This window comes from Lysinibacillus sp. NPDC093210 (genome assembly GCF_044753985.1).
Lineage (GTDB): Bacteria > Bacillota > Bacilli > Bacillales_A > Planococcaceae > Lysinibacillus.
Map to the genome: position 1 here is coordinate 1,023,978 of NZ_JBIVOE010000001.1, position 110,464 is coordinate 1,134,441.

Genomic DNA, 110,464 nt, shown 5'->3' on the forward strand with positions numbered 1-110,464 from the left:
TGCGCAGCTTCTCCACCCTCAAAGCTATCAGCAAATAGCTCTGCCAAGTTTTTTAGAATGCTAAAAATGAAAACATCCCCTCGATAACGAGGGGATGTTGAATTGTATAAGAATTGTGTGAGTGACTGGCACCCAATCTATCCGAATTTCACCATATGGTATTTTTTCTTACCGCGGCGTACAATGCTAAATGCATCTTCTAAACGATCTTTTTCATCTACGATATATTCTAAATCCGTAATTTTTTCACCGTTCACGCTAATTGCGCCATTTGTCACATCTTCACGAGCTTGACGTTTTGAAGATGAAATCCCTGCTTCCACAAGTAAATCCACGATGTTTTTCGCTTCTTTCGCCATTTCAATAGAAGGAACATCTTTAAATGCATCCTTCATTTCCTCAGCTGACAGAGCTTTTAAATCGCCCGAGAATAGTGCAGCAGTAATACGAATAGCCTGATCTAATGCTTCCTGACCATGTATTAAGCGTGTCATTTCCTCCGCTAAAGCTTTTTGTGCCTTACGTAAATGTGGTTCTTCCTCTACAGATGCAGCTAATGCGTCAATTTCTTCACGTGTTAAGAACGTAAAGATTTTTAAATATTTAATAACGTCCGCATCAGCAGCGTTAATCCAGAATTGGTAGAACTCGTAAGGAGATGTTTTCTTACTATCTAACCATACTGCACCACCAGCTGTTTTACCGAATTTCGTACCATCTGCTTTTGTTACTAATGGAATCGTAATACCAAATGCTTTTGTTTCTTCTTCATGTGTTTTACGAATTACTTCTAAACCAGTTGTAATATTACCCCATTGGTCTGAACCGCCCACTTGAATGCGACAGTTGTAGTTGTTGTATAAATGGTTGTAATCAATACCTTGAATTAATGTGTAAGCAAATTCTGTAAATGAAATACCTGTATCAAGACGTGAAGCAATCGTATCCTTTGCTAACATGTAATTAACATTAATTAATTTCCCGTAATCACGTAAAAATTCAATTGTACTAATATTTCCAATCCAGTCACGGTTGTTAACAAGTTGAGCTCCATTACCATCCTCTGCAAAATCAAAAATGCGCTCTAATTGACCTCGAATAGCTTGCACGTTTTTGTCAATTTGCTCCACTGTTTGTAGTTGACGTTCTTCAGAGCGACCAGATGGGTCTCCAATCATCCCAGTTGCACCACCAACAAGTAAAATCGGACGGTGGCCTGCTTTTTGGAAGCGACGAAGTGTTAATAAAGGCACGATATGACCGATGTGCATAGAATCAGCTGTTGGATCTACACCACAGTAAAGAGAAACAGACTGTTCTGCTAAAAGTTTTTCCATGCCTTCAGCGTCAGTTTGTTGGTACAGCAAACCACGCCATTCTAAATCTTGTAATAATTCGTTTGTCATTGTTTCTTCCTCCTAAAATGTTTTTCTTTAGCGTGTAGAAACAAAAAAAGTCCCTACACGCAAAAATATTGCATGCAGGGACGTTAATAACTAACGCGGTACCACCCGGCTTGAAGATGTCATCCATCTTCCTCTCATTCAACCGCCTTTATCGCAGGCGCGCACGTCTAAGCTCCAAGTACGTAATTCGTCTCTACATTATGACCAGCTTTCACCAACCGCTGGCTCTCTAAACAGGGAATATAGACACTACTGCAAACTCTTCATCACTAGAAAACTATAAGCATTATTCTAAACGATTCTCTTTCAATGTCAATAACTATGTTCGAGGCAATTCATTATATGCTATAATAAACAAGATTTTAGGAGGTCGATACCTTGAAAGATTGGATTGAGAAAATCAATGCAAAGATCGATGAGTTACTCGAACAAAAATGGATGAAGACATTACGTATTTCAGGCAGCGTAGTCTGGAACTTATTTTTACTATTTTTAGTCTTTGCATTGGTAGGCACAGTATTTGTTGGTTCTGTTGGCGCCGGCTATTTTGCCTCACTTGTAAAAGAAGAGCCATTGCGCTCTAAAGAAGAATTACGAGACCTTATTTTTAACTATGAGGAAACAAGTGAAATTTATTTTGCCAACAATATTTATATTGGGAAATTGCGTACTGATTTAGAACGTCGGGAAACATCTCTTAGCGCTGTTGCACCAGACTTAATTAATGCAGTACTCGCAACGGAGGATGAATATTTCCGCGAGCATAATGGGATTGTTCCTAAAGCCGTTATTCGAGGGCTACTCCAGGACGTAACTAACTCCGCTACGCAGACAGGTGGCTCTACATTAACACAGCAACTTATTAAAAACCAAGTGTTAACAAATGAAGTATCCTATGAGCGAAAAGCAAAAGAACTATTACTTGCAATGCGCTTAGAACACTTTATGACAAAGGAAGAAATATTAGAGGCATATTTAAATATTATTCCTTACGGTCGAAATGCAACCGGGCGTAATATCGCTGGTATTGAAACAGCAGCTGAAGGTATTTTTAATGTGAAGGCAAAGGATTTAACACTTCCTCAAGCCGCTTACATAGCTGGTATTCCACAAGCACCTTATACTTACACACCATTTACCAATACAGGTGTGCTAAAAAGTGAAGAAGCTTTAAAATTAGGCATTGATCGTATGAAAACGGTGCTCTATCGTATGAGAGAAGCTGGCTACATCAATGAGACACAATACAAAGAAGCGCTCGCATACGATATTACAGCAGATTTCCGTTCGCCAGAAGCGCGCCCAGAAGATCGTTATCCTTGGTTAACATATGAACTAGAAGAACGCGCAAAGCAAATTATTGCTGAAAAAATAGCGCAGGATGATGGCATTGATCCAGAACGCTTAAAAACTGAAAAAAAATTAGAAGAAAAATATTCAATATTGGCAGACCGCGACGTTCGTTCAAAAGGCTATCGTATTTATTCCACAATCAACAAGGATATGTTCGATGCCATGGAAAAAGCTGCTAATAACTTTAAATACTACGGACAAACGTATACAGGTAAAGAAAAGGACCCTGTAACAGGTGAGGAAATCGATGTACAAATGCCTGTACAGGTTGGCAGTATTTTAATCGAAAATAACACAGGACGGATTTTAAGCTTCGTAGGTGGTCGTGATTTTAAAACGAGTCAAGTAAACCACGCAACTCGCTCTACCCGTTCGAACGGTTCAACAATGAAACCATTACTCGTCTATGCGCCAGCGATTGAATATGGCGTGATTGGTGCAGGTAGCCCATTAGTTGACGTCAAGTTCTCTATTGGCATTTGGAGTCCAAAGAACTTTTCCGCGAACGATGAACGCGGTCTTATTCCTGCGCGTGAAGCGTTAGCTGACTCTCTAAATATATCAACCCTACGCCTATATTACGAAATTTTAAATAGACGTCCTGCTGAGTTTTTAGCAAAAATGGGCTTCTCAGATTTAAAACCTGAAGATTATACAAACCTTTCAACAGGTATCGGTGCTTTAGAAGTAGGTACAACTGTTGAAGAAAATACAAATGCTTATGCAACTTTTGCGAATGGTGGTCAGTTTGTTGATGCCTATATGATTGAAAAAATAGAAGACCAAGATGGTAATCTTATTTATCAACATGAAGCAGAACCTGTACAAGTATTTAGTCCTGAAACGTCTTATATCGTGACAGATATGTTGCGAGATGTATTATCAAAAGGCACAGGGACAGTTGCAAAAAATACATTAAAATTCAATTCTGATTTTGCAGCTAAAACAGGTACTTCACAATACACGAATGACGTTTGGTTAGTTGGTTATAATCCAAATGTTTCCCTTGGTGTATGGATGGGCTACGATAAACAACGCTCACTTGATGCATTTAATAATACGTATTTGCAACCAAGTGCCCGCATTAACAAGCTATGGGGTACATTAATGAACTCAGTCTATGATGTAGATCCACAACAAATTGATGCCCCAACAAACTTTAAGCAACCAAAAAATGTGGTGACTGCTTCATTCTGTGGTATTTCTGGTCTAGCACCTTCTGCGGCATGTGCTAGCGCAGGGCTTGTACGCTCAGATTTATTTAACGCGAAAGTATTTTTACCGTCACAACCTGATGACAGCTTAGCTTCATCGAGCGTCGTAACAATTCAAGGTAAAACGTATAATGCACATCCAAATACACCAGCAGAGTTTGTAAAAGCTAGTGGTGCTGGTATTAACCAAGCCTTTATAAAACGGATGTTAGGTAAACTTGGTGGTAACCCAGCAAGTCTACTACCTAAAAATTCATCACTCTCAAATTCATCTGTATCAGCAGTCGATTTCCCAGCTGATGGTAGTGCGCCTGCAGCTGTAAAAGCTTCAATTAATGGCAATACGCTATCTTGGAGTGGCTCGTCTAACGATGTAGTAGGCTATCGAATTTATAATGTAACGAATGGTGGGAACACGATTGTTTCTTCGGTACTAGAGGCTACTCAAAGTATGACAGTTGCTAGCGGACAAGCTTATGTAGTTGTTGCTGTTGATATTACAGGTTTAACTTCGCCTCAATCAAATGTTGTTTCAACAGGTGGCAGTGATACAAAACCAGATGAAGATGACGATGAAGAAAATCCAACTTCACCTACTGTTCCAATACCACCGGCAAATGGTAATAACGGCAATGGCTCTAACAACGGTAATGGCTCCGGCAATAATGGTAACGGATCTAATGGCGGTAATGGCTCTGGTAATGGCTCTGGTAATAACGGAAACGGCTCTAACAACGGCAATGGTTCCGGTAATGGCGGAAACGGCTCTAACAACGGCAATGGTTCTGGTAATGGTGGAAACGGTTCTAACAACGGCAATGGTTCTGGTAATGGCGGAAACGGTTCTAACAACGGCAATGGTTCCGGCAATGGTGGAGGGACAACACCACCAACTGATCCACCAACCGAATAATAAAAGGCTTACTACAATGAAATTTCAATTGTAGTAAGCCTATTTTTTTGTCATTATTAAGAGGACAACTTAACAAAGGGGTAGGTAAAATGAAAATTTTAGTTTTAGGTGGCACGCGTTTTTTTGGTAAAAAATTAGTGGAGCTTTGCCTTCAAAATAAACATGACGTAACAATTTTAACTCGTGGGCAAAGTGGCAACCCATTTGGAGAACAAGTTCACCAGATTACCGTTGATCGCAGCGATGTTCAAGCATTAACACAAGCGTTAGCTAATACAACATGGGATGTCGTCTACGATAATATTTGTTATTCACCGAATGAAGCACATGAAATAGCGCAAATATTAGAGAACAAGACGAAAAAGCTAGTCTTCACCTCAACATTAGCTACATATGAAGCAGATGGAAAGATGAAAACAGAAGCTGATTTTAATCCGTATGAATACGAGATTCGTATGGGCGATATTAATGATTTCACATATGGTGAAGGTAAACGTCAAGCAGAGGCTGTCCTTTATAAAGAAGCGACATTTCCTGTTGTCGCTGTGCGTTTCCCTATCGTCCTTGGTGAGCACGACTATACGCGTCGCTTACATTTTCATGTAGAACATATTTTAAATGAACAACCTATATCGTTACCGAATGTTGATGCAAAGATGAGTTTTATTTCAGATGAGGAAGCTGCAGCATTTTTATATTTTGCAGGTGTCGCTCCGATTGAAGGGCCATATAATGCAACTGCATCTGGTACTATCTCATTGAAATCGTTACTCGAATTAATTGAGAAGGAAACAGGAAAACTCGCAAAAGTTTCGCTAATTGGCGGCGATGAAAATTCTCAATCACCTTATGGAATTCCAAATCATTGGTATATGTCAAACGCAAAAGCAGAAGCAGCAGGCTTCGCATTTAGTCAATTAAACGTTTGGCTTCCTAACCTTGTAAATAAATTAGTCAAACAACTGCAATAATATGTGATAACTTACATGCTAGTAACACTAGGCTGAGATAAAAAAAATGCTAGAAAGAAGACAAAGGTGTTCTAAATAGCACTAGTGGAAGCGCCATAGCACACATCTATGGCAACAAAAAAAGTGTTAGATTGATTGCATTCAATCTAACACTTTTTCTCTTTTTAGGTCCTATTAGTGCGTAGTGCCCTTTTCATTAGTAGTTTTAGTCTGCCTACTTCTATTATAGTAATATCGTTTTTAAAATTTCTACTGCTTCGTCAATCTCTGTTTTAGACACCGTAAGTGGTGGTAAAAGTCGAATAACATTTGGGCCTGCTCCTACAAGAAGTAAACCTTTGTCTTCCGCTGCTGTAATGAAAGGTGCTACCTCCGTATCGCCACAACCAATTCCAAGTAATAAACCTTGGCCTTGTACTGTATAGCCTGTCGGTAAATTGGCTTGTAGTTGCTTCACAAAATAGGATGATAATTCTTGCACATTTTCTAAAAAACTTGGCTCAAAAACGTTATCAAGGACCGTTTCAGCAACACGCATTGCTAAAGAATTCCCACCAAAAGTAGTACCATGCGTCCCCGGGCTAAACGTATCATACAATTCAGCTGTCCCTAACATTCCTCCTACTGGGAAACCTCCACCTAAACCTTTTGCTAATGTCACAATATTCGGCTTCAAGATTGTTTGTTCATATGCATAACGCGTTCCTGTTCTACCAATACCTGTTTGCACCTCATCAACAATCAATAAAATGCCTTTATCCTCACAAATTTTTGCAATTGCCGCTGCAAATTCAGGCGACACGCTATTAACACCGCCCTCACCTTGAATCATTTCCAGCATAATGGCTGCAACTGAATCGTCTATCGTTGCTTCAAGAGCCGTTACGTCATTGAATGGGAGTATTGTAAATTTATCAACAAGTGGTCCAAACCCATTATGTACCTTGCCTTGACCAGTTGCTGACATTGCGCCAAACGTTCGACCATGAAACGATTTTTCAAATGTAATAATATGATGTTTCCCTGTATGCTTACGAGCGAGCTTAATTGCCGCTTCATTAGCTTCCGCACCACTATTACAGAAAAAGGCATACGTAAAATGTGTATCTGCCACTAATTTTTGAGCTACCTTCTCTTGCCCAGGTATATCAAATAAATTCGACATATGCCAAAGCGTTTCACTTTGTTCTTGAATAGCCTTTACGATAGCAGGATGAGCATGCCCGAGACTAACAACGGCAATACCACTTGTAAAGTCTAAATACCTTTTGCCATCACTATCTTGCACAACAGTTCCTTGCCCTTTAACGATTTGGGCACGACGTTTGCCATAATTTCCAAATAATGCGCTCATAATATCAGCTCCTCCACTTCATTTTCAATGGACACCACCTGCACAGCACAGCATCCACTTATTACATAACTACATTACGGCAAAATCGTTGTACCGACTAATGCGTCTCCAACAATTTGCACGGATGGAATGCCTGCATTCAGACACTCGATTGCCCCTTGCACTTTGGGAATCATTCCACCATAAATATGACCTTCCTCAATCCACTTCGCTATTAACGGTGGCGTTGCTTCTGTTTGATATTCATCTTGAATACGGATACCCGAAACATCTGTAACAAGCAGTAAGCTTTCTGCCCCAATAGCAAGCGCTACTGCACTCGCTACTGTATCTCCGTTAATATTCAGCGCTTGACCATTGTAATCAGCCCCAACACACGCTATTACTGGGACAATTCCAGCTGTAATGAATGCTTCTAACAACGATGTATTGACCGAATGCACCTCACCTACAAAGCCGTAAATTTCCTTGTCTAAAAAGTCCGCTACAAGTAATTGGCCATCAAAGCCATTAAGCCCGACTGCTGCAATTCCTGCTGTTGTTAACTCATGTACTAATGAAGGATTAACATTCCCTATTAAAGTAGATTGAACAATGTCAATCGCTGCTGCGCTTGTTACACGTATGCCATTTAATGCATGAGATTCAATATTTCGTGCAGCAAGCTCGCGATTAATAGCAGGGCCCCCACCATGCGTAATAATAAGTTCTACTCCACTATCTTGTAGTTTTTTAAAATTTTCAAAAAAAGCATCATTTAAGCCTTCAAGCGTGCTGCCACCCAGCTTAATAACCATGCGTTTACGAGCGGTAAGATGCATTGATTTGAACGTAGTCATACGTTAAGTCACATCCCCAAGCATGCCCCTTGCCTTCACCTATGCCAAGTGACACAAAGATTTTTACTTCATGCATTTTTAAAATTTGAATCAACTCATCTTCAGAAAATGCAATCGGTTCACCGTTTTCGACCATTGTTGCACCACCAATTTGAATTGTAATTTTATCAGGGTCAACTGTTGCGCCACTATAACCAACCGCTGCAATAATTCGTCCCCAGTTAGCATCGCATCCAAATACAGCTGTTTTTACAAGTGGAGAACCAACAACAGTTTTCGCAATTTTACGTGCTTCTTCATCTGAAATGGCACCTTCTACTTCAACCTCAATCAGTTTCGTTGCACCTTCTCCATCTTTCGCAATCATTTTCGCTAAATCTTCAGCTACAGTTTTTAATGTATAGTAGAAGTTATGCCAATCAGGATGCGCAGATGTTAAAAGATCATTGCCCGCTACACCATTTGCCATCACAATAACCGTATCGTTTGTCGAAGTATCTCCATCTACCGTAATCGCATTAAACGTTAAGTTTGTAATTTCCGATAACGCGTCTTGTAATACATCCGATTCAATATTCGCATCTGTCGTAATAAAACCTAGCATTGTCGCCATATTTGGTTCAATCATTCCTGATCCCTTTGCTACACCAGCAATAATAATTTCTTTACCATCAATAATTGTGCTATAGCTCGTATTTTTCATAACCGTATCAGTTGTTAAAATTGCCTGTGCAAAATCGATTGCACTCTCTAAACTATCCTTCGGCTCGAGTTGGAAAATCCCGCTAGTAACAGGCTCCATCTTCATAATTTCCCCGATTACACCTGTTGAGCAAACACCAACTAAATTTGCAGCAATCCCTAACTTTTCAGCCGCTAAAGCTTGCATTGTTTGCGCATCTTTCACACCTTGCTTACCAGTACATGCATTAGCATTACCAGAGTTTACAATCATTGCTTGTATTTTTTTTGTTGAGTAGACAACTTCTTTCGTTACTTTTAACGGTGCTGCTTGAACGGCATTTGTTGTAAATACGCCAGCTACACTTGCTGGTACGTCACTAACTAATATAGCTAAATCTTTTTTCTTATGCTTTAATCCGCAATGGATACCTGCTGCTTTAAAGCCTTTTGGTGAAACGATGTTTTTACTTGATAATTTTTTCATAACGTTCGTTGATGCTGTTAATGTCATAAACGTATTCCTCCTCAGTTTTAAAATAAGAGTGACTGGCACTGAAACAATTGGCAAAATTCAAAATTGTTTGGGTGACTGGCACTAAAATGGGCCCTTAAATAAAATATGGCACGACGTCTAGGCCTGTTGTTTGGGGTAAATCTAATTGCACATTCATATTTTGTATCGCTTGCCCTGCCGCCCCTTTAACTAAATTGTCAATAACAGCAACAATCGTTGCACGGTTTGTACGGTTATCAACTTTTACGAAAATATCACAATAGTTAGAGCCTTTCACACGGTTTGTAGCAAGGCTATTAACATCGGTTACAACCCGTACAAACGGATGTTTTTCATATGTTGCTTGTAAGCAAGCGACTAATTGATGCTCTGTGATACCTGGCATTAATGGCGCATATGCAGTGGATAAAATTCCACGTGTCATCGGCACTAAATGTGTATTAAAAGTAATAGCTGTCTCTATACCAGCAAACATTGAAATAGCTTGCTCGATTTCTGGAATATGTTGATGCGTATTTGTCTTATAAATGGAAAAGCTTTCGTTCACTTCACTAAAGTGTGTTGTTTGCGATGGTTTATTGCCAGCTCCCGAAATTCCACTTTTTGCATCAATCACGAGATAATTAGAATCTATTAGTCTCTCTTTTAACAAAGGCAATAACGAAAGCAGAACCGCTGTTGGATAACATCCTGGGTTCGCAATAAGTGAGGCATTTTTCACATTATGAGCATTCCATTCAGTTAAGCCATAAACACTTTGCTGAATAATTTCTAGTGGAGCAGCCTTTTTTCCGTACCACTCTTCATAGCTAAGTGGATTCTTTAATCGAAAATCCCCTGATAAATCAATTAACCTCGGACCTTTTCCAACTAAAGGTGGTAACAGTTCACTTGTCACACCAGAAGGCGTACTAGCAAACACAACATCCAATTTCGATAAAGTTTCATAATCTATTTTTTGCAATGGCGAATCTGTAATCGTAACTAAATGTCCAAACTTTGTAGAAAAAACGACACCTTCTTCTGAAGATGTAAATAAATCAATATGCTCCACCGCCGGATGATTATGTAAAAAGCGGATAAGCTCCAATCCTCCATATCCTGTTGCTCCAACAATTCCTACTTTCATTACACTCACCTCTAAAATAAGTTAAAAATAGTATACGTCTGCATATTTATTAAGTCAACTGAATTTTTATTTATTTATATTATTTTCTTAATCTTCTGTTATAGTTGTTTAAAATCTATAGTTTCTACCGCCAATTAAGAAAAAAGAAGGTAGGAACCCTTTCGATAATCGAATGAATTCCTACCTTCTTTAGATGCATATTTTGAATAAAAATAAATTATACGTAGGAGCCATTAGTCTTCCATCGTAGAAAGATCGCCAGTAGGTAAATCTAACTCCCATGCTTTTAACACGCGTCGCATAATTTTACCGCTGCGTGTTTTCGGCAGCTTTTCCTTAAATTCAATTTCTCTCGGTGCCGCATGAGCTGATAAGCCCCTTTTCACAAACTCGCGAATATCCTCAATTAAAGCATCCGATGGCTCCACGCCTTCTCTCAAAGATACAAACGCTTTTATAATTTCACCACGTATAGGGTCCGGTTTTCCGATAACTCCAGCCTCTATTACGTCTGGATGTTCTAGTAATTTACTTTCAACCTCGAACGGCCCAACTCGTTCACCTGCTGTCATAATGACATCATCCACTCGACCTTGGAACCAGAAATAACCTTCATCATCCATATAAGCGGAGTCACCAGACACATACCACTCACCTTTTAAGAAATATGATTCATAACGCTCTGGATTACCCCAAATTTGACGCATCATGGCTGGCCAACCACGACGCACAGCTAAGTTACCCATTGTAAATGGTGGAACTTCATTACCCGCATCATCTACAATTGTCGCGTGCACACCTGGTAATGGTTTGCCCATTGATCCGGGCTTAATATCCATGCTCGGATAGTTACAAATCATATGTGCACCCGTTTCTGTCATCCACCAAGTATCATGAATGCGATGTCCTAACTCCTCACTACCCCAACGGATAACTTCAGGGTTAAGTGGCTCCCCTACAGATAATACATGACGCAATGATGATAAATCATAATTTTCCAGCATGCCACTACCTGCACCCATTAACATACGGAATGCTGTTGGCGCACTATACCAAACTGTTACACTATAATCCTCAATCGCTTGATACCATGCTTGTGGCGAGAATCTTCCACCAACAATGAGCATTGTCACACCATTTAACCACGGACCAAAAATTCCATAGGCTGTTCCCGTTACCCACCCTGGATCAGCCGTACACCAATAAATATCATTTTCGCCTAAATCAAGTACCCATTGTGTCGACTGATACTGCTGAACCATCGCATTATGAACATGTAAAACACCTTTCGGAGTACCTGTCGAGCCAGAAGTATAATGTAAAATCATACCGTCCTCTCGGTCCATCCACTCGATGTCAAACTTAGCGGAAGCCTCTTTCAAGCGCTTATTAAAATCTAAAATTTGGGGCGTTTCTTCTATATCAGACCCTACTAAAAATACATGTTGCAAGTTTGGCAGTTTATCTAATGGAACTCGTTCTAGTAATTCCGGTGTTGTTACTAACACTTTCGCATCGCTATCAGAAAGCCGATCATAAACTGCACCTTCCATGAATGCTTCAAACAATGGTCCTACAATAACGCCCATTTTTAAAGCACCTAATAAAGAAAAGTAAAGCTCTGGTGAACGAGGCATAAAAATAAATAAACGATCTCCTTTTTCAATGTTTGTCGCCGATTTAAAAACATTTGCTGCCTTGTTCGTTAACCTTTTCATTTCATTAAAAGAGTATGCTTCCTTGCGCTTCCCATCATTATAATACAATGCCACTTTATTTTTTCGAGACGTTTCTGTATGGCGATCAATAGCCTCATAAGCCATATTCACTAAACCTGTTTCATGCCAACTAAATGCCTTTTCTGTATCTGCCCAATCATGAGTTGCTGCTACCTCCTCATAATTTGGCAAGTTGTACTGCCCTGGTAATGCTTGTAATTTCTCCATCGTTTTCATCCCCATAAATTTACCCCTTCCTTTTTTGGCTTTAGTACATTCGTAAGCAAATTTCAAATCGTACTCACGATATCCCCCGCAATTACGCATCGGCGTAATTGTAGCTGTCTGCCAATTCGTTCCACTTTGCTTATGCAATAATCTTCTCTTGAAGCCCCCTATAAAGGATAAAAAAGTGAGCATTCATCCCCTTTTGGAAAATTAAGTGAAATAATGGCGATTGAAACAATTTCGCCATATAAAACAGCTACTGAATGATATTAAAATTCGCTACTTTCTCCAAAGACAAATACGTTATGTAGCAATTGTTATAGAACAGTTTATGCAGTTGTAATTCTATCAATGCTTAATAAATCAACATTTATCTGTTAAATAACAGTTGCAATATAAATCTATTTTACACGAAATTAATCAGAATGTCTCAATATTTTTATTTTTCCGAAAATGTAGTTATATTTCGTAAATTTAAGCGTTTTTCGGCTTTAAATCAGCTATAATGGAATTATTAAACTCAGGTGGTGTAATTATGGAACACAAAAAGACTTTTTTTTCTGTTACAAAGGAGACAAAGCATGGTACTGTTTATGTGGAAGGACCTGTTCCTCCAGAAAAATTAGCTACATATTCATTCCACGAGGGATTAGTTGCCTTTAGACCCCCTAAACAACAACAGCAAGCCATCTTAGAAATCGCTGGGCTTCCTGAAGGCCGTATTATTATTATCCGAAATAACGACATTATTGTAGGCTACGTCACCTATTTATATCCTGATCCGCTTGAACGGTGGGCAGAGGACAGAATCGATAATATGATTGAATTAGGTGCTATTGAGGTCATTCCAGACTATCGTGGAACAGGGGCTGGTAAAGCCTTGTTAGCGGTGTCCTTCATGGGGGATGAAATGGAGGACTACCTTGTAATAACAACCGAATATTATTGGCATTGGGACTTAAAAGGTACAGGTTTAAATGTATGGGATTATCGCAAAATGATGGAGCGGATGATGAGTTCAGTTGGCTTCGAATATTTTGCTACAGATGATCCTGAAATTACATCTCATCCTGCGAACTGCCTTATGGCACGAGAGGGAAAACGAGTGCCTCCTGCAACAATGGAAAGATTCGACAGACTTCGTTTTAGAAATCGTTTCATGTATTAAAACCAACACAAAGGGGATGAGTATATGATTGTTGAAGAAATTATGAATGATGAGCCTTACACATTGGCTCCGACAAACACTGTTTTGGAAGCGTTGAAATTGATGCGTGAGAAAAAAGTTCGGCATTTACCTGTCATCGATAACGAACGACATGTTCTAGGTGTTATTACGGAGCGCGATATTAAACAGGCATTGCCTTCCTCATTGAAAGACGAACCTAATTCGCCAGTCTTTAGTGCGATGGTAGAAGAAATAATGATCAAAAACCCACTTGTCGGCCATCCACTTGATTTTGTAGAAGAAGTAGCACTAACTTTTTATGAAGCAAAGGTAGGCTGTTTACCAATCGTCTCCGGCGGAAAACTAGTAGGCATTGTGACAACAACCGATTTACTCTACACATATATAGAACTAACGGGTGCCACTGAACCTGGCTCCAAAATTGAAATCCGAGTTAGCGATACACCAGGAGTCTTATTTGAAATTACTAAAATTTTCAATCTCCATCATGCAAATGTCCAAAGCGTTCTAGTATATCCTGATTCTGAAAATACACAAAATAAAATTTTAAGCGTCCGAGTAAAAACATTAAACCCACTTGCTATCATTGAAGATCTTCGCCAAGAAGGATTTGACGTGTTATGGCCTAATTTACCAGGTGTTTCTTTAAAATGAAAAAGGCTGTCTTTGTTTATTCGCCAGAGCAACTCGGATATAAATTTTCAGATACGCATCCTTTCAATCACAAACGCTTGACGCTAACGATGGATTTACTTAAAAATATAGGAGCGCTCGATGATGTCGATATCGTTCCTGCACGCATTGCCACGGAAGAAGAACTTTTGCTTGCGCATGATCCGAAATATATTGAAATCGTTAAAAATGCAGGCCATGGTAAGCTGAGCGAGGCACAATGTGCAAGCTATGGTATCGGCACTGAAGATACACCTATCTTTGAAAATATGCATGAAGCAAGTGCGCAACTTGTCGGAGGTACATTAACCGCTGTCGATTGTGTAATGGAAGGAAAGGCTCAGCATGCACTAAATCTTGGCGGTGGACTACATCATGGTTTCCGTGGGCGTGCTTCCGGTTTTTGTATATATAATGATAGTACCGTTGCCATTCGTTATTTACAGGAAAAGTACAATGCGCGTGTACTCTATGTTGATACTGATGCACACCATGGTGACGGTGTACAATGGAGTTTCTACGAAGACCCAAATGTTTGTACATTATCAATTCATGAAACTGGACGCTACTTATTCCCTGGAACGGGTAATATAACTGAGCGCGGCAACGGTCAAGGTTATGGTACTTCCTTTAACTTTCCAATTGATGCATTTACCGAGGATGAAAGTTTCTTAGAAATATATGAAAAAGCTATGCGTGAAGTTTTTGAATTTTTCAAACCAGATGTTGTTTTAACTCAAAACGGTGCAGATGCACATTATTTTGATCCATTAACACATTTATACGGTACAATGAATATTTATAGAGAAATTCCAAAGCTTGCACATAAACTCGCACACGAATATTGCGATGGGAAATGGATTGCAGTTGGTGGTGGTGGTTACGATATTTGGCGTGTTGTGCCAAGGGCATGGTCGATGTTATGGCTAGAAATGACAGATCAAGAAATACCAACAGGTACCTTACCACAAGCATGGTTAGATCGTTGGCAGCCAGAAGCGCCAGTTCCTTTTATCCCAACATGGGAAGATCCTAACCCTCTTTATGAGCCAATCCCTAGAAAAGCTGAAATTGAAGAAAAGAACGCGCAAATGTTAGAAAAAGCGTTACATATTATCCGCACAGAAAAGCGCAGTTAGTGGGTGCCAGGCACTCAAACAATTCTGAATTCTCATAGTACTTGCCAGTATGATTAGCCATGTTATGCAAAGTGGCAGTTACTCAAGCAATTTCACTAGTTGTTTGTAGCGGAGGCGGCGACTCCTGCGGGAACGCACGCATAGTAAGACGCAACAAACCGCGCGCTAGCGAGGGTTGCGGCTTACGGTGTGCCCGCGGAAAGCGTCCGCCGTAGCGGACAACAACGTTTTCAGGCACACATTTTCCCATAAAAAAACACGCAAATCATAAAATTAGATTTACGTGTTTTTTCTTATTTGCTTTTAACCGATTGGCGTTGTTCGATACGGTGCGGTAATATTACCGCTACCTTCTCGTCCTCTACAGGCTCTTTATTCATAAGCTTAGTCAATAATCGCATCGCTACAGCTCCGATATCATATAGCGGTAATGCTACACTTGTAAGCTGTGGGCGAACCATACGAGCTAACTTAGAATTTTCAAAACTGATGACCTCGATATCCTCGGGCACATTTTTACCAGCATCTTGTGCACCATGAATCAAACCGATTGCGAGTTCATCACTTCCCGCAAAATAAGCCGTTGGAGGGTTTTCAAGTGCAGATAATGTTTCCCAAGCCTCTAAGCCCATATCATAGCTAGATTCCTCAGCAGCAATTAGTGATTCATCTATACTTAACCCTGCATCTTGAAGTGCTTTTTTATAAGCTTCAAGCTTAAATTTACCATTAATCGTATAAGTAAGAGGACCTGTTACAAAGCCAATTCGTGTATGACCGTTTTGAATCAGTAACGAAATTGCTTCATAAGCTGCCTGGAAATAATCAATATTAACAGTGGCAATTGTTTGTGATTCATCTACAGAACCTGCAAGAACAATTGGGACTGGTGAATGATCCATCGTTTGTTGCATTTTCTCTGTTACTTCATCACTCATCATTACAATACCGTCCACTTGTTTACCTAGCATTGTATCTAGCAACTGTAGCTCTTTATCTTCATGTTGATCTGAGTTGGCAAGAATAATATTGTAGCGATACATTGTAGCGATATCCTCTACACCACGTGCCAGCTCCGCATAAACATTATTTGCAATATCTGGGATAATCACGCCAACTGTTGTAGTTTTCTTACTTGCTAACCCTCGCGCTACTGCGTTCGGACGATATTCTAATCGTTCAATTACTTCTAATACTTTTTTTCGTGTTGCTGGTTTTACATTTTGGTTACCATTGACTACACGAGAAACGGTTGCCATCGAAACATTCGCTTCTCGTGCAACATCATAAATTGTAACAGTCATCGTACGTGCCTCCCTTTTTCCTTTTATAGCCTTATCATACGATAATTTTCGCTCCATTTTCAAGAAGAGTACATACATGAAATGAAATACCAAGTACAAATAGTACTATTATAGACATTTTTTTGTCACGATATAGTAAACACCGCCTGCTTATTGCGCAAGCGGTGTGAAAATATTATGCGTGAATTTCGTGATTCTTCATGAATTTTTGTAACGTTTCGTAGAATGCATCAAATGTTGGAATATCCATTTGTTGTTGTGAATCTGAAAGTGCTACAGATGGATCTGGATGCACCTCAGCCATTACACCATCTGCCCCGATTGCAATTGCTGCCTTCGCACATGGTAATAGTAAGTCGCGTCGACCTGTTGAATGTGTTACATCGACGAATACTGGTAAATGTGTTTCTTGTTTTAAAATTGGTACTGCTGAAATGTCTAATGTGTTACGTGTTGCTTTTTCGTAAGTACGAATACCACGCTCACAAAGGATGATGTTTTCATTCCCTTTAGACATAATGTATTCTGCTGCATGAATGAACTCGTCAATCGTTGCTGCTAAACCACGTTTTAATAATACTGGTTTGTTCGTTGCACCCGCTGCTTTTAATAACTCGAAGTTTTGCATATTACGAGCACCGATTTGGATAACATCAATATAATCAAGCGCTTCTTCTAAATGACCTGGTGTTACAATTTCAGTAATAACACCTAAACCATATTCTTCAGATACACGCTTTAAAATTTTAAGCCCTTCTAAACCAAGACCTTGGAAGTCATATGGAGAAGTACGAGGTTTGTAAGCACCGCCACGGATTAACTTTTCACCTTTAGCTTTAATAGATGCAGCAACTGCTGCTACTTGTTCGTAAGATTCAACAGCACATGGACCAAACACGAAGGATGGTTTTCCTTGGCCGATTAGTTCACCATTAATATTGATGACAGTATCTTCTGATTTCTTCTTACGAGAAACTAGTAATTCTTTCTTTTTATCAGCTTCAAGTTGTTTTAAAGCTGTTTTAAAGATTTGTTTAAAAATATAATCAACCGTCATTTGGTTTAACGGACCGTGATTGTGTTCTTTAATTAGATCAAGCATGTGTCGTTCACGCAATGGATCATAGCGATTAACACCTTGTTTTTCTTTAATTTTACCGATTTCATCTACTACAGCTGCACGTTCGTTAATTAGACGAAGAATTTCTAAGTTTAATCCGTCAATCTGACTACGTAAGCTTTCTAAATCTTTTTGGCTCATGCTTCTTGCTCCTCTCCCCATGACAGACACTTTCAGAACTCTGAAATGTATGTTACATTTTTAGATATTAGCATCATTATAATCAATGTTGTTCAGAATGTCACGCATTTTTAATTTAGCGCTTCAACTCGCTAAATTACTTTTGAGTTATTTCAAGGAAGGAAGCGATTACATTGAGTTCAAAATTATTTGCACTTGATATCGGTACACGTTCTGTTGTTGGCATTATTTTAGAGGAAGATAATGATCATTTTCATGTACAAGATATTTTAGTAAAAGAACACAAGGAACGGGCCATGGTAGATGGTCAAATACATAATGTCATGTATGTGGCTGATTTAATTAATGAAATTAAACAAGAGCTCGAAGACAAGCATGGGCCCTTATCCAAAGTAAGCGTCGCTGCTGCAGGTCGTTCATTAAAAACAGAGCAGGCAAGCGTGACCATTAATATTCGTAACCGCCCCATATTCACTGAAGAAGATATTAGCCGTTTAGAATTACAGGCAGTTCAACATGCACAGCAACAGCTCCTACAGCATAAAGAGGATGCCAAAACCAGTCACTATTACTGCGTTGGCTATTCTGTTCTTTATTATCGTTTAGATGGTGAAGAAATTGGTAGCCTTCTTGATCAGCAAGGTGACGAAGCACAAATTGAAGTCATTGCAACTTTCCTTCCACGTGTTGTAGTTGAATCCCTTATCGCTGCCTTAAAACGTGCAAATTTAGAAATGGGTGCTCTCACACTAGAGCCTATTGCGGCAATAAATGTTCTAATACCACCTACAATGCGCCGTCTAAATGTTGCACTTGTCGATATTGGAGCTGGTACGTCAGATATTGCCATTACCGATAAAAGTACAGTAGTTGCATACGGTATGGTGCCAACAGCAGGTGATGAAATAACAGAGGCACTCAGTGACCATTATTTACTTGATTTCCCAGTTGCTGAAGAAGCAAAGCGTCAACTGCACTGTGCTGAGGAAATTTTAATTCAAGATATTTTAGGCTTTGACCAATACTATCCAAAAGCAGAAGTGCTTACAGCAATTGAGCCTGCTGTTAAACAACTTGCTAAGGCAATTGGAGAAGAAATATTGCGTCTTAATAATCGAACTGCCCCAAAAGCTGTGATGCTCGTTGGTGGTGGTAGTTTAACCCCTAATCTTACAACGGAGATTGGCTTAGTGCTGGATTTACCAGCAAACCGAATTGCCGTACGCGGTGTCGATGCCATTCAAAATTTAACAAAGGAAGAGCATATTAAAGCATCTCCTGAGTTAGTAACACCAATTGGCATAGCAATTGCTGCAAAGAAAATGCCGATACAATATATGAGCTTAACAGTAAATGAACAAATTGTACGTCTTTTTGAATTAAAAGAAATGACGGTTGGAGATGCATTTTTAGCTGCCAATATTCGGGCTAAACAATTATATGGCAAGCCAGGCCATGGATTATCTATTAGTGTTAACGGACAAGATATTTTCATACCTGGAGGCCACGGTCAACCGGCAAAAATTTTAGTAAATGGTCAACAAGCCTCTACAAAAACAATTATTAAAACAGGCGATGCCATTCAGTTAATAGAAGGTCAAGATGGTCATCCAGCCACTGCTACAGTAAGAGATATTGTTGATCAAGCGGTAACTAAAACAGTAACAATTCAAGAAACAAAGTATGTGATCGAACCAAAAATTACTGTCAACGGTTCCCCTGTATCAATGGATGCTGTGTTAAACGATCGTGATATCATCGTGTTTGAAATTGCTGAAACGGTAGAGGATATATTTAAATCTACCAACAATAATAATTTGTTAAAACAATTCGAATCTTTTGTTGTTTATGTCGATGGAAAGCCGTTATATTTACCAACGTGCTCCGCACAACTACTCATTAACGGTAAACCTAGTAAACTGTCATTTGCTGTTCAACATAACGATATAATTACTTTTTCACAACCATCGTTACCAACTGTACAGCGAATAGCTGATCATATGAATGTTTTACTTGAGGATAAAATCATCATTCATTTCCAACAGGAGCTAGTTGAGCTGAAAAAAATGACGAATGAAATGGTTGTTAATCAGGCAGTTGTTTCACCACTCTCAACCGTTCCCAACGGAGCGACAATTGCCATTCATGAAAAAGATCGAAGTCCTTGGATTTACCAGGATGTTTTCCGCTTCTCAAATTGGCAACTACCTACGACATTTAAAGGTAATTTTACAATTCTGCGGAATGGGCAACCCGCAACATTTGATACAGAAATCTTCGGTGGCGACCAACTTGAAATAGTCCTTGAAGACGCACCTTTATCATTATAAAAAGGTATCGCTAGTTGTTGGTAGCGAAGGCGTGACTCCTGCTCGGAACGCACACAGCGTAAGACGTGGGCATTCCGAAGTTTGGCTTGCAATGTGTCTGCGGAAAGCAACGGCATAAAAAAAGTGTTAGATTGATTCATCAATCTAACACTTTTTCTTTAAGTCACAGCTTTTTTACTTTAAGCACGAACCTCTTGTGCTTTATCTTCATCAGATTGTTCCGTTTTTTCTGGAACTTCTTCTTGTTCTGATTTAGCATCATCAACAAAGTCCTCAAGTGGCTCTTCCCCTTCGAATGAGACAGTACCATCATCAAAAACAGTTGGTGCTTTTGCAGTCTTAAGCGTCTTAACTTTTTCTACCAATTGCGAAGATTGCTCTTGAATTTGTTTTGATAATTGTACTGTTTTATCCTTAGCTGTTGATGATAAATCAGCACTTTTATCTTTTAAATTAACAGCTTGCACTGCCACATCACTACGTAAATCTTTCCCTGATTTAGGAGCTAATAGTAAACCTGCAGCTGCACCCACTATACCCCCAACTAAAGCGCCAATGACGAAATCTTTCATATTTACACGCTCCTCTTCATAGATCGAATCCTGCGAATTATAAAGTTGTGGCAATGTACTTTCTAGTTGTTGTTCTTTCACTTCGTTAAAGTTTGGCTTTTGTGTAGTCATGGACAATTCCTCCCATTTTATAATCTAATGCGCCTAGACGTATGTATTTCCACTTGTAGGTGTCATACAATAAAAATTGCCTAAGGCTTTATTTATATTCAGCTGGCATAAAGAAAGCACCTGCTAAATAATAATTATTTTTTGCGACCCCATTTTCTTTTCGGCTTGTCCGCCTGAACTTCCTCAAAACTATATACGTCCTCAGGCATTATTTCTGGTGCCTGCTCAATCACTTTACGCTTCTTCCATTTATCTGCAATGCCCATTGCGACATTACTCCACTGTACAACTTGCGCAATTTTTTCTTCGTTCTGTTCAACACTTTTTGAAATAGATGATGTAATTTGCTGTACTGAAGCATTTAAACCATTTACAGAGTCACCCATTCCTTTCACCGCATGAACAACAGTATTTAACTGCTCAGATTTTTGTTGAATATCCTCGGCTAAGCTATTTGTTTTAATTAACAAAGAAGTCGTTTCTCGTGTAATCCCTTCCATTTGTTTCTCAATGCCTGCTAATGTGCCAGATAAACTGTTAAGAATTGACTTGAGTGAAAATAATGTCATACCGACGCTCACACATAAAAATAAAAAACCGATCGCTGCTATTATTGCTGCAATATACAAAATGACTTCCATAAGTAGACCTCCTGCTAGTAATAATTTCTCTCTATATACTATTACTTACCTTATCTTCGACAAATAAAACTTAAATCCTTCTCATATTTGAGAAAAAACAGCTTATTCCTTGCGGATTAAGCTGTTTCGTTGCTTTTAAGTACATCTTCAAAGGCATCTTGGAACTTGTGAACATCGCCAGCACCCATAAATAAAAATACTGCGTCTTTATGCTTTGTTAACACATCAATACCTTCTGTAGTAATTACAGCACTCCCGTCAATAAGTGAAGCTAAATCCTGAATTGAAAGTGCACCTTGTGTTTCCCTTGCAGAACCAAATATATCACATAAGTATGCTGTATCAGCCAGACTAAGGCTGTCTGCAAAGTCCTGTAAAAACGCTTGGGTACGCGTGAATGTATGAGGCTGGAATATCGCTACTAATTCACGTTCAGGATATTTTTGTCTAGCCGATTGAATTGTTGCACGAATTTCTGTTGGGTGGTGTGCATAATCATCGATTAAAACATGATCCCCAATATTTGATTCTGTGAAACGTCTTTTTACACCTTTATATGTGTTTAAACGTTCTTGAATAATTTCAGATGAAATACCCTCGTATTGGCAAAGTGTAATAACAGCTAATGTATTTAACACTGCATGGTCGCCAAATAATGGAATAAAGAAAGTACTATAAAATTCATTGCGCACAAAAACATCAAAAGTTGTGCCTTCAGTTGTTTTTTCAACATTACGTGCCTCAAAGTCATTTTCAGCTCCAAACCCGTAATAAACAACAGGTACTTTCGCTTGAATACGTTGTAAATGTTCATCATCGCCACATGCGATAATCGCCTTTTTCACTTGTAATGCAAGTGATTGGAAGGCTGCATACACATCTTCAATATTCGCAAAGTAGTCTGGATGGTCGAAATCAATATTTGTCATCACTGCATAATCAGGATTGTATGCTAAAAAGTGTCGACGATATTCACACGCTTCCATCACAAAGAAGTTAGCATTTTCGTGGCCTGCACCTGTACCATCACCGATTAAATAAGAAGTTGGTTTATAGCCGCCTACAACATGTGCCATTAAGCCCGTTGTAGAAGTTTTACCATGTGCGCCAGTAATGGCAATCGATGTGTAATTGCCAATATACTCACCAAGAAATTTGTGATAACGAATAATTTCAACACCGATTTCTCGTGCTCGGACTAATTCAGGATGGTCATCAGGAAAAGCATTCCCTGCAATTACTGTCATACCTTCTTTAATATTATCCGCATTAAATGTGAAGATTGGAATATTTCGTTCACGCAACGGCTGTTCAGTAAAGAAATATTTATCAATATCTGAGCCCTGTACTTGTTCACCAGCATCAAATAAGATTTGTGCAAGCGAACTCATGCCAGAACCTTTAATGCCTGTGAAATGAAAAACTGTCATTAATTAAACCCCCCGGGAAATACAAAATCCCATCTATCATCTATTAGGTGTATCGTATTTTGCACTAGGTATTAATACCTTTACACGTACAGAAAAATACGTACTATGTTAAAACATCTTGTCTATTATAGCACTATTTATGCACAAGGATAAATGTGCAACTTTTCTAAAAAAACTAATTTTGACGAAAGTCAGATAATCTTTACGAAAACACTGCAATTCTTATTCAAACATAGCAATTAAATCTTGCTCAGTAATATAACTTTCACGTGGTTTACTGCCTCTTGCCTCCGACACAAAACCATGCGATTCCAGCATATCAATTAATCGTGCAGCACGATTATACCCAATATGATACTTACGTTGAATAAGAGATGTAGAAGCTCCACCTTGCTCATATACAAAACGGCAAACATCCTCAAACAGATCATCTTGCTCTGCCGAAACTTCTGATTTCTTTAAAAGTTCCTCTTGGTCGAAAATATAATCTGGTTCGCCTTGCTCTCGAACATGATCGATAATCGATTCGATTTCGTCATCTGTAACAAACGTCCCTTGCAAACGAACTGGTGCAGACATGCCATTACCTAAATAAAGCATATCGCCTCGTCCCAATAATCGCTCCGCTCCCTGCCCATCTAATATTGTACGCGAATCGATTTGTGAAGATACCGCAAAGGCAATTCGTGTAGGGATATTGGATTTAATAAGACCTGTAATAACATCTACAGAAGGTCTTTGTGTTGCAACAATTAAATGTATACCACAAGCACGTGCCTTTTGAGCAATACGACAAATCGCTTCCTCGACATCAGCAGGCGACATCATCATTAAATCTGCTAACTCATCAATGACAATTAAAATATACGGTAATTTTAAACTATGCTCATTATTTTTATCTGCTAAAGCATTATAACGTGTAATATCACGTGCACCTGCATGAGCAAATAACTGATAACGTCGCTCCATTTCCTCCACTGCCCATTTTAACGCTGCTGTTGCAGCCTTTACATCCGTAATGACCGGACTGACTAAATGAGGAATATGATTGAAAGGAGCAAGCTCTACCATTTTTGGATCAATCAGCATTAGTTTTAATTCATGTGGTGCAGCTTTATATAATAAACTAACCAAAATAGAATTGATACAAACAGACTTACCTGAACCGGTCGCCCCGGCAATTAAGCCATGTGGCATTTTACGTAAATCAATCGTGACAGGCTTCCCTGTTAAGTCTAGACCTAATGCCGCTTCTAGTGGTGAATCGGAGTCGAGGAAAGAAGCGCTATTTGTCACTTCCGATAAACGAACAGCACGAGATACTCGGTTAGGAATTTCTATTCCGATAGAGCTTTTTCCTGGAATCGGCGCTTGAATTCGAATGTCCTTTGCAGCTAAAGCAAGTTTCAAATCATCTGCTAAGTTACGAATTTTACTTACTTTCGTACCATGACTTACTGTAATTTCAAATTGAGTTACCGCTGGACCTTGCATAATCGATTCAATTTGTGCTGACACTTGGAAATAAGATAGTGCTTCAACTAGTGTGTCCCCTTGTTGCTCCATCCACTCCGTATCTTGTGTTTTTTCCTCAGGCGGCTCTAAAAATTCATCCGTTGGTTTTTGATAAACATGAATAGGCTTTGGAGGTATAACTTCATTTTCTTTAGCTTCAACATCAGAAATTACTAATACATCACTAAGATTTCCCTCGACTTTTTCAGGTACCTCAATGCTTTGAATTGCAATGGTTTCTTCTGTTTGCTCGTCAAGTGGTAAGTCATTGTTCCCAAACGCTTGCGCTGTATTTTCATCGAATAGCTCAGCTTCTATTATTGGATTTTCAGCTTGTGGTAAAGCATTGTCTTCAATCATTATTGCTGGCTTAATTTCTCTCGTTCCATCTTCAATCACTGAAGTTTCTTCTTGAGGCAAAACTTTTTCAACAAACAACATTGGTGCTGATTCTTCTTTCATTGACTCAGCTTCAATAACTGTAGATTCTGCTTGTGATAAAACATTATCTACAAACGTTGTTGTTGCAATTTCTTCTAGCGCCTCAGCTTCAATAACTGTAGATTCTGCTTGTGGTAAAACATTATCAACAAACGTTGTTGCTGCAATTTCTTCTAGCGCCTCAGCTTCAACCGCTATATTTTCTATAGTTGGCAAATGTGTCATTGTTGCTACAGGTGACATCGTAATGACAGAAATATTTTTTGTATCTACCTCTCCTGGTGATGGCTCTTGATTTGATTGCTCTACTTCAACAATAGGTGAAGGTGTTGGTTTGTCTTCTGACAACGCTACAGCTTCATAATTATCGCGAGTAAACGCACTCTCAGTTTGCTTTTCTTCTGTAGTTGTTTTTGATATCGCTTTTAGTTGCTGTGAAATTCGCCATTTCTCTTTATCTGTTTTTAACATTAAAACATTAAAAGGAATGCGGCTCTTTTCTTGCTTTACAGATGATTCATCTACTATTTCTTGATTGACATCTTCATTAGTTGGCTGGACTACTGTAACTTCCCCAATATGAATCGTAGAATTCTCAATTTGTAATTGTTCCACAACTACTTCTTTCACGTGAATTTCTGACTGATCAGCAGAAAGTTGCTCGACAGCAAGTTCTTGCTGTACCGCTTCCTTAATTTGATCTTCAAAATTCACTGCAAATGATGTTGTTTGTGGTACAGGTAGCTCCAAATTATCATCATATGGTATTTGATTTTGCTCATCAGCTACAACTTCCTCAAATGTAATTGGTTGCTTTGATGGTTCTTCCGTATTCACTTCATCCGTTGGTTGACTTTGCTCAGTTGCTTCAACTTCTTCAAATGTAATCAGTTTCTTTGATGGTTCTTCTGTATTCACTTCATTCGTTAATTGGCTTTGCTCAGTTGCTTCAACTTCCTCAGTTGCACGTGGTTGCTTCGATGGCACTTCGATCGAGCGTGGTATCTCAAGCAATTCACGGACATCAATGGAGGATTTGATAGGCTCTTTTTCTTCTAGTATATTTTCAATAGGCTTATTTGTTGTCGCTTCTTTTGCAAACTTAGCCACAGAAGGCATTTCGGCTTCCTGTTCTTCCTTCCGTTTATTTAATAACTGCTCGATTGGGCTTGGTTTTGCAAAGCCATAAACTGGTGAAGGGACATCCGTGGGCACAAAACGTTTTCGATTCTGTGGTAAAATGTCTTCCACTTTACTTTCCTGTTTCACAATTGGCTCTTTTTGAACAGGTTTAGCTTCAACTTGAGCATCGCGAAAAACCATACTTGCTTTAGTTGGATATTCTTGCTGCTTAGGTTGACTTCGTGTAGTCGTCGTTCTGCCAGTTCGCTTCGAACGATTTTCTAATAATTCACGGATGCCAGATACCTCTATATCGTAAACACGAGAATCTGCCATTTTATGATTTAAATGTTTTGGTAATGTTAAATCTTCAATTTGTCCATATGAGTCATCCATTTGATCAAACACGTCTCTTGATTGTGATGCTTGAGGCATATCTTCTTCATCATCAATTAAAGGGAATCGAAAAGTTTTTTGTCGCGTAACCGATGTTTCATTTAACGGCTGTTGGTGATCTGGTTGTTCCTCATACTCCTCATAATATTCATCATATTCATATTCATCTCTATTTAAAATTTTTTCAATTTTCTTTTTAAACCAATTCACGTTGTTTCACTCATTTCTCTTACACTTCATTTATAGCATTGTTTTAGTTTTCAATAATTGACTATTAAAACTAAGTTCAATGTCCACATAAAAAAGCATACCATAAAAATGATATAGAAACTTGTATTTATAGGCCCGACCTAGACAAAAAAATCGTTATACCACCAGCTATTGGTAGTCTAACGATTCTTTTACAATTTATATAATTATCGAGTTGGTGTATCAAACGCGCTGCCAACTACCGCATCCTCAGGTAAAACTAAAATACCTTTTTCAGATGGCGCATTAGGAATGGCTAATTCACGCGCTGAGCATAACATGCCAAATGAATCAACACCACGTAAATTCCCTTCTTTAATAAGCATTCCCGAAGGCATTACAGCGCCAATTTTAGCAACAACTACTTTTTGACCAGCTTCAACATTCGGTGCACCGCATACAATTTGAAGTGTTTGTTCACCTACATTTACAGTACAAATATTTAATTTATCAGCATTTGGATGCTTCTCTTTTGTTTCTACGTAGCCCACAACGAATTTTGGAGTGAAATCTACATCAAGGCTAATTGCAGCGCCATTGCTTTCAATTGCGGCTTCAAGCTGTGCTACAAACTCTGGTGTAAGTTCAACATTACCTTGTGCCTCTACTTGAACATATTTGCTTGCATTAAATAAGTTAAATGCTTTTACTTCTCCTGTTTGTGCTTCTTTTAAAATTGCGATATCCCCAGCACGTACTACTTCTGTTTTTACAATCGCCTCTGTTGCCAATTGTACTAATAATACGTCTCCTACATGCTCTTTATTGTAAAATACATTCATTGTTTCTCTTGCTCCTTTTTTACTCTGTTTTTTGCTAGTATAAAGATTGGTTCAAGCTCCCCATCTTCATAAATAAATGATAATGACGTAATCGGTACTGTCCCTACAGCAAAGAAATGCATCGTCATCTGTGCTAATACATCATACCCTGTTTCATTACGAATATCACCTAGTATTAACACATCTTGATGAGGTACAGATACGGTCATATCGCCTTCAATTTTTGCTCGCATTTCTTTTAAAAAGTTTTCATTTAAAATACGACTGGCATCGTAGCCGTCATTTGCATTAACAAAATAAAAGACATTTCCTGCTACTTCATCTTTTTTATAGACGGTTGGTAGCTGCTTGACAGAAAATCGTGCCATCTCTCGAATTTGTTCCACTGTTAATTTTAGTGCTTCTAACATCGATTCATCAATAAAGCGATACGTTTTTCCTAAATCAAGCGCATAGAAAATACGTGTTTCTGCAGTATGATCTGTAGTGATAAATGCATGTCCTTCTTTTGAAGCTTTCGGGTACGATGTTGCACGAATAACCGGATAAATTTGCCCTGATTCTTTGAAGCCTCGCTCCTGCTCCTGCTCCATCGCCTTAAAAGTTTGCTCAATCGTGTAGACAACTTCTTCTACAGCTGCCTCTTGCTTTTCATTATATTTTGCTAAAATACCTGGTAAAGAGAGCTCCATCCCTTTGCCTATTTTTTTATGATTCAAGCGTAGTTTATCTTGCTTTTTGTCAAATTGAAAATCAAATTTTTGCTCACTTAACTGCTTTTTTAATAGGGACACAAGTTGCTCTGATTTTATTTGTTTCAATTAGCTCACGTCCTTTCTTCATAATGAAACGGCTCACATAATTTTGTGAACCGCTCTGGTCAAAACTATGCAATTATTTAATCTTAACCGAATGAACGATTTTCGTCATCTCATGAAGATTATTTTCAATATTTTTCGCTTGTGAAATAGTTGTCATCTTTACGCCACCACAGCTTACAATTAACTCAAATTCATCTTTGTTATCCGTTTTAGAAACAGCAGCAAAACCGAAAATACCATTCTTTTCATAGGTAGTTTCTTTAATGACTTTTTTTGAACTATCTTCTTTTAACAAATTATAATAGAGTTTACTATTGGCTTTTTCACGATCATTGATGAACAGAATATAAGAATCCATTCCTTTTGATATTAAAATATTATAAGCATCTGAACTATCATCAATTTTAAATTTTGACGGTAAAAACAATTGTACATGACCAATTTTGTCGGTATATGCTTCTGGCTCTTCTGCAAATACCGTTTCCGTTAATTGAAGTCCACTAGCAATTTGTTCATCAACCGATTGATTACAGCCAGAAAGCCCCAATAGTAAAAGCATTAATCCTAGTGCTTGTAGCCATACACGAGACATTTCTATCTTCCTTTCATTGCTAACTTTTTTCTATTTTAAAAAAATTCTAGATAAGTTGCAACACCACTGCACCATTCTCACTAGTTCTAAGACACTATTTCTGCGCTAATGTGAACAAATATTGTCCAATAAGTAGCGCGACAATATGCTCAAACATCGTCTGACGAGTCACAATACCTTGCGTAAAAATACCTACCGCTCCTGCTCCTTGACGAATATCCAATCGCTGAGTATATTGTTCCATTATAGGACCCAGCTCCTTGCCTGCTCTTATTTCCTGGGCAATTTCTTCTGGCAATATAATTTGTGCACCCGCAGCTGTAAATGTAGTCCCATCGGCTAATGTAAGAGCTCCCCAGTTACAGATGTACATATCACCATCAATTTCCGTAACGCCACCTTCTAGTCCAAAAGATAGCATAGCACCCGTAGCAATCGATGTATTCTTTGCGCGATTAATCGCACCAAGTCTTGTTTCTTCCGTAGTTATCGGTTGATCCGAAACTTGTGAAGGTGCTTTAAAATATGTAAAAGTTACTTTTTCAAAATATTGATTAACAATTGCTTGTACCGACTGGATTTTCGCTTTATTCGTTGTCCCAATAGCTATTTCCATTATAATCCCTCTTTCTTTGCATAGAAAAAGATGCCCTAATAGGCACCTTTTCTTTTACTTATACATTAGCGCGAATCGTTTCTAATGTCGAACGATCAGCTTTTTTCACTAATTCTACGATTAGTGCTTTGGCTGCAGCATAATCATCAATATGAATGATAGATGCTGATGTATGGATATAACGTGAGCAAACACCAATTACAGCACTTGGTATACCGTCATTAGATGTATGTACACGGCCAGCATCTGTGCCACCTTGTGATACAAAATACTGATAAGGAATATGATTAGATTCTGCTGTATCTAACACGAACTCACGCATACCACGATGTGTTACCATTGTACGGTCTAGAATTCGTAATAATGTCCCTTTACCTAGTTGACCAAATTGATTTTTATCTCCAGACATATCATTGGCTGGTGATGCATCTAAAGCAAAAAATAGATCAGGCTTTATCATATTAGCTGATACTTGAGCGCCACGAAGCCCAACCTCTTCCATTACATTTGCGCCTGAATATAAATGCGAAGCTAATTTTTCATCTTTTACTTCTTTCATTAATTCAATCGCAAGTCCACAACCATAACGGTTATCCCATGCTTTTGCCATAATTTTTTTCGGATTTGCCATCGGTGTGAATGAACATACTGGGATAATTGACTGTCCTGGACGAACACCGAGTGCAATAGCATCCTCTTTATTGTCTGCACCAACATCAATTAGCATATTTTTAATTTCCATTGGCTTTGAACGTTCAGCATCTGTTAGTAAATGCGGTGGAATAGACGAGATAACACCTGGAATTGCACCATTTTTCGTGTACACTTCTACACGTTGTGCCAGCATAACTTGGTTCCACCAGCCACCTAGTGTTTGAAAACGAATTAATCCATTATCAGTAATTGATGTAACCATGAAAGCCACTTCGTCCATGTGGCCTGCTACTAGAATTTTAGGGGCATCTGATACTGCACTATGCTTTACACCAAAAATGCCACCTAAATGATCTTGAACTACCTCATCTGAGTACTTCTGTAGCTCAGTTCGCATAAATGCACGCACCGCATGCTCATTGCCCGGAGCGCCAGGTAATTCAGTTAATGTTTTAAATAATTGTAATGTTTCCTCATTCATGATGACTCTCTCCCCACGAAGTAGAATTTTCTTCCTTGCTTATTGTATCATAATTATTTCAGAAGTCGAAATATTGATACATTTCATGAAAGTCCTTTACAATGAACGTGCTTTCCTTCTTTGTGCTATGCTAAAATAGAGCTATAGGAAAAGGAGGAAATTACCCATGAAATTACGTGATTTTTTAATTGGTGTTGCAACAGGCCTCGCCGCGGCAGTCATTATTAAAGAAGCTAGTGAAAAAGTTTCTCCGTATGTACCCGCAGGACAAGTACTTGAAAACATAAAAAAGGAATTTAAAAAGGATTCGCCAATAGACGGTTCTTGGATTTTTATGAAAACTGACAATTTCACAAATGGATTTATGACTATCCCTGTTTATCGTGGCGGTATTTCACGCATGCACGAGGGTGAAATGCAAACATTCGAGTTCGCTGCAGATGCACGCTCTGGCGTTGTCGTAGAATTGACTGAAGTCTAAACAAAACAAGTTAGAATAGCATGTGGACATTATGATGTCTCCACATGCTATTTTTTATAACTACATAAATTTAGTGAAGGGCTTGCTACTGGAGGGATTTAAATGTTGCTTCGCGGAATTACTCCCTCGCTTCGCGGAATCCTCTCCTTGCTCCGCGGAATTCACTCCTTGCTTCGCGGAATTCGTTCCTCGCTTCGCGGAATCCTCCCCTTGCTTCGTGGAATTCACTCCTTGCTTCGCGGAATTCGTTCCTTGCTTCGCGGAATTCACTCCTTGCTTCGCGGAATTCGTTCCTCGCTTCGCGGAATTCACTCCTTGCTTCGCGGAATTCACTCCTTGCTTCGCGGAATTCGTTCCTTGCTTCGTGGAATTCACTCCTTGCTCCGCGGAATTCACTCCTCGCTTCGCGGAATTACTCCCTCGCTTCGCGGAATCCACTCCTTGCTTCGCGGAATTCACTCCTTGCTTCGCGGAATTCGTTCCTTGCTTCGCGGAATTCACTCCTTACTTCGCGGAATCCTCTCCTTGCTCCGCGGAATTCACTCCTTGCTTCGCGGAATTCGTTCCTACCCGCACGTAGCAGAAATCAATGGCAGTAGTTGTTCTTCAAGCTTTTCTACAATTTAAAAGGAGGTATATGTGTTATACCTCCTTTTAATCAATCTTATTCTTCTAGACCTTTATTATTAAAATACTTTTTATATTTTCGATAATAATTTAAACTATTTAGTGTAAGTTTTACCCATCGCTTTGCATTCATGTCCTTATTAAAGTAAAGAGAATTTGTATACTTCCCTTCACGAATCAATTTTTGCGCTTCAAGCTTAAGCTTTTCGTTTGATGCGTATTTGAATAGCACGCCTTTCGGAATAATCATCCATAAATGCTTGTCCTCTACATAAGTTAACTGTTGCTCGATATTTAACATATGGTCATCCGCTACATATTTCATTAAATTATGTCCGCTTGCCGTTACATAATAGCTTGAGCGGCCGTTACGTAAATTAATTTCAAATAGCTTATATTGTTTATCGCGAATGTCGTATTTCATATCGAAATTAGCAAAGCCTGTATAGCCGATATCCTCTAAAAAGTGGCGTACTTGGTCCATGAGCTCTTTATCGTATGTCGTTACGATCGCTGCATAGCTTCCGATACCTTCTGGCGAATGCTCCTCTAAAATCGGGTTACCTAGGCACATTAGCTTGACTTTTCCGTCTTTTCCTACATATGCATTTAACACCCGCATATAAGAATCATCACCAGGGATGAATTCTTGAATAATCATTGTATCTTGATAAGTGGAGCTATAAATAGCTTTTAAAATTGCACTTTTTTCCGCTTCATCATGTGCAACAAACACCTTTTTCTTACCTGGGAATTTACATGCCCAATATTCTACTGAATTTGATGCTTTTATAATTATTGGGTAGTTAAAAGGTGGCGTGAAGTTTTCATAGTTTTTCGCAGTCACGGTTGTTGTACCCGGATATTTAAAGTTGTACTTCTCACACATTTTATAGAAATTCTCTTTTAATAAAATTTCATCCATTAATGATTCATCAATATATGGTACTGTAAAATGCTCCTGTAGTGCAGGTTTGTTTTTAATGATGAGCTTTGCATAATCATCGCCACAAGCAAGTAGCAGTAATTTTTTATCAGCATATTGTTTTGCGATTTGAGCAAGTGCTGGTGCAAAAACGTCCTGTTCATTTAAACGATCAATTTCTTTAAAATCCAAAATATGGCTATCTTGTGTTGCTGTTAAATGTGAACGTCCTAATACAAGTGGCTTAATGCCATATGCCTCATAAAATGCTCGTGCCATGCCGTATGCATTCATATCTGATCCTAATAATACTGGTAAAAATGGTTGCTCCGTTGCCATAATTTATTTCAACTCTCTTTTGTGTTTTAGTATAGCTTTTAGTGTATCATATTTTCCAAAATGTTCACGAAAAAAAAGCCCCTGAACGGAGACTTTTCAATTATTCATAATGCACCTTATAGTCTTCAGATGTAATCCATTTCAGTTTCATCGAGAAGATTCGTAGTAAGACAACATTTAAAAGAATCGGTAGAGCGATAAATAACGTAATAGCTATTGTTAGCGTATAAGGAGTCCAACCAACTAAACTTAAATACTTCAACGGGCCAACAAAGCCTCCTAGACCGAAGCCAGCGCTGTATGGTGTACCTACAATTTCAAAGAGCCCTGCTAATGCGCCTAATATTCCTGCAGTAATAATCATCGGGAATGCAATTTTTGGCTTCATGAAAAAATTACGCATTTGAATTTTTGCAGATGCAACATGTGCAATGGCAGTACCAATATTATTAGCCTTATAACTTGCAATACACATACCTACACCAGATGCACATACACCGAGATTTGCCGCACCCGCACCGATGCCTGATAACATAATTACAGTCGCTACACCTATTGTAGAAATTGGTGAAATAATTAATATTGAGAAAATCATAGCAATTAGGGAGCCCATCACCACTGGCTGTAACGTTGTTAAATGCTCAATAATAAGACCAACATATCCTGAGCCTGTACGCACATAGGGTAAAATGGCGTTCCCAATCAACCCAGGTACAAACATAGCAAGTGCAGGCATTAATAAAAGTGTAAAGTCTTTAAGTTTATTACCTAAAAATTGCACAAATAACACTGCTAAAGCTGTCGTAATCCCAATATTAATAACAACACCAATACCGGCAATTGTAATGCCTGCATCAGAATCAATTGTATATACACCGCTACCGACAAAAGCAGCTAGTCCAACGCTACATGTTTGGACAGGTGTTAATTTAAAGCAAATTCCTGTCATGACACCAATAATAACTGGTAGTAGACTCATAGCTAATACGGATGTATTCAAAATGATTTCTAACTGGGGCACATAGGGGATTATTAATTTTAATATCTCACCTACTAATGCATTCGGAATTAAACAAACAACTATCCCCATGCTCATACCAGTCAGTACATTATTGATAAAATTTTTCATTGTATTTCATTTCCCTTCTGTCAATCAAACGCTCTTTGATGTTATCTCAGTATATTAATATTAGATTAATCAGTCAATATGTAATATTCAGAATATTACATGTTAAAAATGGTAAACAGCATATTATATCACCACTAAGAAAGTAGTCGTTTTCAAATAGCTGAATAATGCAAAAAAATATTTTGAAATATCAACAAAAAAATCAGACTGTAGGTAAACTCAATGATATATGTAATTAGTGACTACTTCCGTTCATTTTCACTGAGTGCGGACGCTTTCTGCGGGAACAGCACAGTAGAAAATCCGTTTTTGTGGCGCAGCGCCACAAAAATTAGTTGGAGCCTTGACTACGGAAAGGGAGTATCAACGGCTTCATACTTTTTTACATAAAAAAAGCCTATAGACAGCCCCTCATTTTGGGGGCTTGCCTATAGGCTTTAGAAGTGCTTACGTATTAAGTCAACGTGTCTTATTGTTTAAAATGTAATAACAGCTTGTCTGCTACGTTCTAACTTATCAACAATTTCCTTGCCAGTCTCATCCCATTTAATCATACGGTAATACGCATCATGGTAGAAAATAAAACTGTAGCCGTTTGCTAAAGCTTCTTTCATAAGACGTTCTTTTGCAAATACACTCGTCATCGGATAATCATCATATGCTAAAACCCATAATGGATTTTGGTGCGCATGTGTTGGCATAATATCTGCCATATGCAACATAACTTCACCATTTTGGGTTAACTTAATAATAGCATGTCCATCACTATGTCCACCTGTGTGAATCATTTCAATGCCCGAAGCAACCTCTAATGTACCTTCATACGTTTCGACTAAATGCTGAACAGGCTCCCAATTTTCTTTCCAATACGTATTCTTAGAGCGAATATTAGGCTCACGCATTTCATCCCATTCAATTTTTGTTACATATATTTTTGCATTAGGGAATGTAGGGACTAATACTTCATCTTCCCATTGCGTAAGACCACCAGCATGATCGAAATGTAAATGCGTCATTAATATTGCATCGATATCAGCTGTTGTTAAGCCTAGCTCTTGCAAACTATCAGCTAGAGTCGATTCCTCTGTTACGCCATAGTTTCGCAATTGCTTCTCATTTAATTTGTTAAAACCAACACCCGTATCAATAATATAGTTTTTCCCATCATATTGAATTAAGATAGGCTCTGTAGGTAATTCGATTTGATTGTTTTCGTTTACTGGATATTTGCGTGACCAAAGTGGTTTTGGTACTACGCCAAACATTGCACCGCCATCAAGGCAAGTGACACCCCCGTTTAGCCATGATAATGACATATTGTGAAACTGTAACTGATCCATCCATACTCCCCCTACTATTTACTATTTTTTAATAAATTGCGATTCTAAACGATAAATTGGCTGTCCTTTAGCAGAAAATTTCTGCTCATATTCTGTCATAACATTATCTTCTGGCATATTTGCATGTAGGTCGAGTGATACATACTTCAATAACATACCATATTCAGACATACTAATTAACGAATACTCAAACAGGACACGGTTATCCGTTTTAAAATGAATTTCCCCATTATCCACTAGAATCGACTCATATAATTTCAAAAAACCCTCATGCGTTAAACGACGCTTTGCATGGCGTATTTTCGGCCAAGGATCTGAGAAATTCAAATACACGCGATCTACATCATTTTTTCCAAAAAATTTATTTAAATCTGCGCCATTTACTTTTAATAAACGTAAATTCGCTGGAGATTTAGCTTCTAATATATTTTCTAAAGCGCAAACAATCACGCTATCATATAGCTCAATACCAATATAATTAATATGTGGATTTTGTATGGCCATTCCTGTCACAAATTGACCCTTCCCAGTACCTACTTCAATGTGTAATGGGTGATCGTTATTAAAAACAGCTTGCCAATTTCCTTTAAAGTCTTCAGGATTTGGAATAATCACCTCTGGATGATTTGTAATCATTTCCTCTGCCCAAGGCTTATTTCTTAATCTCAATTTTCTTCCTCATTTCTTAATAGTGAAATTATTGATTTTTTATTAGTATAACGTAAAAACGTCACATTCGCATGAAATTATTGCGAAATGACGTTTTTTGATTTTTCCAATGTTATACATTTCCATGCATGTTGTTGCACTGTACATCGCACGACCGCATCTTGCCCAATCGCTCCAATATAATTTCCATCAGTATGACAATCAACGCTATTTGCATGCACAACAATCTCAAATAGCTCGCTTTGTAAAAAAGATATTTCTCGAAACTTTGTATGCTTTTCAAAAAACACAGTGGCGAAAATTAATAGCAGCTTTACTCTTGAAATATTGTGAACAATAGTTAATTCAACTTTGCCATCATCTGCTTTAGACATAGGTGAAATTTTCATACCGCCACCAAAATACGGTTGATTGCTTGTAGCAACAAACCAGACATTTTGAAAGTGAAGCGTTTCATTTTGAGTAAGAACTGTCACATCGAAACAAGTAAAGCGAAATAGCCCTCTAACAACTGCAGCAGCATATGATAGCTTTCCTAGTCCTATTTTATTGAAATAGTATTTAAGACGCGACTTATTTATTTGCCTTGTGACATAGGCATCAAAGCCTATGCCTGCATTATTGACGAACACTTCATGTTGAATAGCTCCTACCTGCAGCTTTCCGATATCCATCGTAGTGGAAGGCATCTCAGTTTTCACATATGTTTCAATCTGTTTCGCATTTTTAAATGTTTGAAAATAACGTGCAAAATCATTACCAGAGCCTGCACTAACAACGGCAATAACGACTAAATTATTATGTACAATGCCACTAACAACTTCATGAACGGTGCCATCTCCGCCAACTACTATAATTAACTTTTTTGTTTGGTCATTTTGCGCCCATTGCTTAGCAATTTCTTGACCGTGCCCTTCATATTGTGTGAGCGCGACTTGATAGTCAATGGTTAAATGCTGTTGTAGTCTACTCCAAACAATTTTACCTTTTCCGTTTCCTGCACACTCATTAACAATAAATAATACACGCATTTGTTAGTCCTCAGCTTTTGAAGATGTCTGTTGCCAAATATCACGATTAAACGACGTTGTTTGCACGTTATTTAAAATTGTTTGTGCTGCTCGAATTTGCATATGTTTCATAGGTGATGAAACATTTTTCAATGCCTGCATCCATTCATTATAATTACGGCGATCGACTAATTGAACACTAAAAGATGAACCAGGGTAATCGAAATAACCATTACGTGTTAATATGACCTTGCGAATCGGCATATCTATTTGGTCTTGTTTAAATAACTGTGTTAAGACAGATTCCATTCTGCTTAAACTAATCATCGGGTTCAGTATTTTAGAATCCTTTGTTCCCACTTTTTTCACCCAGAAGCGTTCACTGCCGCCTACGTACACCGCCTGATTCTCTGATTCAAGCACAGTAATACAAATACACTCTGTTGGTGACATTAACACAACATCTAGCTCGATTGGTGCTTTTCTCACCTGTAAAATCGGGTAGTAAAAAACTAAATAGTTATCTGGTAAGTTTTGTAGCAATGTACGTAACAAAGAATCACGCATAAATCGAGGGTCTACATACGATTTTTCTCGCAAAGTGGAGCTTGCCCATTTCATTTGAAAATGAAAAAATTGGTCAATAAACATCCGCTTCAATTCATGGATGGACTGAGGCGCGTAAACAATATTAGGTTCAAATGATAATGTTGTTTCTTCTTCCGGAATTACATCTTCCTCATTGGCAAACTCGTTCGTAATTTCTACTTGCTCAATATCTTCTTGTATCTCTTCTTTTTGGCGCCCTGCAAAAATCTTTTTAAATAATGAGAAGCGCTCCTTTTCTTCAAATGAATCATTGTCTTTTTCATTCTCAGTATGTTGCCATTCGGTAATATCTTCTCCTAATTCCCATTGACGTTTAATACGCTCCCATTGACTTTTTTTTAAGCGCACAAACTGTGTTGGATATCTTGCTAAATCAATTTGATAACGTGAAATATAATCTTGTATTTTCACTAATTGTGCCATGTTTAGGTCACTCCAATCTTACTGCCCCATATCAACTTTACCTCATTGTCGGCTTTTACTAATACCAATTAAAGGCTCTATCCTTTTTATTTTACATGACGTTTCAGGAGAATACATGCATATTTTGTTCTATAAAAAAGAGCTAGCCTAGCAACTCGACTATTAACCAAGTTTTAGGTAGCTCTTTTTAATTACTTGCTGTTATTTGGCGTTGATTGAAAGTGGTAATTTCGCCTCAAATGCTTTTTGTAATTTACGAGTCCATTCTCCAGGAACACCTGCACCAATTTGACGACCATCTACATCGATAACGGGTGTTACTTCAGATGAAACGGATGACACGATAATTTCATCCATTGATAATAAATCGCCTTTCGTCATAGGCTCTTCAATAACAGGTAAATTAATTTCTGCTGCACATTTTAAAATAACTTGGCGTGTAATACCATTTAAGATGTAGTTATTTGCTGGGTGCGTATAAAGTTTACCGGCTTTAATACCATAAACATTAGCAGATGAACATTCTGTTACAGTATCTCCACGGTGTAAAATTGCTTCATAGCAGCCTTTTTCAGAAGCCTCTTGCTTTGCAAGTACCGCTCCAAGTAAATTTAAAGACTTGATATCACAACGTAACCAGCGAACATCTTCTACCAATGTTGCCTTTACACCTTTTTCAAAATTTTCAATTGAACGCTCGCCAGCTTTAACATTACCTGTTAGGACAGCTGGTACACTTGCATCCGGGAAAATGTGGTTACGAGATGTTGTACCACGTGTAATTTGAAAATAAACATGACCTGTTTCTAAGTTATTTTTTTCGATTAAGTCATGCAGTAATTTGTGTAAAACGTCTTTTGTATAAGGAATGACAAGACGAATTTTTTCGGCACTAGCATAGAAACGATCAATGTGTTCTTGTGCTGTGAACATATTTCCGTTATAAACTTTAATTACTTCATAAATACCGTCACCAAATTGGTAACCACGGTCTTCTGGTGAAACTGTAATAGATCCTTCTTCAACGATTTGATCATTCCATAATGAGTATGCCATGTTCATACATCCTTTTCATTTTTGAGTTGTTTTTCGCATTTACAGGTACGGTGTTTCCCATTACACAATAAAGTAAGACTAGAAATAGGAAATCAAAGTACTTATTCAGTGAAGAGCGTTGCACGTGACGCTTATCTATCTAAGCGTGCAAGACGTCACTCTCTTGCTGAATTACAATCAATTACTTCCCTGCAAGTTCAACAATTGCTTCTGCGTAAATAGCCGCAGCTTTTACTAAATTTTCAATGACAACGAATTCATCCGCACGATGTGCCACATCGGGCTCACCAGGGAATAACATACCGAATGCCACACCTTTTTTCATAACGCGTGCATACGTACCACCACCTGTAGAAAGGAGCGGTGTTTCGTTATCACCTGTTTGACGGCGGTAAACACCGGATAATGCTTGGATTAATGGGTCATCCTCGCTTACATAATGCGGTTTTGAATCATCTTGAATATCGAGTGAAAATCCTTTATCAGCAGCTAAGCGTTGAGCCTCTGTAATTTTTTCATCAAATGGATACGTTACAGAGTAGCGCATACTAATTACCATACTGCCACCTTGCGCCACATCATATGTTACAATACCCGGATTTAATGTCGTTTTACCAGACATATCATCCTCAAATTGTAATGCTAGGGCGTTTCCATAATGGTCCTGATGGAATACATCTGCGATAAAATCGACAAATTGCTTACTGCCTTCTGTCGTCAACTCTTGCTGTAAAAATGCTGCAAGGTAAACAGCTGCATTGACACCTTTCTCAGGCTCCATTGCGTGAGCTGCTTTTCCTTTGATAGTTATTATATAGTGAGAACCCTCTATTAATAAAGAGCCTTCTAGCTGATTTTTGCTTAAAAATGTTTGAAAATTCTGTTCGAATTGTTCAGATACTAATTGAATTGTCGCTTTTGCGAAATCTGGTACCATATTTGGACGCTTACCAGCATTAAATAGTAGTAGCTGTTCTTTCGTCGCATCCACAGATTTATTTTGAGAGAACACAAGCTCAGCGATGCCCTTTTCGGCATTAATGAGTGGGAAGTCTGCATCTGGTGCAAAACCGAATGTTGGCATTTCCTCATTTTTAAAATAATGGTCGACACAGCGGAAGCCTGTTTCTTCATCCGTACCAATAATCATTCGTACACGTTTGTTTAATTGAATGCCTGCATCTTTCACAAGCTTCATCGCCATCCATGCAGCAATTGTTGGGCCCTTATCGTCAATAGCACCTCTGGCGAATAATTTTCCATCGGCAATAGTGCCACTAAAAGGTGGATAAGTCCAATTCGTTTCATCACCTTCAGGCACAACATCAACATGACATAAAATACCGAGCAATTCTTCACCTTGGCCCATTTCAATATGTCCAGCATAATTATCAATATTTTTTGTTTGTAGCCCTTCAGCTTCACCTTTTGCTAGCAACCATTCCAGCGCCTTTAACGGTCCATCCCCAAACGGCACATTTGCTGTTATCGTTTTTTCATCCAATACACTATTAATTTGCACAAGCTCTTGCAACTCTCTTATTAATTCATCTTGTCTTTCCTTTGCAGCATGTAACCAATCCATACTATGTACCTCCTCCATTTTATAATAAGATTATTCTACTCTTTACTTAGAAAAATACAATCGTCTTTCTAACTATCATTTGCCTATCTTCCCTTTACACTACCACATATAGCATCTTTTACACTAATGTCCACAAAATACAGCTAAATCTTTATGTATATATTGTAAATTTCTATTGCATTCACTAGAAAATTGCTTCGTTTTTCTATATAATAGAGTTATCAGAATTGTTGTTCTGAACATAAAATTAGAAAAGGGGATGTCTAAGGCAGCTACTTAAAAAGCCTCAGTGCACTCCGCACATAGTGTCGTCCGCTAGTCTATGCCAAGTGAATTAAGATGAAGGAGTGGTTCATTTATGAAACCAACTACTGATCGAATGCTTAATCGTATTAAAGACGTGTACATGTTTATTTTAGACAAAGGAACCGTGTCTACACAGGATTTAGTCGAAGAGTTTAGCATCACTCCTCGCACCGTTCAAAGAGATTTGAACGTGTTAGCCTTTAACGATTTGGTGATGAGCCCAAGTCGAGGCAAATGGACAACGACGAGTAAAAAAGTAAAATTGACGTCTTAGTTTTTGCGCACTTTGCGTAAAGCATTTTTGTAAGAAAAAAAGAATGACCTTTCGTCGGGGTCATTCTTTTTTTCTATTTACAGTCTCTTCACAATCCGTTACACTCGAAACATTCTACATGTTGAGAGGAGGATTTTTATATGCCACTATCCAAGATGTTCCACCCACTCGTTTGGATTATATTAGGTGGTACAATATTTACACGTATTGCGAGCTTTATGGCAATGCCTTTTTTAGCTATATATTTACATAACGAAATTGATGCCTCCCCTTTACAGATAGGGCTGACCATTGGTATTGCACCATTAATTTCCACAGTAGGCGGTTTTTTTGGCGGTTATCTAACAGATCGCTTTGGTCGCAAAAGTGTCATTTTACTTACAATACTCGTTTGGAGTATTGTTTTCTTTGGCTTTGCTACAGCACATACGATTTGGTTCTTCGTCGTACTAAATGCGTTGAACGGTTTATGCCGCTCGTTCTTTGAGCCTTCCACACAAGCATTAATGATTGATTTCACTCCGGCAGAAAAACGTAAAAGATTGTTTTCATTGCGCTATACAGCCATTAATATAGCCGCAGTTATAGGACCTCTTATTGGTGTTTATATAGCCCAGTTATCCAGTCCTAGCATTCCGTTTATGCTGACAGGTGTTATGTACATTATTTATGCAATATTTTTATTTTTCGTTTTGAATCGTTATGAAATGAAACAACAAAAAGCTAAAACACAAACTAAAGTGCTTCAAACCTTTACGATTCTATTAACAAACAAAGTATTACTAAGCTTTATATTTGGGGCAATTTTAATAAATATTGGCTACTCCCAATTCGATTCAACACTCCCGCAACTTATAGAGCTTAAAATCGAAGATGGTGCTAAGCTCTATTCTTTACTAATTTCGTTAAATGCGGCGGTTGTTCTTTTACTACAACTACCAATTAGTATTTTTTCAGAGCGTTTTTCATCATCAACCATTCTTCTTATTGGTATCCTGTTCTTTGCGGTTGGTTTAACGTTCTTTGGCTTATCTACTGGCTATCCACTGTTCATTTGTGCAATGGTCATTTTTACGATTGGCGAAATATTTGCTTTCCCAACGATGAATGTCATGATTGATGAAATTGCACCAGATACACAAAAGGCAACATATTTAGGCGCATCCCAGTTTAAAAATTTAGGTGGATTTATTGGTCCTATAATCGGGGGATGGCTTTTAACGCATTATATTGATGCAATGTTTGCTGTAATAGCAGTCCTAGTTTTATGTAGTTCCCTGTTCTATCGATCCAAAACACAAGATGCTTCCTAACAATGCACTTCATTTAAAAAAGCACGAGTCACGTAGGTCGGCAATTTACCCTTCCCTACTTGTCTCGGCTTTTTCAATTAGTTTGCATATTTTTCTTCTGTCGATGCTACTTCATCATAACTGGAGTATTGGTCTTTACCCGCTTTCTTTGACAGATATAATGCTTTATCAGCTCGTTCAAATAAACTTAATTCTGTTTCATTTGGTTTATCACAAATTACACCGCCCATGCTAACAGAAATTGCTGACCATTTAATATTATCGACTTTTTTTAAACTTCGTATTTTCGCCAAAATGGCATTTGCTAACTGCACCATAAGCTCCTCGTTCGTATCATATAAAACAATTGCAAATTCATCGCCGCCAAATCTTACAACAAAGCCATTGTTTTTCACGACTTCATTTAAAATATTGGCTGTTTTAATAAGAATCCTATCGCCTTCAGCATGACCAAATTGATCATTTACTTGCTTAAAGTTATCTAAATCTATTAATAATAAACCTGGCGTATTGGCTTTTCTTTTTCTTAATAACTTATCCATTTTACTTATATATGTAGCACGATTAAATACATTTGTTAGTGGATCATACGTTGCTAATTGTATTGTTTTAGAAAACAATCTATTAATAACCATCAGCATTATAAATGATGTTACTAATGCAATCATCAGAACAAACCAAAACTGCTTCTTATTATTGGCTAGTGCAGTCAGCTTTGTATCGTTACCATATTTCACATACACTACTCGCTTTGTAGATGCACCTCGAACAGCCTCTGCCTCGTATGGTATAAAACGATATGTCTCTATATAACCATCGCCTATCTCTTGTTGATATTCAGTTGGCTTCATCGTTCGAAGAGCTAACTTAAAATACTCCTGAAATTTTTTTGATTGGTTTTTTACAGTTGTCCGACTGGAATCTGTGTCTGAGAAAAAAATACCACCTGCATTAATCGTTCGTAAATCTAGCAAATCATCATATTTTTCAATTAAATAAGAAGAAGTTTTTCCAAAATTGAACGTTTGAAAAACAGGCACTTCACTTAGTTTCAAGCCAAGCTCTAATAAATATTTGTTGTCAGGTGTTGCCAAATAACTAAATTTTCGATACTCACCTGTAGTTGTCGAAACATCAATGCCATCTGTATAAAACTGTCCGCTCTCTCTTCTTTCATCTAGCAAAGCAGAAAAATTTTTACAGCAAAGGGAAAAATTCAGCCCTTTATCTTTTTCAAATGTTGTATAAATAACTGTATTCGTTTTATCCAATATGTATATATCCATACCATGGTTGTTTTTCATTTGCTGTAAATCCCACGTTGCAAGATTAGGATTTTCCTCATAATAAGTAGCTAATGCTTGTAGTTCTTGTTCCATGTTTTCCGAAATATTTTTATCAAAATAAAAGTGTGCATTATCTACAGTTTGCATATCCGTTAGAATATGATTTTCAATTAATGTTCGATTACTAGCTTCTTGGTCTTCAATATTTGCCACAAGTATTTGCCTATTTACATAAGAAATTACAGCAACAAGTATTAATGCAAAGGCAATTAAAGATATTAATAATTTAATTCGTAGTTTTTTCATAAACATGTCCTCTACTCATCTTCACTATCATTTTTTGAACATAAAATTTTTCGGTACGCTTTAATCCCTTATAATATTTTATTGATATATTATATTATACAGTTATTGGGACAAACATGTATAAAAAAATCCTCGATACTAAAATACAGCATCGAGGATTTCTTTAATCTCTATTTTGTAAACCTGCTAATTCTTCAGACGTTAACTCACGATATTCACCTAATGCTAAGCTTTCATCAAGTTGTAAGCTTCCCATAGAAAGGCGTTTTAAGTAGATAACTCGTTTACCAACTGCTTCAAACATACGTTTCACCTGATGAAATTTACCCTCTTGTATCGTCAATTCAATTTCCGATTGCGGTGCAGAATTCAAAATGACAAGCTCACCTGGCTTTGTGACATAGCCATCATCTAACTCCACACCACGAGCAAATATTTCTCCGTCTTCCTGTGTAACGATGCCCTCAATTTTGGCATAGTACACTTTTGGTACATGTTTCTTTGGAGATAATAAATTATGAGCCAATACACCGTCATTCGTCAACAATAACAAGCCTTCTGTATCTTTATCTAAACGCCCAACAGGAAATGGTTGAAAATGCTGGTGTAGGGGATCTAATAAATCAATGACAGTTTCATCTCGTAAATCTTCAGTTGCAGAAATAACACCAGGAGGCTTATTCATCATATAGTACACAAACTCTGTATATACAACACGTTCACCATAGACGACAACATTTTGCTGTTCGGGATCAACATGCATTGCTGCATCCTTCACATATGTGCCATCAACAGAAACTGCCTTTTGTTTTAGGAGTTGCTTAACTTCCTTTCGTGAGCCATAGCCCATATTGGCTAGTAATTTATCTAAACGCATAGTTCCTCCTATTTAAATCCAAATTTACTTGTAATACGCGTCAATCGCTCACCCAGTAATTTTTGTGCTAAGCCTAGACGTAATGATAAATATCCATAAACAGCAATGCCCACCGCCGCACAAATAACAGAGTATACGAGCGCAGAGAATTTGCCATCCACTGGTCCCATCACAAGTTCTAATAGCTTATGGACAATTAATACACTTACCGCCATCGCAGCTGTTAAAAGTGTAATAAGCATTACGCGACGTAATACCATTTCTGATTTATAATTAAGCGTTTTTCTAAGAACTAACATATTAATAATAATTGATACACTGTAGCCAATCGCAGTTGCCAAAATAGCTCCATCAGCCTCTAACCAACGAATGAACGTTATGTTAAGTGCTAGCTTGACTAAAATACCTGATAGTAAGCTGAAGACAATCCACTTTTGAAAGTCGATGCCTTGTAGCAGTGCAGCAGTTACTTGGAACAACGCAAATAAAATCGCAACTGGCGCATAATGAGCTAAAATAGCTGCACCCATTTCACTTTCTGAATACAGCATAAAGTAAATTTCATTTGCTAATAATGAAATACCAACAACAGCGGGTAACGTAATGAAAATTAGTATTTGATACGTTTTATCCATCGCATGACGTAGCGATAAGTACTCACCCTGTGTATAATATTTTGTTATTGTCGGTACTAGTGCCATCGAAAAACCCGTAGCTAGCATAACTGGAATGATTACAACTTTATGTGTTGTAAAGTTGATCATTGATAAATATTCATCTGTAACTTTCGCTAAGCCAATTGAACTCATCGCTCCATTAAACGTTAGCATATCCACTAATTGAAATAATGGATTCGCAACCCCTACAAATACCATAGGAATCGAATATGTTATTACTTCTTTATAAATATTCGACATTGGTAGCTGTGTTGAAGTAACACTTTGACTACGCAATAAATTAAATTCAGGTTGATATTTTTTCCAATAGTAATAGAGCACCATTAAACCACCAATTGCACCGATAAAGGCCGCAAATACAGCAAAAGAAACTGCTGTTTCAGGTTTGCCATTAAACACAACTACTACTAAGAAAGAACCGCCTAATAACACGACAATTCGGACTATTTGCTCCACTAACTGCGAGATTGCTGTTGGTTCCATTTTGTCATAGCCTTGGAAGAAGCCACGCCATAAACTCATAAATGGCACAACAATAAGTGCAAAACTTACCCAGCGAATAACAGAAGCAATTTGTTCAACTGAAAATTTCTGTTCATCACTTTTTATAACGAGCTCACCAATCGGTGTTGCAAGTATAAAAAGAGCAGCAAATGAGGCAATGCCCGTAATCATCATAATGAGTATGCCTGACTTCATCAACTTGCGTCCTGATTGATAATCTCCCATTGCATTATATTTAGAAACAAACTTAGAAACAGCAATGGGTGCACCCGAAATGGCTATTGCTAGCATAATTGAGTAAGGAATATATGCATATTGATACAGCGCGATATTTTCTTGCCCAACAATCGCATAAAAGGGAAAAATATAAATTAATCCAAGCACCTTGGATAAAAACATCCCTAAAGTTAATATCGCTGTACCTTTCATTAAATTGGACATCGTATCCATCCATTCATTAGTAAAATCAAGCTTTTATATGTGATCAAACGTCATCACTTTTGAAACAATAAATAAGTAAACCAACTGTTATCTTAACATATTTAAAAGAAAACAGATGCATAATTACGCTGAAAAATTTTCGAACCAACATCCCAAACTTCAATAGATTAATTTGATGTCAAATAATTAGCACATTCCGAAAAAAATAGCGGTTCAAAAAATCAGATAGATTCTTTGAACTGCTACTTCTATGTTACATATCAACAAAGAATTGTTTATACCATACTAAGAACACATATGCTGTCCAAATATAGCGACCACGATTTGCTTTGCCCTCATAATGTTCATCTAAATAACCAACTAATTGTTTCGTATCAAAAAACTCATTGGCAAAGTCTGTTGTAAACATGTCCTTCACCATAGTGTAATACTTTTCTTCACGCAACCAGTGACGAATTGGTACTGGGAATCCAAGCTTTGGACGCTTTGCCCATTCTTCTGGTAACTCTTGATGCGCTGCTTGACGAAGCACATATTTCGTATCGATATCATTTACTCGATATTTTGATGGTATATCTTTTGCTAGTTCCATTACTTCTTTGTCTAAAAACGGTACACGCAATTCAATAGAATGCGCCATACTCATTTTATCCGCCTTTAATAAAATATCTCCAGGCATCCACAAATTCAAGTCTAAATACTGCATTTTTGTGATATCATCATCACCTGGTACTTCATCATAAATACGTTTTGTAATCGTTTTGACAGAAGGACCGTTTTTGTAGTCAGGTTTAAGGACATTTAATGCATCTTCCTCATCCCAAACAACCGCTTCCCCAATAAATCGTTCTTCTACTGTTTGACCGCCTTTTACAAGGAAATGCGTGTATTGGTTTTTAGGTAACGCTTCTGCAACACCACGTAATGCTTTTCGAATACCGAATGGCACTTTCTCGTATTTTTGCATTCTACCAGAGTTTTGGTACCAAGAATAGCCACCAAAGATTTCATCCGCACCTTCGCCTGAAAGGACTACTGTTACATCCTTCGCCGCTAGCTCTGATAGGAAGTAAAGCGGTACAGAAGATGGGTTTGATTGTGGCTCATCCATATGCCACTGAATTTTTGGTAATGCTTCAAAACATTCATCCGCCGAAATATATTTACGCTCGTTTTGAATGTTTAATGTATCCGATAAATCTTTTGCTAAGTTTGTTTCATTGAACATATCTTCATAGTCAGAGAAACCGACAGAGAATGATTTATCAGGGCGTAATAAAGATGTAATATAACTTGAGTCAATACCGCCAGATAAGAAAGAACCAACCTTTACATCACTAATTTGGTGGGCGTCTACAGATTCTTTCACTGTTGAACGAATATCTTCCACATATTTTTCTATTGGCGCTTCTTTAGCATGGAATTTTTTATCCCAATATTGCACAATTTGTTTTTGTCCATTTTGAATGACCATATAGTGCGCTGGTGGTAATTTGTACACACCTTTAAAGAATGTTTCGTCCATTGAAGAATACTGGAATGTTAAATAAGGACGTAATGCATTTTTGTTTAATTCTTTAATAAAAGCTGGATGTGGCATGAAAGATTTGATTTCTGAACCAAAAATAAATGTTCCATCCGTTGTGTTTTCCGTATAGTACAACGGTTTAATGCCGAAGCCATCACGTGCGATAAATTGTAAATCTTTCTTTTTATCCCATATACAGAATGCGAACATCCCGCGAAGCTGTTTGACGAATTCTACACCGTACTGGATATAGCCGAAAATTAATACTTCACTATCTGATTTAGTTTTAAACGTATGACCCTTTGCTTGTAGGTCTTCACGTAACTCTTGGAAATTATATATCTCCCCATTGAAAACAAGCACGATGTCGCCATCTGGGCTATAAAGAGGTTGATTTGCCACGTCTGATAAGTCAATAATACTTAAACGACGGAAACCTAACGTTACTTTATCGTCACTATGAATACCACCACTGTCCGGTCCACGGTGAATAATCGTATTCATCATATTTTCAATTGTTTGGTGATGATCAATCACATTTGTTCCATTAATATAGCCAATAAATCCGCACATCTATTTTTTCACCTCATAATTTAGTGCATAACCTCTACCATCATAGCATGAAACGTTCATTTCATGCTGTCATTATAGATAAAAAATTATAATGTACTTTATTATAATTTTCAATGTAAAGTAGCCGCCCTCTATATAGACTTCATGTATAATAGGAAAAGTTCCTAAAAATGAAAAGAAAGTGAGTTCACATATATGTATGATGTAATCGTTATTGGTGGTGGCCCTTCTGGATTAATGGCTGCTATTGCTGCTGGAGAACGAAAAAAGAAAGTTTTACTACTAGAAAAAGGGACAAAGCTTGGTAAAAAGCTAGCAATCTCTGGAGGTGGTCGTTGTAACGTAACCAACAGACTACCTGTTGAAGAAATTGTTAAACACATTCCTGGCAACGGTCGTTTTTTATATAGTCCATTTACTGTTTATAGCAATGAAGACATTATTGCCTTTTTTGAGGGACTAGGTGTTGCATTAAAAGAAGAAGATCATGGCCGTATGTTCCCTGTTTCAAACCGTGCGCAAGATGTCGTCGATGCACTTATTCGTCAATTACAGCGACTACATGTTGAAGTTCGCTTAAATACACCTGTTAACAAGTTACTAATGGATGAAGAAAAAATTCTTGGTGTGCGCTTAGCAGATGGTACAGAAGTACGTTGCGAGGCCGTTGTTGTTGCAGTGGGAGGAAAGGCAGTCCCTCAAACAGGTTCTACAGGTGACGGCTATCCTTGGGCTGAGAGAGCTGGCCACAATGTAACAACACTATTTCCAACAGAAGTACCCATTTTATCGAAGGAAGAATTTATCCAAACAAGAGAGCTCCAAGGACTAGCATTACGAGATGTTGCGGTTTCAGTTCTCAATAAAAAGGGCAAGCCACTTGTAACACATCAAATGGACATGCTCTTTACGCATTTCGGATTAAGCGGCCCTGCCGTTTTACGCTGTAGTCAATTTGTTGTTAAAGAGTTGATGAAAACCGGTTACGAGCCTGTCACAATGCGAATTCAAACACTTGTGGACTTCAATGAAGAAACTTGTTTGCAATATTTAAATAAGCTTATTAAAGAAGAACCAAAAAAAGCTGTGAAAAACGTTTGGAGAGGGGTCGCACCAGAACGCTGGCTATTATTCTTATGTGACCGTGCAAACGTTGATGTTCAAATGACTGGCACTGAATTATCTCAAGAAAAAATCCGCGCTCTAGCACATCTACTAGTTAATTTCACGCTGACTGTTAGTGGTACGCAATCTCTCGACAAAGCATTTGTTACAGGTGGTGGCGTATCTGTAAAAGAAATCGAACCGAAAACGATGGCGTCCAAGAAAAAGTCAGGTTTATTTTTCTGTGGTGAAATTTTAGATATTCATGGCTATACAGGCGGCTACAATATTACGTCTGCGCTCGTTACGGGACGAATTGCAGGAATGAATGCCGCATTATAATGTTTCGATTCAATTTGGCAACGACTAAGGGGCCGTGACAAAACTTAAAAATACTTTAGAAAAAAGCTTTAGTTAATGTAGCGTAGGCGGTGACTCCTTCGGGAACAGCGCGCAAAGTAAGACGCAACAAGCCGCGCGTTAGCGAGGGTTGCGGCTTACATGTGTGCCCGCGGAAAGCACCGCCTTAGCGGACATCAACGGCATAGCAAAAAAAGTGTTAGATTGACGGCATTTTCCCGCTATGCAAAATAGATGAAGCCTTACCCTTACTTTCGCAATAAAAAATTCCAATAATTAACTAATTGATGGTAGCGGAGACGGTGACTCCTGCGGGAACAGCGCGCAACGTAAGACGCAACAAGCCGCGCGTTAGCGAGGGTTGCGGCTTACATGTGTGCCCGCGGAAAGCACCGCCGTAGCGGACATCAACGGCATAGCAAAAAAAGTGTTAGATTGACGGCAGTCAATCTAGCACTTTTTCACTTTTGTCTCTGCTTCTTTGCAACATTTGAAATACTGTTATACCGTAGCGCTTCTTTTAACTTTCGCTAGACAAATAGACCTCTTCATAAGGTTGAATAATGACAAACCCTTCGCCAGAGAAAGCCATTTGAATCGATTCACCACTTCCGCGTCCAATAAATGTACGGAAGCTAATATCTGTTTTAAATTCAGGTGTTAAATTGCCTGACCACGCTACTGTAGCATGTGGATCTGTATAAACCGTCTCACCAGGCTTCACTAATAAAGTTAATGGCTCAAAATGAGTTGTAATAGCTACCTTACCTCTTCCTTGTAAAGTTACATTAAACAATCCACCAGACATAATTCCAGCCATTTTACGCATTAAATGAATGTCCCAATTGATAGTTGGTTCAAATGCCAGTAAGTCATTACCGTTTACACAAATGCTTTCGTCTTTCAAATCAAAAATAGTCACTTTTTTCCCTTGATCAGCTAAATAGAGACGTCCCTTCCCTTTTGCTTTCATAAGTTGCGTTCCTTCGCCTGTCAGTGCTTTTTTAAACATTTTTGAAAGACCATGCTCTAAAACACGTTCCCGTTCAAACTTAATATCGCCTATGTATGAAATCATAGCCCCCATTTTCGACCAGACCTCACCATCTAAGTTAACCTCTAGTACACGTTCCGTTTCTAACTCAAAATATTCGTTTACATGATCATTTTGTTGTGTCGTGTTTACGAAGTCGTTCAATGAATACTTCCCCATGTACATCTCCTCCTCTTTATTACCTTATATACGTTGTATGTCACGAAAAGATTCACTAACTCTTGTCACTTACAACAGACGAACTGAACGAACACATTGATTTACTATAATTTTGATTATTTTCACAGTAATGTACTGTCATCAATAAAAGAATATCGTTGCAAAAATTCTCTTTTAGTACCAAAATCACTTTATTTACCATAATATTGTTGACATCAACAAACAGCTGTTATATGTTAGACGAAGATTAATCGAGTGTTGTATAACAATCAATACAAATAAAAACCGCATCAGTGTCATATGCGAAATGACACTAATACGGCTATACCTTCAAGTGCGAATTGAAAGTGAAAATTATCGTGTAGCGGAGACGTCTCCAACTTTTTGTGATGCTGCTTTTAACGCTGTTTGTTTACGTACATCAGCACGTAACGTTATTGAAATAATGAATGAAATGGCAATCAATCCTGCAAATATATAAAAGACAGGAATGTAACTGTCATAAGCATTTCTAATAGTACTCACTAGAAGTGGACCAAATACACCACCTAATGACCAAGTTGTCAGTAAATAACCATGGATGACACCAAGTTGCTTAGTACCAAATAGATCACTTGCAAATGCAGGTAGGTTTGAGAATCCACCACCATAACAACTAACTACTAAGAAAATAAGTGCTTGGAAAATAATAACGTTTGTCGTATGTGGTAATACGATAAATGTAATAAGTTGTGCTGTAAAGAAAATAACAAAGACGTTTGGACGACCAATATAATCAGACACAGCAGCCCAAATTAATCGGCCACCACCATTGAATAACCCCATTACTCCTACCATCGCTGCGGCACCCGCAACTGACAAGCCTACAATTTCCTGCGCCATTGGAGATGCTACAGAAATCATCATAATACCCGCTGTTACATTTACTAAATGCATTGACCATAACATCCAGAAATGCTTTGTTTTCACAGCTTCACGAGCTGACATAACAGCTAAGTCTGTTTTCCCTACTTTCTTGCCATTTTCTGCAGCCGCTTTCATATTCGCAGGCATATAACCTGGTTTTGGCGGTGCTATATAAGAAGCCCCTAAAATCATTAACGTGAAGTAACTTGCCCCTAAAATAAAGTAAGTTGTAGAAATTCCGACTGCTTCCATTAAGTTCGCTGCTACCGGTGCAGTAATAAGTGCACCCGAACCAAACCCTAATACAGCCATACCTGTTGCTAAACCACGGCGATCTGGGAACCATTTAACTAATGTTGATACAGGTGCGATATAACCGATCCCCATACCTAATCCACTTAGTAAGCCGTAAGTTAGCCAGTACAATGTTACAGAATCCATAGAAATCGCAACACCTGCTCCTGCTTGTCCTGCTCCAAACAGCACAGCAGCTACCATAGCAGACTTACGTGGACCCATTTTTTCTACTAAACTACCAAATAGCGCTGCTGAAAAACCTGCAAGCCCCATCATAATTGTAAAGGCAATCGTAACCTTTGTTTCACTCCATCCCATTTCTGTGACAATCGGCAGCTTGTATACACTGTATGCATAAGCTCCACCAATTGAAAGGTGAATAGCGATTGCAGATAATGCAATTAACCATCTATTTTTATTCATAAATTCTCATTTCTCCCCTCTTTTGCTACCTGTGAAAATTCTATGAACGTCCATGTAAAACAATTTACCACTTATAATTATTCAAATGCAAGATGTTTTTCTAAAAAATATTATTTCTCTAAAAAGTTTTTTATCTCTCACTATATTTTAACAACTCAAAAATTCCTACAGCCCCTAAGGAAAAATACGTTTATTGGACAATAACACCAACATTTTTTAGCTATTATTACTTTTCTACTGTACTTTATTAGTTTAAATAAATTATCTCAAAATAATTAAACATGTGCATAATTTCACATATAAAATAATACTTCTCTCTATAAGACCGCTAGATAAAAAATAGAAATTAGTTCGTTGTAGAAAAATAGCAATAATCGACATACAGAAATATTAAGAACAAAAGAGAATTTTAAAACGATAACAAAGCAAATTTTCTTTGCGCAAAAGATTTGAAGTATCTATAAGATAAGTAAGTTAATCCATTATATTATTTAAATGTAAATTATTTCTTAAAATTATTTTGTATAACGGCATTCTAAAGATAAATAGCCAATTATTTTTTATTATTCAAATATAAATTTTTATTTTTAATAAAAATAAATTTCTATAGCATTTCCTATTTATTTCCTAATATTAATGTGATATTAAAAATCAAATTGTTATAGTACACAATTAAAACAGATACTTTATGACTGTTATTGTATTACAACAAGCTATTCTTTTATGGTACTTTATTATAGAATGATAGTCCTAGTTCATTGCTAGTAAAATGGGTTTTGCTTATCTCCATTAAAATAGGATTTTTCTACATTTTGAAATATTACAAGATAGAGGTGATGAATTGATAAAAGGCTGCTAATCCAGCATTCCTTTTCATTGTTATGAAAAACATATCATTACGACTCAAAATGTTTATATTTTCGTTCATTATCGTTATTTTTTCTATCACTACAAGTGGGGCAATTATGATTCATAATTTAGCCGGCGCTTTAGAAAAGGAATTTGGAGCCCGTGCAATAGCAATAGCAAGAACTGTTTCTCAGCTTACTGAAGTACAAAAAAACGTAGGTACCAAAGAGGGATTTGAAATTATTCAGCCGATTGCTGAACGCATTCGATTAACAACAGATGTTGATTATATTGTCATCATCGATATGAAACGCATTCGTTATTCACATCCTTCTGAAAGTAAGCTTGGTACCGTTTTTGAGGGCGGCGACGAAATTGAAGCTTTTTCACAGCATGAATACATATCTAAGGCACGTGGTGTACTTGGTTATTCCATACGAGCATTCGTACCAATTATGAACGAGGAAGGCTCAAAGCAAGTCGGTGTTATTACCGTTGGGCTACTAGCACCAAAATGGTATGACCTTCTAGACGAATATCAATTTGATATATTAGTTTCCCTTTTTGGTGGGCTAGCAATAGGGTTAGGTGGATCTGTTTGGGTTGCTAACCATTTAAAACGTCAAACCTTTAACTTAGAACCTTACGAAATCGCTCGTTTAGTGGAAGAACGTTCAGGTATTATTCAAGCGATGGATATAGGTATTTTAGCTACAGACGAAAGTGGAACCGTAACATTCATTAACCGATTGGCCCGTCAGTATACGCATTACTTTGGACATAAAGTTTCTAGAAAAACTTTGTTTAAAGACACATGGCTTGCTGAAGACACCATTCAACAGCATGAGGTCTATCGACCACTTTTAATGTACGAGCAAATGTATTTAGTTCGGACATTTCCCATTCGTATTATGGAACAAAATGCTGGTTATCTTATTATGTTAACTGACAGAAAAGAGGCAAATATGCTTGCTGAAGAATTAACAGGTATTAAAATGCTCGTTGATTCCTTGCGAGCACAACAACACGAATACATGAACCGTCTCCATAGTATTGCTGGACTTATACAATTGGAGCGCAATGACGATGCTTTAAGCCTCATTATCGATGAAATAACGGATGAAGAAGAACTAATTCAAAGCTTGCATGATAAATTTCAAGATTATTCAATTCAAGGTTTATTACTCGGCAAATACTCACGGGCTAAGGAACTTGGTGTTGAACTCACAATTGATGAAGAATCTAATCTCGTTGATTTTATGAGTGGCTTATCGAGTGGCGATATTATTACAATCATTGGCAACTTATTGGACAATGCAATGGAAGCTTGCTTTGAATGTGAACACAAGGATGTTCACTTAACAATCATTGGTGATAAGCATTATTTAATTATAGAAGTACAAGACAGTGGTAAAGGTATTGAAGGTATACCCCAACGAATTTTTGATTACGGATTTAGTACGAAGCAAAAAGAAGGACATGGCATTGGACTTGCACTTGTCAAACAAATTGTTGAATCCAATAATGGCACGATTCAAGTAGAATCCACTGTACATATTGGCACAACAATTACAATTAATATAGGGGTGACAGAAGAACAATGAGCAAAATCACAGTTTTTATCGTAGAAGATGATCCAATGGTGCTTGAGGTAAACAAAGGCTTTTTGAATAAAATGAGCGGCTTTCAACTCATGGGAGAAGCAGTCAATGGACGTGATGCATATGAAAAAATCATTATTCAGAAACCAAACCTTATTTTACTTGATATGTTCTTACCAGATATGACAGGAATGGAATTGTTTTTAAAAATTCGAGCACAACGTATTCCATCAGATATTATTATGATTACAGCGGCTCGAGATGCACCCACTGTACAAGAGTCCCTTCGACTTGGTGCAATAGATTACCTTATAAAGCCATTTCGTTTTGATCGCTTTGAAAGGGCTTTGCTACAATATAAAAACTCTACAAAAAATTTACTAAGTACAAATACTATTAACCAAGAAGATATCGATCAATGGTTAGGTATTCAGCATGAAATATTAGAACTTCCAAAAGGCTTGAATAACATTACAATGGAGCAAATTTTAGGTTACTTAAAGACACATCAAGTACCGATTACTTCTGAACAGCTTGCACAAAATGTCGGAATGGCAAGAGTAACTGTACGAAAGTATTTAGATTTTTTAGCTACAAAAGGTACTGTGCATATTGAATTAAAATACGGAACTGTAGGACGACCAACTAAATACTATTCTATTAAATAATAATAAATTGGAATATTATCGCTCTAATAGCCTAATACCAAGAATCTGCTCACTTTTCATGGGAAAGCAACAGGCATCTGTAAACACTTTACCTACCACACCTTGCCGCTTTCATTTCCAATAGAAGACAAGCAGATTCTTTCTTTATATAGAAGCAACCGTCATAGTATTCATAAAAATAGCATTGTAGCTGTTTTGTAACAGTTTTTCAAAATAACAAATTGTTATATACCATAAATACCAAAATGTTCTTTAATACCATAATATTGTGTATTTTAATATTTACAATAGAATAAGAAGCGTTCACATCTTAAATAGATTAGAGGTGAATTTGTATGTGGCGCAATCATATTAACAAGCAAATTGTTAGCGTTCTCATTTTACTGACAGTTCTGTTAGTTTCCTGTCAGCAACAAGATTATCCTACTGATAATGAGCAGTTAAGCCATGAAGAACAAATTGTCATTCGATTTTCACATGTAGTTGGTGAAAACACACCAAAAGGAATGGCGGCAATCAAATTTGCCGAACTTATTAAACAGCGCAGTAATGGTCATGTAGAAATTCAGGTCTTTCCCAATGGGGTTCTTTATAAAGACGGTGAAGAAATGAATGCACTTTTACGTGGAGATATACAGATGATCGCACCAGCTATTTCAAAAATTACAACGCTCGTACCTGAGTGGTCCGTGATGGACTTACCCTATGCATTTAAAAATGCCGATGAAGTGCATACATACGTTGATAGTGATGTTGGTCAATCTTTAATGAAGAAATTAAATGACCATAATTTGTTTTCAATCGGGGTTTGGGATAGCGGGTTTAAGCAGTTTAGTAATAGTATCCGCCCTATTCAAGATATCACTGACTTGAAAAACTTACGCATGCGCATTATGCCAAGTGATATTTTAGCAGAGCAGTTTTCTAGTGTTGGCGCCTATCCAAAGAGAATAGATTTCAACACCGTTTTCCATCAACTACAAAAAGGAAATGTAGATGGACAAGAAAATACACTCACGAATATTACTAGTAAAAATCTACATTCCCTTCAAGACTACTTAACAATTAGTAATCATGGTTATTTAGGTTATTTACTACTCATGAACAATGAATTTTGGCAGTCCTTACCGAAGGATGTTCAAACATTGCTTATTGATACACTTGCAGAAGTACAGGAATGGGAATGGCAACTTGCAGAAAACCTTACAGCAGAACGTCTGCAAGAAATGGAAGCGTGTGATTGTATCAATATTCATTATTTTACAAATGAGGATGTTGAAAAATGGGAATCAGCATTTGAACCAGTCTATGACTATTACGCTAAAAGTTATAGCAAGAAATACATACTTGCGCTGCCCAAAAACCAATCACGTCACTAATTTGGGTTTAAAGGGGATCCTTTTAACTATAATCAAAACTTTAAGGGGGATTTGAAATGAAAAAATGGCTTTTAATGTCACTTATAGCTGTGCTTGTTCTAGCATTAGCTGCATGTGGTGGCGATAAAAAAGAACCAGCTTCTGCTCCAGCAGCTGATGGGGATGGTGGCTATACAAAAGAAAAACCACTTGTTATTAAATTTTCTCACGTTACATCAATCGATAGTGTTAAGGGGAAAGCTTCTGAAGCTTTTGCAAAATTAGTGGATGAGAAAACAGAAGGTAAAGTAAAAGTCGAAGTTTATCCTTCTTCTCAATTATATGGCGATAATGACGAACTTGATGCTTTAGTATCTGGAAACGTACATATGATTGCACCATCTGTTACTAAAATGGTGAAAATTGACCCTCGTTGGCAGTACGTGGACATGCCTTACCTTTTTGAAGATGAAGAGCACGCTCGCAAGTTCTTTGAATCTGATGTTGCAAAGACAATTCTTGAATCAGATCAATTAGCAGCAAATGATATTAAAGGTTTAGTATTCTGGGAAAATGGCTTTAAACATTTTTCTAATAACAAACATCCACTTGTCAATGTTGAAGATTTTAAAGGTTTAAAATTCCGAGCACAGGCAGGTAAAGTACTTGAAGCACAATTTAAAGCTTTACATGCTGGCTCAGCTACGATTTCATTCGGTGAGACATATGCTGCTCTTCAACAAGGAACTGTTGATGGACAAGAAAACACATTCAACAACTTCGATACACAAAAATACCAAGAAGTTCAAAAGTACTTCTCAGTATCTGAACATGGTCGTCTTGACTACGCAATCTTTGTTAACAAACCATTCTGGGAAAAGATCCCTGCTGATTTATTGAAGGCAGTAGAGGATTCTTTAGCTGAGGCTACAACTTTAGCTTGGGAATTAGCTTCTGAAGAAAATGCTAAATCATTCGAAAACATTAAGAACTCTGGTATTGAAGTAATTGAATTAACATCAGCTCAAAAAGATGCTATTAAAGCGGAGCTTGAGCCAGTTTACGAAGAGTTCGGTAAGGCTATTACGGAAGAATTAATTAACGGTATTCGTGATTTGAAATAAGTTGTTTAAATTGAGTGTCGATAAGTAATCGACACTCACTCTTTTTCTTAAAGTAAATTGCTTACAAACTCGTTTTACTTTATATGAGAAAAATCTTATCATCTTATATTTTAAGGAGGCATCAGGATGAATGTTTTACATAAAGTGTGGGGCTATTTAGAGGAAATCCTTGCTGGATTCTTTTTCGTAGCGGGTATTGCACTAATCTTCTACGGTGTAATGATGCGTTATATTTTTAACGAACCTCAAGCTTGGGTAGAAGAATTAGCACGTTACGCAATTATTTGGGGAACGTTTCTTGGCTTTGGTTTAGCACTTCGTCACAATCAGCACATCCAAGTAGATATTTTATACGATAAATTAAAACCATCAAATAAACGAATTTTAGATTTAGTCGCAACAAGTTTAAGTATCGTATTTTGTTTAATTTATACGTACTATGGTTTTGTATTAGTTGAGAATCGCTATACATCAGGCATGGTATCACTTGATATCGGCATTCCAATGTGGGTTGTCTATCTAGTACTACCGATTTCAGGCGTTTTATTTTTACTAAGATTCGTAGAAAGATTAGTCAATATTATACGAGGAAAGGACGAAGAATATGCTAATCCTCTTACTTAGTTTCTTTGTTTTATTATTTTTACGTGTACCTGTCGCAGTTAGCTTAGCACTTTCAACGATTTTAGTGTTCTTCCAAATCGACTTTAATATGAATATGATTCCACAGCGAATTTTTACTGCTCTCGATTCATTCCCGATGATGGCCATTCCAGGCTTCGTTCTTGCTGGTGTACTCATGGCACGCGGTGGAATTTCTAAATATTTAATAGAAGCATTACGTGCTTGGATTGGTCACCTGCCTGGAGGACTTGCAGTCGTAACAATCGTTGCCTGTGCTATTTTCGCAGCAATTTCAGGTTCTTCACCTGCAACTGCCGCTGCAATCGGTTCAATTATGGTTCCTGCAATGATTTCTGCGGGCTATAAAAAGCGTTACTCAATGGGACTTGTTGCAGCTGGTGGTACGCTAGGCATTTTAATTCCTCCAAGTGTTCCTTTAATCATTTATGGTATTACATCCGAACAATCCATTGGTGAACTGTTCATGGCTGGTGTTATTCCTGGTCTTGCGTTAACAGGCATTTTGATTGTTGCTGCTATTTTCTATGCAAAGCGCAATGGTTTCAAAGGAGATGAGCCGGCCTCTTGGGAGGAGCGTGGCCGTAAATCATTAAAAGCCATTTGGGGTGGTTTCTTACCTTTCTTAATTTTAGGAACTATCTATTCTGGTGTTGTAACACCTACTGAGTCAGCTGTTATTGCCGTATTTTATGGTTTATTAGTATCACTATTCATTTATCGTGAAATGAAGTTAAAAGATTTTCGTGAAGTATTAGTAGAGTCCATTAATATTACAGCGATGATTTTCTTAATTATCGGTGCAGCTTCACTATTCGGTTTATATTTAACGAACGCACAAGTTCCTCAGCAAGTTGGTGCTTGGATTGCAGAAAGTGATTTAAACAAATGGATTTTTATGATTGTCGTGAATGTTTTATTCTTTATTATGGGTATGTTCTTAGAAGCCGTTTCAATTATTTTAATTACATTACCAATTTTGCTACCAATTCTTGCCCATTTCGATATCAACCTTATTCACTTTGCAATTATTATGACAATCAATATGGAATTAGGTATGATTACACCTCCAGTAGGTCTGAATCTTTTCGTAGTAAGTGGTATTGCCAAGGAAAAACTCGGAGAAGTTGTCAAAGGGGTTATTCCATTTATTATTTTAATGATTGTGTTCTTAGCTATCGTAGTTGTCCTTCCACAATTGTCGCTTTGGTTACCAGAGCAAATGAAGTAAAGGCTTCCTTAACAATGTCACAAAAGGGTATTCCATTCAAGATCGTCAATTTTGGCAGATTATTATTAGTTTAGGAGGAGCATCGGTTTTTGTTTTTGCTGCGATGTATTCAGTTCAACCATTGCTCCCCTTGCTACATTTTAATTGGTTGGGTATCGCTATCACAACCGTTTTCCTTCCTATAATATATATACTGTTTCTAAATTACACACTGCATAAAAAAGATACGCAGTAATTTTTTAGTGCCAGATACCCACAAAAGTGCCAGGCACTCAAAATCCAAGTAAAAATCCACGTAGACTCCTGCGGGAATACACAGAATGTAAGACACAACACATCGCGCGTTAGCGAGAGTTGTAGCTTACCTGTGTGCCCGTGGAAGCGAAGTGGATTTTTACGCTTTAGTAGCAAATATTATGCCAGGTACTTACGCTTAGTACGCTTAGTGCCAGGCACTCAAACAATTTTTAGTGGATTGGTGCGAAGGGCGGGCGACTCCCGCGGGAACAGCACAGATCGTTAGACGCAACAAACGGCGCGACTGCGACGGTTGCGGCTTACGTTGTGCCCGCGGAAAGCGCCCAACCGTAGCGGCAATTAACCTTGGCAATACTTCTTATTTATAAACCAGACCCTTTATTTCTTTATAGTAAATACAAAGAATAATTCCTAAAAGAATCAACAAAGAACCGTAGATTTGGATGCTAGTTGGCAGCTGATTTAAAATAATAGCACTTAAAATCATCGCAATAGCTGGTTCAAAATTTAACAAAAGCGATGCATTTGTCGACCCGATTTCTTTCATTTTTCTATTCCACATTAAATTACTAACTCCATGAATAATGATGGCTGAAGCGATTAGCAGTAACCAATATGGAAATGCCACTTGCATATTCTTTTGAGCTACTATAGATGTTCCGAATGGCATGAGAACAATTAGGCCAATTAAATTTGTATAAAAAGTAATAGCTGCCGCTGAAATTCTGGCGCTAAGGTCATTTACAATAATTAGGAACAGGGCAAAACTTAACATCGTAATCAAGCTTAAAATTTCACCTTTACCAATTGAAATGCCAATAAATGCTCCTTTTGTAATAATCATCGAAACGCCAACTAATGAAATAATAGCACCAATCCAAAAAATACTGTTTCGATATTCTTTATAGATTATTTTATTAAGTAATGACGTAACAATTGGTGCACAAGCTAATATGAGAGCAGCTGTTATTGGAGTTGTGTGCTGAAGACTTGCATAAAAACTATAGTGATTAATTGCAACACCTAAAATGCCAGCTACAATTAATAATAAAATATCGCGGCGCGTAACGGATAAATGGGTGATTGATCGCCAACTTATACACCCTAAAAATAGAACAATTACAATAAGTCTGTAAATGGAAATCACTATAGGTTCCCAATGATGAATTAAAATAGCACCAATAATAAAGTTACTGGCCCAAAAAAATACACAGCTAAATAAAATCATGTATGTTGTTAGTTGTTTCATTTATTGCTCCTTCTCACATGAAAATGATGTTTACATCTCGGCGTAATTACGGCGAGACTTTCTTGATTCAGTCGGAGATTGAACCCCACTGTTAAAACATTTACTCCAAATTAAAAAAACCGCTTCGCCTTCCTTTGCCAAGTATCGCTATCACCAAGAAAGCGATACTTCCGCATAGGAATGTAAGTGGATTTTCGTCTATATAAAATTATTTAAGGGGGATAATTTTATTATTAGCACGGCACAATTCGGTATGCCTCTCCAATATGTTTAACGAATAAATTTTCCTTTAGACATGACAGTACGATCTAAAGGTCTTCTTGCAATGACTTCAGCGCTTGATACTGCGTCAAAAAATACGAAACTCGCTTCATCGTTAATATTTGGCCAAACCTTCTGACCATTTGTATCTAATGGCGTAATACCATTTGTAATGTATTTCAATGTTTGACGTATGGACCGTTCATCTAGTTTTCGAGAAATGTCTGCAAAAGTAGTTACTTTTTCTAAAATATCTCCAGAACCATATGGGCTCCATGAATCAAAAAATCCATCACAACCAAAATGCACATCGACACCATGCTCTGACAGTAATTCAATTGGTGGCATCACACGATTGATATTATATGGCACTGTAGACATGATTTTCACCTGTTGCTGCGCAAGACGATTTGCGATATTATGTTGCTCCATTATAGAAACATCACCTAATGCAAAAGCATGACTTATGGCTGTTCTACCTTGGAAATTTGTCTCTTCGACTATATCAAGCCATTTATCTATTGTATAGTAGCCAACGTGACCGCCATCATGTAAATGAATATCAACATCGACATTAAATTCATGGGCAATATCCATTGTTTCGTATAAAGAACGCTCAATAGTATTATCGATTCCAGCCGGATCAAGTCCACCAATCATTGTAGCCCCGTTGCGTAATGCCTCACGTAGTAACTGTGGCACATTATCTCTTAGTAAGCCATGCTGCGGAAAAGCGATTACCTCGGCTGTCACAATATCTTTATAATCATCTAACGCCGCTAATACACCCTCTAAATTTTTTAGCCCTATATACGGATCAATATTCACATGCGTACGAATATGATTCGTTCCGTTGTTAATAATTTTTTCAATCATTGCAACAGCACGCTGCTTACCTGTCTGAGCTAAAACAGGTAGCTCCCTTGCTTCTTGCTCCAATCGGTCTTTTAAATTCTTTGATGGTATGACTGCCTTCCAAGGTAATGATAAATATGTTTTATCTAAATGATTATGCATCTCCTTAAAAGCAGGTAAAAGGAGCTTGCCCTTCATATCTGTAACGTTTTGCGACGCATCGATTGCTTGTGTTGCTGGAATAATTTGCGAAATTAAACCTTCAGTAATTTCAATGTTGAAAAGCTCAACCTTTGTACCAATTGTATCATTATCTTTTATATACTCGCCTGTTTCAAGTAGAACGTTTGTAAGCCACTGCTTCATCTGAATTCTCCTTTCAACTCTCCTACTTCCTGCTGGTGAATAATTTTGCCTTGTGCAATGACTGTAGAGATTGGACATCTTCTAGCCACCACATGTGCCGTACTGACGCCATCTACTAGCAGCATATTAGCAACATCACCAGCCTTTGGCCATACACGCTCACCCTCGTCGTTCAAAGGTGTTATACCGCCAGAAGCATATTTCCATGCACGACTTAAAGAATATTCATCCATGAAACGGAATCTTTCAGCCATAACATTTAATTTTGTAATTGTATTGCCTGTGCCATATGGGGACCAATGATCTGTTAAACTATCGTGCCCTACTGAAACCTTAACCCCTTTTTCATATAAATATGGAATCGGAATTGTCGAACGATTAATAGCAATTGGTACCGTTGTCGTCACATCCATTTGGACAGAAGCCATTGCTTGTACTAGATTTTCTAGTTGTGGCTGTGCTAAATCAGCCAGTGCCATCGCATGACTAATTGTCACTTGTCCCTCTTTTTTGGCCTGCTTTGTCAAATCAATCAGTTTATAAAACTCAAATTCTCCCAATGTATTGGCTGTATGAATATGAATATCGATACCAGCGTTATAATCTTGTGCAATTTGCATTGTTGTTTGAAGTGATTTTTCAATATTGCGATCAACAATCGATGGGTCAACCCCTCCCACTAACGTTGCCCCCATTGTCATTGCCTCTCGAATCAATCCTTCGACATTTGAACGAAGAAGGCCATGCTGTGGAAAGGCAACAATATCATACGTAATTTGTTCCTTATATTTTTCTAAAACTTGCTTTGTAATTTCTATATGCTTTGTGCCAATTTGTGGGTCAACATTACAATGGGAACGAATATGTGTATGCCCCTGTGCAATAAGCCATTTCACCATCTCCTCAGCACGATAAGCGGCAGTCGGCAATTGTTTCGGTAAAAGTGTCTGTTCTTCCTCAATACGTGTTAATATTCCTTTTGTAATTGGTCTAGGCGCTTGCCACTCACCACCAAAATACGTTTTATCGATATGAATATGCATTTCGCGGAAGGAAGGTACTAATAATTGATGTTGTGCATCCAACACCTCAATATCTTCGGTCACAACTATATTTTTATCTACCTTTTTTACATGTCCATCTTCAATTAGGACATCATAAATAGCGGTACGTGTTGCAACAATGTGCTCTTTTTCATGTTCAAAAGCTTCTTCTAATCTCACATTTTTTAGCAATAGTGTGCTCATAGTTTACTCTCCTAATTAGTATTTTGATGTTTGTTTCATTAAACAGGTACAACGCATGCACTTACTGGACAATTTCTACTCCGCTAAGCATTGTGTAATTTGATGCATCTAACCAAAAGCCCTTTACTCCATTACTATAAACAGCTAAATGCTCATAATTTCGAACAGGAATATATACCGCTTCATCTAGCTCTAATTGCATCGCTTTTTTGTAGATATCATTACGAGTAGCTTGGTCTGATTCAGTACGTCCTTCTTCAATTAACTTATCAATTTCTGGATTACTATAATAGAAGTGATTTCCAGGTGCGCCCATTGAAGCTGTATGGAACAGATTGTATTGGTTATAATCAGCGTCACCAGTAGCGTTACCCCAGCCACTAATAAATATTTGATGCTGTTCTTTCGTGATTTCTGAAATAAATGCACCGTATTCCATTACTTGAATTTCAACATCTAAACCAATCCCTTTTAATTGAGATTGCACAACCTCTGCCATATTAATGCGTTCTTTGCGATCACTTGTCAGTAATTTGATTTTAGTGTCTTCTTTAATTCCTGCCTCTTTTAACAGTTGCTTCGCCTTTACAACATCATAATCATATGCCTTCGTTTCACTTGAATAACCAATAACCTTTGGACTCATTGCTGAATTTGCAAGTGTGCCAACATTATTATAAATTCCACTAATAATTGCCTCGCGGTCAACTGCATAGCTAATAGCTTGACGTACTTTGACATTTGATAATAATGAATCTTTCACATTAAAGCCGATAAACTCAACTGCAAGTCCTTCTGTGCGGAATAAATTCATCGTTGAAGAATTTTCAATTCTGGCGATATCCGTCACTGGTACTTGGTCGGCAATATGCGCTTCACCGCTTTCAATCATAGCTAAACGTGTTGAATCTTCAGGTACGATTTTAAATGTCACTTTATCAATCTTCGGTACTGTACCCCAATAATCCTTATTTGTATTTAAAGTAATTGCTTGACCTGATTTCCACGACTCAAAAATAAATGGACCCGTACCGACTGGATTTGTAGCAAGCTTATCTGCTGATTCCTTAATTGCTTTCGGGCTAATAATGCTACCTTCTTGGCTCGCTAAAATAGAAAGAAGCGGTGCATAAGGATTTTTTAATTTTAATGTCACAACATACGTATCATCAACAATAACTTCGCTAATCATAGATAGCTTATCGCGTTGTGGTGAACCTGTGGCTGGATCTAAAATTCGATTGAATGTCGCTTTTACCGCCTCTGCATTAAACTCTTCACCATCATGAAACTTAATGCCTTCATTTAAAGTAAATGTCCACGTTAACTCATCCTTTTGCTCCCATGATTTTGCTAGTAACGGAACAATTTTTCGATCTCTATCAAAAGCTACTAACGTTTCATAGACTTTACCATGAATAATATTTGCTGAAGGAATATCCGTTATAAAGTGCGGGTCAAGACTAGTAGCATCTGAAGCTCTTAATACGATAAGTTCCCCTCCAACACTTTTTGATCCTTCCTTGGATCCCTCCGTACTATTGTTACTTGCAGTCGAACAAGCTTGCAAAATAACGACAGTCATAAGCGCTAAAAATAAAAACACTTTCATTCTCTTCATAAATTACTCCTCCTTGTTAAATTGTTGCTTACATTTCGAATTATAAAGAAATAAAATTTACTTGTTTTTTAAAATCTTTACTTGTTTTTTAAATTTTCTGACTAATAGCTTCTGAAATATTTACTTTCTGTGCTCTTTTCAATAAATTGATATCACATCTAAAAAAAAGGAGAAATCATTATGGAGAAAGTAACTACAACGATAGATCATTCGATATTATCGGATGCACGCAAAGCATCTCGGAAAAAAAATATGATCAGTTTTCTTAACAAAATTAAAAAAAATAAAGCGGCTGTTGCAGGTGGTATTATTATTGTTCTTTATTTAATTATGTTTCTTATCGGGCCCATCATTGCTCCTTACGATCCATACGATGTGCAATTGGATCAGAAATTACAAGCACCTAGTTTGGATCATTTCATGGGTACTGATGATAAAGGCCGCGATATTTTTAGTCGCATATTATACGGCTCACGCCTTTCTATTGGTGTTGGTTTTTCAGCCGTACTTTTTGGTGGAACGATTGGCACATTATTAGGGCTGATTGCTGGCTATTACGGGCGATGGATTGACTCCATTATTAGTCGTATTTTAGATATCATGCTAGCCTTCCCTGGTATATTACTGGCTTTGGCGATTGTCAGTGCATTAGGTCCAAGCCTAATTAACGTTACCATTGCTGTTGGCTTTTTCTCTATACCTATGTTCGCTCGTATCGTGCGGGGTTCTACGATGGAAGTTAAAAAATTGGAATACATTGATGCTGTTAGAACACTTGGTGCGAATGATGTGACGATTTTAGCGAAGCATGTTTTCCCTAATATTTTATCACCAATTATTGTGCAAGCATCTATGCGCTTAGCTACAGCCATTTTATCTGCAGCTGGCTTATCATTTTTAGGTTTAGGTGCTCAGCCTCCATCGCCAGAATGGGGAGCAATGCTCTCTAACGGTAGAGATTTTATTTTTACTGCTCCATATATGGCGATGTTCCCTGGACTGATGATTTCGATACTTGTACTCGGCTTTAACTTATTTGGAGATGGTTTGCGCGATGCACTTGATCCAAGAATGAAAAATTAAAGGAGTGTAGCGATATGACACTATTTATCTTAAAACGAATTGTGCAAATTGTCCCTGTTACATTAGGTGTAACCCTCGTTGTGTTTTTAATTATGCAGATGATACCCGGTGATCCTGCATTAATTTTAGCTGGTGAAGGTGCTTCCAATGAAACGGTTGAAGAGTTACGCGAGAATTTAGGTTTAAACAAGCCTTTATATGTTCAATACGGTGAATATATAAACAATCTTTTACATGGTGATATGGGGAATTCTTTAAAAAACAAGCAGCCTGTTCTTGAGGAAATTACGGCACGTTTACCGATTACAATTGAACTTGCGATATACAGTATTTTAATCACCATTGTGTTAGGTCTGATTGCCGGCATTATTTCAGCAATACGTCCCTATTCTGTTTTAGATGTTGGATTAATGATTGTTGCGCTACTCGGTATTTCTTTGCCAAGCTTTTGGCTTGGAATTTTATTAATGTATGTATTTTCAGTACAGCTACATTGGCTGCCTGTGGCAGGATGGGAAAGTGCAAAACATATAATTTTGCCAGCCATTACACTCGGTGCTGGGGGTGCTGCCATTGTGGCCCGTATGACGCGCTCCAGTATGCTTGAAGTTGTCAATCAAGATTACATCCGTACAGCAAAAGCAAAAGGCTTAAAAGGCTACGTTATTATTCTAAAACACGCATTACGCAATGCCTTGATACCTGTTATTACAGTAGTAGGATTACAGTTTGGTACTTTACTTGGTGGAACAGTATTAGTAGAATCTGTTTTTGCTGTGAACGGCCTTGGTCGAATGATTGTTGATGCTATTCGTACTCGAGATATTCCAGTTGTGCAAGGTGGCGTACTAGTAGCTTCATTAATATTTGTTGTTATCAATCTCTTTGTCGATATTTTATACAGAATATTTAATAAACGAATTGATTTAAATTAGGGGGGCCTGAACATGAAACGAGATACTGTATTAGAAGTAAAAAACTTACAAACATATTTTTATTCCAGTGAAGGGGTCGCAAAGGCTGTAGATGGTGTGTCATTTACACTTCATAAAGGAGAGACGTTAGGAATTGTTGGGGAATCAGGCTGCGGGAAATCAATGACCTCACTTTCCCTCCTAAGGTTAGTACCTTCACCACCAGGTAAAATCATTAATGGTGAAATACTACTAAACAATACAGATTTACTGAAAATATCAGAAGAAGAGCTACGGAAAATAAGAGGCAATAAAATATCGATGATTTTTCAGGAGCCTATGACGAGCCTAAATCCCGTTTTAACAGTTGGTGAACAAATTGCTGAGACAATACGCTTACATCAAGGTTTGTCCCGCAAAGAAGCATGGCAGCAGGCCGTAGAAATGATTCGTCTTGTCGGCATACCTGCACCAGAAAAAAGAGCAAAACAGGAGCCTTATCAATTAAGTGGCGGGATGCGACAACGCATTATGATTGCGATGGCTTTAGCTTGTACACCAGATGTATTAATTGCTGACGAACCAACTACAGCGCTTGATGTGACGATTCAAGCACAGATTATCGATATTATTAGAAACTTACAACAGCAATTAGGGATGAGCATTATTTTTATTACACATGACCTCGGTGTAGTGTCTGAAATTTGCGATAAAATTGCGGTGATGTACGCGGGTCAAGTAGTAGAAGAGGGTTCTACAGATAGCCTTTTTGCAAAGCCTCTCCATCCTTATACAAATGGCTTAATTCAATCATTACCAAAGCTTTATGAGGATCAAGAAGAACTTTCGACGATTCACGGCACTGTACCAAGTCCATATCACTATCCGAACGGCTGTCGTTATGCTGAACGCTGTCCATTTGCAACTGAGCTATGTCGTGCACAGCAACCAGAGCTCATTACTGTAGAATCGGATAAAAAGGTAAGATGCTGGATGTATAGCGAACAATGGCAAGGAGAAGCAGCGATGGAGGAGATGTTGGTATGACAATGAATGAAAATACGCAACCATTATTACAAGTAAACGAGTTAAAACAGCATTTTTCTTTAAAAAAAGAAAGACTTTTTGGTGCACAGCAAGTTGTAAAAGCTGTAGATGGTGTATCTTTCAATATTATGCCAGGTGAAACACTAAGCATCGTTGGTGAATCGGGCTGTGGGAAATCGACAACAGGTCGAGCGATTTTACGATTGGATGAACCGACATCTGGTGAAGTATTATTGTTCGGCAAAAACTTAGTTGAGATGAACAAAAAAGAACTGCGAGCGGCAAGAAAGGATATTCAAATTATTTTTCAGGACCCTTACGCCTCTCTCAATCCGCGAAGAACGATTCGCAAAATGCTGACGGAGGCCATGTCTATTCAAAAAATTGTACCGCCAGCGCAACAGGAATCTCGTATGCTAGAATTAATGTCACTCGTTGGTTTACGTCCAGAATATCTCGAACGCTATCCACATGAATTTTCTGGCGGGCAACGACAACGTATTGGTATAGCAAGAGCGCTTGCAGTTAATCCAAAAATTATTATTTGTGATGAATCGGTTTCAGCTTTAGACGTGTCCATTCAAGCTCAAATTTTAAATTTACTTAAAAAACTACAACGCGACTTGGATTTAACGTTTTTATTTATCTCTCATGATTTAAGTGTTGTTCGACATATATCTGATCGTGTCATGGTAATGTACCTAGGAAAAGTCGTTGAAATAGCCGACAAGCATTCCCTTTTCTCTCAGCCGCTTCACCCTTATACAAAAGCACTATTTTCGTCTATACCAATTATTGATAAGCAGCATCGTAAGGAACGCATTATTTTGAAGGGAGATATTCCATCCCCTCTTAATCCACCTACAGGTTGTAGCTTTCACACACGCTGTCCGTTTGCAACCGACAAATGTAAAGTGGAAATACCAGCACTGCGGGAAATAAATACCACACATAAGGTAGCTTGCCATTTTGCAGAAAATTTAGTTTAATGTAACTTACACTTATATAAAACTGGAGAGGTCATTTTCATTATGTTACAACTAGAAACTTTCAACATATATATTCTCCTATGTGTAATCGCTCCAATTATTGGAGCTTTTCTGCTTACATTTATATTTATTTTTGAGAAACAAATTGATAGTCTTGAAGAAGAAAAAAGACATTTGGAGCTAGAGCAGGATTTACAGCGTGCGAATATCCTTCAACTCAACCAACAAATACAACCACACTTCTTTTTCAATGCCTTAAATTCTCTGTTAAGTCTAGCCCGCATTAATCGTAAAGAAGATTTGGTTGCAGGTATAGAAGCTTTAGCAACGTTTTTTAAATTTAAATATAATGATCACGATGTCTTAATTGCGTTAAAAAACGAGGTCCAATTCGTTGAAAGCTATTTAAATATTCAGCAGCTACGCTTCGGACATCGTTTAACGATAAACAAATTTATCGATAATGATGCTCTTTCAGTAAGAATACCTCCGTTTATTTTTCAAACGATTATTGAAAATGCCTTTAAACATGGATTTGAGAAGCATGTAGGACCTGCCGAGCTGTCTATTTATATAAAAAAATTGGACAACATTTTATTGATTGAAATCAAAAATACACAGCCAATCGATATGGCACTTAATCATACAGAAGATGAATTGCAGCAAGGCTACGGACTTGAAAATGTTCAAAAACGTCTCCAACTTATATATGGACTTGAAAATATTTTATTTTCGACCATTAGCGAGGAGCAACTGTATACCGTTACTATTCATGTTCCTGCGTAAGCAATAAAAGTAGATCCTAAAGGAAAGGATGAAGCAACATGAATATATTAATCGCCGATGACGAGCCATTAGAATTAGAACAAATGATTTATTTATTAAAGCCACATTTTCCAAATTGGAAATTCCACACTGCTCTAGATGCTTCTCAAGCACTACAATTAGCGAAAAAGCATCGTATGACCATCGCCTTTTTAGATATTCAAATGCCTGGTAAGGATGGTATAACGCTAAGCAAGGAATTAAAAAATCTTTATGAATTAGATATTATTATGGTCACTGCATTTCAGACCTTTGAATACGCACAAAAAGCTTTACGAATTGGAGTGACCGATTATTTAACAAAGCCTGTTATTGCTAGTGAATTAAACGATATTGTCGAAAAATATAAGGCGTGGAGTTCCAACCATGATGCGATTCAAAGTGCACTTTCTTTTATTCATGAAAATTATTACGAAAAACTTACACTCAATATTATTGCTGATAAAATACATTTAAATCCAAGCTATTTAAGCCGTAAATTTTTAGAGGAGCAATCAATTGGCATTAACGAGTATATTAATAATTATCGCTTAGAGATTGCTATTAAGAAGATGAATGAAAACATGGAAGCCAGTATGTCTACTATTGCAGAAAGCTGTGGCTTTAATAGTCAACATTATTTCAGTGTAGCTTTTAAGAAAAAATATAATCAGTCTCCACGACAATACAAAGTATCACAAAAGTATAAAGGTCAGTAAAAAATATGTATTTTAAAAAACTTTCACTTCTTGTACCGCTTGCAAGTTTAAGTACAACAGCTGGCGTCATCATATTATTAGCAAGATGGATTAGTGGTAATTTTTTATTATCCTCCCCATCCGCACTTATTTCGTATGGTTTTATGGCAGGCATTTGTTATACATTAGCAACAGCCCTTTCGTTTATCGTGCTAGGCTCTTTTTTAAATAAAAGCGGCTATTCACAAAGCCAACACCAACAAAGTTTTTTAATTATGAAAATGCAGGAAAAACTAAGTGGTATGAACTTAAAAGTAGTACGGCTGTTTTACTTACTAACAGGCATAGAAATATGGCTTATTCAATTCATTAGCATTAGTGTATTATCAACTATTATGTTCAATATACCAGTGCCGATTACTTTAGCAATGTTTCTAATTGGCATGCTATTATTGGACCGATTAGTATCTTTAAAGGGAATATTATGGCTTGATACGTTGTTTATTATTATGTTATTTTCTCTACTCATTTTTATCCCTATTTTTTATTTTGTGCAAAATGGAGCCAGCACTGTTTATGAAGGTATTCGTTTATACCACCCGTATTTATTTTACTTTAAAAACAGTGAAATACTGATATTTTATGTTGTCATCCAATTAGCTATTTTAGGACAAGTGTTATTTGATAAGTCTACTTGGTATTTGATTGCCTTTATCAAACCTAAAAAAGTACGCCGTAGCTTATTTTCTTCAGGTGTCGTTTTAGCCTTATTAACGTTGTCCTTTACGGCCATCTTAATGATCGCACTATATAGTGGCTCATACGGCCAATTTCAAATTTTAGTGCTGACATTTTTATATGAGGTACAGCCAGGTTTTCTTACATTTGCTTTTCTTGTCATTACGCTTTTGGCAATTGTGACAACACTACTCGTAGAAATGAGAGCAACAAAGCGCTTCTTTTCTACACGTAAACCCTATTATTACTATTTGATAGGCTTAATGCTACTATTATTTAGTGTATTTTTATCAATCAAAATAACTATTTTAGGCGTTATTTATAGCTTTGCGTTTATCCATATTACATTGTTGCCGTTTATCATTATTCTTTTATTTACGAAGCGAACGATTCATAAACATAGTTGGTTAGCGATATTGCTCTCTATTACGATTGGCATTCTTGTTGGCATCAATTTTAGTGTTTTATACGGTCTAGCTGTAAGCTTTATCATCTCTTGTATTTATCAATTTATGCTTCAGCAGGCTAGTCGTTTTCCAACAACAGACGCCTAGCATGCTCATTTTACATATACAACTATAAAAAGATGCTTCGCAAGCTAGCGAAACATCTTTTTTTGTTATTAAACCCAAATGACAAAAGCGATAAATACAATAAACGAAAAAATCATAGTTGTTAATGCCAAGTAATGCCTTTTTTCATGTCGTCCAAAATAATATTCGATTGCTGTATTAATCAACGCTAATATAAAAATAAGCGTAAAATCAGCAGCAATATATATAATCCAGCCTTTTAGACTAAATGTAGCAAACGCAATAAAGTTAATGAACTTAAAAATAAAAACCGCTCGTGGATGGTTGTCACTTACATACTTCGGCTCTTTTGGGATGTTAAATTTCCAACGAACCGCCCTATCCGCTACCCAACCTACTAGCATAATAACGCCGATCCATATGAGAAATGCTATAAAATTAAAATCAACATCCCGAAAATTGAAGTCTGTAAATGCTGATACAGCCTCTTCATCATTGATTTTATAAAACTGATTGGTCTTTACATCGAGAAAAGCGATTTGTTCATTATTTTTTAACATTTTTAGCTTTACTGCTTGCCCATTACCAAATTCTATCCAAAAATCTCGAACTACATAATAATCATCCGATTTCTGTGCTACAACTGCCTTCTGAAGTATGCTTTCTAGAAGCTTCGTGTCAGCCCCTTTTAAGTACTCTTGTTGCCCTATAATCCAACCTATTCTGCCAGCATTAAATGAATCTTCATCCCAATTTTGTACGATGGACAATTGTTGTATTTCTTCATTTTGTGCTAGTTCAACAATTGAAGCATGCTGAGCATACTCTGTTCGTTGCAACGGTCCAACGGCGATTAAAAAAAGCAATGTTACTATTGCGCCTACTATAATTGTAGGGTACTGCCACCCGCCATATTGTTTGGGCCGATGATGTTGCTCCGCACGATGTACAATACGCTCCTGTAATACTTTCGTAAAACGTGGTGCTTCTCCTATTTCCTCATTCAGCTTCTTTTTAAAAGATGTCATCTCCTAGCACCTCCCAATCGCTTCGTTCGAGTTTGTCTTGTAGCATTTGTCTTGCTCTACGTAACCTTGTTTTCACTGTATTTTCAGTACAACCAAGCACATCTGCTATTTCACGTACTTTTAATTCCTGATAATAATAAAGAATTAACACTTCCCTATAAGAAATGGGTAGTTCAAATAAAGCTGCTTTCAACGTCACTCGTTCATCCGCTTTGATGAGATCTTTTTCTGGAGTCCTTTTACTTACACCAAAATGAAGCTTGCCAAATAATTGATGGCGTTTATTTTTCCAGCTTCTTAAATAATCATGACTTTTATGTACTGTAATTTTTACTAAATAGGTTTTAAGCGAAGCTCTTTGTTCAAAGCGATCCTGTTGCAAGTAATAGGCGAGAAATACATCTTGCACAATTTCTTCTGCAATTGACCAGTCTCGCACATATAAATAAGCCACACGTAGGCAATATTCGCCGTGCTCTTCCATTATGGCTGTTAAATGCTCACTCACTAGAGCCCCCCCTTTTCCACTCATCCTATAGTCGTAAAATCTTTTAAGATAGTTTCATTAAAACGAAAAAAGTGCCCTTATTGCGGACACTTTTTTTCTTAAGTATACTTTGGCAAATTCTGAAGTCTCAGCACAAGTTCCTTAAATTTTAAAATGATTGATAGCATCAAACATTTTTTTAGAGCTGTTTTCTAATTCTTCAACAACAGACTCTAAATCATGGACAATTGCCATTTGCTGGTCTGAAGCCTGTGCTACACTTTCCGCACGATTGGCATTCATAACTATTACATTATTCATTTGCTCAGCAGATGCTAATACTTCCTCTGAGCTTGCTGACATTTGCTCGATAATGGCCGAGTTTTCCTGTATTTCTTGGTTCACACTTTGCACACCTTGTAAGATCATTACTAGTGCTTGGCCTATTTTGCCTACTTCTTCGCTTCCATCTTTAACACTTGTTGCACTAGTCTGCATCTCTTCCAATGCTTTTGTTGTCGTAATGCTAAAACTTTGCAATTGATTTTGAATATTTTCAGCAGAAACACGAGACATTTCAGCTAATTTTCTTACTTCATCAGCTACTACCGCAAACCCTTTTCCTGCCTCACCTGCACGGGCAGCTTCAATCGCTGCATTTAATGCTAGTAAATTGGTTTGATCTGCGATACTTGTAATAACAGCTACCATTTCTTCAATAGAACGGAATTGTTTACCCATTTCCGTAACATGATCAGATGTAGCTAGTACCGATTTTTCGACTTGATGAATTTTAAATACAACATTTTCAGAATCTGCTACACCTGTTTGGACACGATCCGTAATATCGTTCGATGACTCCGCCACATTCGATGTAGCGTCTGCCATACGTTGAATTCCTGATACCATTTCCTCCATCGCACGGACAACTTCTTCATTGTTAGCACGTTGCTGTTCGCTACCACTTGCAATCGTCACAATACTACTCGCCACTTCACTGTTTGAACTACTCACCGTTCCCGTCGAAGTATGAATATTATCAATCGCCTGTTGTAAATTAACAGCAGTCCCATGAATTAAATGAAATGTTTCTTTTAATTTGTACATGGATTGTGTAAATGCTTTAGCAAAAGCAGAAATTTCATTGTTTCCTGCTACTTTAATCGTATCTAAGCCTTTTTCAGCACTGCGAATATCACCATCAGCGAATTGCTCTGCTACATCTTTTAAAACAACAAGAGGCTGTAATAAGCGATTTGTATAAAAGCGAATAATACCAATTAAAATGACTCCACCAATTAATAAAATAATGACAATATAAGGAATCGTATGTTTTAACACATCGCTTTGAACAGCCTGAACATCATTTGCCATCATGTCTACACCGACAAAGGCAACCGTATTTCCTGAACTATCTTTTAATGGTGTAATTGCTGACATTAAAGAACCGTATGTTTCACTTTTTTGTATAGCTGAATAATAGCCATTGTTATCAATAGCCTTTTGACCGTCTTTATATGTAAGAACCTCAGATGGATCCCCCATAGCACCAGCCATTTCTTCATCTAACGGTAAACCGTCGACTAAAAATTTCAAATTTTCTCCCTCTGTTGGTGGATATAAAACATAAGCATATAAAAGACCATTATGTATACGTAATGTATTTAACTCTTCACGCAAATCTTTATATAACGTTGACTTTGCATCATCTGATTCAATTAATTTTTTATACGATTCTACATCTACAAGTGAGGCGATCGTTTGTGCTTTCGATACGCCATCACGACCTATTGCTCCTTCAACGGAATTATTCGTATTCATATATAAAATACCTATCACTAGTCCTACAATTAGGACTACCACAATACTAGCGAACAATAATACCTTATCGCTCAATCTCTGTGACTTTTCCATAAATATTCTCCTTTTCGCATCGTTTTCATTACTATATACATAGAGAATTTTAACCTTTATTAACGCCAAAAGATACATATTTTGCTATAAAAATCAAAAATAACATCTTTTTTACCTATGTCTTGTCAAAACATGTCGCATATTCTCCCAATTCCCCATTGGATTTGGCGAAAAAAAAAGAACCGTAAAGTACGCTAATGAATAGCGTATTTCACGGTTCTTCCTATTTTTATTTAACAACGATATTAACGAGTTTACCTGGGATTACAATAATTTTCACCAAGTCTTTACCCGCCATATATTCTTGTACTTTTTCATCAGCTAATGCTACTTTTTCAGTTTCTTCTTTTGAAGCATCTTTTGCAACGATGATTTTTGCACGCACTTTACCTGCCACTTGAACAGCAACTTCTACTTCATCGTCTACTAGTTTAGACTCATCATATGCTGGCCATTGTTCGTAAGACAATGTTTCTTCATGACCTAACAGCTGCCATAGCTCCTCCGCGACATGTGGTGCGATTGGCGCTAACATTTTCACAAACCCTTCAGCGTACGCCGTTGGAATCACTTCTGCTTTGTAGCAATCATTAATGAACACCATCATTTGTGAAATGGCTGTATTGAAACGAATACCCTCGTAGTCTTCTGTCACTTTTTTCACTGTTTGGTGATATGACTTTTCTAGGAACTTATCGTCTGAAGTTTGAACCTTCGCTGATAATGTACCATCTTCCTCATTGACAAATAAACGCCAAATACGGTCTAGGAAACGACGAGCACCATCTAAGCCATTAGTAGACCATGCAACTGAAGCTTCTAATGGACCCATGAACATTTCATAAAGGCGTAGTGTATCTGCACCGTGAGACTCAATAATCTCATCCGGGTTCACGACATTACCTTTTGATTTAGACATTTTTTCATTACCCTCACCAAGAATCATGCCTTGGTTAAATAATTTTTGGAATGGCTCTTTCGTGTGAACTACACCTAGATCATATAGTACTTTGTGCCAGAAGCGTGCGTATAGTAAGTGCAATACTGCATGCTCTGCTCCTCCAATATAAATATCGACTGGTAACCAACGTTTTAGTAACTCTGGATCAGCAATCGCTTCCGTATTGTTCGGATCAATATAACGTAAGAAGTACCAGCTAGAACCTGCCCATTGAGGCATTGTATTTGTTTCACGACGACCCTTCATACCTGTTTCAGGATCTACAACATTTACCCAATCTGTAATATTAGCTAATGGAGATTCTCCTGTTCCTGATGGACGAATATTATCTGTTTTCGGAAGTATTAAAGGTAATTCTGCTTCTGGAACTGGAGTCGTTGTGCCATCTTCCCAATGAATCATTGGAATTGGTTCCCCCCAATAACGTTGACGAGAGAATAACCAGTCACGAAGACGATAAGAGACTTTTTTCTCACCTACACCTTTTTCTTCTAACCATTCAATCGCTTTAGCAATACCTTCTGCTTTATTTAAGCCATCAAGGAAGTCAGAGTTAATGTGCTGACCGTCACCTGTAAACGCCTCTTTGTCGATGTCGCCACCTTCAAGCACAGCTACAATGTCTAAACCGAACTCTTTGGCAAATTCATAATCACGTTCGTCATGAGCAGGAACAGCCATAATAGCACCAGTGCCGTACGTAGCTAACACATAATCAGCAATCCAAATCGGCACTTTTTTTCCGTTAATAGGATTCACTGCATAAGCGCCAGTAAATACACCTGTTTTTTCTTTAGCTAAATCAGTACGCTCTAAATCTGATTTCATTTTTACCTTTTCAAGATACGCATCTACAGCAGCTTGTTGTTCAGCTGTTGTAATTTCAGCTACTAGTTTGTGTTCAGGTGCAAGTACTGTATAAGTAGCACCGAATAAAGTATCAGGGCGTGTAGTAAATACCGTAAAGTTTTTGTCTGATCCTTCAATACCAAATGTTACTTCAGCACCTTCAGAGCGTCCAATCCAGTTACGTTGCATATCTTTAATCGATTCTGGCCAATCAACTTCTTCTAAATCATCGATTAGACGGTCCGCATAGGCAGTAATTTTCAGCATCCATTGTTTCATTGGACGACGTTCTACCGGATGTCCTCCACGCTCAGATTTTCCATCAATGACTTCTTCATTAGCAAGCACTGTACCTAATGCTGGGCACCAGTTTACGGCCACTTCATCTACATACGCTAAGCCTTTTTTATATAATTGAATGAAAATCCATTGTGTCCATTTGTAGTATTCTGGATCTGTTGTGTTAATTTCACGATCCCAATCATAGCTAAATCCTAGTTCTTGAATTTGACGCTTAAATGTTGCAATATTTTTTGCCGTAAATTCTGCAGGGTCATTCCCTGTATCTAATGCATATTGCTCTGCAGGTAAACCAAATGCATCCCATCCCATCGGATGTAAAACATTAAAGCCCTGCATACGTTTGAAACGCGAAAGGATATCAGTTGCTGTATATCCTTCAGGATGCCCTACGTGAAGTCCCGCTCCTGATGGATATGGGAACATATCAAGTGCATAAAATTTCGGTTTATCCATTTCATTTTCTGTTTTGAATGTTTTGTTGACATCCCAATATTGCTGCCACTTTTTTTCAACTTGTTGATGATTAAAGCTCATAATATTTCCTCCTTATATATGTTCAATACCACTTATCGTAAGAATTGACAAAATATTTAAAAAATAAAAAAACTCGCCCCTTCCTTTGTCAGAAAGGGACGAGAGCATTCTTATCTCCCGCGGTACCACCCAAATTAGTGATTACACTCGGCTCAAGCTTCCTTAACGCGGAAATGACGGCACACATAACACTTATGTACGCAGACTCAGCAGGCGAGTTCAATTTGCATCCCTACTAGCTTCCACCAACCGCTAGCTCTCTAAAAAGAACCACAAATTTACTATTCCTCATCAATGTCTTTACATGTATTGCATTTATTCTAATGGAAAGTCCTAAAAAGCACAAGCCTCTTTTTATCGGTGCCAGGCACGCACACAATTTACACACAATTAGCGAAAAAAATTATTTCCCATGATTCTTGGATAGATTCGTGAAATTTCAATCTTTTTTCATTTTCAAAATAAAATTATTAGTTACTTCTGATACTTTCCTATATTTGACGTTATTTTCATTCATTTTTATGCTAAAGAAAACGATAAAGGAGGAAGTATCGTGTGCCTAGAAAAAAACGACTTTGGTCTCCACATCATTTTAATCATGTAGTAATGCGTGGCAACAATCGTCAATCTATTTTTTTGAATATTGCTGATTACGATGCTTTTTTTCGTGTACTGCAATATGCTTATCAAAAATACACTTTTAGCATTGTCGCTTATTGCATTATGTCTAACCACTATCATCTTCTGATTCGGTCACCTGAAGTTCCACTAGGGAAATTGATGGCGGTCATCAATTGGCGTTACAGTAATTACTTTAAAAAGAAATATCAATATTGCGGTCATCTATACGAGAGTCGCTATTTCGCATATCTTGTTCCATCACAACTAGATATGCTGAGTGTTAGTCGCTATATCCATCGCAATCCTATCTCTACTGCCCCACCCATTGTTAAGAACATGGAGGATTATCCATATAGCTCCTATCATCTCTATAAGCATAATACATCAGCTGATTACCCCTTCCTTAATACGAGTATTCTCAAAAATTGTTTACTTCAAACCTCACAGTTTCATTCTGCATCCTATTGCCAATATTGCGAGGTACAACAAAACAAGTAATTGTTAATGCAGCACGAACTGAATAAAGGCTCCACACGATAATTCATCATGTGGAGCTTTTATTTAATCCTCCTTCAATTGTCAGAATCTTTTCTGTGCCTGTCACTCGAGGGTCACGCGAGGAAAAGTCCACGCATTCATGGAAGGCAAAATGTTTGCACCCGATGCATTTATTCATGTCCAAATCCTTCAATGCCCTGTCAATCGCATCTCCTGTATGTTCATAGAAATTATCTTTTCCAATTTGATCGAATAAACCATTACGAAGCAGTGCCACTTTTAAATCTTCAGAGACACCCGTTACTAAAACGATGCCACCTCTTGTTTTGAAGTTTTGCACGATATTGCTAAAATAGGTCTCTCCCGTAGAATCCATAAAAGGCACTTTACTCATACGTAAAATTAAAACTCTTGGATGCTCATTCATTGAATGTAGTAATGTCTGCTCAAAAGTTTGTGCTGCACCAAAAAATAGCGGCCCCTCAATTGAATAAATACTAATTTGTGGGCAATCATGCTTTTGATTGACAACATGTGGCTGTACCTTGCCATTATTTTTTGAATGGTCTGGTAAAACTTTATCTACAACCAACTTCTCACTCATTCGTTTAACAAATAACACAATTGCCAAACCAAGCCCTACTTCTACAGCTATCGTTAAGCTAGCGAAAACCGTAAGTAAAAACGTAATTATTAAAACAAGTGAATCTCCTGATTTCACTTTCACAATATGTGCGAAATGCTTTCGCTCACTCATATTCCACGCTACGACCATCAACACTGGTGCCATACTAGCTAATGGAATATGGGAAGCAAAAGGCGCTAATAACAATAACGTGACTAATACAAAAACACCATGAATAATACCTGACATTGGGGATGCTGCACCCGTCTTTATATTTGTGGCAGTTCGTGCGATTGCCCCTGTAGCTGGAATACCTCCAAATAGAGGTGTGACAATATTCGCTATGCCCTGCCCTACTAGCTCTCGATTGCTATCATGCTTACTATTTGTCATTCCGTCAGCAACCACCGCTGATAAAAGAGATTCAATTCCACCCAACATAGCAATGACAAATGCAGGTCCAATTAATAATTGCATTCGTTCAAAGGTAATTTCAGGTATTGAAAACTCCGGTAAAGTATTTGGAATTTGACCGTAAGCTGTAGCAATTGTTGCAACTTGTCCCGAAAAAAAGAAGCTAGCAACTAGTGTAGAGACAACAATGCCTACTAATGCGCCAGGTACTTTTGGAAAAATTTTAGGTGTCACTAATATCATTACAAGACAAATAATTGCTATGAAAATACTATAATAATTTGTTGTACCGATATGCACAAAGAGCTCTTTCATATTAGCGATAAAATATTCATGCCGAGCAATATTTGTCAGACCTAAAAAATTAGCTATTTGGCCCGTAAAAATAATGACCGCAATACCTGCAGTAAATCCTATCGTTACAGGACGCGGAATAAATTTTATCAGTGAGCCCAGCTTAAAAATACCCATTAAGCATAGCAAGACACCCGCCATTAACCCCGCAATCAATAGATTTTCATAGCCGTATGATAAGACAATTCCTAATAGAATGGGCACAAAAGCACCTGTAGGTCCGCCAATTTGATATTTCGAACCACCAAAAAGTGAAATCAGTATACCTGCAATACACGCTGTATAAATGCCGTATTCTGGTTTTACACCAGAGGCAATTGCAAAAGACATCGCTAAAGGAATTGCAACAATACCGACAATAATCCCAGACAATAAATCCTTTTTGAAAAGATTAACTGAATACCCTTCAAACCGCCCCGTAAACAGTGACTTCATATAGTAATCTTCCCTTCGAAATAATAAACTCTTTGAATCCAGACCGTTCTTTTATTCAATACTAGGCTGTTTTCTAAGGGGGAAATGAACTTATGGCCTTACATCATTTCTTCATCATTTTCACTGACGGTCATTTCTTCTAATCTTGAAATTGTATGAATTAAATGGTTGTTAAAAATGTCTTTAGCAACACGCAGCAACTCAACAATCATCGGATCACTCAAAGAATAGTAAACTTTTTTTCCTTCTTTCGTGCCATAAACAATATTTTTCGCCCTTAATACACTTAGCTGCTGTGAAACTGCTGAACCCTCTTTTTCAAGGCAACTTTGAATCTCATTAACACTTTTCTTACCATCTACCAATAATTCAAGAATTCTAATTCGTAACGGGTGTGCTAAAGCTTTAAAAAAATCGGCTTTAAACTGTTGTAAGCCTTCTTCCACGTTAATCCCCCCATTATTATATTTACATATTCAAATATTTGAATATGTATGATTGTATCGTTTTACAAGGTCGATTTCAATCCAAAACATAAAAAAAGCGAATGATTTGCATTCGCTTTAATATAAATCGTCTTTAATTTTCAGAATTGTTTCTGTGCCTGTCACTCAAAAGCAACGGTCGGTCATACACAAGGCATGGGAAAATACCTATTAATACAATGATCACTAAAATAGAAACGAGTGCAATCATACCAAACTGATCAACCATTATGCCGCCGAACAATGGACCTATCATACGGCCTGCTGTAGCCGCACTATTGATAATTCCTTGGTAGAAACCCTCGCGCCCTTTTGGTGCAAGCTGATTCGCGATTGTAGGTAACGCTGGTGTATAAAACATTTCTCCAAATGTTAATACAACCATTGCAGCTGCAAACATTTTAAAATCTTCAGCAAATGCTATAATTCCAAATGAAGCTGCTATAAGCGTAATACCAAATACTAGTTGTCGTTTTATTTGATGTTCCCAGCGTCTGACAAGCGGAGCGATTAACGGCTGCCCAACCACTATTAGAAGTCCATTAATAGTCCAAAGTAAACTATATTGCTTTAATCCTAAACCTAAATCTTGGGTATACGAAGAAATCGTCGCACTCCATTGTGAATAAGCAAGCCAGCACAATACGGAAGACGTGCTTAAAATTAATAACGCATAAAATGGTGCTTTATTTGTAATGCGTTTACTCTCACTTACTACATTTTTCAGTGCAATACTTTCTGAATCTATTCCTCTAAATGTAATCAATGCTATGAAGAAAAATATAATATACATTGCTAAATTGACGACAAAGACATAATCAAATTGATAATCTGCCACAATTCCAGCTAATGCCGGACCAACAGCTACACCTACATTTTGTGCTAAATAAATCGCATTAAACGCTTTACGTCCGCCTTCAGGCCAAGCAGCTCCTGCTAGTGCAAACATTCCTGGAAATACGATGCCTCCACTAAATCCAAGGACGGTTAAGAACCACACATAATGAGGCCAACCATGCCAAATCGTTAAGCCGACTAACGAGGCAACTGTTAAAAGAATACCTAGCATAATAGATTTGTAGCCACCAATTCTATCAAATAAAAATCCACCTAAAAGATTCCCTAACACACCTGCAGCCGAATTCAACATTAAAATAAAGCCAGCCATTGCAAGTGTCTTTCCTAAGTAGTCATGCATATAAATGGCATTTAAAGGCCATAAAAAAGAGTTGCCCGTCGTGTTCACAAGCATACCGATAATTAAAAACCAAACACTTTTTGGCATAGTCTTGACCTCCATTATTTCGTATCTCTAAATAGCTAGTTTATGCTGAAAAATAAAAAAGTACAAGGAAAATAAATTTACCTTTTCTTCATAAAATATTCCTTATTTCAATAGACTTTCTTCTTCAATGTACTTTCGCTATAGCAGACATGCGTTCTTCCCTCTGGACAATAAATCACATTGTTTATTTAAATGAATAAACTTGCATCTCAACCATTCCTACATAATAAAATTCTTATCCATGACGGAACCTTACGCACATGATAAAATATAACGTTAGAGGAGTGAAATACATGACAGAAATAAACTTTCCTTTTCCTACAGAGGGGAAAAGATACTATACATGGAATCGATATTTACGTGATCAGTTCGGTCACAAAGTATTTAAAGTAGCGCTCGATGCAGGTTTTGATTGCCCGAACCGTGACGGTACTGTTGCATTTGGGGGTTGTACATTTTGCAGTGCTGCAGGGTCAGGAGACTTTGCGGGTAATAAAGTAGACCCGATTGATGTGCAGTTCGCAGAAATCCGTGACAAAATGCATCAAAAATGGAAAGATGGTAAGTATATGGCTTACTTCCAAGCATATACAAATACACATGCACCGCTTCCTGTCTTAAAGGAAAAATTTGAGGCAGCATTAGCGCAAGAAGGAGTAGTAGGACTTTCAATTGCAACGCGTCCAGACTGCCTTCCAGATGATGTTGTAGAATATTTGGCAGAACTAAACAAACGCACTTATTTATGGATTGAACTCGGACTTCAAACAGTTCATGAAAAAACAGCAAATCTTATTAATCGTGCACATGACTATGCAACATATGTAGAAGGTGTTGAAAAACTTCGTAAACATGGAATTCGCGTATGTTCACATATTATAAATGGTCTTCCACTAGAAGACTATGACATGATGATGGAAACTGCACGCGCAGTTGCAAAGCTCGATGTCCAAGGCATAAAAATCCATTTACTTCACCTATTAAAAGGGACACCAATGGTAAAACAATATGAAAAAGGCATGCTAGAATTTTTAGACCAAGATGTTTATACAAAACTAGTAGCCGATCAGTTAGAAATACTGCCACCACATATGGTTATTCATCGTATAACAGGTGACGGACCAATTGATTTAATGATTGGACCGATGTGGAGTGTCAATAAGTGGGAAGTACTGAATGGGATTGATGCAGAGTTAGAACGTCGTGGCAGTTGGCAAGGTAAATTTTATAATGCTGAGGTCACAAAATGAAGCTTCAACGAGTCTTACAATATGCACAGCAATTATTAGTAGACTCGATACAAGAAGGCGATACAGTTGTAGATGCCACGGCAGGAAACGGCCATGATACATTATTTTTAGCACAGCTTGTTGGCGATAACGGACAAGTTTATGCATTTGATGTGCAAAAAAGCGCTGTTGACGCTACATTGCATCGTCTGCTAGACAACACGTTAGAGCACCGTGCCCTAGTGTTACATACTGGGCATGAAAATATTAACAAACATGTGCAAAAGCCAGTTACTGCTGCCATTTTTAATCTTGGCTACTTACCTGGTAGTGACCATGATATCGTGACAAAACCAAATACAACTATTCAAGCGATTAAAGATTTACTACAACTCCTTAAAATTGGAGGCTTAATTGTACTTGTCATCTACCATGGCCATCCAGGTGGCAAGGAAGAACGTGACGCTATAATTGAATTTGTCAGTCATCTACCACAAAAATATGTCCATGTATTAAAATACGAATTTCTAAACCAACAAAACGATCCACCATTTGTCATTGCCCTAGAAAAAATGAAAGACATACCTACCAATTAACCCTTATACTAAAGCCCGAACTTGAAATTTCGGGCTTTTTCCTTTCTCAGAATCACAAAGAATTATGATGAAATACTTTTTCATATACAAAAAACTGTTTCTATATAATTTTAGCTAGATGTCTTATATGATAGGATTCTACTTATTCAACAAAATCTTAGATAAAAGGCATTAAACAGTTAACTCTTGATACTTTTATCATTTTTTTATTCCTTTGATTTTCACCAAAATTGAAATTTCCCTAACAACTTGCTCAATTGATTAGAGCTGAAGTTTGGTGCCAGGCACTCAAACAATTATACGAGTTGATTGGAGTGGAGTGCGATGACTCCTGCTCAAAACGCACAAACGGAAGACGCAACAGACCGCACCGCAAAAAAGCGTCCCCGCCCGAAGCGGCTATCAACTAGTTAAACTAAAAAAGTCCTCTCATAATGAGAGGACCGTTTTTATACATTATTTATTTTTTCGTTTATCATTGTATTCAATCCAGAAATCTGCACCTTTAATTCCTAGTTTACGAGGATCAAAAACAGGGTCTTTCCCTTCTTTTTTCTGTTTCTCGTAATCTTTTAATGCTAGAATCGCAGGTTTCATAATAATTAAGATGGCAATAACATTGATCCATACCATTAAACCTAAACCAACATCTCCCATTGCCCACGCAAGGTCAGATGTACGAATTGTTCCATAAAATGTTGCGATCAAAAAGGCAATCTTTGCTATCCAAATGAAAATCTTTTCGGTTTGCCCAGTGAATAGGTAGGCCACATTCGTTTCAGCTATATAGTAGTACGCCATGATTGTTGTAAATGCAAAGAAGAATAAAGCAATTGCTACAAATTCTGAACCAATACCAGGCAATGAAGATTCCACTGCATATTGTGTATACGCAGCACCTTCTTTAATACTTTTCGCAAATGTGATTTGTTCGTCTCCTGTAAGACCGTTTTGATTGAATTCTCCGACGTAAATAAACGGATCAGTACCCTCAGCAGCCTTTTCATTCTGGACATTGTACATACCTGTAAATAAAATCATAAATGCAGTAGCTGAACACACTAATAATGTATCAATGTACACAGATGCTGCTTGTACAATACCTTGTTTAGCAGGGTGTGAAACTTCTGCTGCTGCAGCTGGGTGCGCTCCAGTTCCTTGACCAGCTTCGTTTGAATAAATACCACGCTTAACACCCCAAGCGATTGCTGAACCAATAATACCCCCAAATACTTCTTGTGCACCAAAAGCACTTGAGAAAATTAAAGAAAATACAGCAGGCACTTGAGAAATATTCATAAAAATAATAACTATTGCCATTAGAATATAAGCTAAAGCCATGAACGGTACAACTACCTGTGCTACATTTGCAATCGATTTAACCCCACCGAAAATAATTGCACCTAATAGTACGACAATAATTATTCCTGTAATCCAAGATTCCATACCGAAAGCGTTTTCAACAGCAACAGAAATTGCATTCGATTGAACGCCTGGCATTAATATTAACATTGCGATTAACGCCGCAATCGCAAAAATTACTGCAAACCATTTTTGCCCCATTCCCTTTTCAATATAAAAGGCTGGACCACCACGGTATTCTGTATCCTTCTCTTCTTTATATATTTGTGCTAATGTCGACTCAACATAAGCCGTCGCCGCACCGATGAAGGCAATTGCCCACATCCAAAAAATTGCACCAGGCCCCCCCATTGCGATTGCAGTTGCCGTACCAGCAATATTACCTGTACCAACACGCCCTGATAATGCAATCGACATTGCCTGGAAAGAAGAAATTCCCTTTTCCGATTTCTCTCCTTTAAACATTAAGACGAACATATCCTTAATGAGTCTTACTTGTAGGAACCGTGTAATAATTGAAAAGAATAAACCGATCAATAAAATACCATAAATAAACCACGGTCCCCATAAAATACTGTTCAGAAAACTTACAATACCTTCCATTTTACCCCTCCCAAAATATGAATATTCTTACTTTAAGACATTATAGTATTACATTTTTCTGAAAATTACAACATTATTTTTAAGTTACTATACATCTTATTCAACAATATTTTTTCGGAGGGGAAACATTCTATCGAATTATATATCCAATTCTACGCAAGGCATTATTAACAAAATCTCGGATATAGACAAAAATCTCTTCACGCTCTATTTCATGGAATAGATTATGGTAGCATTTTGCCCATTCTTTAAATTGGAATTCAGCAAACTCCTGCTGATGTAGCCAATTGCGTGTTTGTCTAGTTTCCGTGATACTATCCCTTTCCCCAGTCATAATAAGCATAGGCGTGTTCGGAAACTCTGCTTTTGGCATGACCGCTAAATTGCGCATCATTTGCTGTAATTCACGATACCACTTTACTGAGATGACGGACTTAAAAGGAAACTCGTCCTTCATTTCATCTCTGCCTTCGACACTTCTCGTTAATTTGTCAAAAGAGATATCGTGTGTCATTTTAACGCTTGCCGTTAAAGCACTTAAGCTAGTTAATGCATTTGATAACTTGCCAGGCTGTAATTTTAAATGCAGCCAAGGTGATGTCAAAATAATTCCTGCACACTCATATTTTCTCTTATGCATTGTATGAAGGATTAACGTTGCTCCTAGTCCATGTCCCATTAAAAACACTGGCAAATCATATGAAAAAGCATTTTCAATTAAATGCCTTGTATATTTGTTGTACTCTTTAAAGTCCTCATCATGGACACGTGAGAGTTTCGCATTTGCCCCATGATTCGGTAAATCCCCCATGACTACGTGGAAGCCTTCCATTCTGAGTTTTTCAATAAGCCATGCGTACCAACGGTGATTTTCGTAAGCACCGTGAACAATAGCAATCACAGCCTTCGCTTGTCCATCAGCTTCCCATTTCCACATTCACATAGTCCTCCTAAATAAATAGTTACACAATGATTATAACGAAATATTCACGTCATAATAAAATTATATTTGCATAAAATTGCGCATTTGATACGATAATACTACATCAAAGAAAGAAAAGAGGCGTTTAGCATGATTTATCCGTTTAAAGACAAAACACCTAATATCGATCCATCAGTATTTATAGCTGACTATGCAACCGTTACTGGTGACGTAACGATTGGTGCCGAGACAACTATTTGGTTTAATACAGTTATTCGAGGCGATGTATCACCAACAATAATTGGTAAACGAGTAAGTATCCAAGATCTTTGCTGTCTACATCAAAGTCCAAAATATCCATTAATAATCGAAGATGAAGTAACAGTTGGACACCAAGTAACTTTACATAGCTGTACAATTCGAAAAAATGCATTAATAGGTATGGGATCAATCGTGTTGGATGGGGCAGAGATAGGAGAAGGTGCATTTATTGGTGCGGGTAGTCTTGTACCTCCAGGTAAAGTCATTCCTCCTAATTGCTTAGCATTAGGTCGTCCAGCAAAAGTTGTACGTGAATTAAATGCTGAAGATAAAGAAGACATGGAACGTATTGTTAGAGAATACGCAGAAAAAGGTCAATATTACAAATCTCTTCAAAAATAATGGATGCCCTAAAAATACGCGGGCTACGATATAGGTGTAAGTGCTCTAGTAAGAAACAAAGTTATATAGGATAAAAAATAAATTCGCGATATCCTTCCAAGGTAAACGGAAAGACGCGAATTTTTTTGCAATCAATTACGCCTAGGCATAATTGCGTCCAGATTTTTTACAGTCTGCTCTAAAAGCTCCTTAGAAAATCTATGACATCCGCCGGGGCCTTTAACTTGCTTCAGCATTCAAATCCAACCTTTAGAAGTGGGGTATGAATGCTGAAGCAAGTTAGAAAGGGGCCATTAAGTAGCCCCCTTCAATAAAACATTTGCGTATGTTTACCACATATACGAATGCTCTTTATAAAATAGCTTATAGACTAGCTTTTTCTCTTAATGCATCAGCCTTGTCCGTATTTTCCCAAGGCACATTTAAATCTGTACGACCGAAGTGACCATAAGCAGCCGTTTGTTTGTAAATTGGGCGACGTAGATCTAGCATTTTAATGATGCCTGCTGGACGTAAATCAAATAGTTCGCGAACCCACTTTACGATTTCGCTTTCGCTTACTTTTCCTGTACCAAATGTATCTACTGCGATTGATACTGGTTGTGCTACACCAATGGCATAAGCAAGTTGGACTTCAGCACGTTCTGCTAAACCTGCAGCAACGATATTTTTTGCCACATAACGAGCAGCATATGCAGCTGAACGGTCTACTTTTGTAGCATCCTTACCAGAGAATGCACCACCACCATGACGTGCATAGCCACCGTATGTATCAACGATGATTTTACGTCCAGTAAGTCCAGCATCTCCTTTAGGTCCACCAATAACAAAACGACCTGTTGGGTTGATGAAATATTTCGTTTGAGCATCTAATAACTCACTAGGTACTACTGGTGCTATTACTAACTCTTTTAAGTCTGATTGAATTTGCTCAAGCGACGCTTCTTCGTCATGCTGTGTTGAAATAACAATAGTATCGACACGAACTGGGATGTTGTGTTCATCATACTCAATTGTCACCTGTGTTTTACCGTCCGGACGTAAATATGCTAGCTCACCTGATTTACGTACTTCTGTTAAACGACGAGCTAATTTATGCGCTAAACTAATTGGTAAAGGCATTAACTCGGGTGTTTCGTTACAAGCGTAACCGAACATTAATCCTTGGTCACCTGCACCAATAGCTTCAATATCTGCGTCAGTCATAGAACCTTCACGCGCTTCTAATGCTTGGTCTACACCTTGAGCAATATCTGGTGATTGTTCACCAATTGCTACTAGTACTGCTAAGTTTTCAGCATCAAAGCCATATTTGCCGCGTGTATAGCCAATTTCTGCTACCGTATCACGCACGATACCTTTAATATCTACATAAGTAGAAGTCGTGATTTCTCCTGCTACTAATACTAATCCTGTTGTTACAGTTGTTTCACACGCTACACGTGCATTTGGATCTTCTTTTAAAATGGCATCTAAAATGGCATCCGAAATTTGATCACAAATTTTGTCGGGATGTCCTTCTGTTACACTCTCTGATGTAAACAATCGACGGTTTGTCATTTGATTTTCCTCCTATTACTCTTACAAATAGCATTTGCGAAATTAATACGGTACTCATTACCCATGTCAAGTTCGCTCCTGAAGGATAGAACTTTCAAGCCGTTGTTGCTTTTAACATGAGGATTTCGAAAGATCCGTCATTATAATAAGGAAAGAATTGTATATACTTACCTTTACATTCATTATGAAAATAAAAAAAATCCTTTTCTCACGTACTTTACATGAGGAAAGGAATAATGACTTCGTAACCTTTCACTCTTATCGTTCAAGGGTTTTCCCCTTGCATCAGGTTGGCACCAGCGCATGTCGTGAAATAGTTCATGCAGGTTGCCGGGTTTCACAGGGCCTGACCCTCCACCAGCTCGGGATAAGAGTATCCGTTCAATTCCTCATCTTACGTAAAAGGTCGAACGTTGTCAATTATTTTATGACTTTTTGTTGAAAGTTATTTAAAACACGAAAATAATTTTTGAATTAGTATAGATTATTAAAGCAATTGTGTTATACTATTTTTGAAATTAAGAAAAACTCCCTCAAACTCAAGGGAATACTATAAAAAAGGATGGTATTTAATCGATGAATTCAGTAGAAATTGCAAACGAACTGAAGGAATTATTAAACGGCGGGAACATTAACGTTCAACTTTCAGTACCACAATTAGCGGAAAAAGCTACATCTCGTGGTGAGGCTATGTTAACAGTAGATGGCGCAGTTCGTGCAGAAACTGGCAAATACACTGGTCGTTCACCTAAAGATAAATATACGGTAGAAGAAGAAAGCACAAAAGATAAAATTGACTGGGGTAAAGTAAACCAACCAATTTCTTCGGAAGTGTTCGATAACTTATATGTAAAAGTAGTTAAATACTTAAAAGAACGTGACGAATTATTCGTATTCAACGGTTTTGCTGGTGCTGACAAAGATTCACAATTAAGCATCCAAGTAATCAATGAATATGCTTGGCATAATCTTTTCGCCCATCAATTATTTATCCGTCCAACACAAGAAGAATTAGCTTCTCATGTTGCTGACTTCACAGTTATCTCAGCTCCTAACTTTAAAGCGGATCCAGCTATCGATGGTACATCTTCTGAAACATTCATTATTGTATCACTTGAAAAGAAAATCATCCTAATCGGTGGTACTGAATATGCTGGTGAAATGAAAAAATCTATTTTCGGTATTATGAACTACCTATTACCACAACAAGGCATCCTATCAATGCACTGTTCAGCAAACGTTGGTGAAGCTGGCGACGTTGCATTATTCTTTGGTTTATCAGGTACTGGTAAAACAACTTTATCAGCTGACCCTGACCGCAAATTAATCGGTGACGATGAGCACGGCTGGTCTGACAACGGTGTATTCAATATTGAAGGTGGTTGCTATGCAAAAACAATTAACCTTTCTGCTGAAAAAGAACCTGAAATCTATAACGCAATCCGCTTCGGTTCTGTACTAGAAAACGTAGCTGTAGATCCTGAAACTCGTGTTTGTGACTACGATGATGTTTCATTAACAGAAAATACACGTGTTGCTTACCCAATCCAATATATCGAAAATATTGTTGATCCATCTGTTGCAGGTCATCCAAAAACAATCGTCTTCTTAACTGCTGACGCATTTGGTGTATTACCTCCAATCAGTAAATTAACAAAAGAACAAGCAATGTATCACTTCCTAAGTGGTTTCACATCTAAACTTGCAGGTACTGAACGTGGTGTAACAGAGCCAGAACCAGTATTCTCTACATGTTTCGGTTCTCCATTCCTTCCACTTCCAGCAACTGTTTATGCTGAAATGTTAGGTCAAAAAATCGATGAGCATGGCGCACAAGTATTCTTAGTAAACACTGGCTGGACTGGTGGCGAATACGGTACAGGTAGCCGTATGAAGCTTTCTTACACTCGTACAATGGTACGTGCTGCAATCGATGGTAAACTAAACAACGTTGAAACGACTCAAGATGCTGTATTTGGCTTACACATTCCTACAGCAGTTGAAGGTGTACCTTCAGAAGTGCTTAACCCACGCGATGCATGGGCAGACAAAGCTGCTTATGATGTAAAAGCTGCTGAACTTGCAGGTCTATTCAATGACAACTTCAAGAAATTCTCAAATGTTTCTGAAGCAATCACTAAACTTGGTGGTCCATTAAAATAATAATGCGACTAAGGGAACGATTTATTCGTTCCCTTTTTTATACCCATTTCCATAAAAAATACTCTTCAAATTTTTATATTTTGGATAGTATTGGAGGATACATATGAAAAAAAAATACAAAATACTAGTTGGCATCATCGTCTCATTATTTGTGTTATTTATTGGAGCTGGATTTATTGCAGGCAATTACTTTTACAACTTGGCGTTAAATCCACAATCTGATAAATCAGCCGTTCTTGATGCACCACATAATTTAATTGCTTCTAATCCGAATGAAGTGAGAGAGAAAGAGGCTCGTGAAACATGGTTTAACAGCCATTACGAAGAAACAACGATTCAATCCATAGATCAACTAAAACTACATGCCTATTCCATTAAAAATCAAAATGAATCAAATAAATGGGCAATTATTTTTCATGGATATTCAAGTGATGGATTACAGATGACCAAGTATGCAAAACACTTCTATGACATGGGCTATAATGTCCTTATTCCTGATGCAAGAGGTCATGGTAAAAGTGAAGGAGACTATATCGGAATGGGCTGGCATGATCGCTTAGATGTCGTGTCATGGATTGACAATACGGTCCAATTAAATAACGATGCAGAAATCGTCCTTTTTGGTGTTTCGATGGGAGGCGCCACAGTAATGATGGCATCTGGTGAAGAATTACCTACAAACGTTAAGGCAATCATCGAGGATTGTGGCTATTCTTCTGTTTGGGGTGAATTTTCTTATCAGCTAAAAGAGATCTTCCACTTACCAGCCTTCCCTATTATGTATTTTGCTTCAGCCGTAACGAAATTAAAAGCTGACTATACACTTGGTGAAGCTGATACGGTCAAACAAGTTGCAAAATCACAAACACCGATGCTATTTATCCACGGCAGTAACGACACATTCGTCCCTTCTTCAATGCTAAATGAAGTCTATGAAGCAGCCAATGTGCCTAAAGAAAAACTACTTGTTGAAGGTGCAGGTCACGGTAGAGCTGAAAATGTAGCAGGAGCAAAATATTGGGAAACAATTCAATCATTTTTAAGCACCTACGTAAAATAATCGGTGCCAGTCACTCACACAATTTACTATTCTAGCCCTATATTTTATAACTAACATAATAAAAATCCACGAACACTCCTATGGCAACACAAGTAGCGTAAGACGCAATAAACGGCGCGATTAGCGACGGTTGCGGCTTACCATTTGCCCATGGAAAGTACAGTGGATTTTTATGATTTATAAGTGCCAGTCACTCACACAATTTAACATGTCCCTTTGCTAGAATATCACTGTTTCTTCATCCATTCGCACAAAGCGCGCACAGTTTCACGATTTTGAGCAGGTGGATATTGATGTGCAAATCGATGATTATACCACGTTTCATACGTCTTATTGGCATCCTCTAAGTAAAATGCTAATTGCCTTGCATGTTCAATATCAACATTTTCATCACGATAGCCGTGAATAATTAGCACCGGTGCTGTAATATGTTCAACTTCAAATAAAGGTGTACGTGCATCATAAGCCTCTGGTACACGATTAGGTGTCCCTCCTATTACGCGTTTCATCATACGACGCATATCCGTCCGCTCCCAATAAGTAGCTGTCGCATCAGAAACACCTGCCCACGTAACAACTGAAGTAATATCCTTACGTAAAATTGCCGTCCACAGCGCCATAATACCTCCACGTGAAAAGCCAAACACATGAATATTATCATTGCAAAATTGCTTTAGCACATCTACCCCATGCACTGCATCATAACGATCCTGACCTGCAAATTCATCACGACCTTCTCCCCCTCTATTCCCTCGATAGTAAGGGGCAAAAACGATAAAACCTTGTGCGGCAAACTGGGCAACACGTGCTGGTCTCACCATGCCGATGCTTTGCATTCCTCCACGTAAATATAAAAACCCATCGTATGTACCTTCTGCCTTAGGCTCTGCTAGCAAGCCTTTAACCCGTAATCCAAGTGATAAATAAGTAATTTCCGATAAGCGAATAGCTGGATTCGGTGAAGGGTATGGACGTTTTTCAACTATTTCACCATTGATCGTCATAGCGCTTCAACTCCTCTAGCATTTTTTGCATGCCTTCGTCTTTCATATGAAAGCTTAAATTTTGGTGACTTACAAACTCTTCATCTGTTAGCCAAACCATACCTGATGTCTCCAAGTCAAACGCTACCTTCTCCTGACTTACATATTGCGCCGTGAAGACTGTTTTACAAAACAATAGTTCTCCATGGACAGCGTATTCTGCAAACCAACGAAGATTTTTTACATGTACACCTGTTTCTTCAAATACTTCTCTAACAGCAGCTTGTTCTAATGTTTCGCCAGGTTCTACCTTACCGCCTGGTACTTCAACGCCACGACGCTTATGAATTGTGCATAACCATTTATTTTTATGCTTTAAAAAGATGAGTACATGTTTCGGCTCAACTTCAAACTCACCTCTTGTAAAGCTTAAATCAACTTGAAATCCATTTAAATCTGTAAATGAAAACATTCCATTCCACTCCTATTATTATATTGTAACGAATGTATTCATTACGTTCTGATGACCTATTATTTCATATACTGTGAGGAATCAATTACAAGGAAATAGTGACATTCTTCATTCGTCATATTGATAAATCGATGCTCTGTATCCGCTTCAAAAAAGAAGGAATCCCCTGCTTCTAATTCTTCATAAAAAGCGCCACGTTCTAATTCAACACGTAACATCCCGCTTTTAACAAAAATATACTCTGTCACTCCTGATTTATGTGCAGGAAATACACCAGATTCTCTATTGGCTGGAATGATATTTAAGACAAACTCAATGCCTCTAGACGGAACGGAAGGTGATAATAAATGTCGTTGAAACCCAGACTTTTCGTCGACATATATTGGGCGTTCATCCTTTCTTATGACTACAATATCCCTTTTTTTCTGTTGATCTAACAAAGCAGAAAGCGTTGTATTTAATGCCTCCGCTATTTGACAAGCTACTTGAATCGTTGGATTTTTTTCTTCTCTTTCAATTTGAGATAGCATCGAGGCACTCACGTTACTTACGACTGAAAGCTCCTGTAATGTCATCTTATTTTTTTTTCTAATAGCATTTACATGCTTTCCAAATCCCATTATAAAAGCTCCCCTCACTACTTCATTATGCAGTCTAAAATATCTTATCCTTATTTGTTCGTCCTACTATTATTTTTACTATAGTGAAATTTTATTTCAGATATTGTCCTTCTACTATGATATTGCACATGATCTACAACAATCAACTTATAAGATGGTTCCCTCAATAAAGATAAAATGACCAAAGCACATATTTACACTTTAGTGAAAATAAAATATACTAAAGTAAATAAATAATTCATAGGAGTGTTGTCCAATGATAAAAATCGTTTTAGCACTATTACCTTTAGCTAGTATTTTATTTATGATATTCATTTTAAAAAAATCTTCTATTTTTACAGGCACTGTCGCTTGCATACTTACAACCGTTATCGCTATTTCTCCTGTCTTTCACACCAGCGTCGAGTTACTTCCTATACCTTTCATCAAAAGTTTCCTAACAACAGTGCCAGTTATTTATATTTTATTTTTTGGGATTTTATTATTTCATTTAATGGAGAAATCAGGAGCGATACAAAAAATAGCTTCTGCCATCGCCACCTCTACCGTTGACAAAACATATCAAGTATTGTTATTGGCTTTAGGGCTTTCACCTTTAATTGAATCTGTTAGCGGCTTTGGCTTAGCGGTAATTGTTATTGCACCTATTTTAATAGCTTTAGAATTTAATGCTATCCAATCTTCCCTCATTGCATTAATTAGTTTATGTATAATTCCTTGGGGTACGTTAGCGATGGGCACCATTATTGGTGCATCATTAGGAAACATTCCCTTAAAAGATTTAGGTGTCGGTAGTGCCCTTATGTGTATCCCTATTTATATTTATTTCGCCTTTTTAGTTACTTATATTGGGGTGGGAAAAAAAGCAATGAAAAAAAAACAATTGCAAATACTATGGATTGGATTGCTATTAGGTTTAAGTGTGTGGATTTGTAATCGTTTCATCAGTGTGGAGCTTGCAGGTTTAGTTGGCTCTTTAACAGTTATCACAACAATTTTTATTATGATTACTTTACACAATGGGAGCAATCAGCATCGTTCTAATGCATTCTTAAAAAATATTTCTCCATATTTACTGTTAATCGTTTTATTGTTCGCTTCAAGAACCATTCCACCCATTAAAGATTTTTTAACGCACCTATTTACCGTAACGATAAAGTCTTATCATTTTCAATTATCTTTTTTATATTCGCCTGGATTTTTTCTCTTCATTGTTTGTCTTTTTACATGTATACTATTCCGTTTAAACAAAACATCAATAATCGATAGCATCAAATTAACAATCAATAAATGTTACCCAGTTTTGCTTACTACTTTTTTATATATTGTTGTTTCAGAAATGATGTCTGAGGCAAAGATGATTCAGCTATTATCTTTAACAGCTGCAAATTCTTTTGGGTCACTTTTTATATTCATTACACCTTTAATTGGCGCTACGGGAGGTTTTTTAACTGGTAGTAATACAGCTTCAAATACGATGTTTATTCGATTACAAACAGAAACTGCGGTACAGATTGGAGCTTCTCCCACTTTACTCGCTTGTATCCAAAATGTTAGTTCATCATTAATGACAATGGTAAACCCTTCTAGAGTTGCGTTAAGCTGCTCTGTTTGTAAAATAACTACCCTTGAAAACAACATTCAAATAAAATTAGCTATAGTCGGTCTAGGTACACTTGCCATTATTTTTATAGAAATCATTATCCAATCACTTTTCCTATAATAAAATATTCAACATAAAAAAATGTCTAGCACAAAAAGCTAGACACGTTTATTGAAATATGGAAGCTGTTCTACAAATTCCTTTGTATCGTCATCCCCATATTCGTGAATGAGTGCGTAAATTTTCTTTAACCGTAAATCTAATTCGTCATTTTCTCTGTCCAAATGATATTGCAAATAAGGCAATTGGGCACGCCACCCGTTCGCAATTTCTAATAGTTGCATTTGTTGAAATATTTTTTCGAAAACATCCAATGCTTGTCGATCTACGTTGAGCTCAAAATTCCATTGACCCTCATATGGATTTGTATAATATGTTTTATGGGCAAGTGAAAAATATACACGTTGACGATCCATTTATAACACCCCTTTTTCCATAGTATGGTGGTAAACAGAGTGTTTTATTCGCTGGAATGTCAAACTTCCTTCACAACTAAACTAGAGCATCTATTTTATAATAGGTATAATGAACAAGAACGGAGTGAATGCAATGAGTTTAATCTCGCTCTTAACGGTAGCAATCATTATCGTTGTTTTAGTTACAATTGCTACCATTGTAAGTGTTAATCGTGCTTATGCCTTTAAGCATACGGTAGATGAAAAGCCTAAACAAAGTTTTCACCAACACGATGAATAATCAATTACGCCACTACGTAATTGCGTCAGATTTTTTTACGGCCTGCTCGGAAAACTTTTATAAAAATCTGTTGGCAGTTGCAGCGCCTTAACTTGGGTTTGAACCTAACCAAACAAGTTAAAGACACAATCTTAAGATCATCTTTAATAATTACAATAACGAATAGAAATTGGAGTGAAAACAATGGGTGTGCCATTACCAATAATAATTATGATCGCCATGATGATGCTAATGTTTGGAGTCTCCGTCATTGTCATTCTCAAGAAAAAAGGCGACTTTTTTACACAAACAATTGATGCTAAGCCTGAGCAATCAAATACACATCACAAGGATGGTCAAGCATGAAATATCCCTTTATATGGCTCATTCAGTTTTACAGAAAATTCATCTCACCTATGACGCCACCAACGTGCCGCTTCTATCCAACATGTTCTTCATATGGACTAGAAGCTTTTCAAAAGCACGGTGCTATTAAAGGTCTAATATTAACCGTAATACGTATCTTAAAATGCCAACCACTTCATCCTGGTGGCTTTGATCCTGTGCCTGAAAAATGGCCTTCGAAAAAGAATTAATTTTCGGAGGTCATTTTTTCTTGTACTTTTTTCTGATGTGCGTTATTATAGAAACTGTCAAAAAAATAAATCGTAATGATTACTATTTGAAAGAGGTATCTATAATATGAAAAAAGTATTTCTATTTTTCTTAATTACTGTGCTAGCATTATTTACAGCTGCCTGCGGTGATAAATCATCTACATCGAAACAGACGGCGGACAATAAAGACAAGTTGTCCGTATATACAACTGTCTATCCATTGAGCTACTTTACAGAGCGAATTGGTGGCGATTTTGTAGAGGTGTCTTCTATTTACCCTCCTGGTTCAAACGAGCATACATTTGAGCCAACACAAAAAGATATGATGAAATTAGCAGATGCGAATATATTTTTTTACATCGGCTTAGGGCTAGAGGGCTTTGTTGAAAATGCTAAAAAAACGTTAGCCAATGAAGGCGTTACAATGGTTGCAACTGCAGCTCAAATTTCCGATGAAAAATTAGCGGTTAGCACTGGCCATTCGCATGACGAAGAAGATGAAGCTGATCATGACCATGAACATGATGCAACTGAGGAAGATCACCATGATGACCATGAACATGATGCAACTGAGGAAGATCACCATGATGAGCATGAAGCACATGATCATGGTAGTGTCGATCCACACGTATGGCTCTCGCCTATTATTAGTCAAGATTTAGCTCTATCTATTAAAAATACATTAGTTGAAAAAATGCCTGCACAAGAAGCTACATTTACAGCAAATTATGAAGCTCTAGTAAAAGAGCTACAAGATTTAGACAGTGAATACAAAGCGATGGCAGATGCAACTCAAGACAAGACATTTTTTGTGTCACATGCAGCATTTGGCTACATCGCTGGACAATATGGTTTAACACAAGTCCCAATTGCAGGCTTAAACTCACAAAATGAACCATCTCAAAAAGAACTAACAGCTATCGTCGATAAAGCAAATGACTTAAATATTCATTACATTTTATTCGAGCAAAATGTTTCTTCTAAATTAGCAGAAGTCATTCAAAAAGAAGTTGGTGCTCAATCACTTGTACTGCATAATTTAAGTGTGTTAACAAGCGATGATGTAAAAAATAATGAAACGTACTTTACATTGATGAAGAAAAATATGCAAACATTAGAGAAAGCACTTAATGAGCATAAATAATAAAAAAAATTACTTGTTAATATGAAGAAGGAGGTGCCCCAAGCAAAGGGGACACCTCCTTTATTATGACGAATTTTTCTTGTGGCATTCTCTTTTCAGTTCTGTCAACGCTGATGAGCTTCTTTTGTTCAACTTTAGCATTCGTCTTTATATTCACAAAGATTGGACGAATCGTAAAACTTCTCTGTAAAATGAATTTTTCATTTTGTTCATCGAAAACTATTTGAACAGACTTGCTGTTATTTTGGTCCTGATTGAATAACAGAGGAGATGGTTCTACTAATTGTTTTATATGAAGTGTATTTTCTTCTAGCATAGCTAGCCCTCTATTATAGTTAAAATAATTTGTTAAAGGTTTCGTAAGAACCTCAACTTTAGTTATTTGCTGCCAATCAGCATATTTCTCACTTGTTGCCGCCGGAAAACTTGCATAATCCCATGTATGATCTTGCGCTAATTGCTTATCAGAAACGAGAAAATAGTTATAGCGTACCTCGCCCTTATGATCAGGCAATGGATCATCCCATGTAACATCAATATGGTACCACTCATTATCAAGCTTCACTAATACCCATGCATGCAATTGTTCTCCCACTTTACCTGGTACATATTGTACTTCAAAGTCTAGCATCTCTAACATCCGATATAGTACTAAAGCATAGGCCTGACATACACCCTTGTTTTCAGTAAGCAACGTGTATGGGGAATACTGACTTCCTTCACTATCCTTTGAATACTCAGAAGTTAAGACGATATAATCATGTGCAGCCTGTATTTTCTCCAGTTTGCTTAATCCATGCATAGATGCAACAATAGTTGTCAAAGTTTGCTCGACAAATGCCTCCTCTTCCTGTGAGATATGATAGGTAAACTGAAATTGAATGACAATATTATTTGCATAGCCATCATATTTCCATTTGAAACTAGAAATATTAGCGTAAATATATGGATCTGTAATGGCATGTTTGATAAGCTCTGTTAGTTGGTCTTTTAAGTCAGATATATTACCAGTGTATCGAATATCAAATTCAGTAGACAATTGCATCACTTCATTCTGAATTTGCTGTTGTAATGTTTCTATTGAATTAGCCGTTGCTATATTTTGTTGTTCATAATTTGCGAATACTTGCACATGACTCATTTGTAAAACAAATAATATAATGACAACATTATATATATATTTTCTCATATGAGTCATTCTCCTTTACTAAATAGTTTATGCCGCCCATTACTTATTATGTTAATGAATCATTAATTTAATCTAAAAAAATGGAGGATACGAAAATTTAAAGGGATAGTTTGGTGAAAAAGTAGGTAGCAATACAGTGACGAGGAGAATACAGCAATGTCGGCAAAATGCATTGCCAGTAATAAAAATCACTGGACAATTCATAATTCTTCTATATCAGCATAATACCCTTATTTCTATGTCTTAAAAATCCGCTGCGCTTTCTGGCGGATTGTTTGAGTGACTGGCACTATAGGATAGACACCTATCAGAATTTTGGCTTCTCAAATCGTAAAAATCCACTTCGCTTTCCGCGGGCACGTAGGAGTTCTTCGGATTTTTACTTAGTTATGACCTAGCCGTGCTATAAGATTCTAAATTGTTTGAGTGACTGGCACTATAGGAGCTTTTGCGGATTTTTACTTGGATAGTCATAATTCACCGTTCTTGCGGTGTCAATTCAATTCTAAATTATCAGAATTGTTTGGGTGACTGGCACTTTTAGTGGCACTTTTAGTGGCACTTTTAGTGGCACTTTTAGTATATAAAAACAGCATGCTAGAAGTTCATTTCTAGCATGCTGTTTTCTTTTAAAAGAAGCATCTTGTAAGGCATTTAAATTAAGGAAAGTTATTCAGTTGAAAGTAACTCTAATAATTTTCTTCTTAGCAGTTTATTTGCTCCATTACGTGGAAGTTCATCGATTATAATGAATTGTTTTGGGACTTTATATTTAGCAAGTTTCTTTTCACAATACTGCTGTAAAATTTCTATAGCTATCTGTTCCTTTAAAACAACAAAGGCTATTGGAACCTGTCCCCATTTATCATCCTCGCTGCCGCACACCCCCGCTTCCTGAACTGCAGGATGTGCCAATAGAACATTTTCTATCTCAGCTGGATAAATATTTTCCCCCCCTGAAATAATTAAATCTGCACGACGATCGACAACAAACAAAAAACCTTCCTCATCCATGTAGCCAATGTCTCCCGTATGAAGCCAACCCTCCTCGGTTGAACTTCTTTCAGCAAAACGTCCAATGTACCCAGGCGTTACATGTGGGCCCCTAATACAAATTTCACCCTCACCTTGCCCATTTGGTGCTGAAATTTTTATTTGATTAAAAAATAATGGCTTACCTGCAGAACCTATTTTTTTCATTGCATCTTCACTTGCTAGTGTTGCTGTTTGCGATGAAGTTTCTGTCATACCGTATGTTTGTGCTACAGCTAAATGTAGTGCACTCGCTCGTTTTAAATAATCTACTGGCACAGGACCACCACCTGCTAGCATCAATTTAAATCGCGGTGAAGCTAGCGCATTGTTTAGCTCAAGTGTATTTAGTATGCGTTCTAATGTAACACCGACTACTGACATATGTGTAACATCGCCATCCACTATGTTTTGTGCAATAGCATCCACATCAAAATGCTCGTATAGCTGTACTTTATTGCCGTATAACAATGAACGAACTAAAATGGAAAATCCACTTATATGGAATAATGGTACTGCACACAACCAAACATCATCGGCTTGTAAGCCTATGTTGAGAACAGAAGCTGTTGCACTTGCCTGGTGATTGCCAACCGTTTGACGAACCCCCTTTGGGAAGCCTGTCGTCCCAGACGTATACATAATGGATGTTGTTTGATTGAGTGACCATTCTTTTGCAATATCAACAGACTGTTCTGTACCATTTTCTATTGCAGTAAATACATGATAAGACGTGTGTGGCGGTAATTTTGCTACATCCTCATCTGCAACTAGCACAACCTCTGCTTGTGAATCTTCTAGTTGATAAGCGATTTCAGCTTGAGAAAGCCTACGATTAAGCATGACCATTTCACATTGCAAATGCATACAAGCATACATCATCACTACAAGTGCAGGCGTACTCGGCCCCATAATAGCGATACGTTCCCCTTGCTTGATATTCATTGCTGTTAATTGCCGAGCACGTTTTAAAGATAGCTCATTTAATTGTTGAAATGTCCATGTTTGTCCTTCATATGTGAGAGCGTTACGTAATGGCGTTACATACGCACGCTGCAAAATCCAGTTTGGGTACATTATTTGCTTCCTCCGATCATTTACAATGATAATGGTACCGCTTTTTCCAGCATCGGTCTATTCGTCTGTCTCCCCTTTTTAAAAATAAAAAAGCTCGTATCTACATAGAGATACGAGCCTTCCACCATTCCAAATCAAGGGAATCTTGGGAATTGACCGAAGTCTGGTTGACGTTTTTCTTTAAATGCGTCACGACCTTCTTTTGCTTCATCAGTAGTGTAGTAAAGAAGTGTAGCATCGCCTGCCATTTGTTGAAGACCAGCTAAGCCGTCTGTATCAGCATTCATAGCCGCTTTTAGGAAGCGTAGAGCTGTAGGAGACATTTGTAGCATTTCTTCACACCATTGCACAGTTTCGTCTTCTAATTGCGCATAAGGAACAACTGTGTTTACTAAGCCCATATCAAGCGCTTGTTGTGCATCGTATTGACGGCAAAGGTACCAAATTTCACGAGCCTTTTTATGACCGATAATACGTGCAAGATAGCCTGAACCGTAACCAGCATCAAATGAACCAACTTTAGGACCAGTTTGTCCGAAACGAGCATTATCTGCTGCGATTGTAAGGTCACATACAACATGTAATACGTGTCCTCCACCGATTGCATAGCCAGCAACCATCGCTACTACTGGTTTTGGAATAACACGGATTAAACGTTGTAAATCAAGTACGTTTAAGCGTGGAATTTCATCATCTCCTACATAGCCACCATGGCCACGTACCTTTTGGTCCCCACCTGAGCAGAAAGCTTGCTCGCCTTCTCCTGTTAAAATGATAACACCTACATTTTTGTCATCGCGGGCACGAGAAAATGCATCAATCATTTCCATGACTGTTTTTGGTCTAAATGCATTGCGCACTTCAGGACGGTTAATCGTTACTTTAGCGATACCGTTATAAAACTCATACTTAATGTCTTCGTAAGTATGTAATGTAGTCCATTGACGTGACATTGAAATACCTCCTAATTAAAATTCGCCTCATATCTAAGATGAGGCGCTAACGTAAAAAACATTACGTTAAATACTCATTTACTATTGTAGCAAATTCAGCTGGATTTTCCACATGAATTGCATGTCCAACGTCATTTACTGTCATATGCTTTCCATTTTTTAATAACGCTTTCATTTCTAATGCGATATTACAAAATTTAACATCTAACGAACCAGTAATTAATAGCACAGGTAATTCTAATTGTGTTAATTTGCCCCAATTCGATGGCTGTACGCCAGTTCCAATTCCTCGTAAACTGCCAGCCAAGCCCATCTCACTTTGGGCCAATCGCTCTGTTCGCACAGCTTGTCTTGCATTATCAGATAACCGTTTTTGCGACTCGAATAACGGTATATTTTCCCACGCATTAACGAAGGACTGCAAACCATTATTCGTAATTTTCGTAGCTAACGCATCATCACGCTCAATACGCTCAATACGCTCTTTCGATGTTCGCAAACCAGGAGAAGCACTTTCTAGCAATAACTTCTCAACCCGATGCGGGTAATTTATCGTATAGGATAATGCTATACGCCCACCCATTGAATAGCCAAGCAATGTAAATGTTTTTAATTGTAATTGATGAAAAATCTCCTCTAAATCACGCAATTGTTCATCCATTGTAAAGCGGCTCTCTTGTTCCGGCACAGCTGTTTGACCATGACCGATTAAATCAATCGCTACGATACGCATATGCGGAAGATTCTTCGCCAAATTTCGCCATGTAGCGGTACTTCCTGTAAAGCCATGCAGGGCAACAATTGTTTGCCCTGCTGCTTCATTCCAAATATCTACATGTGTCTCAAGACCACGAATTATTAGCTTTGCCATGCTTTTAACCCTGCATTAATACGATTCCAAAGAGCGCGATGTGCATAAACGTTTTCTTCGCGATCTGTAAAAATTTCGATTAATCGTAATGGACCTTTTTTCACCATATTAAATTTAGGAACTAATTGTGCAATATCCTCGATACAAATGTAGTCCATATCATACATGCGAGCAATATCTTGAAATTCAAGCGCAGTTGGTGTACCAAATAGATTCTCATAATGAGCCTCTACTGTGGATTGTGGTAAATAAGAGAAAATACCTCCGCCATCGTTGTTCATCACAATAATTGTTATATTACATGCTTGGTAGCGTGAAGCAATTAGACCATTCACATCATGTAAAAAGGCTAAATCTCCGATCAGCAAATATGTTTCACGGTTATTTCCTTGACTTAAACCCATCGCAGTTGATACAACACCATCAATACCATTAGCCCCACGGTTCGCAAAAACACGAATATCTTTTGATGTTGTCATTAAAAATGTATCGATATCACGAATTGGCATACTACTGCTGACGAATACATCACTGCCATTTGGAATTAATTCAAGTAAGCGACTCACCATTGCTCCCTCGTCAATTGCTCCTTCTGCATAGTGCTCAATATATTCAAGTGCGATGTCATTGGCATCTTGCCATTCTGCTAAATATGCCGCTTCTAGCGCTGTTTCAGAAAGATCTAATCGGACAAGCCATTCGCCAATGCTTGCATGTAGGAAATGAGTCGATACCCCTGTAGAATCACGGAACATCGGGTCTTCATCAACAACAATATAAGCTTGTGGCTGTGATTTTGTAATAAATTGCATAATAAACTTCGATACAGGCTGAGCTCCTAGGCGAAGAACTGTTTCAGGTTCAACAAGCGCTTTAAAGTCATCATTTTTCATAATTGCATCATATGTAGTAATCACATATGGTAGACAATCATTTGGTACGGAAGTACGCATATTTGAAAGACTCTCAACAATAATTGGCCATTTTAATTGGCGCACAAACTCCCACATAACAGTTAAATCTGTTCCTAGTGGAAGCTCACCAACAATGACAAATCCTTTTTTCGTTTGTCGTAGTATAGATGCAAGTTCTAGCTGCGTATCCGTTGGTGGAGTTAACTGACCAATATTACTTTGCTTAAACGTAACAGCTGGAAGCTCATCACGAAAATCAATGAGCAACGGTTCACGGAACGGTACATTGATATGCACTGGACCAAAAGGTGCACTAGTTGCAATAGCTACTGCACGTGCGATATGACGCTCGATAAATGGCAATGTCGGTGCAGCACCATCCGCAAGTGGAAAATCAACACTCCACTTTACATGTGCCCCATATAAATTTGTCTGATTAATAGCCTGTGGTGCTCCTACCTCACGTAATTCATGTGGTCGATCGGCTGTTATGACAATTAAAGGTACTCGCGCATAACTTGCTTCTACAATAGCAGGATAATAGTTTGCAGCAGCAGTGCCTGATGTACATAACAACACGACAGGCTTCGCAGTAGACTTAGCAATCCCTAGCGCAAAAAATGCAGCCGCTCGTTCATCTACTTGTCGGTACATTGTCAGTTGCTTTGTTGAGGCAAAAGCATAGGCTAATGGTGTCGAACGTGATCCTGGGCTTACAACAACATGTTGAACACCTGCCTGCACTAGAGAAGCAACCATTTTATAAACATAATCAGTCAATATTTTCCGTTCACTCATGTACTTGTCCTCCTAACGCTCGAAGCATCGGGCGGAATTTCACTAATGTTTCCTCATATTCAGATTGTGGCTCTGAATCAGCTACAATACCGCCACCTGCATATAAATAAGCTTTATCTTTTATTAAAGCTGCTGAACGAATCGCAACCGCGAATTCCCCATTACCCTCTGCATCTAACCAACCAATTGGTGCAGCATACAGCCCGCGATTCATTGGCTCGTATTTACGAATAGCGGTCATTGCCTCTTTTCTTGGCACACCGCCTAAAGCTGGCGTTGGATGCAAATGCTTCGTTAACTGCAAAATGGTTGCCTCGTTATTAAGCTGACCTTCAACTGGTGTATATAAATGTTGGATATCTCTAATTTTTAATAAGCGTGGTCCATCTGGTATTTTCATCGCAACACAGTTTTTACGGAACGTATCCGCAATCATATCGACTACATATTGATGTTCGCCACCGTTTTTCGGATCATTTAATAAGCTTTGTCCATATGCGTTATCTTCCTCAGCTGTCTTACCTCGTTGAATTGAACCTGCGACACACGATGAGTAAGCTAGACCTTTTTCCACCTTTACAAGTCGCTCTGGTGATGCTCCAAAAAATAATAAATCTTTCCACTCTAACCCAAATAAATAACTTTCAGGCTGTTCGTGAATAATTTGAGCTAATACTTGAGGTGAAGTTACTTGCTCCTTAAATTGCAGTGCAAGTGATCGAGCAATTACGACTTTATCTGCTTGCTTTGCTTTAATCAGTGCTGTTACCTGGTCAATTGACGCTAAATATGGTTCCTTATACGGCTCGAAATAATCAGCTATTTCAGGCTTTGCATACATTTTCACTTCTTTTACTTGCGCAGCATGGATTAAATGATCTCGCTCTTTCCGCAACGCTTCAAATTGTTCATCTGCCTGCGTCGCTTTTGCGATAAGGTTTATGCTTACATAGGCTTTGTCATCGCGTAATACGAGCTGATACGTTGCCAAGGCAAAATAAGCCTCTGGAAAGTCTGTCCACTCACCATTCACACTATTTTGAGGATCAAATGTAAAACCACCAAACAAAATTGGTTGTAGTTCAGCCTGACCTTTTACACAATTTTTCGTTAAGCTTTTCCATTCTGCCTCTACATCATCAAAGCGGTCACTTTTTGCGTTATTTTGAATTGTGTGGGCATGTCCTAGCCCAACTAATGTCATTGTTTTTTCTCTATTTTGCCAATAAAATCGTTCACCTTTATAACGCTCCTCGCCCGCTGCATAAAATGCAAGAGCCGATAAGCGACTTACCTCGATTGTTTCCATATAAAAATGAAGGTTTTGGCCCAAAGAGTCCACTTCTACTTCTGTGGCTTGGTACCACTTCTGTTGCATGAAAATTACCTCCGTTATTGCAATGTACATAATCAATTATGTTTTCGCGTCATAGTACGTGTTGCTATAAATTCCACGTATATAACATCATACGTCTGTCGCTTCGATTTCACACACAAAAACATCTGTGACATCCGTCTTTAGCATTACTTGTTGCGCTAAAATAGCCGTCCTATTTGTTTGACGGCTTCAGTCTTTCTACTGCTACGATTAGCTTAATTTATATTCCCATCTCTCAAATGCATGTACTATTGTATCATTTTTTTAAACATAACTGTATGTAATAAGCTGTGAACCTATCCATTTTCTCTTTCTTCGTATAAAATAAGAAGAGTCTACAATAGTTGAAGGAGAGAAAGACCTTATGACCAAAGTCATTGAAGCTGATAGGGGTTTTAAAGTTTGGTGGCATTTAACGCGCCCACATACTTTAACCGCTTCATTCGTTCCAGTATTTTTAGGAACAGCGATTGCTCTTGCAATTGAAAAAGAAACAATTCATTTTGGACTATTTTTTGCTATGCTGATTGCTAGTATGCTAATTCAGGCAGCAACGAATATGTTCAACGAATATTATGATTACAAGTTGGGATTAGATAATGAACATTCTGTCGGCATTGGCGGCACGATTGTCCGTCATGGTGTTCAGCCGAAAACGATTATGATGATTGCTTTAAGCTTTTATGCAATAGCCATGCTTCTTGGCATTTATATTTGTGCCTCAACTTCTTGGTGGCTTGCTGCAGTTGGACTAGTTTGTATGCTGATAGGTTTTCTATATACAGGAGGACCATATCCTATCGCATATTCACCATTTGGAGAGCTTGTTTCAGGGGCAGTCATGGGGATGGGTATTGTCTTAATCGCCTTTTATATTCAAACACTTACTGTAACATTAGATGCCGTTTTACTCTCTATTCCGAGTATGATTTTAGTCGGTGGCATTATGCTTTCTAATAATATTCGTGATATCGTTGGGGATACAGAAGGTGGGCGTAAAACGCTTGCCATCTTAGTAGGCCGTGACCGTGCTATTTCTGTATTATCTGGCTTTTTCATCGTTTCGTACCTATGGGTCATTGCATTAGTAGCAATTGATGGCATTACGTTTTGGGCGCTTATTATTTTCCTAAGTATACCGAAGCCGCTTCGTGCTATCCAAATTTTCCGAGATAAAAAAGAAGCCAAAGAAGTAATGCCAGCGATGAAATATACAGCGCAAACAAATACATTCTTCGGTTTCCTATTAGGAATCGGATTATTAGTAAATTATTTCTTTTATTAATATGCACAAATGAAAAGTAGAACCTTATTAGGCTACTGCTTAAATATTTAGACAAAAGCCAGTAAGAGGTTCATCTTACTGGCTTTTGTCCTTTTTTAACCTTTTGATAGTTATTAAATAGAGTATCTTTACCCACTTGTTCAGTTAATTGGAGCAGAGGGTTGCGGCTTATATTGATCCCGCGGAAAGCGTCGGCCCGTAGCAGAAATCAACGGCAGTACTTCTTATTTATATATGCTTAGTGCCAGGCACTCAAACAATTTTTAGTTAATTGGAGCGGAGGGCGGCGACTCCTGCGGGAACAGCACACAACGTAAGACGCAATAAACCGCGCGCTAGCGAGGGTTGCGGCTTACGTTGTGCCCGCGGAAAGCGTCCGCCCGTAGCGGAAATCAACGGCAGTACTTCTTATTTATATATGCTTAGTGCCAGGCACTCAAACAATTTTTAGTTAATTGGAGCGGAGGGCGGCGACTCCTGCGGG

At 37.7% G+C, this 110,464-nt stretch carries 92 protein-coding genes, 1 riboswitch and 2 other annotated features (1 of these 95 running past the window's edge); of the genes, 36 read left to right on the forward strand and 56 right to left on the reverse strand.

Annotated elements, in window-relative coordinates; translation table 11 throughout:
* Window positions 1–64: the 3' portion of a cobalamin-binding protein gene (locus ACIP9C_RS05110; RefSeq protein WP_401009067.1), read on the forward strand. It extends 746 nt beyond the left edge of the window; 64 of the gene's 810 nt are visible here — the last part of the coding sequence; its start codon lies beyond the left edge, outside the window; it ends in the stop codon at window positions 62–64.
* A 73-nt stretch (window positions 65–137) separates the two neighbouring features.
* On the opposite strand, the gene tyrS is transcribed toward ACIP9C_RS05110, so the two are convergent.
* Entirely contained in the window at window positions 138–1,406 is a 1,269-nt protein-coding gene (gene tyrS, locus ACIP9C_RS05115) for a tyrosine--tRNA ligase (protein ID WP_401009068.1), read from the reverse strand.
* A 73-nt stretch (window positions 1,407–1,479) separates the two neighbouring features.
* Window positions 1,480–1,682 (reverse strand) — a binding site (T-box leader).
* 102 nt (window positions 1,683–1,784) lie between these two features.
* Here tyrS and ACIP9C_RS05120 point away from each other — a divergent pair.
* On the forward strand, window positions 1,785–4,886 hold the full coding sequence (locus ACIP9C_RS05120; RefSeq protein WP_401009069.1) for a transglycosylase domain-containing protein: 3,102 nt from the start codon (window positions 1,785–1,787) through the stop codon (window positions 4,884–4,886).
* Window positions 4,887–4,975: 89 nt separating this feature from the next.
* The gene (locus tag ACIP9C_RS05125; protein WP_401009070.1) at window positions 4,976–5,857 is read left to right on the forward strand and encodes an NAD-dependent epimerase/dehydratase family protein; all 882 of its coding nucleotides are present in this window, start codon (window positions 4,976–4,978) and stop codon (window positions 5,855–5,857) included.
* Window positions 5,858–6,080: 223 nt separating this feature from the next.
* Here ACIP9C_RS05125 and ACIP9C_RS05130 read toward each other — a convergent pair whose 3' ends face one another.
* The 5 genes from ACIP9C_RS05130 to acsA all read right to left on the reverse strand — a co-directional run bounded on the left by ACIP9C_RS05130 (window position 6,081) and on the right by acsA (window position 12,338).
* On the reverse strand, window positions 6,081–7,211 hold the full coding sequence (locus ACIP9C_RS05130; RefSeq protein ID WP_401009071.1) for an acetylornithine transaminase: 1,131 nt from the start codon (window positions 7,209–7,211) through the stop codon (window positions 6,081–6,083).
* A gap of 74 nt (window positions 7,212–7,285) precedes the next feature.
* Window positions 7,286–8,050: an acetylglutamate kinase gene (gene argB, locus ACIP9C_RS05135; protein WP_401009072.1), complete on the reverse strand. Its 765-nt coding sequence runs from the start codon at window positions 8,048–8,050 to the stop codon at window positions 7,286–7,288.
* A complete protein-coding gene (gene argJ, locus ACIP9C_RS05140) occupies window positions 8,013–9,245 on the reverse strand; it encodes a bifunctional glutamate N-acetyltransferase/amino-acid acetyltransferase ArgJ (RefSeq protein ID WP_401009073.1) in 1,233 nt (410 codons plus the stop codon). Before argJ ends, argB begins: the two co-directional genes overlap by 38 nt.
* A 97-nt stretch (window positions 9,246–9,342) precedes the next feature.
* Window positions 9,343–10,377 (reverse strand): N-acetyl-gamma-glutamyl-phosphate reductase, encoded by a 1,035-nt coding sequence (gene argC, locus ACIP9C_RS05145; RefSeq protein WP_401009074.1) that lies wholly within the window; start codon window positions 10,375–10,377, stop codon window positions 9,343–9,345.
* Between the two features lie 233 nt (window positions 10,378–10,610).
* Window positions 10,611–12,338, reverse strand: coding sequence for an acetate--CoA ligase (gene acsA, locus ACIP9C_RS05150; protein WP_401009075.1), 1,728 nt, complete (start codon window positions 12,336–12,338; stop codon window positions 10,611–10,613).
* A gap of 520 nt (window positions 12,339–12,858) precedes the next feature.
* On the opposite strand from acsA, the gene ACIP9C_RS05155 reads away from it, so the two are divergent.
* Genes ACIP9C_RS05155 through ACIP9C_RS05165 form a run of 3 tightly spaced genes read left to right on the forward strand, consistent with a single transcriptional unit; the run spans window position 12,859 to window position 15,323 of the window.
* Window positions 12,859–13,491 (forward strand): GNAT family N-acetyltransferase, encoded by a 633-nt coding sequence (locus ACIP9C_RS05155; RefSeq protein ID WP_401009076.1) that lies wholly within the window; start codon window positions 12,859–12,861, stop codon window positions 13,489–13,491.
* A 24-nt stretch (window positions 13,492–13,515) separates the two neighbouring features.
* A complete protein-coding gene (locus ACIP9C_RS05160) occupies window positions 13,516–14,166 on the forward strand; it encodes an acetoin utilization AcuB family protein (protein WP_401009077.1) in 651 nt (216 codons plus the stop codon).
* Entirely contained in the window at window positions 14,163–15,323 is a 1,161-nt protein-coding gene (locus ACIP9C_RS05165; RefSeq protein WP_401009078.1) for an acetoin utilization protein AcuC, read from the forward strand. The genes ACIP9C_RS05160 and ACIP9C_RS05165 overlap by 4 nt, the downstream gene beginning before the upstream one ends.
* 293 nt (window positions 15,324–15,616) lie before the next feature.
* Here ACIP9C_RS05165 and ccpA read toward each other — a convergent pair whose 3' ends face one another.
* Both ccpA and ACIP9C_RS05175 read right to left on the reverse strand, forming a co-directional pair.
* Window positions 15,617–16,627 (reverse strand): catabolite control protein A, encoded by a 1,011-nt coding sequence (gene ccpA, locus ACIP9C_RS05170; protein ID WP_401009079.1) that lies wholly within the window; start codon window positions 16,625–16,627, stop codon window positions 15,617–15,619.
* A gap of 175 nt (window positions 16,628–16,802) precedes the next feature.
* Window positions 16,803–17,888: a bifunctional 3-deoxy-7-phosphoheptulonate synthase/chorismate mutase gene (locus ACIP9C_RS05175; RefSeq protein WP_401009080.1), complete on the reverse strand. Its 1,086-nt coding sequence runs from the start codon at window positions 17,886–17,888 to the stop codon at window positions 16,803–16,805.
* Between the two features lie 173 nt (window positions 17,889–18,061).
* On the opposite strand from ACIP9C_RS05175, the gene ACIP9C_RS05180 reads away from it, so the two are divergent.
* Complete coding sequence (locus ACIP9C_RS05180) at window positions 18,062–20,218, forward strand: cell division protein FtsA (protein ID WP_401009081.1); 2,157 nt, start codon at window positions 18,062–18,064, stop codon at window positions 20,216–20,218.
* Window positions 20,219–20,397: 179 nt separating this feature from the next.
* Here the strand turns inward: ACIP9C_RS05180 and ACIP9C_RS05185 are convergent, their stop codons facing one another.
* From ACIP9C_RS05185 to ACIP9C_RS05225, 9 genes are all read right to left on the reverse strand, one after another.
* The gene (locus ACIP9C_RS05185) at window positions 20,398–20,901 is read right to left on the reverse strand and encodes a YtxH domain-containing protein (RefSeq protein WP_401009082.1); all 504 of its coding nucleotides are present in this window, start codon (window positions 20,899–20,901) and stop codon (window positions 20,398–20,400) included.
* Between the two features lie 134 nt (window positions 20,902–21,035).
* A complete protein-coding gene (locus ACIP9C_RS05190) occupies window positions 21,036–21,542 on the reverse strand; it encodes a DUF948 domain-containing protein (RefSeq protein WP_401009083.1) in 507 nt (168 codons plus the stop codon).
* Between the two features lie 116 nt (window positions 21,543–21,658).
* On the reverse strand, window positions 21,659–22,972 hold the full coding sequence (gene murC / locus ACIP9C_RS05195; protein WP_173477571.1) for a UDP-N-acetylmuramate--L-alanine ligase: 1,314 nt from the start codon (window positions 22,970–22,972) through the stop codon (window positions 21,659–21,661).
* Window positions 22,973–23,194: 222 nt separating this feature from the next.
* Window positions 23,195–26,656: a DNA translocase FtsK gene (locus ACIP9C_RS05200; protein ID WP_401009084.1), complete on the reverse strand. Its 3,462-nt coding sequence runs from the start codon at window positions 26,654–26,656 to the stop codon at window positions 23,195–23,197.
* Window positions 26,657–26,862: 206 nt separating this feature from the next.
* On the reverse strand, window positions 26,863–27,477 hold the full coding sequence (gene ytpR / locus ACIP9C_RS05205; RefSeq protein ID WP_401009085.1) for a YtpR family tRNA-binding protein: 615 nt from the start codon (window positions 27,475–27,477) through the stop codon (window positions 26,863–26,865).
* Window positions 27,474–28,298 carry a DUF1444 domain-containing protein gene (locus tag ACIP9C_RS05210; protein ID WP_401009086.1) on the reverse strand — a complete coding sequence of 275 codons (825 nt, stop codon included), beginning with the start codon at window positions 28,296–28,298 and terminating at the stop codon, window positions 27,474–27,476. Before ACIP9C_RS05210 ends, ytpR begins: the two co-directional genes overlap by 4 nt.
* Window positions 28,299–28,371: 73 nt before the next feature.
* Entirely contained in the window at window positions 28,372–28,890 is a 519-nt protein-coding gene (locus ACIP9C_RS05215) for a hypothetical protein (RefSeq protein WP_401009087.1), read from the reverse strand.
* Between the two features lie 94 nt (window positions 28,891–28,984).
* Entirely contained in the window at window positions 28,985–29,506 is a 522-nt protein-coding gene (locus ACIP9C_RS05220; RefSeq protein WP_401009088.1) for a DUF84 family protein, read from the reverse strand.
* Between the two features lie 58 nt (window positions 29,507–29,564).
* Complete coding sequence (locus tag ACIP9C_RS05225; RefSeq protein WP_401009089.1) at window positions 29,565–30,641, reverse strand: M42 family metallopeptidase; 1,077 nt, start codon at window positions 30,639–30,641, stop codon at window positions 29,565–29,567.
* 166 nt (window positions 30,642–30,807) lie between these two features.
* Between ACIP9C_RS05225 and ACIP9C_RS05230 the strand changes: the two genes are divergently transcribed.
* Window positions 30,808–31,122 (forward strand): hypothetical protein, encoded by a 315-nt coding sequence (locus ACIP9C_RS05230; protein WP_173477578.1) that lies wholly within the window; start codon window positions 30,808–30,810, stop codon window positions 31,120–31,122.
* Between the two features lie 60 nt (window positions 31,123–31,182).
* Here the strand turns inward: ACIP9C_RS05230 and ACIP9C_RS05235 are convergent, their stop codons facing one another.
* The 9 genes from ACIP9C_RS05235 to pepV all read right to left on the reverse strand — a co-directional run bounded on the left by ACIP9C_RS05235 (window position 31,183) and on the right by pepV (window position 40,834).
* Window positions 31,183–31,623, reverse strand: a complete 441-nt coding sequence (locus tag ACIP9C_RS05235; RefSeq protein ID WP_401009090.1) for a hypothetical protein — start codon at window positions 31,621–31,623, stop codon at window positions 31,183–31,185.
* Between the two features lie 163 nt (window positions 31,624–31,786).
* On the reverse strand, window positions 31,787–33,013 hold the full coding sequence (locus ACIP9C_RS05240; protein ID WP_401009091.1) for a carboxylate--amine ligase: 1,227 nt from the start codon (window positions 33,011–33,013) through the stop codon (window positions 31,787–31,789).
* Window positions 33,014–33,113: 100 nt separating this feature from the next.
* Window positions 33,114–34,142, reverse strand: a complete 1,029-nt coding sequence (locus tag ACIP9C_RS05245; protein WP_401009092.1) for a PTS sugar transporter subunit IIC — start codon at window positions 34,140–34,142, stop codon at window positions 33,114–33,116.
* Between the two features lie 476 nt (window positions 34,143–34,618).
* A complete protein-coding gene (locus tag ACIP9C_RS05250; RefSeq protein ID WP_401009093.1) occupies window positions 34,619–35,482 on the reverse strand; it encodes a YtnP family quorum-quenching lactonase in 864 nt (287 codons plus the stop codon).
* A gap of 21 nt (window positions 35,483–35,503) precedes the next feature.
* On the reverse strand, window positions 35,504–36,151 hold the full coding sequence (trmB, locus tag ACIP9C_RS05255) for a tRNA (guanosine(46)-N7)-methyltransferase TrmB (RefSeq protein WP_401009094.1): 648 nt from the start codon (window positions 36,149–36,151) through the stop codon (window positions 35,504–35,506).
* A gap of 77 nt (window positions 36,152–36,228) precedes the next feature.
* The gene (locus ACIP9C_RS05260) at window positions 36,229–37,182 is read right to left on the reverse strand and encodes a diacylglycerol/lipid kinase family protein (RefSeq protein WP_401009095.1); all 954 of its coding nucleotides are present in this window, start codon (window positions 37,180–37,182) and stop codon (window positions 36,229–36,231) included.
* Between the two features lie 3 nt (window positions 37,183–37,185).
* Window positions 37,186–38,193, reverse strand: a complete 1,008-nt coding sequence (locus tag ACIP9C_RS05265; RefSeq protein ID WP_401009096.1) for a nuclease-related domain-containing protein — start codon at window positions 38,191–38,193, stop codon at window positions 37,186–37,188.
* Window positions 38,194–38,394: 201 nt separating this feature from the next.
* Entirely contained in the window at window positions 38,395–39,249 is an 855-nt protein-coding gene (gene dat, locus ACIP9C_RS05270; RefSeq protein ID WP_401009097.1) for a D-amino-acid transaminase, read from the reverse strand.
* 181 nt (window positions 39,250–39,430) lie between these two features.
* Window positions 39,431–40,834 (reverse strand): dipeptidase PepV, encoded by a 1,404-nt coding sequence (pepV, locus tag ACIP9C_RS05275; protein ID WP_401009098.1) that lies wholly within the window; start codon window positions 40,832–40,834, stop codon window positions 39,431–39,433.
* Between the two features lie 358 nt (window positions 40,835–41,192).
* Here pepV and ACIP9C_RS05280 point away from each other — a divergent pair, with 358 nt between their 5' ends.
* Together ACIP9C_RS05280 and ACIP9C_RS05285 are read left to right on the forward strand one after the other, a co-directional pair.
* Window positions 41,193–41,414 (forward strand): DeoR family transcriptional regulator, encoded by a 222-nt coding sequence (locus tag ACIP9C_RS05280; protein ID WP_025220342.1) that lies wholly within the window; start codon window positions 41,193–41,195, stop codon window positions 41,412–41,414.
* Between the two features lie 140 nt (window positions 41,415–41,554).
* Window positions 41,555–42,727: an MDR family MFS transporter gene (locus ACIP9C_RS05285; RefSeq protein ID WP_401009099.1), complete on the forward strand. Its 1,173-nt coding sequence runs from the start codon at window positions 41,555–41,557 to the stop codon at window positions 42,725–42,727.
* Between the two features lie 77 nt (window positions 42,728–42,804).
* Here the strand turns inward: ACIP9C_RS05285 and ACIP9C_RS05290 are convergent, their stop codons facing one another.
* From ACIP9C_RS05290 to asnB, 4 genes are all read right to left on the reverse strand, one after another.
* Entirely contained in the window at window positions 42,805–44,319 is a 1,515-nt protein-coding gene (locus tag ACIP9C_RS05290; RefSeq protein ID WP_401009100.1) for a GGDEF domain-containing protein, read from the reverse strand.
* Between the two features lie 163 nt (window positions 44,320–44,482).
* A complete protein-coding gene (locus tag ACIP9C_RS05295; protein ID WP_401009101.1) occupies window positions 44,483–45,196 on the reverse strand; it encodes a pseudouridine synthase in 714 nt (237 codons plus the stop codon).
* Window positions 45,197–45,204: 8 nt separating this feature from the next.
* Window positions 45,205–46,818, reverse strand: a complete 1,614-nt coding sequence (locus ACIP9C_RS05300) for a putative polysaccharide biosynthesis protein (protein WP_401009102.1) — start codon at window positions 46,816–46,818, stop codon at window positions 45,205–45,207.
* A 253-nt stretch (window positions 46,819–47,071) separates the two neighbouring features.
* Entirely contained in the window at window positions 47,072–48,919 is a 1,848-nt protein-coding gene (gene asnB, locus ACIP9C_RS05305) for an asparagine synthase (glutamine-hydrolyzing) (RefSeq protein ID WP_401009103.1), read from the reverse strand.
* A gap of 195 nt (window positions 48,920–49,114) precedes the next feature.
* Here asnB and ACIP9C_RS05310 point away from each other — a divergent pair, with 195 nt between their 5' ends.
* Window positions 49,115–50,365 (forward strand): BaiN/RdsA family NAD(P)/FAD-dependent oxidoreductase, encoded by a 1,251-nt coding sequence (locus ACIP9C_RS05310; protein WP_401009104.1) that lies wholly within the window; start codon window positions 49,115–49,117, stop codon window positions 50,363–50,365.
* 538 nt (window positions 50,366–50,903) lie between these two features.
* Here the strand turns inward: ACIP9C_RS05310 and ACIP9C_RS05315 are convergent.
* Both ACIP9C_RS05315 and ACIP9C_RS05320 read right to left on the reverse strand, forming a co-directional pair.
* Window positions 50,904–51,596, reverse strand: coding sequence for an AIM24 family protein (locus ACIP9C_RS05315; RefSeq protein ID WP_401009105.1), 693 nt, complete (start codon window positions 51,594–51,596; stop codon window positions 50,904–50,906).
* 354 nt (window positions 51,597–51,950) lie between these two features.
* Entirely contained in the window at window positions 51,951–53,222 is a 1,272-nt protein-coding gene (locus ACIP9C_RS05320; protein WP_401009106.1) for an L-lactate MFS transporter, read from the reverse strand.
* A 965-nt stretch (window positions 53,223–54,187) separates the two neighbouring features.
* Here ACIP9C_RS05320 and ACIP9C_RS05325 point away from each other — a divergent pair.
* From ACIP9C_RS05325 to ACIP9C_RS05350, 6 genes are all read left to right on the forward strand, one after another.
* The gene (locus ACIP9C_RS05325) at window positions 54,188–55,675 is read left to right on the forward strand and encodes an ATP-binding protein (protein ID WP_401009107.1); all 1,488 of its coding nucleotides are present in this window, start codon (window positions 54,188–54,190) and stop codon (window positions 55,673–55,675) included.
* A complete protein-coding gene (locus ACIP9C_RS05330) occupies window positions 55,672–56,340 on the forward strand; it encodes a response regulator (protein WP_401009108.1) in 669 nt (222 codons plus the stop codon). Before ACIP9C_RS05325 ends, ACIP9C_RS05330 begins: the two co-directional genes overlap by 4 nt.
* A gap of 335 nt (window positions 56,341–56,675) precedes the next feature.
* Entirely contained in the window at window positions 56,676–57,719 is a 1,044-nt protein-coding gene (locus ACIP9C_RS05335; protein ID WP_401009109.1) for a DctP family TRAP transporter solute-binding subunit, read from the forward strand.
* Between the two features lie 56 nt (window positions 57,720–57,775).
* Window positions 57,776–58,822, forward strand: coding sequence for a DctP family TRAP transporter solute-binding subunit (locus tag ACIP9C_RS05340; RefSeq protein ID WP_401009110.1), 1,047 nt, complete (start codon window positions 57,776–57,778; stop codon window positions 58,820–58,822).
* Between the two features lie 126 nt (window positions 58,823–58,948).
* Entirely contained in the window at window positions 58,949–59,446 is a 498-nt protein-coding gene (locus ACIP9C_RS05345; protein ID WP_401009111.1) for a TRAP transporter small permease, read from the forward strand.
* A complete protein-coding gene (locus ACIP9C_RS05350) occupies window positions 59,427–60,695 on the forward strand; it encodes a TRAP transporter large permease (protein WP_401009112.1) in 1,269 nt (422 codons plus the stop codon). Before ACIP9C_RS05345 ends, ACIP9C_RS05350 begins: the two co-directional genes overlap by 20 nt.
* A gap of 616 nt (window positions 60,696–61,311) precedes the next feature.
* On the opposite strand, the gene ACIP9C_RS05355 is transcribed toward ACIP9C_RS05350, so the two are convergent.
* The 4 genes from ACIP9C_RS05355 to ACIP9C_RS05370 form a co-directional block, all read right to left on the reverse strand.
* Window positions 61,312–62,202, reverse strand: a complete 891-nt coding sequence (locus ACIP9C_RS05355; RefSeq protein WP_401009113.1) for a DMT family transporter — start codon at window positions 62,200–62,202, stop codon at window positions 61,312–61,314.
* Between the two features lie 270 nt (window positions 62,203–62,472).
* Window positions 62,473–63,684, reverse strand: a complete 1,212-nt coding sequence (locus ACIP9C_RS05360; protein ID WP_401009114.1) for an amidohydrolase — start codon at window positions 63,682–63,684, stop codon at window positions 62,473–62,475.
* Complete coding sequence (locus ACIP9C_RS05365; RefSeq protein WP_401009115.1) at window positions 63,681–64,931, reverse strand: amidohydrolase family protein; 1,251 nt, start codon at window positions 64,929–64,931, stop codon at window positions 63,681–63,683. Before ACIP9C_RS05365 ends, ACIP9C_RS05360 begins: the two co-directional genes overlap by 4 nt.
* A 61-nt stretch (window positions 64,932–64,992) precedes the next feature.
* Window positions 64,993–66,552: a glutathione ABC transporter substrate-binding protein gene (locus tag ACIP9C_RS05370; RefSeq protein ID WP_401009116.1), complete on the reverse strand. Its 1,560-nt coding sequence runs from the start codon at window positions 66,550–66,552 to the stop codon at window positions 64,993–64,995.
* Window positions 66,553–66,732: 180 nt separating this feature from the next.
* Here ACIP9C_RS05370 and nikC point away from each other — a divergent pair, with 180 nt between their 5' ends.
* From nikC to ACIP9C_RS05405, 7 genes are read left to right on the forward strand one after another with little or no spacing between them, the layout of a single operon-like run.
* The gene (nikC, locus tag ACIP9C_RS05375) at window positions 66,733–67,635 is read left to right on the forward strand and encodes a nickel transporter permease (protein ID WP_401009117.1); all 903 of its coding nucleotides are present in this window, start codon (window positions 66,733–66,735) and stop codon (window positions 67,633–67,635) included.
* 14 nt (window positions 67,636–67,649) lie between these two features.
* Window positions 67,650–68,570 carry a nickel ABC transporter permease gene (gene nikB, locus ACIP9C_RS05380; RefSeq protein WP_401009118.1) on the forward strand — a complete coding sequence of 307 codons (921 nt, stop codon included), beginning with the start codon at window positions 67,650–67,652 and terminating at the stop codon, window positions 68,568–68,570.
* A 12-nt stretch (window positions 68,571–68,582) separates the two neighbouring features.
* Window positions 68,583–69,596, forward strand: a complete 1,014-nt coding sequence (locus ACIP9C_RS05385) for an ABC transporter ATP-binding protein (protein WP_401009119.1) — start codon at window positions 68,583–68,585, stop codon at window positions 69,594–69,596.
* Entirely contained in the window at window positions 69,593–70,585 is a 993-nt protein-coding gene (locus ACIP9C_RS05390; RefSeq protein ID WP_401009120.1) for an ABC transporter ATP-binding protein, read from the forward strand. The genes ACIP9C_RS05385 and ACIP9C_RS05390 overlap by 4 nt, the downstream gene beginning before the upstream one ends.
* A gap of 42 nt (window positions 70,586–70,627) precedes the next feature.
* Window positions 70,628–71,371, forward strand: coding sequence for a sensor histidine kinase (locus ACIP9C_RS05395; protein ID WP_401009121.1), 744 nt, complete (start codon window positions 70,628–70,630; stop codon window positions 71,369–71,371).
* Window positions 71,372–71,409: 38 nt separating this feature from the next.
* Window positions 71,410–72,108: a response regulator transcription factor gene (locus ACIP9C_RS05400; RefSeq protein ID WP_401009122.1), complete on the forward strand. Its 699-nt coding sequence runs from the start codon at window positions 71,410–71,412 to the stop codon at window positions 72,106–72,108.
* A gap of 5 nt (window positions 72,109–72,113) precedes the next feature.
* Complete coding sequence (locus ACIP9C_RS05405) at window positions 72,114–73,379, forward strand: permease (RefSeq protein ID WP_401009123.1); 1,266 nt, start codon at window positions 72,114–72,116, stop codon at window positions 73,377–73,379.
* A 68-nt stretch (window positions 73,380–73,447) separates the two neighbouring features.
* On the opposite strand, the gene ACIP9C_RS05410 is transcribed toward ACIP9C_RS05405, so the two are convergent.
* The 4 genes from ACIP9C_RS05410 to leuS form a co-directional block, all read right to left on the reverse strand.
* Window positions 73,448–74,386, reverse strand: coding sequence for a hypothetical protein (locus tag ACIP9C_RS05410; RefSeq protein ID WP_401009124.1), 939 nt, complete (start codon window positions 74,384–74,386; stop codon window positions 73,448–73,450).
* Window positions 74,373–74,894 (reverse strand): sigma-70 family RNA polymerase sigma factor, encoded by a 522-nt coding sequence (locus tag ACIP9C_RS05415; protein ID WP_401009125.1) that lies wholly within the window; start codon window positions 74,892–74,894, stop codon window positions 74,373–74,375. The genes ACIP9C_RS05410 and ACIP9C_RS05415 overlap by 14 nt, the downstream gene beginning before the upstream one ends.
* Window positions 74,895–75,035: 141 nt before the next feature.
* Window positions 75,036–76,787 (reverse strand): methyl-accepting chemotaxis protein, encoded by a 1,752-nt coding sequence (locus ACIP9C_RS23120; RefSeq protein ID WP_483869667.1) that lies wholly within the window; start codon window positions 76,785–76,787, stop codon window positions 75,036–75,038.
* Between the two features lie 229 nt (window positions 76,788–77,016).
* Window positions 77,017–79,434, reverse strand: a complete 2,418-nt coding sequence (gene leuS, locus ACIP9C_RS05430) for a leucine--tRNA ligase (RefSeq protein ID WP_401009126.1) — start codon at window positions 79,432–79,434, stop codon at window positions 77,017–77,019.
* 91 nt (window positions 79,435–79,525) lie between these two features.
* Window positions 79,526–79,738, reverse strand: a binding site (T-box leader).
* Between the two features lie 251 nt (window positions 79,739–79,989).
* Here leuS and ACIP9C_RS05435 point away from each other — a divergent pair.
* Complete coding sequence (locus tag ACIP9C_RS05435; protein ID WP_401009127.1) at window positions 79,990–80,553, forward strand: transposase; 564 nt, start codon at window positions 79,990–79,992, stop codon at window positions 80,551–80,553.
* 46 nt (window positions 80,554–80,599) lie between these two features.
* Here the strand turns inward: ACIP9C_RS05435 and ACIP9C_RS05440 are convergent, their stop codons facing one another.
* The 3 genes from ACIP9C_RS05440 to ACIP9C_RS05450 form a co-directional block, all read right to left on the reverse strand.
* The gene (locus ACIP9C_RS05440; RefSeq protein WP_401009128.1) at window positions 80,600–82,381 is read right to left on the reverse strand and encodes a SulP family inorganic anion transporter; all 1,782 of its coding nucleotides are present in this window, start codon (window positions 82,379–82,381) and stop codon (window positions 80,600–80,602) included.
* Between the two features lie 98 nt (window positions 82,382–82,479).
* A complete protein-coding gene (locus ACIP9C_RS05445; protein ID WP_340822926.1) occupies window positions 82,480–82,827 on the reverse strand; it encodes an ArsR/SmtB family transcription factor in 348 nt (115 codons plus the stop codon).
* Window positions 82,828–82,960: 133 nt separating this feature from the next.
* Window positions 82,961–84,151 carry an MDR family MFS transporter gene (locus ACIP9C_RS05450; RefSeq protein WP_401009129.1) on the reverse strand — a complete coding sequence of 397 codons (1,191 nt, stop codon included), beginning with the start codon at window positions 84,149–84,151 and terminating at the stop codon, window positions 82,961–82,963.
* A 293-nt stretch (window positions 84,152–84,444) separates the two neighbouring features.
* Here ACIP9C_RS05450 and mnmL point away from each other — a divergent pair, with 293 nt between their 5' ends.
* Window positions 84,445–85,401: a tRNA modification radical SAM protein MnmL/YtqA gene (gene mnmL / locus ACIP9C_RS05455; RefSeq protein WP_401009130.1), complete on the forward strand. Its 957-nt coding sequence runs from the start codon at window positions 84,445–84,447 to the stop codon at window positions 85,399–85,401.
* Window positions 85,398–85,976 (forward strand): tRNA 5-(aminomethyl)-2-thiouridylate-methyltransferase MnmM, encoded by a 579-nt coding sequence (gene mnmM / locus ACIP9C_RS05460; RefSeq protein WP_401009131.1) that lies wholly within the window; start codon window positions 85,398–85,400, stop codon window positions 85,974–85,976. The genes mnmL and mnmM overlap by 4 nt, the downstream gene beginning before the upstream one ends.
* Before the next feature lie 456 nt (window positions 85,977–86,432).
* On the opposite strand, the gene ACIP9C_RS05465 is transcribed toward mnmM, so the two are convergent.
* Together ACIP9C_RS05465 and ACIP9C_RS05470 are read right to left on the reverse strand one after the other, a co-directional pair.
* On the reverse strand, window positions 86,433–87,941 hold the full coding sequence (locus ACIP9C_RS05465) for an alanine/glycine:cation symporter family protein (protein ID WP_401009132.1): 1,509 nt from the start codon (window positions 87,939–87,941) through the stop codon (window positions 86,433–86,435).
* Between the two features lie 130 nt (window positions 87,942–88,071).
* Window positions 88,072–88,878, reverse strand: a complete 807-nt coding sequence (locus ACIP9C_RS05470) for an alpha/beta hydrolase (RefSeq protein ID WP_340822920.1) — start codon at window positions 88,876–88,878, stop codon at window positions 88,072–88,074.
* 135 nt (window positions 88,879–89,013) lie between these two features.
* Here ACIP9C_RS05470 and ACIP9C_RS05475 point away from each other — a divergent pair, with 135 nt between their 5' ends.
* Window positions 89,014–89,526 carry a gamma carbonic anhydrase gene (locus ACIP9C_RS05475; protein ID WP_139860748.1) on the forward strand — a complete coding sequence of 171 codons (513 nt, stop codon included), beginning with the start codon at window positions 89,014–89,016 and terminating at the stop codon, window positions 89,524–89,526.
* A 363-nt stretch (window positions 89,527–89,889) separates the two neighbouring features.
* Here ACIP9C_RS05475 and metK read toward each other — a convergent pair whose 3' ends face one another.
* On the reverse strand, window positions 89,890–91,086 hold the full coding sequence (metK, locus tag ACIP9C_RS05480) for a methionine adenosyltransferase (protein WP_401009133.1): 1,197 nt from the start codon (window positions 91,084–91,086) through the stop codon (window positions 89,890–89,892).
* A gap of 255 nt (window positions 91,087–91,341) precedes the next feature.
* Window positions 91,342–91,460, reverse strand: a riboswitch (SAM riboswitch).
* 202 nt (window positions 91,461–91,662) lie between these two features.
* Here metK and pckA point away from each other — a divergent pair.
* Together pckA and ACIP9C_RS05490 are read left to right on the forward strand one after the other, a co-directional pair.
* The gene (pckA, locus tag ACIP9C_RS05485; protein WP_401009134.1) at window positions 91,663–93,249 is read left to right on the forward strand and encodes a phosphoenolpyruvate carboxykinase (ATP); all 1,587 of its coding nucleotides are present in this window, start codon (window positions 91,663–91,665) and stop codon (window positions 93,247–93,249) included.
* A 103-nt stretch (window positions 93,250–93,352) separates the two neighbouring features.
* A complete protein-coding gene (locus ACIP9C_RS05490; RefSeq protein WP_401009135.1) occupies window positions 93,353–94,309 on the forward strand; it encodes an alpha/beta hydrolase in 957 nt (318 codons plus the stop codon).
* 227 nt (window positions 94,310–94,536) lie between these two features.
* On the opposite strand, the gene ACIP9C_RS05495 is transcribed toward ACIP9C_RS05490, so the two are convergent.
* The 3 genes from ACIP9C_RS05495 to ACIP9C_RS05505 are packed head-to-tail and all read right to left on the reverse strand — an operon-like array spanning window position 94,537 to window position 96,384.
* Window positions 94,537–95,313 carry an alpha/beta hydrolase family protein gene (locus ACIP9C_RS05495; RefSeq protein ID WP_401009136.1) on the reverse strand — a complete coding sequence of 259 codons (777 nt, stop codon included), beginning with the start codon at window positions 95,311–95,313 and terminating at the stop codon, window positions 94,537–94,539.
* Window positions 95,297–95,764, reverse strand: coding sequence for an NUDIX domain-containing protein (locus ACIP9C_RS05500; RefSeq protein WP_401009137.1), 468 nt, complete (start codon window positions 95,762–95,764; stop codon window positions 95,297–95,299). Before ACIP9C_RS05500 ends, ACIP9C_RS05495 begins: the two co-directional genes overlap by 17 nt.
* A 59-nt stretch (window positions 95,765–95,823) precedes the next feature.
* A complete protein-coding gene (locus ACIP9C_RS05505; RefSeq protein WP_401009138.1) occupies window positions 95,824–96,384 on the reverse strand; it encodes a helix-turn-helix domain-containing protein in 561 nt (186 codons plus the stop codon).
* Between the two features lie 256 nt (window positions 96,385–96,640).
* Between ACIP9C_RS05505 and ACIP9C_RS05510 the strand changes: the two genes are divergently transcribed.
* Window positions 96,641–98,107 carry an L-lactate permease gene (locus ACIP9C_RS05510; protein ID WP_401009139.1) on the forward strand — a complete coding sequence of 489 codons (1,467 nt, stop codon included), beginning with the start codon at window positions 96,641–96,643 and terminating at the stop codon, window positions 98,105–98,107.
* A 38-nt stretch (window positions 98,108–98,145) separates the two neighbouring features.
* On the opposite strand, the gene ACIP9C_RS05515 is transcribed toward ACIP9C_RS05510, so the two are convergent.
* Window positions 98,146–98,463, reverse strand: coding sequence for a transposase (locus tag ACIP9C_RS05515; RefSeq protein ID WP_401009140.1), 318 nt, complete (start codon window positions 98,461–98,463; stop codon window positions 98,146–98,148).
* Window positions 98,464–98,596: 133 nt separating this feature from the next.
* Here ACIP9C_RS05515 and ytzI point away from each other — a divergent pair, with 133 nt between their 5' ends.
* The 4 genes from ytzI to ACIP9C_RS05535 all read left to right on the forward strand — a co-directional run bounded on the left by ytzI (window position 98,597) and on the right by ACIP9C_RS05535 (window position 100,483).
* Entirely contained in the window at window positions 98,597–98,743 is a 147-nt protein-coding gene (gene ytzI / locus ACIP9C_RS05520) for a YtzI protein (protein WP_401009141.1), read from the forward strand.
* A gap of 183 nt (window positions 98,744–98,926) precedes the next feature.
* Complete coding sequence (locus ACIP9C_RS05525; protein ID WP_401009142.1) at window positions 98,927–99,088, forward strand: hypothetical protein; 162 nt, start codon at window positions 98,927–98,929, stop codon at window positions 99,086–99,088.
* Entirely contained in the window at window positions 99,085–99,318 is a 234-nt protein-coding gene (gene yidD / locus ACIP9C_RS05530; protein ID WP_340822904.1) for a membrane protein insertion efficiency factor YidD, read from the forward strand. Before ACIP9C_RS05525 ends, yidD begins: the two co-directional genes overlap by 4 nt.
* Window positions 99,319–99,424: 106 nt before the next feature.
* Window positions 99,425–100,483 (forward strand): metal ABC transporter solute-binding protein, Zn/Mn family, encoded by a 1,059-nt coding sequence (locus ACIP9C_RS05535; protein WP_401009143.1) that lies wholly within the window; start codon window positions 99,425–99,427, stop codon window positions 100,481–100,483.
* 16 nt (window positions 100,484–100,499) lie between these two features.
* Here ACIP9C_RS05535 and ACIP9C_RS05540 read toward each other — a convergent pair whose 3' ends face one another.
* The 6 genes from ACIP9C_RS05540 to ACIP9C_RS05565 form a co-directional block, all read right to left on the reverse strand.
* A complete protein-coding gene (locus ACIP9C_RS05540; protein WP_401009144.1) occupies window positions 100,500–101,672 on the reverse strand; it encodes a transglutaminase domain-containing protein in 1,173 nt (390 codons plus the stop codon).
* Between the two features lie 669 nt (window positions 101,673–102,341).
* Entirely contained in the window at window positions 102,342–103,781 is a 1,440-nt protein-coding gene (locus tag ACIP9C_RS05545; protein ID WP_401009145.1) for an o-succinylbenzoate--CoA ligase, read from the reverse strand.
* Window positions 103,782–103,915: 134 nt separating this feature from the next.
* Window positions 103,916–104,734 (reverse strand): 1,4-dihydroxy-2-naphthoyl-CoA synthase, encoded by an 819-nt coding sequence (gene menB / locus ACIP9C_RS05550; protein WP_173477631.1) that lies wholly within the window; start codon window positions 104,732–104,734, stop codon window positions 103,916–103,918.
* A gap of 61 nt (window positions 104,735–104,795) precedes the next feature.
* The gene (gene menH / locus ACIP9C_RS05555) at window positions 104,796–105,605 is read right to left on the reverse strand and encodes a 2-succinyl-6-hydroxy-2,4-cyclohexadiene-1-carboxylate synthase (protein WP_401009146.1); all 810 of its coding nucleotides are present in this window, start codon (window positions 105,603–105,605) and stop codon (window positions 104,796–104,798) included.
* Entirely contained in the window at window positions 105,593–107,317 is a 1,725-nt protein-coding gene (gene menD, locus ACIP9C_RS05560) for a 2-succinyl-5-enolpyruvyl-6-hydroxy-3-cyclohexene-1-carboxylic-acid synthase (protein ID WP_401009147.1), read from the reverse strand. Before menD ends, menH begins: the two co-directional genes overlap by 13 nt.
* Window positions 107,310–108,695: an isochorismate synthase gene (locus tag ACIP9C_RS05565; RefSeq protein ID WP_401009148.1), complete on the reverse strand. Its 1,386-nt coding sequence runs from the start codon at window positions 108,693–108,695 to the stop codon at window positions 107,310–107,312. The genes menD and ACIP9C_RS05565 overlap by 8 nt, the downstream gene beginning before the upstream one ends.
* A 364-nt stretch (window positions 108,696–109,059) precedes the next feature.
* Here ACIP9C_RS05565 and ACIP9C_RS05570 point away from each other — a divergent pair, with 364 nt between their 5' ends.
* A complete protein-coding gene (locus ACIP9C_RS05570; RefSeq protein WP_401009149.1) occupies window positions 109,060–109,980 on the forward strand; it encodes a 1,4-dihydroxy-2-naphthoate polyprenyltransferase in 921 nt (306 codons plus the stop codon).
* Window positions 109,981–110,464 lie beyond the last annotated feature (484 nt).

Excerpts from the sequence above, each read along its gene's own strand:
- ACIP9C_RS05465 (WP_401009132.1), bottom strand. The coding sequence starts at position 87,941 with ATGGAAGGTATTGTAAGTTTTCTGAACAGTATTTTATGGGGACCGTGG.
- ACIP9C_RS05525 (WP_401009142.1), top strand. The coding sequence starts at position 98,927 with ATGGGTGTGCCATTACCAATAATAATTATGATCGCCATGATGATGCTA.
- ACIP9C_RS05570 (WP_401009149.1), top strand. The coding sequence starts at position 109,060 with ATGACCAAAGTCATTGAAGCTGATAGGGGTTTTAAAGTTTGGTGGCAT.
- ACIP9C_RS05395 (WP_401009121.1), top strand. The coding sequence starts at position 70,628 with ATGTTACAACTAGAAACTTTCAACATATATATTCTCCTATGTGTAATC.
- mnmL (WP_401009130.1), top strand. The coding sequence starts at position 84,445 with ATGACAGAAATAAACTTTCCTTTTCCTACAGAGGGGAAAAGATACTAT.
- ACIP9C_RS05125 (WP_401009070.1), top strand. The coding sequence starts at position 4,976 with ATGAAAATTTTAGTTTTAGGTGGCACGCGTTTTTTTGGTAAAAAATTA.
- ACIP9C_RS05315 (WP_401009105.1), bottom strand. The coding sequence starts at position 51,596 with ATGGGGAAGTATTCATTGAACGACTTCGTAAACACGACACAACAAAAT.
- tyrS (WP_401009068.1), bottom strand. The coding sequence starts at position 1,406 with ATGACAAACGAATTATTACAAGATTTAGAATGGCGTGGTTTGCTGTAC.
- ACIP9C_RS05320 (WP_401009106.1), bottom strand. The coding sequence starts at position 53,222 with ATGAATAAAAATAGATGGTTAATTGCATTATCTGCAATCGCTATTCAC.
- ACIP9C_RS05370 (WP_401009116.1), bottom strand. The coding sequence starts at position 66,552 with ATGAAGAGAATGAAAGTGTTTTTATTTTTAGCGCTTATGACTGTCGTT.
- ACIP9C_RS05440 (WP_401009128.1), bottom strand. The coding sequence starts at position 82,381 with ATGAAGTCACTGTTTACGGGGCGGTTTGAAGGGTATTCAGTTAATCTT.
- ACIP9C_RS05345 (WP_401009111.1), top strand. The coding sequence starts at position 58,949 with ATGAATGTTTTACATAAAGTGTGGGGCTATTTAGAGGAAATCCTTGCT.
- pepV (WP_401009098.1), bottom strand. The coding sequence starts at position 40,834 with ATGGATTGGTTACATGCTGCAAAGGAAAGACAAGATGAATTAATAAGA.
- pckA (WP_401009134.1), top strand. The coding sequence starts at position 91,663 with ATGAATTCAGTAGAAATTGCAAACGAACTGAAGGAATTATTAAACGGC.
- ACIP9C_RS05495 (WP_401009136.1), bottom strand. The coding sequence starts at position 95,313 with ATGACGATCAATGGTGAAATAGTTGAAAAACGTCCATACCCTTCACCG.
- ACIP9C_RS05215 (WP_401009087.1), bottom strand. The coding sequence starts at position 28,890 with ATGTCTCGTGTATGGCTACAAGCACTAGGATTAATGCTTTTACTATTG.
- ACIP9C_RS05515 (WP_401009140.1), bottom strand. The coding sequence starts at position 98,463 with ATGGATCGTCAACGTGTATATTTTTCACTTGCCCATAAAACATATTAT.
- menB (WP_173477631.1), bottom strand. The coding sequence starts at position 104,734 with ATGTCACGTCAATGGACTACATTACATACTTACGAAGACATTAAGTAT.
- ACIP9C_RS05325 (WP_401009107.1), top strand. The coding sequence starts at position 54,188 with ATGATTCATAATTTAGCCGGCGCTTTAGAAAAGGAATTTGGAGCCCGT.
- metK (WP_401009133.1), bottom strand. The coding sequence starts at position 91,086 with ATGACAAACCGTCGATTGTTTACATCAGAGAGTGTAACAGAAGGACAT.
- ACIP9C_RS05160 (WP_401009077.1), top strand. The coding sequence starts at position 13,516 with ATGATTGTTGAAGAAATTATGAATGATGAGCCTTACACATTGGCTCCG.
- argC (WP_401009074.1), bottom strand. The coding sequence starts at position 10,377 with ATGAAAGTAGGAATTGTTGGAGCAACAGGATATGGAGGATTGGAGCTT.
- ACIP9C_RS05165 (WP_401009078.1), top strand. The coding sequence starts at position 14,163 with ATGAAAAAGGCTGTCTTTGTTTATTCGCCAGAGCAACTCGGATATAAA.
- ACIP9C_RS05340 (WP_401009110.1), top strand. The coding sequence starts at position 57,776 with ATGAAAAAATGGCTTTTAATGTCACTTATAGCTGTGCTTGTTCTAGCA.
- argJ (WP_401009073.1), bottom strand. The coding sequence starts at position 9,245 with ATGACATTAACAGCATCAACGAACGTTATGAAAAAATTATCAAGTAAA.
- ACIP9C_RS23120 (WP_483869667.1), bottom strand. The coding sequence starts at position 76,787 with ATGGAAAAGTCACAGAGATTGAGCGATAAGGTATTATTGTTCGCTAGT.
- ACIP9C_RS05470 (WP_340822920.1), bottom strand. The coding sequence starts at position 88,878 with ATGTGGAAATGGGAAGCTGATGGACAAGCGAAGGCTGTGATTGCTATT.
- nikC (WP_401009117.1), top strand. The coding sequence starts at position 66,733 with ATGGAGAAAGTAACTACAACGATAGATCATTCGATATTATCGGATGCA.
- ytpR (WP_401009085.1), bottom strand. The coding sequence starts at position 27,477 with ATGAATGTATTTTACAATAAAGAGCATGTAGGAGACGTATTATTAGTA.
- ACIP9C_RS05225 (WP_401009089.1), bottom strand. The coding sequence starts at position 30,641 with ATGAATGAGGAAACATTACAATTATTTAAAACATTAACTGAATTACCT.
- ACIP9C_RS05475 (WP_139860748.1), top strand. The coding sequence starts at position 89,014 with ATGATTTATCCGTTTAAAGACAAAACACCTAATATCGATCCATCAGTA.
- ACIP9C_RS05400 (WP_401009122.1), top strand. The coding sequence starts at position 71,410 with ATGAATATATTAATCGCCGATGACGAGCCATTAGAATTAGAACAAATG.
- ACIP9C_RS05185 (WP_401009082.1), bottom strand. The coding sequence starts at position 20,901 with ATGACTACACAAAAGCCAAACTTTAACGAAGTGAAAGAACAACAACTA.
- ACIP9C_RS05260 (WP_401009095.1), bottom strand. The coding sequence starts at position 37,182 with ATGCGTGTATTATTTATTGTTAATGAGTGTGCAGGAAACGGAAAAGGT.
- ACIP9C_RS05535 (WP_401009143.1), top strand. The coding sequence starts at position 99,425 with ATGAAAAAAGTATTTCTATTTTTCTTAATTACTGTGCTAGCATTATTT.
- ACIP9C_RS05385 (WP_401009119.1), top strand. The coding sequence starts at position 68,583 with ATGAAACGAGATACTGTATTAGAAGTAAAAAACTTACAAACATATTTT.
- ACIP9C_RS05390 (WP_401009120.1), top strand. The coding sequence starts at position 69,593 with ATGACAATGAATGAAAATACGCAACCATTATTACAAGTAAACGAGTTA.
- ACIP9C_RS05510 (WP_401009139.1), top strand. The coding sequence starts at position 96,641 with ATGATAAAAATCGTTTTAGCACTATTACCTTTAGCTAGTATTTTATTT.
- menH (WP_401009146.1), bottom strand. The coding sequence starts at position 105,605 with ATGGCAAAGCTAATAATTCGTGGTCTTGAGACACATGTAGATATTTGG.
- murC (WP_173477571.1), bottom strand. The coding sequence starts at position 22,972 with ATGACAGTTTTTCATTTCACAGGCATTAAAGGTTCTGGCATGAGTTCG.
- nikB (WP_401009118.1), top strand. The coding sequence starts at position 67,650 with ATGACACTATTTATCTTAAAACGAATTGTGCAAATTGTCCCTGTTACA.
- ACIP9C_RS05360 (WP_401009114.1), bottom strand. The coding sequence starts at position 63,684 with ATGAAGCAGTGGCTTACAAACGTTCTACTTGAAACAGGCGAGTATATA.
- ACIP9C_RS05240 (WP_401009091.1), bottom strand. The coding sequence starts at position 33,013 with ATGGCAACGGAGCAACCATTTTTACCAGTATTATTAGGATCAGATATG.
- argB (WP_401009072.1), bottom strand. The coding sequence starts at position 8,050 with ATGACTACGTTCAAATCAATGCATCTTACCGCTCGTAAACGCATGGTT.
- ACIP9C_RS05330 (WP_401009108.1), top strand. The coding sequence starts at position 55,672 with ATGAGCAAAATCACAGTTTTTATCGTAGAAGATGATCCAATGGTGCTT.
- ACIP9C_RS05490 (WP_401009135.1), top strand. The coding sequence starts at position 93,353 with ATGAAAAAAAAATACAAAATACTAGTTGGCATCATCGTCTCATTATTT.
- ACIP9C_RS05295 (WP_401009101.1), bottom strand. The coding sequence starts at position 45,196 with ATGCGTTTAGATAAATTACTAGCCAATATGGGCTATGGCTCACGAAAG.
- ACIP9C_RS05350 (WP_401009112.1), top strand. The coding sequence starts at position 59,427 with ATGCTAATCCTCTTACTTAGTTTCTTTGTTTTATTATTTTTACGTGTA.
- ACIP9C_RS05545 (WP_401009145.1), bottom strand. The coding sequence starts at position 103,781 with ATGTACCCAAACTGGATTTTGCAGCGTGCGTATGTAACGCCATTACGT.
- ACIP9C_RS05190 (WP_401009083.1), bottom strand. The coding sequence starts at position 21,542 with ATGGAAGTCATTTTGTATATTGCAGCAATAATAGCAGCGATCGGTTTT.
- yidD (WP_340822904.1), top strand. The coding sequence starts at position 99,085 with ATGAAATATCCCTTTATATGGCTCATTCAGTTTTACAGAAAATTCATC.
- ACIP9C_RS05355 (WP_401009113.1), bottom strand. The coding sequence starts at position 62,202 with ATGAAACAACTAACAACATACATGATTTTATTTAGCTGTGTATTTTTT.
- ACIP9C_RS05365 (WP_401009115.1), bottom strand. The coding sequence starts at position 64,931 with ATGAGCACACTATTGCTAAAAAATGTGAGATTAGAAGAAGCTTTTGAA.
- asnB (WP_401009103.1), bottom strand. The coding sequence starts at position 48,919 with ATGTGCGGATTTATTGGCTATATTAATGGAACAAATGTGATTGATCAT.
- ACIP9C_RS05245 (WP_401009092.1), bottom strand. The coding sequence starts at position 34,142 with ATGAAAAATTTTATCAATAATGTACTGACTGGTATGAGCATGGGGATA.
- ACIP9C_RS05565 (WP_401009148.1), bottom strand. The coding sequence starts at position 108,695 with ATGCAACAGAAGTGGTACCAAGCCACAGAAGTAGAAGTGGACTCTTTG.
- ACIP9C_RS05290 (WP_401009100.1), bottom strand. The coding sequence starts at position 44,319 with ATGAAAAAACTACGAATTAAATTATTAATATCTTTAATTGCCTTTGCA.
- ccpA (WP_401009079.1), bottom strand. The coding sequence starts at position 16,627 with ATGACTGTTACAATTTATGATGTTGCACGAGAAGCGAATGTTTCGATG.
- ACIP9C_RS05155 (WP_401009076.1), top strand. The coding sequence starts at position 12,859 with ATGGAACACAAAAAGACTTTTTTTTCTGTTACAAAGGAGACAAAGCAT.
- ACIP9C_RS05335 (WP_401009109.1), top strand. The coding sequence starts at position 56,676 with ATGTGGCGCAATCATATTAACAAGCAAATTGTTAGCGTTCTCATTTTA.
- acsA (WP_401009075.1), bottom strand. The coding sequence starts at position 12,338 with ATGGGGATGAAAACGATGGAGAAATTACAAGCATTACCAGGGCAGTAC.
- ACIP9C_RS05500 (WP_401009137.1), bottom strand. The coding sequence starts at position 95,764 with ATGTTTTCATTTACAGATTTAAATGGATTTCAAGTTGATTTAAGCTTT.
- ACIP9C_RS05410 (WP_401009124.1), bottom strand. The coding sequence starts at position 74,386 with ATGACATCTTTTAAAAAGAAGCTGAATGAGGAAATAGGAGAAGCACCA.
- ACIP9C_RS05220 (WP_401009088.1), bottom strand. The coding sequence starts at position 29,506 with ATGGAAATAGCTATTGGGACAACGAATAAAGCGAAAATCCAGTCGGTA.
- leuS (WP_401009126.1), bottom strand. The coding sequence starts at position 79,434 with ATGAGCTTTAATCATCAACAAGTTGAAAAAAAGTGGCAGCAATATTGG.
- ACIP9C_RS05250 (WP_401009093.1), bottom strand. The coding sequence starts at position 35,482 with ATGGATCAGTTACAGTTTCACAATATGTCATTATCATGGCTAAACGGG.
- menD (WP_401009147.1), bottom strand. The coding sequence starts at position 107,317 with ATGAGTGAACGGAAAATATTGACTGATTATGTTTATAAAATGGTTGCT.
- ytzI (WP_401009141.1), top strand. The coding sequence starts at position 98,597 with ATGAGTTTAATCTCGCTCTTAACGGTAGCAATCATTATCGTTGTTTTA.
- ACIP9C_RS05265 (WP_401009096.1), bottom strand. The coding sequence starts at position 38,193 with ATGGCACAATTAGTGAAAATACAAGATTATATTTCACGTTATCAAATT.
- ACIP9C_RS05130 (WP_401009071.1), bottom strand. The coding sequence starts at position 7,211 with ATGAGCGCATTATTTGGAAATTATGGCAAACGTCGTGCCCAAATCGTT.
- dat (WP_401009097.1), bottom strand. The coding sequence starts at position 39,249 with ATGGCATACTCATTATGGAATGATCAAATCGTTGAAGAAGGATCTATT.
- ACIP9C_RS05285 (WP_401009099.1), top strand. The coding sequence starts at position 41,555 with ATGCCACTATCCAAGATGTTCCACCCACTCGTTTGGATTATATTAGGT.
- ACIP9C_RS05280 (WP_025220342.1), top strand. The coding sequence starts at position 41,193 with ATGAAACCAACTACTGATCGAATGCTTAATCGTATTAAAGACGTGTAC.
- ACIP9C_RS05300 (WP_401009102.1), bottom strand. The coding sequence starts at position 46,818 with ATGTCCAATTTAATGAAAGGTACAGCGATATTAACTTTAGGGATGTTT.
- ACIP9C_RS05230 (WP_173477578.1), top strand. The coding sequence starts at position 30,808 with ATGAAATTACGTGATTTTTTAATTGGTGTTGCAACAGGCCTCGCCGCG.
- ACIP9C_RS05405 (WP_401009123.1), top strand. The coding sequence starts at position 72,114 with ATGTATTTTAAAAAACTTTCACTTCTTGTACCGCTTGCAAGTTTAAGT.
- ACIP9C_RS05310 (WP_401009104.1), top strand. The coding sequence starts at position 49,115 with ATGTATGATGTAATCGTTATTGGTGGTGGCCCTTCTGGATTAATGGCT.
- ACIP9C_RS05540 (WP_401009144.1), bottom strand. The coding sequence starts at position 101,672 with ATGAGAAAATATATATATAATGTTGTCATTATATTATTTGTTTTACAA.
- mnmM (WP_401009131.1), top strand. The coding sequence starts at position 85,398 with ATGAAGCTTCAACGAGTCTTACAATATGCACAGCAATTATTAGTAGAC.
- ACIP9C_RS05505 (WP_401009138.1), bottom strand. The coding sequence starts at position 96,384 with ATGGGATTTGGAAAGCATGTAAATGCTATTAGAAAAAAAAATAAGATG.
- ACIP9C_RS05175 (WP_401009080.1), bottom strand. The coding sequence starts at position 17,888 with ATGAGCCAAAAAGATTTAGAAAGCTTACGTAGTCAGATTGACGGATTA.
- ACIP9C_RS05450 (WP_401009129.1), bottom strand. The coding sequence starts at position 84,151 with ATGCCAAAAAGTGTTTGGTTTTTAATTATCGGTATGCTTGTGAACACG.